Genomic DNA, 102,500 nt, shown 5'->3' on the forward strand with positions numbered 1-102,500 from the left:
ATCAGAAAGTATAAGCTTTTAAAAATAGTTTACTTCCTGATATCTGATGTAGTTTCTACCTTTTCATTGTTTAGTTTGTGGGACTCGCCCTCTGCGAGCATATTTTGATAGTTCCTTGGCGGGTGCAAAACGGGCATACATGCGGAAGACTGTTTTATATCGAAGTGCGATTGCGTAGCGAATATCTTGATCCAATCGAGTATCGCTCATATCAAGCAGCATTTCATCTAGCTCCTTACGAAGAACGTAGTCAAGTTCCTTGCATTCTTTTTCGTTAAACAGCATTCCCAACATATGACCATACTCCCTTATCAGCAGATTATAAAGTACTTATATTTGCTCAACTATTGTTCCAATCTTTACCTGTTTTTAAACTCAACTGCTAAGGTTTCAAACTTACCCCGATTAATCTTTAGCTTCTCTTTAGGCTCTCCCCTTTGTTATGTTCAATTTTCAGGAAATATATAAATAATTGGCCATAATATTTTATTGTGACAATAAACGATAAGTTATGCCACTCTCAATAGCAGCTGCTATAAGCAGTAAGATGACAGACCATAGGGAGATCCTCAACGTTTGTTTCACAAATACATCCCACGATGGGCCAGTTCCTTTGCGCTTTAGCCCTATGCTTGTACCTATAGTAGCCATTATGTTGATTCCAAACTTCAATCCAAAGGCACAGGCGATAATCAAAACAGGCAATTCAATCACACCGTGAGGCAGTAACCCTTTTACAACAACTTCATACATACTTCTTCCTATATCTGTCTGCAAGTGTACTACGAACCCTAATACCATACCGTTCACAATCAAAAATATAAACGGTACGATTCCAAATACAGCCCCCATAAATATAACCAGCACACATTTAATTGCATTATTGAAAAAGATAAATACAAAAAAACTCCATTGTGGATGCTCAGAATTCTGCAAGCGCTGCGCTACTTCTCCCAGCCCCTCCATTTGTTGCGCCAGTATGGATTGAATAGTGCCTGAACTTAACCATCCCACTATAATACTTGCGCAGAAAAGAAGTGCAGAGATTAAAATTAACCGTCTTATCGTGTGTAAATCGTGAAGAAATGCTTTTAGTCCCATTTGATAATTCCTCCTATTAGTCTAATGGAATAATTGACAACCCCTGGCATAGCTTTAAGTAAACAAGCACTTCTAGGATGAAAGGAGCGTTATTAACCATGAATTCTTTTTTCTATGTATTAAACGGTAAAAAAATCAAACGATTCTTAATCGTAATGGCTGCAGCGGTCTTTACCGTTGGAGTCATTTATGTAGAAACCGATAATGTTACGGTTTTTTCCGAGGAAGCACCAACCGCTATTTATAGTGTACCCACGGACAAAAAGTTGATCGCTCTCACCTTTGATATTAGTTGGGGGGATAAGCGTACTGCCCCCATCTTAAAAGTCCTTGAGGATAAAAAAGTGACCAAGTCCACCTTTTTCCTTTCTGCCCCTTGGAGTAAAACACATCCAGAGCTTGTGAATCAGATTAAAGAAAGTGGATTTGAAATCGGCAGTCATGGCCATAAACATGAAAATTACAGTAGCTTAAGCGATGAAGATATTCGTAAGCAGATTTCAATTGCTCATACCACATTAACCGAACTGACGGGACAGTCCCCGAAGTTGATCCGTATGCCTAATGGCGACTTTGATAAAAGGGTCCTTCAGGTTGCCGGCACTTTAGGCTACAAAACCATTCAGTGGGATACAGATTCCCTGGATTGGAAAAACCCTGGTACTCAGGTCATAATCGACCGTGTTGTAAATAAAGCGCATCCTGGCGATATCGTCCTTCTGCATGCCAGTGATTCCTGTAAACAAACGCATGAAGCCTTGCCCGTCATTATCGACAAGTTGCGTGCACAGGGCTATGAATTCGTGACTGTATCTGAACTGCTTCAACAGGGTACAGTAAAAGGCAAAGAGGTACGCGATCAGGCACTGGGTCTTTAAGGAGTTATTTTACATCGTTCTCAGCTAAAAACCAAAAGCAAATCGACATATTTCTCCCCATTCATCCGCATACTATCCACATTCATGATGAAGGAGGAATACGGCCATGAATTGGACTCGTTTGCGATTTGTTAGCACGGTATGCGTACTGGGCGTTGCACTGAGTGGATGCGGCTCGGATCAGGGTTCTGCGCCCCCCCAGAACAGTTATAAAGAGATGAAAACGATGGTTGTCGATATCCTGAAAAGTGATGACGGAAAAAAAGCGGTAGAGGAAGCTTTAACTGGGGAAAACAGTTCATCCAAAGAAGGACAATCCGGTCAAAGCAGTGAAGAGGGTGGATCTGGTGGTGGGGCTGGTGGCAGCATGGGAATGAAGATGCTTATGCCCATGCAATCGGCTGAGCAGATGAAGATCGCAGTCAAAGATACTTTGATATCACCTGAATATAAAAAAGAAATCGAAAAGATTATGACTGATCCGCGTTTTGCCGGAGAATTTGCCAAAGCCATCAACAGCCAAAGCAAACAGCTTCATATGCAACTTATAAAAGACCCTTCTTATCAAAAATCAATTGAAGCAATGCTCAAGTCGCCAGAATTAACCAAAATGTATATGGACTTAACTAAAACCCCTGAATATCGCAAACAATCTATGACAGTCATGCATGATGCCATGCAAAATCCGATTTTCCGACTTGAGGTTATGAATTTACTCAAAACCGTCGTACAAGAGGAGCTTCAACCCAAGGTTGAGAAAAAAAGTGGTGAGCAAGGCGGTGCAGGCGGCGATAAGCAAGGTGGTGGCGGCGGCGAAGGTGGGGGCGAAGGAGAACAAGGAGGAAGCCAATAATAAAAAGGCTGGTTTAAAAACCAGCCTTCAGGCTGTCGAGAAAGTCTCGACAGCCTATTTTATGTTAATTTTGTTTAAGACGACACCGCGTTAATGTTGTATAATATAGGTAACTATTGTAGAACGGATGGTGTTGATATGCTACGCTCCAACCGCGAAAAACAACAATCCTACGAATTTGTTTCCATCGAAGATCTGGTTCCTCAAGATCACTTGCTCCGCAAAGTAGATAAGTATATCGATTTTTCGTTTATCGATGATAAAGTTCGACCACTGTATTGTGCAGACAACGGGCGTCCTGCCATTGATCCTACCGTATTGTTTAAAATGATCTTTCTCGGTTATTTCTATGGCATTCGCTCAGAACGGCAACTCGAGCGAGAAATTCAGACGAACCTAGCTTATCGTTGGTTTCTGGGGTTGGGCTTAACGGATAAAGTTCCGGACCATACGACGATTAGCTGGAATCGTCGCACTCGCTTTAAAGACACCACGATCTTTCAAGATATCTTCGATGAAATTGTGCTGCAGGCGATCTCTCACCGAATGGTGGGTGGGCGTGTTCTCGTCACCGATTCCACACACGTCAAAGCCAATGCTAACAGGCACCAGTACACCAAAGAACAAGTGTTGCAGAATACTAAAGACTATATGGACGAGCTGAACGAAGCGGTGAAGGATGACCGGAGAAACCACGGAAAAAAGCCTTAAAATCCCGAGAGGAAGTGAACGAAGAAAAAGAAATTAAAGTGAGCAAAACAGACCCGGACAGCGGCTATATGATCCGTGATGGCAAGCCCGAAGGCTTCTTCTATCTGGACCACCGCACGGTGGATATGAAGTACAATCTGATTACGGACGTGCATGTGACACCAGGGAATGTACATGATTCTGTCCCCTATTTGTCCCGTTTGGATCGCCAAAGAGAACGTTTTGGTTTTCAAGTAGAAGCTGTTGCACTAGATTCAGGTTATTTAACAACGCCGATTTGCCGAGGTTTGCAGAACCGAAAGATTTTTGCCGTGATTGCTCACCGAAGATTCCATCCCAGACAAGGACTGTTTCCGAAATGGAAGTTTGAATACGATGCCAAACGCAATGCGTATAGATGCCCAGCCCAACAGGAACTGCCCTACCGAACGACGGACCGTAAGGGATACCGGCAGTATGCCTCTGACCCAGCTCAGTGCCAGCATTGCCCACTGCTAAGTCAGTGTACCCAGTCTCGAAACCACCGCAAAGTGGTGACTCGGCATGTCTGGGAAGACAGCAAAGAGTGGGTACGGAGCAACCGGCTGAGCCCATCTGGTAAAAAGCTGTACCGCAAACGAAAAGAGACGATTGAGCGAAGCTTCGCGGATGCCAAAGAGCTCCATGGGTTTCGCTATTGCCGTTTGCGCGGTCTTCCAAACGTCAGGGAACAAGCCCTTATGACGGCAGCCGTGCAGAACATGAAGAAGATGGCGATCCACCTAGATCGCCTGGAGAAACAGGGGTAACCCCCCCTGCTTCTCCAGAGACCAGAGCATTATGATGTGAAAAAGAAACCCACGTCTCAAAATGACGGGGTTTCTCGACAATCTGAAGGCTGGTTTAAAAACCAGCCTTTTTTCTTTATTTAGATTTCGTGTGCAAGATCATAATTTGAGCAGCAATATCATTGTAAATGGCTCCTGTCGCCGACTCGGATTTATATACTGATGGAGAAAAGTCGGCTTCTGACGGATGATTATCTGGAATACCCAGCGGAATTTGAGCAAGAAGTTTTGTATGAAGAGTGTCTGCCAGCATAGCCCCTCCTCCTCGCCCAAAAACATAGTCCTTTTCTCCAGTGGAGGACACATAATAAGACATGTTCTCCACAACACCGATGACCTTATGATCCGTTTGAAGCGCCATTGCGCCTGCACGTGCAGCTACAAAAGCCGCCGTTGCATGTGGAGTAGTGACAATGATTTCTTCACTCTGCGGAATCATTTGATGTACGTCAAGCGCTACATCGCCAGTGCCTGGTGGTAAATCGAGAATCATATAGTCCAGTTTTCCCCATTCGACATCACTAAAAAACTGTCTGAGCATTCTCCCCAGCATGGGACCTCTCCAGATCACCGGGTTGTTCTCTCTGACAAAGAAGCCCATAGACATGATTTTGATACCAAATCGCTCCACTGGCTGAATGATACCCTCTTCGACAGAAGGCACATCCTCTACTCCAATCATATCCGGCACACTGAATCCATAGATATCCGCATCAATTAAACCCACACGCTTCCCATGTCTAGCTAAAGCAGCAGCCAAATTTACAGCTACTGTCGATTTTCCGACACCACCTTTTCCGCTTGCAATAGCAATAAACCGGACGCCAGATGCTGGGTTAAGCAGCTCATGTTCTTCCATACCGACAGCATGTCCTTTGGTCAAAACCGGGTCAGCGGCGTCCTCGGTATTCTCCCCAGCTTGAATTGCGGACTTTTCATGCTCAGATGCCTCACGAATACGAATATGGACGTGACTTAATCCCGCCTCTTCTAAAGTCTGCCGGATTTCCCGCTCCAGTTCTGCAAGCGTCTCTTCCTGGTTATTCAGACTAATAGCGGTCAAGGATACACGATCCTCTTTAACAACCACATCCCGAATAAAATGGAGATCGACTAGACGGCGTCCTGTATAAGGCTCCCGTACTTGTTGAAGTAACTCTATAACTTGCTCTCTTGATTGCATGATTTATCAGCACCTCTGCTTTGATGAATTTACGGAGTGGTAAACACTTACAGTATACCACTATCTGGCCTCAGGTGCTGGTGAGATCCCCTTTTCCCCGGCACAGTAACGCAAAATCCCCTTATATATGGACGCCGCCACCTGTCTTTGATAGTTCACGTCACTTAGTCGTCTGGCCTCCTCTGGATGGGACAAAAATCCGACTTCAACAAGGGCTGATGGCATTTTGAGAGCTTTCAATAAATAAACTGTGTTCACGGTCTTAGCCACTCTGTCCGTATTTTCCAAGTTACGTTTGATCTCTTCCTGAATTAAAGACGCCAAATTCTCGTTATCTGCATGGTTAGGTACGTAAAAGGTCTGGGCTCCACTCCAACGGCTCGACGGGATACTGTTCATATGAATACTTAGAAAGAGGTCTGCTTTCTGCTCCTCAATTATACGCACACGCTGCTTCAAATCCTCCGTTTTTCTTTTGGAATAACCTTTCGTTTCTTGCTGCGCCAGGTCACGGTCATCCTCACGTGTCATGACAACAACAGCACCTGCTTGCTGTAAATAATCCCGCAAATAAAAAGCGATTGCCAGATTAATATCCTTTTCAATAATCCCTTCTTTGCTAACCGCCCCTCCATCAGGCCCTCCGTGTCCAGCATCTATGGCAATTACTTTACCTGTAAGGGGTAAACTCCAATGGGTCCAAGCTCTCGAAGCAGGTATCTCATACAATGCCAGCGTAATAAATAGAACGGCGAGACAACAGCCCAACAGCATTTTTTGCAACGTCCGATAGCGAATCCACAGTGTAACCTCGTTTTTACGATTATTTTTTTGCATAACAAAACGCCTCCGTCCTATACAGATACTAATAATCTATATGGGACGAGGCGTGTAGATAGTACAACTCAGGCATGAACAAATTCCTTCATACCTTCAATCAGCACTTGAGCAACTTCCGGTCGTGTAAATTCAGGTGGCGGGCAAACCCCAGAGCGCAACAATTCCCGTACCTTGGTGCCCGAGAGCGTTAAATGTTGCTCCTTGGGATGTGGGCATGTTTTACTTGAAGCCATGTTTCCACATCGGGTGCAATAAAAGCTGTGTTCAAAGAACAATGGAGTAATCCCCAGCTCTTCAGGTGTAAAGTGCCTGAAAATTTCCTGTGCCTCGTAGGTACCATAATAGTCTCCTACACCAGCATGATCCCTTCCAACAATAAAATGGGTGCAGCCATAGTTCTTTCGCACAATAGCATGAAAAATGGCCTCTCTAGGGCCCGCGTATCGCATGGCAGCAGGAAATACCCCCAGAAAAGTCCGATCAGCCGGATAATAATTGTCCAGCAGCACCAGATAGCTCTTCATACGCACATCTGCCGGAACGTCATCTGACTTGGTTTCACCAACGAGTGGGTTTAGAAACAATGCATCCACAATCTCCATCGCGCTTTTTTGGATGTACTCATGTGCTCGGTGTACCGGATTTCGTGTTTGAAAACCGACCACTGTTTTCCAGCCTTTTTCTGCAAAATAGTCGCGTGTCTGTGATGGTGTATAGTAAAACTCACTAAATTGTGTGGCCTCCGGCCGATTCAGCACTTGCACAGATCCACCAACATACGTAGCAGGTCGATCTAACAGTTTGTTTACGCCAGGGTGAGCCGGGTCATCCGTCTTGAATACTCTTCTGGCTTCCTCAGCCTGATCTACCTGATAAATACTTTCAATATTAAGTACAGCATAAATGGTACCGTCTGTTTCCCCCACTAAAGCCACCTGCTGACCTAATTTCAATTCACTGGCTATACTTTCTGCAACTGCAAGAGTAATGGGAATACTCCAGACTGTACCATCGGCAAGACGCATATCTGTTACCACTGACCTATAGTCAGATTCATTCATAAACCCCGTCAAAGGAGAGAAAGCCCCCACTCCAATCAAATCCAGATCAGAAATGGTCCATGAGTTTACACGGATAGGAAACAATTCCTCTGCGGCCTGCAAAAGTGCTTTTTGCTTCGGTCCTGTAATGATTTTATCAACAAGTGTTCCGCCATGCGGAAGAATTGCAGTCATAATGCACTTCCCTTCTTCTTCATAAATATGACTCATAGCTACCTGAATATCATTTTATTGATGGAGCCCGCACTCCGTTTTCTCATTGCCAGACCAGCGACCTGCACGAGGATCTTCACCTGGTAGGACCTCACGGGTACATTGCTCACAACCGATACTTGGATAATTGCGGTCATGCAATGGATTATACAGCACTTCATGAGTGCGGATATAGTTCCATACATCCTCGGATGTCCAGCTTGCCAAGGGGTTAAATTTAACGAGTCCAAACTTTTCATCATACTCTATCTTTTTTGAATTCGCGCGAGTAGGGGCCTGATCGCGGCGAATACCGGTAATCCATGCATCGTATTGCGACAAAATGCGTGTCAGCGGCTCAACTTTGCGTATACCACAACATGTGTTAGGATCTGTTTTCCACAGTTCCTCTCCATGTTTAGCCGCTTGCTCTTCGGGAGTAATTAAGGGAGAGACTCTAACAAAATCCAAGTTGTACCTGGCCTTCATCTGATCTCGCGTATCGTAAGTTTCTTGAAAATGAAAGTCGGTGTCCAAGTAAAAAATGTCGGTGGAAGGGCTAATTTTTTGAAGCATGTCTACTAGTACTACATCTTCTGCTCCGAAGCTACAAGCAAAGGTAAGATTGGGAAATGTAAGAACAGCATACTGGATAATTTCCTCTGGCGTAGCATCTTCCAGTTCAATTGCCTTGACTCTAATCAACGCTTCTTTCTCCAATAAATTCATTATCAATGCGCCTCCATATGAAGATTCATAAATAGTGTCACTCCAATACCGACTAAACTAATAAGATTAAATACAGTATAAAACTTTCTTAATCATTGTCAATCCAAGGCAAAATGTCCTGATGCAAGCATTTATCCACCCAAACTTGTAGGAATGTTGTTCTGTCAGCATTCTTTAATGCTTTCTTGCGTATCCAACCAAGTACATTGACTTTATATAAAATATTCTTATACCAAACATTTGAGAATGGTACATAAGCTCTTTGGTTACTAAAGGTAACTATTGTAGCTGAAAGTATGCTTGAATTAGGGATTTTTTCCGTCAAGAAAGATGGCTTGTTCTCCACCCTGTCGAAGACAAAGATGTACTAACAGTACGCTTTTAAAAAAAGGCCTTTCTTATACAACAACATATGGAAGTAGTTTGGTCCTTGAAGGAATATTCCCTATGGTGACTTTGGAAGAGCAAACCGAACGTACGGATAAGCATTTTTTTGACAACCTATCATGCTACGTAAAATCACTTGGTTGAATGATTTGATAGCCAAAATGTTTTTTTGTACTTAACGTCTGCTTGCGGATTTTCTGAGTAAAATGCTTTAGAGTCAACTAGGAGCAGCGTATCCTAATCCTGTGCCCAGTGCGAGGCAGCCATCGGTAATACTGAACAGCTTTGGGTTGCTTGATCATGCAAAACTATCTATAGAAGATAACAAGCATCGTTTCTGAATCTAAGATTATCGAAGGACGCCAACTGAGGGATTTGAAAATACCTTTAGCTTCAGAATTCTTATTCTGCATTCAAAAGATGAAGTCCGTATGTGGATAAGTTCAGAAGAGGGTAAAAGCGAAATAGCATTTACCCGAATTTTTAGCCAGATGAAACCACTATACTATTCAGGAGCTCTGGCGTCAGCGATACCTTCATTGTGGAAATTATAAAAGAAATGACTCCGCGCTGAATTCTTATTATGCCTCTATCCAATCCTATAGCGCTTGTAGAGGCAATTACCGAACAATTGATCCACTGGACACAAACAAGGCTCTTATCGCTCTGGAAGTCTTTTTAAAGCTGTCATCAATGAGGAGCGATTTTATGAGGGTAAACAGTCGGACAATGCATAGTGCTCCTGTTTATAGTTTGTGGCGATTGCTGTGTAGACTATTTCTATTACCAGCAACAAGTACATCGCCGTTGCAATTGCAGCAGCCTAGGCAGCCGACAGTTAGGTTAAGGATCGTCCTTCTGCTCAGTACACACAAATAAAAAGAGGTATTCCTTGCTGTATCCCTGCTGCGCCCAAAACAGCTCTACAAGAGGCATAGACAGTGCTCCCAGAACATATCAACGAGAACTTTACATAAACAGGTGAAAGCAAAGTACCCTCGCGAAACAGCACTTAGCAGAGAATATTAAGACCAGGCTAAACTAAATAGCCGGACAATATATTTAGTCACAGGTTATAAACATTACAGAATAAACTACGTTGAAATAGCAAACTGTATTTGTGTATAACAATATCATCTTCAATTCCTTCGTGGATAACTTCTCGTTTTCCGTGCATTTGCATGCGGTTATTTATGTATTCGCTGAAACATGCCGAAACTCATAGCTTTAAACTAGGTCTACTTATCCACATGTGGGTAATGATTAGGAAATTAAAAAAAGAACCCTTTCCATAAGGAAAAGGTTCTTCTGTATTCGAAATATTAACGTTTCGAGAACTGTGGTGCACGACGAGCGGCTTTGAGACCGTATTTTTTACGTTCGAAAATATAACGTTCGGATGCGTTCAGTTTTCCGCAGTATAATAGGAAGAAAAAAATTTTTATTCCGATATCTTAGGGTCTGTTCTGGTTCAAATATGGTCAAAATATGGTCAAAAAAAACTATGAGTGTTATGCTCCTTCTAAAAGTTCTTTAACCTCTTAGAAGGAGCGCCCATGTCATGAACATCTACCGATTTGAAATCTACGCTAATGGATTCTTGTTAAAAGTTATTCTAAATGACAAAGAGGAAAACGGACTGAGACTTTGTAAAAGGTACATCTCTCAATTTCAACGTCAGGTAGCAAATATCGAAATAAAAATACGAATCAATAAGCGAGAAGATCAAAAGAATAATTGGGAATATCATGGGAAGCCTTATTTGTATGTAAAGACACTAGTTAAAAAACCTAGAAAAACAGAAGCTAAGCCCTCGGAATAATCCGAGGGCTTAATATTGTCTAATACTAAAATATCTTTCTCTTCTGCCAGCTGAAATGATTTTTATCCCTATTCCATCCCTCCAGTATAAACTTCACCTGCATATAAAATCACTGCCTGGACATTACTAAAATGCACCATTAAGTACTACACTACTGAAAGGAATGACAAGAGTGAACAACAACTGGAATTGTGCAAATGACGATGCAGATGGAGTAAGGTTAGAACCCCCAGCCGAATCAAGTCGTGTTTTGGAAGCGGAGAAGTCTTTTGCAGTCGGGAATGCACAAGCAATTCTTGCAACAGGCGGTCCATCAGGTGCATTTCTGTGGGCACATCTGCATGGCATTCACGAAGATCGTCAGGGCGAATCGCACTATGCTGTATGTAATCTTATAAGAGACAATGATGGATTCTATTACATGATATCTCCAGTCCTTAGGACTACTGTGGAAGGCGTATTAGATAAACCTGAACGTCACCGTCATTGTTATCTTCAAAATGTGCTCCCTGATAGTGATGAAGCTAATTGGTTAACAATGGCCATAGATAATGGTGTCGATCTGCAATTAGAAATTGCAGGAGACCGAGATCGAGATGACATTGACTGGTTGACGACAACATTGAAGGATATACTTACTGAAGAACTGCAAAATCTACTTGATGAGTATACTGCTGGTGCAGTAGGTGTCTTAGAGGTGCTTCGGAAGATTAACGAAGGAAGAACGCCCCCTTTCTTGCGCGAGAAATCCAAAGCACATGTCAAATAAAGAGTTAAACTCCAGACTGAGGTTTTTTAAAAATTCTAATAACTATAAACCCGACAGCTCATTATTAGTCGGGTTTATAGTCCCTCCTAAAACTGATGAATTTTAATAAAAAATGTTAGCACCTACAACTACACTAATAGTAGGAATGTTCATATAGTCAGTACTACTTTTTTACTGTAGCCGTGTTAGTCTTACCGTTCCATTCCACTGTAGCACCCCACGCTTCACCTACAGCCCGCAGTGGAACATACGTCGTACCGTTAATCATCTTAACGTCAGCGATAGTCTTACCATTTACGATTACATTTGCCTTTTCCACTGTCTCTTCCTCCTTAGTCTCTGCGACTGGCTTGTTGAACAAAGCCCACTCTGCATTTCTACGGCGTGTCAGACCAGCCAACACCTTGCCGCCAGCCTTATCGTACTTCATGATGTTCTGAGCAATCTGTGCGGCTGTGCGACCTTTACAGAGCGTCTTGAGATTGCTCGCACCACAGTTGTAGCAAAAGCTGACCAAGGCATCAAATTGATTTTGGTTAAGTTCCACTGGGACATACGCCTTATCCTTGACGTATGCCTCGTATTTGACAAGGTCAGCGACCAACATTGCGTCAGCTTGGACCTGTGTTATAGTCTTGCCTGCGTTAACATCCGATCCGTAATGGCCCCAACCTATGGTCCAATACGTTTCAGTTGGCACTGGCTTGTACGCCGTCAAGCGACATCCTTCAAATGATTTAATTAGATCAATTCCTGCTTTTGATACTTTGCGCGTCTGCATTACATATCAGCTCCCTTATCATTATTGCTACCGCCTTTTCCCTTCAACACTTCCACGGCCTGCCGAATAACCGGAGGGATAGGTGCGCCCAGCCTGCCGCCGTTTTCGATGATCGAAAGCAGTTCATTCGCCATATAGAAGTAAGCCACTGTGTCCCTGAACAAATGGCTATCCCCTAAAACACCGTCCACAAGATGCCCAACGGCAACCATAGCGAAAATAAATACCTTACGCGCAATACCGATCAAACCTACTTTGCTTTTCAATCCGACTGTTGCACTAGCCGCCGCACATCCGGTTATATAATCAAAGATTACGAACACTAGTAACACTCCTAGCACACCAGACCAGCCACCAAAAAAATAAGCTGCTGCCGTACTACCTGCAGCAGTAAACCATTTAAAAACCAAATCCACTCTATCCACTTTACTTCCCCCTATTTGGGTCAGGAAAATTATCCTGCCCTTTGTCAAAATCCGTGTAAATTATTCTGTTAAATATTCCAGCACAATAAACCTCCCAATATAACCGGAGGCCGATACAAGCATTTAGTTCATTGGAACCACCTTCTTTAAGTTAATAAAAGGAAATAACTCCTATTCTGTCGAATATCCATGATGCCCAGCCGAAAAAGGAGCATCTCAAATGAGTGAACAAGAAACAGCAACCAATCATGAACATCAAGCAGAGAAAATCGATTATAAAGAAATGGTCATTAGAGCCTATGCTCAAGCTATAGATCTCGCCAAAGATCCAGAAGTGAAAGAAATATCAGTTTCGGAACCAAGCTCCAACTTGATTATTCTTACTAACTTCGGCCTCATTGAATGTGAATTGGACAACAATTCACCAATGCATAAATTACTTCTTGGAGTGGAAATGAACATAGCTGATAGATCTGAATTTGTGAATGAAACATCATTAATCACAATAAAAAATGCACGATTAAAACCTTTTAGTCAGAATGAAATTACAGACTTACCAATATTCTCGTTATTTTCTGATCAAATAGTGGGAGTCTCTGCGGGAAGCATCAATAATTTGAGATGATATATCTTTGCAGATTTGATCTAAATCAGCACCATCTTTAATAATAAAAAGCGGCTGGGCATTAATAATTTGTCCTTTATCCTTATCACTTTCAATTGTAGTTTTCATTTGAAGTACCCCCTTGGAATACAAAAATTTTAGCCTGAAATACCGTAATAAATGGTATAATCTATGAAAAAAGGAGCTGTACCCCTTGAAAAAAATGATAATTGGTTTAGTAGCTGGTATGTTGATCGGATCGGCAACGGCGGCTGTAGCTGCTACCTCCCCAACTGTCCAAGCTGTAGTAAGTAAATATGCAATTTCTGTAGATGGTCAGCAGCAGACACTTAAATCAGATCCACTCGTATATAAAGGCACTACATATTTACCAGTCAGAGAGGTTGCCGGGTTGACCGGATATGATTTGCAATTTGATGCAAAGAGCAAAAAGATTGATTTGCAATCCAAAGCGGAAGGAGCTGAAAAACCAGTGAGCGTAGAAACAAAAACTCAGTCACCACAGTGGGTTTCTCTCAGCAAATTATCCAATTACGGTATTACCGCGACTGGGAATCTGACAAGTGAAATCACTTTAAAATCAGGTGAACAGACAGTTACCGTTGCACTCCCCAATGAAAAGAAGGGTATTGTAAATGCAAATAGTCCTTCTGGAACTGTAGGCATAAACTTTAGTGAAGACGGAACCATGCTGAACCTAACTGACCTTAAAAATATTGGCTTAACTCAATAGTTACCACCACCACGACTCTGTACAAATAATTGAGTAACTACGTTTGCAACCACGCGCCCTAAGCTATTGGGCGCTATTTGTATTTCATGCCAGTTCCCGCGTGAAACCCGTCCATCCCCATCTTTGGACAGGTACGGAATAATATTTATGTCATTTCCGCTAGTCTCATTAACAGGAACTGCGTTCCCATCCACTTTGATGGAAACATTATTCGGCTGCGGTCCTTCGTAAATTCCGTATTCAATTTCATGCGTGTGGTCAGGTAAATTAATATCGTGAGTGTGAGCCTCAATGTCATGTGTATGATCCATTTCATGAGTATGAGCAGGGATTTGGTGTGTATGGTCCATGCTGTGTACATGGTCAGGAATATCAAACGTATGATAATGGCTGACTAACCCGTGCGCATGGTCACCTTTTTGAACAAAGGTTACAGTACCGCCTCCTTCTGTAAGTAACACCGTTCCATCTTTAATTCCGTGATTATGTCCTCCTGTTCTGCTTGACACCTCTGGAAGGCCATAATTTCCGTTCAATTCCCAATGCTGTTCACCGACATTTGTGTTCAATTGTCTTCCTCCAGAAGCTGTTGTTGTTCTGCTACTAGGGCCTGACGTAGAAACAGGATTGGATGCAGTGGTATTCCTTGTACTTGGTCCGGATGTGGTTTGTCCACCCGCAGCCGTTGTTGTACTGACACCTCCACCACCCTCAATAGCTTTGCTGTATGCCCGAAAAGCCTCCGTTTGGAAAGACAGCATCACTTTATTAATTCGGACGGTATCATCAGGCACATAGAATTTCAGTATGGCTGGATGGTCTGGATCGCAATTATCGGCAAAGTCCCGTGTATCCAAATTGGTAGCCCCTTGTGCATAAACTTCGCTTATGTGCATCCGGTTACGTAAATCGGCTATACTGCTGGCGATATCCTGAGTTTTGTTGGCAATCTCTAGCTTCACTTCCCCTGGTCTGCCGAACAGATCGCCTTTGCTTACCTTGAGCACCCGCGCAACGATATCGACACCCATTTCCGCATCTTGCACCCGAACCATAGCCCCCACTTTAAAGCGGTCAATAGGGTCCTTTGTCAGCGCGTAAATTTCAGCAGCATCAACCGTATATTGCACGCTTGGAACTTTCAACTCGTTGAGCATGGCCCGGCATCGCGCAAGTAATGTGTCAGCAAATTCAAATCGTTTATCGGCAAAGATGGTTTGTACAAGACCAAAGCGCTGAATGTATTCCGGTTCTGCGTCAATATATGGCTTACCGCCATTAATATCAGCAAACGTGAGTTGGTTAACCCCTTCACCGTAACCCAAGCCATAAATACGTGTAGTAACCTGAGACGGGTCTACCTTTCGTTCTATGCCCTGCAAATTCACTCCGTATCGAATGTACGCTTCCTCTCGTGCGGAGGGCTGTACAAGGTTCAGAGTCCACGGGTAGGACGTAGTATCAAACGTCCACATGTATTCATCCGTGAATGGCTGCGGAACGGAAAATAGAGCACCTAGAAGGTTCTCATTTTCCCAATTATATTCATACTGGTGTGAGAACTGAATGTCACCCAGCCGCCAACGCTGTGTAGTCTGCCTATCTAGAATGTATTTAAGCACTTGCGGTGTGTAATAACCCAAATTACCAACCGTGTGATATTGAAACAGCACATCATCCAAAAGAGTAGCTAAAACGTGTTCGCACTGATATGTGATTGTTTCCCCGCCGCTGCCTCGTTTTGCCGCACTGGATAGGATGCGAAACAGCTCAAGCCGAACGTCACCGTCAAAGATTTCAACAAAGTACAACGGCTGGCACTCAGCGTTCTTTTCATCCCCCGCAGGCAAAGAAAATTGAGCTGTCCAAAGTGCGTTCATTGATGCGTCATACCCAATGTCGAATGCATTTTCCAGAAATGCTACTCGGCGCATTTGTAAATCATAAACTGTCACATGTTTTATCATGTTTCCTCCTTATACAAACCGATCCCGGTAGGTGATGCGGAATAAAATGTCTCGTCCGGTTTCCGGGTCCGTCCATGTCAGGACGTTATTTCCCAAGTTTAGGTCAAAAAAATTACCCTGCATCTCATGCAGAGCATTCTGGCCATTCTTTGTAATTTTGAGGTTCTTTGAATCAATTATGACTTTATCCCCTGGAGCGAATAAGCCTATAAGCTCAATATAGTCCGTATGGAATCTGCTAGCATCCGCTGTTATGCGACCTTCACCGTGCATAGGTACGGCCTGCGCCAAGATTTCTCTAATGTATACAGCATCCGTTATACGTCCCTCGCCCGACATCGGTACAGCTTCCAAGGCATATTCACGGACAAAATCGGCCTGCGCCTGACCTTCACCGGATAGATTAGCCGCTGCTGTCATGTCCAAAACAAACTCCAAAATGTATTCCGTTATTGTACCGGGTTCATCCACATTAAAAGCCATAAGATTGAACGCATTATCGCTTTCGGTTCCATCCGTCTCCACCTTCCGTGAGTACATTTGCCCGGAACCAGAAAGAGATGCAGAAAGGTCAATAATGTTCCCTTCTACATCTCCTGTATTAAAACCAAGGCTATTAAATCCACCATTAAACATAGCGTCCTCCTATCAGGCAAGGAAAATTTTCCTTACTGGAAGTCCACGCCTGTTATGGTCTTGTATTCTTCCGGTGTTATTTCCCCGAAACGGTTTGTCTCCGTGATTACTGCGCCCTTCAATTTCTCTGCCGTTACCCAGTTCCACTTAAAAGCAAGAGTCCAAAATGTCATGATTGATTAGCCCCTTTCAGATTAATTAGTTCCAATTTTGTAGCCGCCAGTTCAGCGCCCATGCTCGCTAAAAGTTGGGTTTGCTGCATGGCCTGAATTTTTAACTCCGTAAGCTGCTGCCCAAGAAGTTCATCACCAGTCGGTTGTACTGAACCCTTTATAACCAGTCCGCCATCCGGTGCAACTTCAATTTCCCGTTCTTCGATAGTTGCCCCTTCAGGTAACGGGTTCGTGGTCTGTTCTTCGTACACAGCTTCTTTCGTGACTTTTCCCTCATCGTCATACTCTGCTGGTGACAACAGCACTTGCTGCCGATTATAATCCCAAGGTCCGATGTTGATTACTTCGTCATTTAATACTACACATTCTTTTATCATTTCGCTGCCCACCCCGTATTCCCGCTACCTGATTGTTTAACGTAAAGCGTGGTATTTGCTCCGCCATCCCACCTGCGGTATAGAGAGCCGACAGGCGCACTCACAACCCCTTCGGGGCTTCCATTTCCTGAGTACAGGTTAATGGATGCAGACTTTAAAGTGTTCAGGTCCCCACCTTGCCAAAACATGTTACCATCTGTGCCAATCCATACAAGACTACTTTCTGCTGCACCTGTATTGATGTTTGCCTTCTGGAAATAAAGTGAACCATCCGTTGCAACTTGAAGCCTCATAGCTTTTGAACCAGACGATTGTTTCATAACCAACGCTTTTTCAACCCCGGCTATAGTTACATCTCTAGGTATAACCCCATCCGTTACAGTGAACACCTCTGTCCACTCTCTCCAATCAAGACCAGCAAAAGCAATTCGTGTATAGACACGACCAGGATTATCATGTGAAAAGTACATTTGAACAATAGCACCGCTGTCGTAATTCACCACAAGTTTGCCGTAGGTATAGGCTCCGGGTGGAAAGTTCGAAAAACCTGTCCATGCGGAAAGAGCCACATTGTAACTACCCGATAGGGTGGCATCATTCCAGTTTGTTGGTGCATTGCCTCGATTGCGATATGCGCTATTTGCTAGGCCATACGCAGAACTTACCGCACTCTCTGTAGCCGCTATATCATCCCGTGTACCGTTAACGGCCTTGGAGAGTTGGGTAACGCCCTTTTTAGTTAAAGATGCGTTTTGTGTCTTCTCGGCTACCGTAGCGGACAACTCTGTTACCTTTTCGTCCATCTCAGTAACATTGCCCTGTACTGCCCGGAAGTCCGCTGCCGTGAAATTGCGTGCAATCCGTGTACCGACAGGCCAAGCACGGGCAACACCCTCATAGCCACGTACACAGCCTTTCAGGATGTTTTCCTCTACGCTTGTATACGTAATGGTTTCCGCTACATCCCCATTGCCTAAAACAGCAATACCCTCGCCCTGTAAAAGCACAGCGGCGTTGGCGACTGTAATTTCGGTTTGCGTGTCTGTGATCAATTCGGTAAGTTCCGTTTTTGGAGAATTTACAACTGGAGGATACATTTTTTCCATACTTCACGCCTACCCTTCATCTACTTTAATTTGACCTGCCAAGAAGCGCAGCGTGTCATTCGTCTGGACAGTTCTTGGCGTTTTGACTGCACCGTGATATACAAGATTGCCCCCGGTTGCTGCTGTGCGAATGCCGATATGAGTGACCAAGCCCCAATCTGTTCCAGCGATAGGGAAAGAGACATCACCCACGCTGGAAGTGACGGCTCTACGATCCGCTATAACTGGTTCTGAGAACGTCACAGCACGGCGCGTATAGCCTCCACCGCTTACCTCCTGCCCTGTGTCCGCATCAGTTGGACTACTGGTGTATAGGGCAATGTAAAGCGTTTGAGGGGAAGCAAAGTTAACTCCACGCAAAGCCGCATTAATACAGGCTGTTTTCCACCAGTTCGACTTACTTAGTAATATGTCTGCCAATATAAAGACCTCCTATTCTACTTGATATTCATTAGCAATTCTGAAGCTGCGCAAAGTGGTGGTGCCAATGTTGGTAAGTACGATATATGGATAAGCACGGATATTACCGCCCGAGTATATCTGTACATTCTCAGGTGATTTTGTGATTATGGTTTCATAGATACGCTCCTGCCCAGAGGCAAAAGGATCAAAGGCAATCAAAGGCAAGGAAAATTTTCCTACGCCCATAATTCGTTCTACGTCAAAACTACCTGCGTATTGAACCACAAACGCCTGTCCCGGACGCTCCCGCTGCTTTAGCTCTAACTCTCTCGGCTTGCCGTAGCTGTCCACCAAATGTGCAGCCAAGGTCATGACACGCTGTTGCAGCTCCATATAATCTTTTGTGATAAAAGCACACTCATAAGTGAAATTTCTTGCCTCATGATCGGCTCCATAATTCCACAGCCCGTTACGCCCCGGAATAGATAACGTCCGGTCTACCGTGTTTGGTAACCCCGGACGTTTGGACGTACCCAGCACAAAAAAGCCCAATTCAGCATTGGACTTCCCACCAAGCCATATCATTTCATCAATCAACGTGTTCCACCTGCCCCGCGTGCGGCTCCCTGAGTAAGCGCAAATAATTCATACGCCATCTCTTTAGCCAGCGATTTAATGTCTTCGTCCTGTCTGACGTTGAACACTGCTCCAGCAAATAAGCCTTCCATATTGATATTGGTTACCCCGTTCGCTCCGGTGTCACCTGCTGCTGGTGATACGGAAGGCTGAACAGCGACAGCCATTTCATGCGCCTGCTGCCTAACACTGGACATCATACCCGCCATACCTTGTACAAGCCCTTGACCAGCCATTTCACCGATCCACGCCATTTCACGGGAAGGAGAATGAATGTCTAACGCTTTTTGCATGGTAGTACGAACGGAATTGGCAATCTCTCGCGCTTTAGCTGTTACAGCCCCTTGCATAGAAGATAAACCATTCAACAACCCTTGCATGGCCTGTTTGCCGATGGTTGGCAGATCGGCTTTCATGGCATTAAATTGACCAACGGTACCGGACCGGATGGCTTTTACCTTTGCTTCAAAGTCCTTTTTCAGTCCGTCCATTTCGGTGTTGGCCTTGGCGCGAAGCTGCTGAATCTGTAGGTCAGTGTCTTGCCGAATCCCCTGTAACTCTTGCACCGCAATAGCCCGTGATTCTGCGGACTTGGTACGCCAAAGCTCCGAATACTCCGCAAGTTGCGAATCAGTCAATTGATTCAGCGCTGCCAGCTCAGGCGCAGCCTTAGGCCCCATCTGCCGTAGTTCCTCCAGCAAACCTTTATCAATGCCCCGTGCCGCTAGCGTTTCAATGCTTGAAGCCCAGGTAGCAAGATAATCCACCTGACCGCGCAAATTATCCAAGAGCTGCTGTCCGGTTGTCTCTGACTTCATGACGACAGCATCAAATAAGCCAGCAAAATCATTAATAGATTTCGCTCGCTGCTCTACCGCCTGCTCATATACCTGATTAAGCCTTAATTCTTCAGCCGCTACATTTTCATTGATGGCCTTAGTCTTGGCTAAAAAGTCATCGCCAGCTTGGTTCAACTGGTTATAGATCTCCAGTCTCACCTTTCCCGCTGCTTCCTCTGCTGCTTTCCGCTGCTCTGATCCAGCTTTATACCGGGCCTGTACCTTTTCCCAGGCTACAAGCTGCTGAGTCAACGAAAGCTGATTCGCTTGAGTCTGCTTATCTATCCACGCTTTAGAGTTGTCAAAAGACTGTTTTAGCGCCTGTTCCTGTTCCTTGGTTAAAGTCTTGTTTACCTTGGATATTTCTTCTGTTACTTTGCGGTATTGCGCTGAGGTTTTAGCATATTGCCCTTGCACACCTTGCAGAGCAGCGATGTACTGTGACGTGTCCAGCGTACCGACTTTGTATTTATGCTGTGCGCTGGCAAACGACTCTTTAAAAGCGTCATTCACCTTTTTCGCTGTATTTTTGGCGGATTTTTCAGCCGCCTTAGATTTATTATCAATCCCGTTCGCTAAACCCTGCGAGATGTATTCACCGTATTCTGTAGTTAATCGGGATGGTGAATGAATACCGAAAAATCTTTTTATTTGCTCAGCCATGCCCTCAGATATTTCCTTGGTCTTCTTCATAACAGCATCTTTCATATTTGCAATACCGTTGATTAAACCCTGGATAATATCCTTACCTATTTTAACCATCGTCTGGAATGCATTTTTGAACAAAGCTTTGATGCCGTTCCAGATTGTCGTAACAACTGACTTTGCATTTTCCCATGCCCCGGCCCAGTCACCTTTAAAAACAGCCAGCCACGTTTTGATAATGCCTGAGATAACCCCTATTACGGTTTCCACCACAATTTTGATGGTATTCCATGCACCTTGAAAAACCGTCTTGACCACATCAAACACGGTTTTGAACAATGTGGTAATGGTAGCGCCCCACGTATCCCAAAAAGCTTTAATTTGCGTAAAGACGGTTTTTATCACTATAAAAATAGCCGTAAAGGTTGCACCAAAGATGGTATTCAGGATCGTGAAAATTCCTTTAAAGGCTTCAACGATGGTGCTGCCCCATTTATCCCAAAAGGCTTTAATCTCATTGAATATAAATTTAATGGCTTCAAAGATCGCTGAAAAAATAGTGCCGTAGAGAATCTTTAAGCCTTCCAGATACGCTTTGAAGAACGTGGTAATATCTTTGCCCCACTTATCCCAAAAAGCTTTTATACTGTCAAAAACGGACTTGACCACATCGGCAATCGCGTTAATAACGGTGTCAAATACAGACTTGACCAGATCCCACATTCCTTGAAACAGTTCAGTGATTTGCCCGCCCCATTGGTCCCAAAAGTCTTTAATCGCTCCAAAGATAGCCATAGCCGCCGCCTTGATAGCCTCCCAAGCGGCATTAAGACCATTACGCACTGTTTCATTGTTATTGTATAGATAGGTCAGGCCAGCCACTAAAGCGGTTATGGCTGCTATTGCAATGCCTATCGGTCCGGTCAATGCGGCGACAACCGGACCAAAAGCGGCAAAGGCTCCAGATACCGCGCTAAAGGCTGTGATGATCGTACCTATAGAAGATATAATGGTGCCGAAGATTACAACCAGCGGGCCAATGGCTGCTAAAATACCCGCTATAGCAAGCACAACCATTTGCATAGATGGAGACATAGACGAAAACGCAGTCGCAAGGGTATCCACGGCCTGTGTGATCGGCGGCAGAGCTTTTTCGGCTAGGCTTACCAGTGTTTCGCCCAGTGGGGCCAGACTACTTTGTAAGTTACGGATTAAGATATTGAAGCGGTCACCTAAGTTATCTTTAAGTGCAGCTCCTGCTTTATCCGTTGATCCCTTAAAATTCCCTAGGTCAGTATTAACCGTAGCGAAAAAATCACGGAACTGTGGCCCCAAGTCCTCCAACGGTGTACCCATGAGGGCTACCGCTGTTTGTGCTTGTTTGGCTGGGTCCTTCACGCCCGCAATGGCTGTGACAACCGCACCAAAAGCCCTCTGCGCACCTTGCCCACCAGCGTTTATGTCATTCTCTACCTTCTTAAAATCCAGTCCTAAAGAGGTTAGGGCATTACGTGAGCTTTTACTTCCGTCTCCTACTCTCAGGAACGCTTCTTTAGCGCTGTCCCCAATTTTGTCCAGATTAAACGCGCCTTTTTCAGCGCCTGCAATCAGGATAGCGGTGAACTGTTCGGCACTGTAGCCTAAGCCTTTGAACTGTGGCGAATATTCCCGTAAGGTATCCAGCAATTCATCTGAGAAGTTACCCCCGCGCTGAAAACCTACGGTGATAAGGTCCATAGCATCCGATCCAGAAATTTTGAAGTTCTTCATCAGCACGGAAGCGGTACGGGTTGTTTCATTTACTTCCGCATCAAATGTTTCTTTCAAAATCATTGCTTTTTGGGTTAAGTCGGTCAGTGTTGAATCGTCCAAACCTCGGATATTTGTTTTAGTGGTAATAAGAGCTTGATTAACTTCACCAAGGCTTTCCCCGAATCCGTTCTTCCAGATACCCTGAGCTGCGACAGCCAGCTTTTCCGCTTCCTCTGCCGTGATCCCCAGGGAAGCTTCCATTTTCCCTGCTGCTGCGTCCAGATCCATCGCCGTTTTCCCAGCTACCGCACCGATAGCCACAAGCGGCGCAGTAACACCCGCCGTAAGTCCTACGCCGACACCTTTAATTTTATCGCCTGCCGCCTTGAACTTTTCCCCGACTTCCCCTATCTTGTTTCCTGCATCGCCTGCTTCATCGCTTAAATCGTCCAGTTCACCACGGGCTTCACGTAAGCCGTTTTCAAAACGTTGTAGTTCCTGTTCTGTACGGACCAGCTCACGTTGAAAAGCTCGATACTGTTCTTCCGATATATCCCCACGCTGAAACTGCTCTGTGACCTGCTGTTGAGCGCTGCGAAGCGTGTTCAGCTTATCGGATGTATTGGAAATGGCATCGGATAGAAGCTTTTGTTTTTGGGCTAAAAGTTCGGTGTTCCCAGGATCAAATTTCAAAAGCTGGTCCACTTGCCGCAGTTCTGTTTGTAGCTCTTTACTACGCTTGTTAACACCGTCCAATGATGCGTATAAATCCTTGGTGTCTCCATTAATGACAACGTTAATTGTCGGCACGTTCAAACTGTTCAGGCTGTTTTGCAGCCTTTTCAATTCCTGTTCAGTCTGGACAAGCTCTCTTTGAAAAGCACGGTACTGACCTTCTGTGATATCGCCACGCGCGAATTGGTCAGCTACTTGCTGCTGCGCTGCTTTTAGGGTTTGAAGCTTGTCTGAAGTATTGGAAATGGCATCTGTCAAAATCTTCTGCTTTTGAGCAAGCAATTCCGTGTTACCTGGGTCAAATTTAAGCAGCTTATCAATCTGTTTTAACTCACCTTGTAAATCCTTGCTTCGTTTATTCACATCTGATAAAGCAGCCGATAGCCCTTTTGTCTCTGCTCCGATAACGACATTAATACCCTTGATCGTTTCAGCCAAAATCTACACCTCCCCTCTTATCTGCCGTAGAACGCGTCTATATCATCCTGTGTCGCCTCTTTGGATTCCTCTTTGTTGTCGCTCCCCGTGAAGCTACGGGCTAAATCTATAAGTTCCTGACATCTCAGGTCATTAATCTCTGCAAAGCTCAGGCCGATCCGTTTACCAATAGCTAACAGGTCCATTTCAAGATGTGTGTTATTGGTTGGCTGGGACGCCGCCTTTGATCCCGCTGGACTTGGACTGCTGACGAAAAAAGCCTTCCGTGGCTTCCTCCAATGCCCCGACAAAGAATGTAGTATCCGAAAAATCCAGATCATCATCTAAAGCAGCAAGCCATGTCGAAAACCCGTCATATGGTTTTGGGTATTCGGCTGATTTAGCCATAGCCCAGACCATTTGCAAGTTGGCAAGAAAATCAATAGAGCTTGGATCAATTTCAACGTTTGGTCCTCCCCCCACATTACCGCCCACCATTTTCAACATATCGCCCAGCAAATCCGACTTAAATTCCTGCTTATAAAATAAAAGAGCCAAGGCACCCGCCTTGACTCGAATTTGTTGACTACCAATGGTTAAATCTCTCATGCTTCTGCTCCCCCTGTAGTTACATTTGTGAATTTAGGCGTATACACAGAATCAAAAAACGCGCTATAAGCAGCAGCATTTGTTTCATTTAGCTCCAGGTCACCTTTAACAACTGTGCGCCCACCAAGCTCAATCGGGGAAACTGTCAGGTTCAATACATCGGTTGCAACTTCGACGGATTCACCTTTCGTTTGGCGTTCCTTAGCCGGTCGGTCAGCTTGGCAATCGTAATAAACAAAGCGGCGGTTCTTCTGATCGCCCTGTACCTGTCCAAGCAGCGCAAACTTTTTAGGCGTTGCATCCGACACTTCCACCAACATTCCGTTTTCGTCAATGATCCACCCAAGCATTCTGGCCAGAATATCATCGGGAACCAGTGCTAATTCCAATTCACCTGTATAGCCATTGTTCGAAGTCGCTACGTAATACTTAGTATTATCGGCGTAAAACTCCGACTGTTCCCCCTGCGCCTCCGGTGTCCAGCGTACCGCACCTGGAATAGGGATAGGTGTACCCCAAGCGGGTTGCGTTGTACTGTCCTCATCGTAAAACGCGATATGCACCTTATTTAAACCAAATGTAACTTTGTTTTTATCCATTTCGTCACGCTCCTATAAGTTGAATTTCATATAAAATCTGATACAGTTTTTCATCATCCAGCCAGCTTTCTACCTTGCTATAGGGCAAGTTCAATTCCTTTAACTTGTCTTGGACTTTCTTTTCGGCTGCCAGATCCTTCTTAGCAGTGTACAACTCCACCTGATAGTTCCCAATATCTACATAATTTTGATTATCTGCTATCATGTCAGAATTGTACGCAAACTGATACGTTATGAACGGTGGAGGCGGGGCTGGTTTTTGCGCTGTCCCTGTGAAATGACTATAAGCAACTGGCATACCCAATGACTTAAGTTCAACAACCAAATCCGATTGTTCCATTACCTACCTCCGTTACGAATGATGCGCTTGATATCATCCGCAAGATGTGCCGCGTGGTGTTCATAAGCAGGCCGTAAGTGAGGATAAGCCCTTACCCGCCCACCTCCGCGCTTGGCATGTCCAAACTCCAGCAAATGCACACGGCGGGAATGCTTTTTGTTCCAGACCACCAGCCGTTTTAGTGTCCCTTTGCTTTGGTCCGATACTTTGAAGCCCTTGGCGTACTTCCCGGTATGCTTAGGTGCGCTTGTCTCTGCTTCCTGTCGTACCTTTTCGGCTACTTCATCCAAATGCTGGTCAATTCCCTTTTCCACATCATCGGTGTATTCCTGCACGGCGCGGGTAAGTTCTGAAACAAGCTGATCAATTCGTATGTCACTAGCCATCTGCCGCCACCCTCTCACACGTCAGTTCCAGTTCTTCAAAGCCAGTTGCATAGGTGCGAATAACCCTGTACAGCACGCCATCAAAACGGACAGACTGTTCATAGTTGTACTCATAGCCATGAATAACAAACACCATTTCAGGCCTTAGCCCTGCAACCGCTGCATTGTAAAACTCAGTACGTCCCACAGATTGGAGTTTACACAATACGACCGTCTCTACTGGATCACCGGAAATCTGATTTCCTATATCGTCCTGTATAATTTCACCGGGCATGATTAGCGTAAGTTCATGATCCCAACTCATGGTAACCTCCGGTTATGAAGAATTAGATTGTGTAATCTGAATTGGAGATGACGCGGCATAGCCCCGGATTCATCCCGGGACTGATACCGCCATGTAGCATAGTCAGCACAAAAAAGAAGATGATTGAAGTTCTCCGCATCAAGCGTAAGCCCTTTTTCATCTTCCAGTTCGGTAATGACTGATTTTACAATAGACTCCAGATAACTGTCACGCACAGTTGTACGAATGCCCAGCCGTTCTTTTACAAGGTTAACAATTGTGGAGGCATCCATAATCAACCCTTGGCTTCTAAAGCCGTTACGCGGGCCGCTAGAGCGTCATACTGGGCCTTTGTGACCTCGCCCGGATCTCCTTTATCTCCCTTGTCGCCCTTGTCACCTTTTGCCCCGGCTGCGCCCGTTGCCCCAGTATCGCCTTTATCACCTTTTGGTCCTGCTGGCCCGGTTGGTCCCGCTGGGCCTGTTGCTCCTTTGTCGCCTTTTGGTCCTGGTTGTCCTGCCCCGCCTCCGGTAGTAGAGCGAATCACGGAAGCCAACTCACCAGCCTTTACCTCTTTGGCTACATACCCGAATCCCGTTTCTGACGCTACAACCACACCGCCAGCGCCTGCCGCCACTGTTGCCCCGGCCGCGATGTCCTCACCAGCTTCCACTAACCAAGTGGGGCTATTGTTAATGATTACGGTGATAACATCACCCTTTTTCAACTTACCCGTGGATCGAAAGTCAGGGCTGCCGCCTGCTGTCGTTGCTGCTAGTGTGATACCTTCAGCTCCTACCGTTTTAGATAGGAGTCTGTTTGCTGCCACATCCTCAGTCACTACCGCTGTAAACTTGCTCATCCCTGAGCACCCCCCGCCGTAATTGTGAGCACTGCAAAGTATTCTTTATAAACTGGTTTGCCGTCATATCGTCCAGTACCCTTGAATACCGTTTGGTCCTGAATAAAGCGCACTTCTTTAGAGCTTTCAATTTTTACCCCTGCACGTTCAGCCAACAAATATTTCTTGAAGTCACCCAAGACGATTGTTTCAGCCGGGGCATACTGCGAAAATACAATACGGGTACCGTCTGGCAGGAGTGGATTAGTTGCATTTTGTACAACCACTCTACCATCTGCTGTTTTAACAAGCGTTTGCGGTACAATGTGCTTGTAATAAGTGGATCGACGCATAACAGCAATGACTTCTTCAATTGGCGCTCCGTCTTCTCCATCATCAATCAGTGCCAACTGGGTGACAATACTTTCGATAGATTTATCCACGGTAACATTGCGGCTTGTATCATCTTTCAATGCCGTTACCACCCCAAGCGGCTGTTTTGCTGTCGGGCCTGTACCAATCAAAATAGCCTTGTCCAAAGCCTTACCGATTGCCATTGCCAAACGACGTTCGACAAAATTCGCCAAATCAATCATGCTATCCTCTAAAATGGCGTTGCACAGAGGAATAAAGCCGCCCACTTTAAAGCCATCCAGTTCGGTTTGTGTGAAGGCATCTGCCAGCTCTTGAACCGGATCACACATTTCAACCCAAATCGCTTCAGGAATTGCACCGTCCAAAATAACACGTGCATCACCATTCAGCGGAACAACCTCAACTTCTTTGTAAAGGCGGCTAAAATCACCAATTCTTGTGCGGATCATGTCAATAACAACGGTTGGAATCGTTGCATCTGCTCCTGTGAGTGCACGATTTTCTTTCACAGCCGTAGCCAGTGCGGAATAAAAATCACGTACCTCCGGTTGGTTCAATCTTTCAAGGGTTTGCGCCCGTGTTTCGTATTTGTTGCCTCTCATTCTTGTTTCGCCTCCTGTTTGTGTATGGTTTCTTTCGGATGGTGCTGCAGCTGGTGCAGGGTTCGGGGTATTATCAGGCGCTTGGCTGTTGAGTTGTTCCAGCTCTCCTTCAAGTGCTGCAATCTCACCTTCCAATACGCCTTTCTGCTCAGTAATCCCCGTCTTCTCCTGCTCCAGCTCCGTAACGCTTTCTTCTACAGCTGCAATTTCTTCGTCGGTGGCGGCTTCCTCAATTGCGGATTCCAACTCATCGGATCTCGTTTGCAAGCTGCGTTCTTGCCCCAACAGTTCTTCAAGTGCAGCCTTACGCTGCTGAATCTTCTTCGCAAGCATAATTTGTCTAAGTGCCATTATTTTTTCAGCCTCTCTTTCAATTGGTGTTTTCGTTGCAACAACTGCCGCGAACGGTGCTGCTCAACCTCAGATTTTCGCGCTTGAACGCCCGTATCTGCATAAGCGGGAAAGGTGCAAACGGAAACTTCGTGAAGGTCAACCTCCCTGATTGTCCATTTAACAGTTCCGTCCTCTCGCCAATCCGTGTCTTCTTTCAAAATATTGAATCCAAAGGAACACTGATCCACGTCCCCGCGTTTGACGCGCTCGTACATGTTCACTGCGTCACTATCGTTCGGATTCACCTTCACACGCCCCCACAAGCCGTGAGAATCGGCTTTAAGCTCCAGCGTGCCAGATTTATTCCTACCAAGTACCAGCGTTGTGTCATGGTTAATGAGCGCCCGTACATCGTTCCCCAGCGTGGTATTAAAAGCTTCAGGGGCCAACTCTTCAAATGCTCCGGTCCACAACTCCGTTTGACGATTGAACACAGCAAAATAGCCTTCAATGAACATGTCCTGTCCATCCTGTTCAGATCGGGTTTTTAACTCCGTGTGCAGGCTGCGCACAACCTTCTGACTCCTATCCATCATCCTCACCTCCCCCCTGGTTTAATTTTTTCTGATCGCCAATCATGCCAGCAGGGATATAATTTTCTAAGATGATGCGTTCGTTCAATCCTTCAAGCGGCGATAAACCGATCCAGTCCCGTACCTCGTTCCCCAGCATGAGGCTGCGAACAAAAAGATTGCTTCCGACATCTGCCAGCTCTTTGAGGTCATAAGCGTAAAGGCTACGGGGATTAAACTTGAAATATAAATCCGGGCTGTAAAGCAGCTTGCGGGTCAATTCTTGGACAAGTCCGGTAGCCATCGGCAGAATCGTCGTATTGATGAAGCTGTTATATTCATCTTTTTTGAAGTCACCAACCCCAACAAAAAAAGCCGGCACTCCGAAGAGGCCCGCCACTGTCCGTTTATCCAGTTGTACCGAATCGTTTATTGCCAAATCGTTCAGGCTCAGGGGTTTGACCTGCTCCACATCAATCATTTCCGCTGGAATGATCCACGGCTGTCCTGCCTCAGACCGTTTCAAGTACATATCAAATACTTTTTCTCGCCCTTCCTCGCTGCTCAGTTCCGCCGTATTCGCGTCAACCTTAATAATGAGTGAGGGCATATACTTACCAGACATAAACCCCTTCTTGGTCGCCGTAGCCTGCTTGAGATTATGAATAATATCCTTGAGTACAGCCCGGTACCCCTGCCCTTTCCACGGCCGTTCAGGATCGGGGTTTATGATAAAGTGAAGTACCTCATCATGCTTATAGGTATTTCCTTTATACAAAATTTGATATGCGTCCAATGTCTCCATAAAGCTGACGCTGGACGGCTTGAGTGGGATTAAATCGGCTATCAAACCATTTGATATTTTGGGATATACCACACTATTCCCCTCGCCCGAAAGCAGTAGGTTTTGAACGATGTTGTATATCCATGCTTTACGCGTCATGAGGCTGTAAGGATTAACGTCCAGCTTGCGAGAAAGCTCATTCTTAACGCGAATATCCCCATCACTCGTGTTCTGCATCAGGTGAATTGTCATGCTGCTGATCAAGTCAGCAATCTTATGAACAGCCATCTTCACTTCAGGATTATCGGAAAGCCTTGTATAACCAGGTACACAAAGCGTGTCATATGCATCCTGTGTCAGGAAATAACCAATACTACTTTCCGGTGCAGCCCGTGTGTCACGTTTCTTGCGCATCCAGTCTCTTAGCCCCAAATCACCCACCTCCATTAAGCCACTTTGAAGCACTCGTGGACTTTTCCATATTTTCAAGCTTTCTTACACATGCAAAAACAGACGCATCGAATATATCTATGCGCTGCTGAGGGTTCACCTTTTCGTATTGAATCATGTCATCCGTCTTCTCTATGGCACTAACGTTCTGCACACAATATTCATATGCCTGCGAATGAAGGTAATAAAATTTTCCTTCCTTCGTTTTTTGTTCAATACGTCTAAACCCTTGAGATTTACGCCAGAAATATTGAGGCTCGTCAATCATGGAAAAACCAGACCGCTTCATGTTCAAATAAAACTCTCGACTGAATTTCCGGTCAAAACCTACCTGTTTGATCTTGAAGCCCATCCTCTTCATTTTGACAAACCAGTTCACAATATCTGCGTAATTGACTACAGGACTATTGCACATATCCAGCCAGCCATCTTCCTTCCAGCCAAATAGCGGAATGTTGTCTTCCTCCGCTTTCTTGGCTGCGGCTACCACTGGGAACCAAGCATGTGAGACCACAATATCTATTTCCCCATAGCTACCATACAGTGCCGATGCTGTCAGGTCATGCAGCTTAGACAAATCAGCCCCGCCATACCAGTCAATAGGAAGCTTCGCCAATTCCTCAAGTGTCCATTTATATTTACGGTCAGACGCTTTAAATTCATCCAAATTGAAGTAAGCCCGCATTGCGGCGGTGTACACGTTCAATGACTTGGAAAAGAAGTCTTTACGTTGCTGTGGATCATTTTGGGCTTGCAGAGCATCATTAAAGATGTCATCTGGACGAATGGTTATGCCATAATTCGGATTCGCTTTTTCATGTTGCACCGGGTCAGTGTAATCAACTTCACCTGTATCCGGGTCCTCGTCCGCCTTAGCAATAAATACAAAGTAAGTTTCATCCTGTACCGTTTGATCCAGTATTTTTTTGCAAAGCTGCAACCGCTGATAACAGAAGGTTGTCATGTTATCGCCCGCAGTAGTAATACCAATCATTAACTTGTTGGAATACGGCTTCATGGCTTCTTTGATGATGTTATATTGCTTCGGCTTGGTGTAAGCGTGTAGCTCGTCAGCAATGGCGATATTACAGATTAAAGAATCCTGCTTATCCGGGTTAGCGGCTAATGCCTTAATGTACAGAGTACCATCGCCTAAATCGCCGCTTATGCTATGCTCTTGGTTATTGTCCAGAACGCGGAAATTTTCTTTTTCGCCCATTTTGTCTAGGTTGTAATTGATAAAATTGAAACTTTGTAACGACTGCTCAAGCGCAGCGCCGACAATGTAAATCTTTGAACCGGAACGTCGATTCAGTAATGCCAGTGCCCAAGACAATGCAGCCACAAACCGCGTCTTTCCGTTTTTACGAGGAATGAAAATAAAGGCTTCTTTGTACCTTCGCAGGATGCTGCCCCTATGATAGAACCCCAGCAGATTGTAAATGATAAACTTTTGCCACGGTTCCAATAAAAAAGGCTCCCCACTTAATGGAGTGCCGTCTAATCGTTCCCCCACATCATGAACGAACGTTTTTTCTATGATCCCAATGACAAATTCAGCGTCTTTAGGGTCAAATGTGTATTCCGGGTTTTCCAGATCGCGCATGAATCGTTCACAGCCCTGGACAATCTCTTTCCCCGCAATCTTTCTACCCTCAATGATACTGTTGGCATACTCCATAACCAAATCATAATTCTTAAATTTGTTCATGAAAGCTCACTTAATGCAGCCGCAAGAGCGGATTTCCCTTTCGTTTCAACCGTCACAGTCTCAAGGGACTTCGGATTCAGACAGAGGCGGTCGGAGTATGCCAAAATGTCCTTACGCAACGTTTCAAGAGATGCAAGAATTGGGCTTTTTTTTGCGCCTCCCTGATCGGTACTTACCTCATATTGGTAACCACCTTCCTCAAACTCTTTGGTCAGCGTGTTGTACTGAAAAACCAGTTCCGCGTATATGTCAATTATCCTATTGTACTGCGGTTTATGAATACCAAGTGCTTTCATATCCGCAACAGTTGCCCGCTTGATCGTCTCCTTTGTTGGTGACTTCGCCACATGCCTTCACCTCCCATTTACTGTATATTTTTAGGCCAAAAAAAGTTTTTGGGACCCCGCTCTATTGGAAAAGGCTCCCCTGCCCGGTCCCCAGATAAATTTTTTTAAAAAAATAAAAAGGGGGGGCTTTCTAAAAAAATATTTTTCAAAAAAATAATTTTAAATTTATTTGCTCAGTCCGCTTAGAGAAAATGAATTACCTTGCTCTCTTTCGAAATGTTCCCTTACCCTTGCCTGCCATGCTTTGCCAAGCTCTGTAAGTTCATGTGATTGTCTATCATGCATTGCATTGTGTTGCTTGTCCGATAGTGATACTAAGTTCCAATCCTTTAGCGCAAGTTCTGGGTAATGCTCCAGCGGATAGATGTGATGTACCGTGACAGCCGATTCAGATTTTCCAAACCTTTTGCTTTCTTGGCACATGTATTTATCACGCCGCATGATAGCAGCACGCTTTCGCTTCCACCGTTTTGATTTATAGAATGGGTTGGTCATGCTTCTATCTCCTTCAAATTAATACGCATAATAATGCGCATAATGTATTGACGCGCATGATAACACGTGTTATAATAAGAGTATAGAAAGGAGGTAAGCGATGCCGAAACAAATAACAGTAAGAGAGTTAGTCAAACGGTTGAGAAGAGAAGGGTTTAGGCCTTCACCTTCACACACTGGCGGCGGTAGTCATAAGCGGTGGAAACATAAAGATGATCCAACACGATATGCGGATATCAGTTTCCACAATGAAGGAGCCACCATACCGATTGGTACACTCAAAAGCATCGAGAAGACAACAGGGGTTATCTTTTAACCCCTGCGCTTCTCCCTAAACGCTTACCTCCAGTAAGGCTCATAAGCAGGTGAATTCTATACACCAATTCTTGAAGCATATGCTTCAAAAAAATTTAGTTCTATAATTGAGACATATGTCTCAAAAACAAAAGGAGTGAGATAAATTGAAAAACACCTATGTTTATCCTGCTGTCATTGAAAAAGCAGATGATGGTATAGGACTGTACTTCCCGGATATTCCCGGAACGGCCGTTCTTGCCCCTGATATTCCAACGGCTGTTGTTGATGCTAAAAACATGTTAGTTGATCGTATACTGGAACTTGAAGATAATAATATGGCAATTCCGTCTCCGTCTGATCCGGCCAGCATTGAGTTAAACGATGCCAGTGACCGGATTGTATACGTTGAGGTTTTCTTGCCTCCTTACCGGGATGCAGCAATGAATAAATCTGTGACCATCAATTGCACTGCGCCTCAGTGGCTTCGTGATGCCGGGAAGGATGCTGGTTTGAATTTCTCCCAGCTGCTTCAAAGCTCCGTAAAAGATGCTTTGGGCATTAAGCAAAAGTAACTAAAGAGTGAAATAAAATGAATTAAGGCGTCCATTGCGGGCGCCTTTTTCTGCATCCCACCCTGGGAAGTTATTACAATAGCTCTGCTGCAAGCTGCTTGAGCACTGGTGGTGTGGCAATGAGTTTACCGTCCGACTTGTTGCCGTTAATGTAGGCTTTATCTTCTTGGGCATAATAGACAACACCCTGACCTTCTACGATCGGAAAGCCGCTTTCATCGTCAGTCAGCGAAGTTTGTACATGCTTGCCGTGCTGTGCTGCGTGTTCTTCATCATGTAGATGCAAAATACCGTCAGAGCTGAGAAATGCGAAACGTGGTTTTACAGACATAATGTTTTCCTCCTTGTTATGGCAGCATAGCAAAAAGGAGAACGAATTTTCGTACCCCTTATGCTTACTTATGGATTGGTGAAGCTAAGGAAAAGTTTCCTGATCACCAAATCTTTGATGATACAAATATAACACGACAAAAGTCCAAGGATCGGCCATAGAGCGGACATAAAGCGGACATAGAGCGGACTTGTATCAATTAGAGGAATAAAATTAATTAAAGATAACAAAAATAAGAAAATAAATTTGAGGAGGTTTTTTATGCCAGAGAATATTGAATGGAGTTCTGTTGTTCAAAAAGGGATAGAAGCAGCATCAGTGGCATTTGGAGAAGCTTTTGGAGGACCTATAGGGGCTGTCCTCGGGCAACAAATAGCTTCAACATTGTTCGATACAGGAAGTGAAGATAAATTTGCAAATGCATTAAAGGAGTTACAAGAAAACATACACCAGATGATTGACAAAGCTTTTTTAGATAAAGAAATTGGTAACTTAATTGGCCTAGGCATGAATCTAAAAACCTATTTCAACACTAGAGATACAAATATACTTGCACCATTACAAAATGATATTACCCAAGTTATTGGTAATCTTATTAGTAAAGATTCATTCGAAGCTTTAACTGCTTTAGTCTACGCCGTAAATATATATATGTTTACCCTTAGAGCTCAAGCTGAATACACTTCTAGCTACTACCAAGAGATTAAGAGAAATTTAGTCCTTTTCGCAAATGAAGTTGAGGGAAAATCTAATTATTTTCGTGATTATATTAGGACTACCATACTTCCACCAGAAACAGATCCATTAGGATGGTCTGTAGAGGATGAAAAAGCTGATTCAATTACAGTAATAGTAAACCACCAACAAAGATCTGTTTTTGGATTCAGTTATAAAATCAAAACTGCTTTTTACGATAAAACAATTCCATATTTTTATAATTATGAAGAAAAAGGATTTAAGGCCTTTCCTTTTCGAGAAATTTCTGATCCCGATGATGTTACCTTCAATACATCTAGAGTATTTAAATATGAAGATGTCAAAGACAGCAAAGCGCTTATTGATTGCGAAAGGGACAGACAAACAGCAATCAAACAACGAAAAGAAGCTCTTAACAAGCTATTAACCCCTACAGATAGTGCAGTGCAGAAGTGGCGCGAGATATCTAATGTTATACCTGAAGCGATACCTTCTATTTAAAAAAGAGCAGGAGGAAGTGTCCTCCTGCTCTTTTTACTCATCTTTCAAAATGACCAGTCCAAGGATGCCAGCAAGCCGATAAATAGCCAGTGACTTGATTCGACGGTAATGTCGATCGCTGTATCCCAGCTCTAGGGCTGCGTCCGTATCCAGTACGTAATCATCCTCCATATAGCGGAAGCGAATTAACTTTTGATGCTTGGAACCTAACCGACTAATCGCCCGTTCCGCACGTTCTACGTGCCTCCTACGGCGTTCTGGCTCGTCCACATTCCTAACAGCAAGGTTTGCTGTCTGATCCGTGGTTACACCTGTGTAGCTTCGTGGCATGTCGCTATATGAAGCCGTTACCGTCGCCTCTTCTGGAATATATTCCGTTACCATATATTCACGGGCTTGGAGCAAGTATTTTTCTACAGCGTCTTTTGTAGCCTCTTCGTCCACCCGATGAATTGATGTTGTTGCCATTTCTCTCATCCCCCGTGATATAATGAGTATGAGAGTTTTGTTAAACATGCCCCCGTGCTCCCTGCCAAGGTTACGGGGGCTTTGTTGTGTTCATCCTTCATGTTTCTTTAGCAGCTCCATGTATTTATCATGCCACATACGTGCTGTCTGCTTATGATCCTCTATAAGTTCATCTGACAGTCTGACTGTTTCTGTACATGCGGCGGTAGACTCCTGCATAATAATTTTCATTCGGTCTATTTCATCAAGTAACATACCAGCCGCACTCTTCCAGTATGAAAACTTTCCACCTTCAAATTCCCTCCGAATTTGCTCAATGTCTACCTTCGGAGGGCCGGGCATTTTAACAGGCTGTTTGAATTTAGGCAATATTATCCCTCCCTCGGTTTTAAATATCCTGAATCTACAGCTAGTTGCCGGATCGCCTGCATGTCCTCTTCTGAATAGCCCCAATGAGGGCAATATAAGCCGCCATACCCGTTGTTATGGTTTGCATCGTCGTCACCATTGATATAATCCCTAAAGTCACACATAAGGCCCCACAGCGTTCCACCGTGCGAGAAATGATAGTGTTCGTCCAGTTTGGAATCGTCCATCAGCAAAGGCACACGTGTATAATCATCTGTCAGCCACAGCCTACCACCTGCCCAGTGGAATGAAGCGTATCGGTCATGCTTGCTAGAATAAAGGAATTTCCGTCCTCTGCTGCCGATCTCTTTAATTAGAGTATTAATGACATCAATTCTATGTTGAGCATGAAACGGTTCTTCTCTCTTGGACGGTGCTGATTGACCAACCTTGTGAATTTTAACGATTTTCAAATAATCAAAAAATGTCATGTCTGGATCGCTATCGCTGAAACTCAAGTATGCGTCATACTTGGCAGCTCCGGCCGACTTCGCTTTTTTGAGAACTGAATAGTCTGGATAGTCATCCAAGTATCCTGGGTACGATATTTCATAAAGATTTAGCACCTCGCTCATACGGTATATCTCTCCTTTATAGGTAGTAGGGGGCTATGCTACTCTATCCAGCGGTCCCTTTTCGTTCGCTCCATCCAATCCTTTTTTAAAACCTCCACATTGAATACGTGGTGTCGTCTTCCCAGCACATAAGATACAAAATCTCCAGTGCTGCGTTCGTAATAACAGCCATTAAGAAATTGTCCGTCATGCCCTTTGCGTAAATCCGGTGTCTCAGGCACAACGTCCGTTTGGTAAAAGTTAAATTCCAACTGCGTCATACCGTTTCCCCGCCGTTCAACTGCTCTTTAGTACGGAAGTAGAAAGGGGCATATCTGTATTCGGATCGGTACTTTGGATTGTACATGTATGCTACAGGCGTTTCGTTTTCCGCTACTGGGCAATTCATGGTTACGCAGCTCGTCCGGGTAAGCAATATCCCTCCAGCTGGAGGCAACCCATTGTGCCATTTACCCCGCTGTGCGTCCTTGTCTGGTACCAGCACAGGCAAGCTTATTTGTTTGACTTCATCTCGGCTTAACCAGCCGTTTGCATTCGGCATATATCTCACTCCTTTGATGGAGGGACAGCCGTAGCTGCCCCAAGGATCTATTAAGCTATAATGGTTACAAAACCAGATTTAATCTCGTCCTCCAGCTCGGCATAGAGATGCTCCTTGATGCTTGCCATAGCTTGCAACTTCCACGCGCCTCCATCTGCTTCAAATAGGGCTGCGCGGGGTCCAGACTGCAAACGGAACACAAAGCTGCATTCTGGCTGATGAATATCAATAAACGTTCTGTACGGTTTCAGTTTAACGGGATTAGGAACCGTTACCTTTTCAAGACTGGCGACCCCGCTTTTGGCTGTTACCTGTTGCGATATCCCATCGTCTGCGTAGGTATTTCCAGACTCTTCTTTAACGTTTCCTACTAACTTCAATACAGCAGCCCGATCAAGGTTTTCCACAAAGCAGGCTTGTAATTGGACATTAAAGCTCTCTACATCCATGTACCTTTCAAAATTAATATCTGGCAAAACCGCAGATGCTTGAAGCATCACATTACGCCGCTTATCCCGGTTAAAAGCACTCAGCACCCGTACGTCAGTCTCATTGACCACATGAACCAATACAGGCTCCAATTTGTCGTAGTTGTCCATCAGGTATGTTACCAAGGCTGACAGCGTGTTTACCTTGAGTGTGCTTGTTACTGGCTCCTGTACCAATTCCAACGAACCCGTAGCGTAAATCTGACCGCCTACCTCTCTGACCTCTTTATTTGCCAGAGCTGCGATGTACTGCATTGCTTCCTTAATCATTTATAATTCCTCCCAATTTTTAGTTGTTAGTTATCTGAAATTGACTACATTACCATCCCCGGACTTGATTTCCCCGGTATCCTGGTCAACGGGTTCCCCAGTTCCAGTACGAACAGTGCCTTCGTTGTCAAAAAACGTCTGGTCCTCGTCACCGAACATCAATTCCTTCGAGACTACATTTCCAGCGCTGTCAGCGCCCATAACAAATGTGGTATCCAATGGGTTATCTGGCGCGATGGTCGATTTAGTAGCAATTGTAGAATTAATGGTCTTCCGCTTTTTATCCGGTTTGAGCGTTATCGTAATTGTGATGCTACGCGCTGCCGTTGCAGACGTATTAGGATCGTCAATATTCCTAATGACACGATCCCACTCTTTGTTGAATTGCTCTTGCACGCCACCCTGTACCAACCCGCTCAATTCCACATGATTATCCATTACATAAACCTCCAAATAATTAATTTATAAGTACATCCGTTTGGTTTAACGGCTGTGGAGGGCTGCGGCCTCTGTCCATAACAGAGTCCTATTCCACGATCAAAACGTCATGGCGTATTTTGATGTATCCCCACCGCATTTGATCCATTGCGATTAAAATTACTTCCTGCCAGCTCTCCCGATCAAAGTAACTGCGGATCTCTTCCACGCTGTACCCCTGCCTCCACATGTCGCGAAACTCTGCAAGATCGTCAGAAGACCAAAAGAAATTCATTTCTTCACAGGCGATGTGTATGTTCCGGGTCATTTTCCCCAGCTTGTCCAACCGCTTGTCCCAATCTTCTGGCGTGTATATCCTTTTTCCCAAGCCCGGCACCTCCGATCCGCCTTAATAGTTCAGCTTCAGCCCACACGCGGATGTCATAATCCAACCGTTCGTCATGAAGCATTTCACGCAACCGGGTAACAGACTGCTTTGACATATATGCTGTTGGTGTCACCGCTGCTCCCCCTTGCCTGATTGCATACGTTCAGCTAGCCGTATCAATTCCTCGTATTCTTCTTGCGAAACCTCCGGGGCGGGCTCTTGATCTTTAACAATATCAATAGACTGCTTATCGCTCCTACCAGCAGGCCGGGACTGACGGTCTGGTTTACGCATAGCTAGAACCAGCTTTCCAAACTGCTTGCGGAAGCTCTCTGCACTTAACACATTCCTGCACCAAAAATTGTCCTTGACCACCCAATCCATTACGTCCTGTATAAGTCGGGTATCAGACTGCTTGTCCAGCTCCACAAGCTTGCGAAAATCATCTGCCCAAGTCTGCATATTGCTACGGGCTGTTAGATGCTCAATACCTTCGCCCTTTGCCATTACGTCCACCTTGCCCTTGAAGTACACAGCCATTTTGTAATACGTGTTGTCTGGACCGTATTTATCAGGCTTCTTTCCCTTTCCTTTTTCCGAAGAAGACTGCTCGTCCTGACCAGCCGGAGGCGGTTCGGGACAAGAAGTATTTTCTTCTTTATGGTTTAGGTTAGGGTTAGGGTTAGGGTTAAGGTCACGTATGGACTCCGCACGCTGTCCCTCTCCTGTCCGCTGGACGTCCGGTGGACTTCCGATGGACGGAGGTGGAACAGACTTCTTTCCGCTACGTGAATTCCGTTTGCGTTCAGCGTCTGCTGCGCGCCTCTCAATCAGCCTTCCAGCGTAAGCGTACCAGTCGTGTATTTCACGCCCTGCCTCGGTTTCGTCAATGAAACCTGCCTCGACCAAAGCGGTGTAAAGTTGCACTGAATCACCATCCCACTCTATTGCATCCGCAATATCATCGGGACCATATCTGCTTATGTCACCATCCTGGGCAAAGTCCATTGCCCACCACCAAAACATGTGCAAGTGTCCGACCGCTGCCGGGGTTGAGATTCCCAGCTTACGGCACAATTTGCGGGTTTTGGGGTGTCTGTCTGTGCCCTGATGGCTCTCTATCCATGCCAATTTTGGCGACCTCCCTCCCGACAGCGCGGTTATTTATTGGACGTCCGCAGGATATCCGGTGGACGTCTTCCAGACGTCTTTACCATATCCACGGAAATAATACTCAATTAGCTCGCCCCTCTTTTGAAGCTTCCATTCCCGGCCTGCCGCTGTATCGTCTGACCACTGGTGACAGGTTCCTGTCTCAGAACGGGGGCCGCACAGGTTAGCAATGTTCCAAGGCTCCGACCCGCTACCGTACTGGCTGGCATTCACCAAATGTGCTTTCTCAAACCACAACGCAGGCCGGGAAACGCCGCAGCGCTCACACACCACATACCCGGTATGCTCCGATGCCCGTCGATCCACTTCCTCACGAACAGCGGAAGTTATAGCCGTGTGGTTCCCCCGCTTCTTCTTGACCCGTTTACTGCTGGTCTGCTGCTTTTTGCTGTACGGATTAAATGATGTAATCATCCGTCACCATCCCCTATATGCATGTCTACGCGCAGCCGTAACCGCAATTCATGGATATGCTCTTTTAATGATTCAAACTCATTGCGCCATAGATGCATTCTCTCGTATGCTTTGGCCTCAGCTTCCCGAAGTGGTATAATAGCCAACTCCGCTGCAGAAACCTTGTCCCCTTTTGGGGCATTGGCCTTCACAAGAGTAAATGTGTTCTTCCGCTTGGCTTCAGCTCGCTTATACTCACCATTTAGCCAAGCAGACACCCTGCCGATTAATGTTAATGCCTTGGTCAACAAAGTGACCTTTTGCAACAGCGACCCAGCAGAATCATCACTTAATGCCTCTGCGGTATCCCGGTATTTCTGAATATCACGAACATACTGCTTGAACTCTCTTGTATTCACGGCAGCACCTATTTCCATAAATTTAAAATTGTGTTATAATGCCGTTAATTGATTTGTAAAGCAATCGTGTTGGTAGCACGATTATGGGTCTGTCCATTATGGACAGGCTTTTTTTATTTCCCTCTCAAGCCGAAACAACCGAAAACTTAGTTCGTTTTGTTCATTCAAAAACTTACGAGGGCTGCGATTGTTCGCAAGAGCGTCAATTTTCTTGCAGCTTACTTCATGTAACTGTTCTCGAATTAGTTTGCATTCGTTTTGTTTATGCAGTACGTCAAACTCCTGTTCAGTTAAATCAAGCAAATCCATGTCTAATGTAACTGCCCCACTAAGCAGACCGTTTACGTTGTATGCAGCCTCGAAATATGTGCTTCCCGGTACTTCCAGATAGCTTCTCAAGCCGGAAGCGTCCAAAACTGGTATTAAGCGTGTTTCCAATGTGTACACCCTCTCTCAGACGATACCTAGCACGGCGCGTAAGTCTAAAATCTCTTTAAGCATCCATCCAAAAGATGCTTGCGATACTTCGGGATGCACCCAACTCGGATTATTTGCCAATGTATCGTACATACCTTCAAGTTCGTCAAGTCGTTGTTTTGCGCATTTAATAAACACTTACACTCCCTTCAGGCTAGTGTCCCAATGGACAATTCCTTAATAATTGTGGTGTAAATCTCTTTTAATTTCGGGTCGGCCTCTATTACGTCCATTCGGTTTGTCTCTGCTATCTTGGTTTTGGTGGCTCCTGTCTCTTGAAGCCTATCCCTCAGATTACGCAAACGGCGGTTAAGGTCGCATTTAGCCCGACTTTCCAACATCTCATAACTCCGACTTCGTAAATCTCGGAACAATCCACCTGATCGACTAGCAGCTCCATTGAGCATCCCATTTAGCTTGTCCCTCCAATCGTCGTCACGCTGCAAAATTGTTTCCTGAATTACAGAAACACGTTTGTCTGTCGCATCCTGACGCTCAATGATTGCCTGTTGCTGTTGCTCCTGTTGAATTAATAGCTGGAGAATAGGACTTAGTTGGGATGTGTCTACGGCTGCTGCCTGTAGCTGCTGTCGCATACGCTTAAACTCTGTCAGAAACTTAACTTTCATCTTCATGGCTTCTGGAGTCGTATATGACATTGCCACAATAGCAAAAGCATCTTCTGTCATATCGAATTTCGGGTACCATTGTCTGTTTTGATGATGTTGATACTGGGTTTCCCCAAAGTTGGAGACACCCCATCCAGCTTCCCCAGCCTCTTGAAGCTTGTTAAGCTGCTGGCGAATATCTCTCATTACATGGTCATGGTCTTTACCGAACACCTTAGCAACGGTCAAACTATCTGTTACGGCTTGTCCTTCGTGTATAAATACCAACTGAGTCATGCTATTCCCCCTTTATTGTTGACACCTCTATGAGAGGGACAATTCAAATAATGAAAGTTCTTATCTAAGAAAGCACTCATTTCTGGCCCTCGAATCATCCAACGTCCACCATCACAGCTATTGGTGATAACTGACATTTCATTTTTATAATTAGGATTAAGTAAGATGTTTTCCAACAGCCAGTCACGTTTGCGACAGGTTTCTAATTCTAATCGCTTCATATCCCACCAAGATCCATTTCCAAACCCCTCAAGCGATTTTTTTATCTCTTTTTCTGCTAGATCCCGAATAAACTCAGGATCAATGACTATTTTGAAATTTGGGGATACCATTCTACCTCCTCCTTTACTACTTTAGATTTGAAATCAATTTCTGTTGAAAACAGATATTCAATTTCGCATTCTGGGAAAAACTTATTTTTAATCATTTGAGCCTCATCATAGTAAAATCTGAATCTGCCATGTACTTTATCGCTCACTGTTCCTCGTCTCATTTTTAGATCGCGAGAGATATCTGAAATTGTTACTCCTTTTTTTTTCATTTCTGAGCGAAGATTTCTGTACAGCATCGCCTGCCCCCCTTCCTCATGAACGATATTTCGTTCGTCTTGTTTTGAACTATAAACGATATTTCGTTCATGGTCAAGTAGTCAAAATGAATTTCATACTAAATTTCGTACAAAATTCATTTACAACATTATTGTCTTAATGTAATATATAGTCATGTACGAAATATCGTACAATAAAGAAACGTGGGGGTTAGGGTTAACGTGGAAAGAGCCAAAGTGATATCACGATTGATCGAAGAAAAAGGATACAGTAGACGAGCTTTCGCAGAGTCAGTAGGGATTCCATCAACCACGCTTCAGTCAATGTTAACTCGTGGTGTAGGTGGAGCTGCAATTGATAATGTTTTAAAGGTTACGAAGGGACTCGGAATTACAATAGATGAACTTGAGAGACTTGCGTCAGGTAAGGAAGAAATTTCGGCCTTGGAAGCAGCTGAAATAGCTGAATTTGAGGCATTTATTAAGAATCCTGAACACGGGATATTTTTCAAGGATTATTTAGAAGCGCCAGAGGAACGAAAACGGGAGTTAATGCAATTTTGGAAATTCATTCAGGAAACAGAAAAAAACCGTAAACCCAAAGATCGCCAAGGAGAATAATTAATTCATACCATTAATCGCGGTTTCAGCCAGCGGGCTGTCTCCTCCTACCCATACATACGAACATATATTCTTGTTTACAGGAGAATTGCCATGATATCTCATTATGAAGCTACATACTTGGAACACTCTATAGAAAATATGTATTTAAAGAATGATATTACTGAACCTCAACATATAACTATCGAAAAAATTACTGCTGCTTTGAATATATGGATTTATCCATCTTCACAAAAAAGCAAGGCGTATGAATCAGCAGCGGGATTACGCAGCGTACTTTTGGATAATCGCTTGCCCTTGAAGGAACAACGTATTGAGTTTCTTCACGAAGTCAGCCATTTGCTTAGGCACTCAGGCAATCAAATGATTATGCCTAAAGCATTTATAGAACTCCAAGAAGCCGATGCCGATCAATTCGTCCTTTATGCTTCAATGCCTTTTTTTATGCTGTCTAGACTCAAGCTCCCGGCCTTATACAACGATGCCCTTTTATATCTATCTGATATATTCGAGGTCCCTATTTATCTGGCTAGAAAAAGATTGAATCAAATCATGCGAAGGAATTATGAAGGGCAAATACGGACAAGCATTGAACAGCAGACCAATACTGCGAAAGGGGTGATGTCTAAAAAAATACCACAGATTTGTGAACCAACAATTTATGCCTATTACGATCCATCTTTTACTTATGAGGGTCCGTCCCAATTGGTATTCCATCTAGATGAAATTACGTTAACTCAAAAAAGAGAACTTCCAATACCTTTGGATGGTCCTTTTAAGCAGATCGAAATTGATGAATTATTGCACTTTGAAGGGGTGAAAATTCTTCAGCATGACATTGTTTATTTCGAACCTGGAAATATAAAACTCATGCTAGGCCGAATAGTCCGCAGATACGGCATAGGCTCCAAAACTTTACTATTGCAAATGAAGGACCTAGAAGAAGTTATAAATCGGGGCAGAATTTATTGAATCATGGAGGGAAAGTGTTATGGCTAGTTTTCAGAAGTACACAACAAAGAAAGACGGCAACATGTGGCTGTATAAGTATTATACTGGTGAAATCGACCCAGTAACAGGGAAGAAAAAATCATCTACCAAACGTGGTTTCAAAACTAAAGCAGAAGCAAAATTAGACGCAGCCCAAACTGAAAAAGAAGTAAAAGACGGTAAATTCATCATACAAGATAAGTCAATTACTTTTGAAGAGGTTTATGAGAAGTGGTATGAAACCAATTATAAAAGATTTAAGCTTCCAACCAGAAAAACAGTTCGCTCATGTTTCAAAAGTCAAATCCTTCCGCACTTCGGTAATATAAAAATAAAAGATATAACCCGTTCATATTGCCAAGATGTGATTAACAAAATTGCAGAAGATATTAAATCAGTGGAAAACATGAAGATGTATGCCAATCAAGTTTTCGAGTTTGCAGTCCTGATGGAAATAATCAAGAGCAATCCAATGGATGTAGGCATCATCATACCAAAAAAAGAAAGTGATCAATTAGCGGGGGAACAAAAAATGAGAAATTATTGGGAAAAACACGAAATCAAAAAATTCCTTGGATTAGCCAAGCAAGCGTATAGCTATCGTGATCAATTGATGTTTCACCTATTAATTTATACTGGCGCGAGAAAAGGGGAAGTTCTGGCCTTACGTTGGAACGATATAGATTTTAGAGAAAAAACAATTAATCTTGATAAGACATTGTTTTTTGATAAAAAAACTTTCACGCCTTTGACCTCCAAAACGCCTGCTTCCAGACGTGTTCTTAGTTTAGACGATACAACCCTTGCCTTAATAAAAAAACACCGTACAGAGCAAAGCAGAGGCATTGTGCAGCCAATAGGTTCTAACGATGACAGAATGGTTTTTACACGTGAGGATGGAACACCAATTCGCTTGGCCTATCCAAACGACAAACTGAATGAAATCATTCGTTCTAACAAATTACACAAAATAACCGTACATGGCTTAAGACATACCCATGCATCCCTTTTATTTGAAGCTGGGGCCAGCATTAAAGAAGTTCAGGAACGCCTTGGACATTCAGATATTAAAATGACTATGAACATTTACACGCATGTAACAAAAGCAGTAAAAGAAAAAACTGCTGATCGGTTTGAAAAATTCATGGAGTTTGAACCTCCAATCGCTGGTTCAGACGTGGTCACGAATGATCAAGAATAATAAAAATGGTCAAAATATGGTCACGGCACTTTCTAACTCAAAATTAAAGCCCCTGACCAGTGAAGGCCAAGGGCTGAAATTCCTTGATACACAAGGGATATTAACGTTTCGAGAACTGTGGTGCACGACGAGCGGCTTTGAGGCCGTATTTTTTACGTTCTTTCATACGTGGGTCACGAGTCAAGAAGCCTGCTTTTTTCAAAGCTGGACGGAATTCCGGATCTGCTTTCAACAAAGCACGGGAAATACCGTGGCGAATTGCGCCGGCTTGACCAGAGATACCACCACCATGAGCGATAACGAGTACGTCATAGCTACCAACTGTTTCTGTCAGGTTCAGTGGTTGTTTTACGATCAGTTTGAGAGTTTCCAAACCGAAATATTCATTAATATCACGCTTATTGATGACAATGCGTCCTTCACCCGGTACGAGACGAACACGAGCTACCGAATGTTTACGACGACCTGTCCCATAGTATTGTACTTGTGCCATGAAACTGTCCTCCCTTTTAATTATCCGCGAAGTTCGTAAACTTCAGGTTTTTGTGCTGCATGTGGATGCTCAGTGCCTCTGTAAGCTTTAAGTCTCAGCTTCATTTTCTCGCCTTGACGAGTTTTAGGAAGCATACCGTGAACAGCCAATTCCAACATGCGCTCAGGCTTGTTCTTAACCATTTCTTGTGCAACCGTTACTTTCAGACCACCCGGATGCAGGGAGTGACGGTAGTATTTCTTGTTCTCCATTTTTTTACCGGTCAATACGATTTTTTCCGCATTGATTACAACAACAAAATCACCTGTGTCCACATGTGGTGTAAACTGTGGCTTGTGTTTGCCGCGAATCAACGCAGCCGCTTCGCTTGCCAGACGACCGAGCGTTTTGCCTTCGGCATCAATGATGTGCCAGTTGCGCTCAACTTCATTTGGCTTCGCCATATACGTAGTACGCATGAAAAGTATCCTCCTTAAGTTCGTTAACAGAAATCATCATTTATCTTCGTTCGTTAAGTTGCTGCATTATTGATGGATTAGATGTTACTTTAAAGTGATTATCTTAATTGGGGCTGTGGGAAAGCCATTAAGAAAACACAACTTTTATATTACAGGATAACCATCAATTCCGCAAGAGTAAAATCAATGTTTTTTGATGTTTTCGTCGTACTCTACATTCCAGAGAGTTAAAGCGTGTCCGACGGCCGTAGGTCCAGCCTTTGAACGATTTTTCGCCTCCAAAATGGAAGGAATATCATCCGACGATTTTTTGCCTTCTCCCACTTCCAGCAAAGTCCCCATAATAATCCGAACCATGTGCTGCAAAAATCCGCTACCTGTAATATAAGTATGAATAATTCCCTGATCATCCGAGCCCGGACGTGAAAAGGAATGGTCTACTGTCATATAGGCTTCGTAAATAGTGCGAACATGATTCGTCTTTTGGGAACGTCGAGATGCGAACGAAGTATAATCAAAGGTGCCAACTAAATGAGCCAACCCTTCCTCCATCGCTCTTACATCCAGACTCGTTGGATGATGGGCCTGTGTACGACGGTGAAAGATGTCCGGAAACCGGTTCGCATTAATACTGTACCGATATGTCTTCCGCTTCGCCATGCGGCGTGCATGAAAGGACATTGGCACCTCTCTCGCATCCGTAACGATGATATCACGAGGCAACCAGGCATTAAGTGCCAGACACCAGCGCTGTATTGGAATCGGCGATTCAGTGTGAAAATTGAATACCTGCCCGTATGCATGTACACCTGCATCTGTACGGCCTGAGCCTGTAATTTTAAGACGCTCGCCCGTCAATGAGTAGATAGCATGTTCAAGGCAGTCCTGAATAGTGTTACCGTTAGGCTGCGTCTGAAAGCCATCATAGTGGGTTCCGTCATAGTTCACCTTCATGCACAAGTTCCGCATGCTTCTCACACCTTTATAGGGGTATTCTCTGGCCTTACAAGGAATAACCGAACATAACAAAGGAGAAGTCCCTCAAGGACTCCTCCAAGAGAAAAAAAGGGTTGTTCAGAATCAAGCCGATTCTGTCCACCCTTCCCTCATCTTCGCCTGTTTACGCGCGGTCAACCAATTCCAGATATACCATTGGAGCGGCGTCGCCACGACGAGGTCCCAATTTCAAGATACGAGTGTATCCACCTGGACGCTCAGTGTAACGTGTAGCCAATTCGCTAAACAGCTTTTGGATTGCATCCTGCTCACCATCCAAAGTTTCACGGCGAACGAACGCAGCCACTTGACGACGTGCGTGCAGATCTCCTTTTTTCGCTTTGGTGATCAGTTTTTCAGCAATAGAACGAACTTCTTTTGCTTTAGCCTCAGTAGTTTGGATACGCTCATACAAGAACAGATCGGTTACCAAATCACGAAACAAAGCTTTACGGGCACTGGAGTTACGGCCCAATTTTTGGTATGCCATGTAATTTCCCCTCCTTCACAAAAACGTTGCTGTACTATTCTTCCGTACGAAGTCCTAAACCAAGTTCCTCGAGCTTCTCTTGTACTTCTTCCAAAGATTTGCGACCCAAGTTACGGACCTTCATCATATCTTCTTCAGATTTAGTCGTGAGTTCTTGTACCGTATTGATACCAGCGCGCTTAAGGCAGTTATAGGAACGGACGGAGAGATCCAGCTCTTCGATCGTCATTTCAAGAACTTTTTCTTTCTTGTCTTCTTCTTTTTCAACCATAATTTCAGCATCTTTAGCCTCGTCCGTGAGACCCACGAACAACATCACATGCTCGGTCAAAATTTTGGCTCCAAGGCTCACTGCTTCCTCGGGACGAATACTTCCGTCAGTCCAAACCTCAAGTGTCAGCTTGTCATAATTCGTAACCTGGCCGACACGCGTATTTTCTACGCCGTAGTTCACGCGTGCAATCGGAGTGTAGATGGAGTCGACGGGAATGACGCCGATCGGCTGGTCATCACGTTTGTTCCGATCCTGCTTAACGTAACCGCGACCGCGATTGGCAAAAATACGCATGTGAAGTCTCGAACCCGGTCCGAGCGTAGCAATGTGAAGATCCGGATTAAGAATTTCCACATCACTATCCGCACGGATATCTCCTGCCGTTACAACTCCTTCGCCTTCCGCATCGATTTCGAGTACTTTCTCTTCATCCGAGTGGATTTTAAGCGATAAAGCTTTCAAGTTCAGAATGATCTCCGTTACGTCTTCCTTCACACCGGGAACCGTTGCAAACTCGTGCAGAACCCCATCGATTTGAACCGATGTGACTGCTGCCCCCGGTAACGAGGATAACAGAATACGGCGAAGCGAGTTTCCAAGCGTCGTACCGTATCCGCGTTCCAGCGGTTCTACTACGAATTTTCCATAGGTGCCATCATCATTGACGTCAACCGTCTCAATTTTCGGCTTTTCGATTTCTATCACTGCAATATCCCTCCTTCAAAACGTCGCTCCTATATGAAACATTCACCTTATCCATAGTCTATCATGCAGTATACCTAAACATCCATTCTTGGCAGTTTGTGCCGGATCTATACTACACGCAGAGGAGAAATCTCATTAGACGCGACGACGTTTTGGAGGACGGCATCCGTTATGAGGTACCGGAGTTACGTCTTTGATCAGGTTAACTTCCAAACCAGCAGCTTGCAAAGAGCGGATTGCTGCTTCGCGACCTGCACCAGGTCCTTTAACCATGACTTCGACAGTTTTCATGCCGTGTTCCATAGCAGCTTTAGCAGCAGTTTCTGCGGCCATTTGCGCTGCGAATGGAGTAGATTTACGGGAACCACGGAATCCCATGCCGCCTGAGCTGGCCCAAGAGATTGCGTTACCGTGTGGATCTGTGATCGTAACGATCGTGTTGTTGAACGTGGAACGGATGTGTGCCACGCCAGTCTCGATATTTTTACGGTCACGGCGTTTTGTACGTACAACTTTTTTCGGTTTAGCCATTGAATGTTATCCTCCCTTCTTATTTCTTTTTGTTCGCTACAGTCCGACGAGGACCTTTACGCGTACGAGCATTAGTTTTAGTACGTTGTCCGCGAACAGGCAACCCACGACGGTGACGAACACCACGGTAGCAGCCAATCTCAGTCAGACGTTTAATATTCAAGGAAATTTCACGACGCAGATCGCCTTCTACTTTAACTTCTTTGTCGATCGTTTCACGTAATTTGCTCACTTCATCTTCAGTCAAATCACGAACACGCGTGTTTGCACTGATGCCTGTTTCCTTCAAGATTTTCTGAGAAGTCGTTTTACCGATTCCGAAAATGTAAGTCAAGGCGATCTCAACGCGTTTGTCACGTGGCAAATCCACACCAGCTATACGAGCCATTTTACGCTACACCCCCTTCTATTAACCTTGTTTTTGTTTGTGTTTCGGATTTTCGCAAATAACCATTACATTCCCTTTGCGGCGAATGACTTTGCATTTTTCGCAAATAGGTTTTACAGAAGGTCTTACCTTCATGTTGATTACCTCCTCCAAGCTTTACCCTGGTAAAACTCGCTTCGTGAACATTCACATCGTTTTGCCGAGCAAAACAAGTTTTTTTAAATGATATACGTTTAATAAAAACCTGCATGAATTACTTGCGGTACGTTATACGGCCTTTGGTTAAATCGTAAGGCGATAACTGTACAACCACCTTGTCGCCTGTCAAAATACGGATAAAGTGCATCCGCAGCTTTCCGGAAACATGAGCAAGAATTTGATGACCGTTCTCCAGCTCTACCTTGAACGTAGCGTTCGGCAGTGGCTCGATTACCGTACCTTCAACCTCAATGACATCTTCTTTGGCCAAAGTCAGTCTCCTTTCTCTTCAGCTTGGTATTCGGACGAATCCAGGAAAGTTTTCACTGCATGGCGCAGCTTTCCATTCGTCACCCGACCGCTTTCGTTTAAACTGTTTACAATCTCGCTACTAATCTTTGGCTGAGGCACCAAATGAAGAACATTTTTCTTCTTCGCTTGATCAAACTTTCGTTTATCCCCATCCGCAATATATACAAACCTGCTATCTGCTACTGAAACGACAACCGCAATCTGTCCGGCACCTCTGCCTTTCAGAATCTTCACCAGCTGACCGATTTGCAGGTTTCCTTGCTGAATCATTCCAATCACCTACGCACTCAGTTTCGTGAAAATGTCCATGCCGCCCGTTTCGCACGTCACCGCTTGCTCGTTATGAGCACATGAGGTTACGTTCATCGTAACGACCGTCCAGTTGTCTTCCAGCGTCCCTACATGGTGAGAACCTATTTGAATCATAGATTCAATAGCCAGCACAATGCCGGTTTTCAGCCTCGGCCCCTGCTCAGGAATACCACGGTTTGGATTCTCAATATATTGCCGAATGGCATGCGACATTGTAAACTGGCGAGTTTTCGCGATGATATCGCCTTTGTTTAACTTGCGTTTGCCGGGAAATCCGTGCACCAGTTGTTCGTTGACTGAAGCGCAAATGCTAGCAGGAAAACCGTTATAACCTTTAAAAGACGGCACAGCTCCCTGACTGCGAATATACCGATCAGCTAAATGATCAAGTTCACCGGTCGTAATACCGGGCTCGATGTGTCCTGCCAAGAAATGATCCGTTTCCGTAACTATTCTCTCAGCTTTCCTCATAAAGCTTGATTCCGCCCCCGACTTGCAAATGATCATTACAGCTAACCCCGCAACAAGGACACGATATTTTGGGAAACCACATCAATATCCTGTTCTCCGTCGATATGACGCAGAAGATTCTGGTTCTCATAAAACGTGAGGAGTGGTGCTGTTTTATTACTATATTCGTCAAGTCGTGTTCTTACGCTATCTTCATTATCGTCAGGACGCTGATAGAGTTCCCCACCGTCTTTGTCGCAAATGCCTTCAACCTTAGGAGGATTAAAGACAATATGATAGCTAGTTCCGCAGGTTTTACAAACCCGCCGTCCTGTGATTCGTGCCAACAAGTTGTCACTATCCACTTTCAAGTTAATAACGTCATCTAGCTTCGTATTCAAACGACCCAAAATTTGATCCAAGGCTTCAGCCTGAGCCAAAGTTCTTGGAAAACCGTCCAGCAAGAACCCTTTCTTGCAATCTGGCTGTTGCAGCCGTTCTTCAACGATGCCGATTGTTACGTCATCCGGAACAAGTTCACCCTTGTCGATATATTCTTTAGCTTTAATGCCAATAGGTGTTCCCTGTTTCATCGCTAGGCGAAAAGCATCACCTGTCGAGATATGAGGAATGCCGAATTCCTTCACAATGACATCTGCTTGTGTACCTTTACCAGCCCCCGGAGGGCCCATGATCAAAATATTCACAATCTGTCACTCCTCAAGACGACCCCTACACAAGAAACAGCACAAAAGGTGCCGGTAAGCATGCGAACATCCTAAGCCGGTACCTATTGCCTATTTGTTGATGAAGCCTTTGTAATGGCGTTTGATCAGTTGGCTTTCGATTTGCTTCATTGTATCCAATGCTACACCAATGATGATGAGCAATGAAGTACCGCCAATTTGCACGGAACGAGGCAAGCCCGAAAGCGAACCGAAGAATACCGGCAAAACGGATATGACTGCCAGAAACAAAGCTCCTGTCATTGTCAAACGTGACATTACTCGTGTCAAGTATTTCTCCGTGGCTTTACCCGGACGAATTCCCGGAATATAACCGCCGTTTTTCTTCATATTGTCGGCCATTTGCTGCGGATTCATCTGTACAAAGGTATAGAAGAATGTGAAACCGATAATCATTACGACATACAAAACCATGCCCAGCGGCTTGTCATAATACAAGTAAGTGGTAACCCACTTAGCCCAAACATGATCTGCCCAGAAACTCGCAATAATTGTCGGGAATTGCAGCAATGATACCGCAAAGATTACCGGAATAACGCCTGCCGCATTAATTTTCATCGGAATATGCGTATTCTGGCCACCGTACATTTTGTTGCCAACTACACGTTTCGCGTATTGTACCGGGATTTTCCGAATACCTTGCTGGATGTAGATAACACCAACAATAATCAGAACAATCACCAGAGCAATTATAATTGCCTTCAGAATATTCATAAACAGCTGATCCGCCTGAATAAACTGAGATTCTACAACCGTCCGAATATGTCTTGGAATACCCGCCGCAATCCCTGCGAAGATAACAATAGAGATACCATTGCCGATTCCCTTTTCGGTAATTTGCTCACCGAGCCACATAAGGAACGTAGTTCCTGCTGTAAGCACAATGGCAATGACCAGATAATCTGCAAAAGTGGCTCCTGGAATCATCGCTGCACCGTACAGTCGATTAAAGCCAATCGACGTTCCGAATGCTTGAATCAGGCCAAGTATTACCGTACCATAACGCGTAATTTGAGCCAACTTCTTTTTACCATGCTCTCCTTGTTTAGCCCATTCCGCAAGTTTCGGAATCACGTCCATTGACAGCAACTGTACAATGATGGACGCTGTAATATATGGCATAATCCCGAGGGCGAAGATCGAAAACTGATACAATGCGCCCCCTGAGAAGGTGTTAAGGAGTCCAAACAACTCGCTTCCTGCTTGATCCTGAGAAGTAAAGACTTGCTTGTTCACGCCGGGAACCGGCACGAAGGAGCCAATACGATATACAAAGAGTATAAACAGGGTGAACAGGATTCGGGTTCTAAGATCCTCAACCCGCCATATATTTTTCAGGGTCTTGAACATTAGATCACCTCGGTTTTACCGCCGGCAGCTTCAATTTTCTCTACCGCAGATTGAGAGAACTTGTTCGCTTTAACTGTCAATTTCACAGTGATTTCACCGTTACCCAGAATTTTAATTCCGGATTTGGCGTTTTTCACAATGCCATTGTTCAGCAAAAACTCAGGGCTTACTTCTGTACCCGCTGCAAAACTGTTCAAATCTTCGATATTCAAAACCGCATACTCTTTACGAGTAGGATTTACGAAACCGCGTTTAGGCAAGCGACGATACAGTGGGTTTTGACCACCCTCGAAGCCCGGACGTACACCACCGCCGGAACGAGCGTTTTGACCTTTATGACCACGACCAGAAGTTTTACCCGTACCACTACTAGGACCACGACCCAAACGTTTACGTTCTTTGCGGGAGCCTGGAGCTGGGGAAAGCTCATGTAACTTCATCGTTCGTTGCACCTCCTTGATTATTGTTAAAATACTTTATTTCTTAAGCCTCAATTTCTTTAACAGAAACCAAATGGCTAACTTGATTAATCATCCCGCGAATAGCTGCATTGTCGGGTTGAACTACTTTATGGTTGATTTTACGCAAGCCGAGCGTTTTAACAGTCGTTCTCTGATTACCAGGACGGCCGATCAACGAACGAACGAGGGTAATTTCTAATTTCGCCATGATATTCCCTCCTTAGCCCAGCAGCTCTTCGATGGATTTGCCGCGCAATTTTGCAACTTCTTCAGCGCGTTTCAAACGGGACAAACCTTCCAAAGTCGCATTGACCATATTCATGGAATTCGAAGAACCCAAAGATTTTGTCAAGATATCACCTACACCAGCAAGTTCCAGTACAGCACGAACCGGACCGCCAGCGATAACTCCAGTACCTTCCGATGCCGGTTTCAACAGAACCCGGCCAGCACCGAACTTACCTGTAACAAGGTGAGGAATTGTTGTTCCTACGAGTGGAACGTGAACCAGGTTTTTCTTAGCATCTTCAATACCTTTGCGAATTGCATCAGGTACTTCGCCAGCTTTACCGATTCCAGCGCCTACCCAGCCGTTGCCGTCGCCCACTACTACCAGAGCGCTGAAGCTGAAACGGCGTCCGCCTTTGACAACTTTAGCTACACGATTAATATTTACTACTCTTTCAGTCAGTTCCAAAGTATTCGGATCTACACGCAAGTCGTTAACCTCCTTTTGAGAAATGTCTTAGAATTCAAGGCCTGCTTCGCGAGCTGCATCAGCCAAAGCTTGAATCCGTCCATGATACAAGTATCCACCACGGTCAAATACGATGTTAGCATGACCTTTTTCTTTCGCACGTTTAGCAACGAGTTCGCCAACCTTACGAGCTGCTTCTACACTACCGCCGTTTTTGATTTCACTGCTCAGTTCTTTATCCATAGTGGATGCAGATACCAATGTTACACCAGCTACATCATCAATCAGTTGTGCGTAGATATGCTTGGAAGAGCGGAATACGTTCAAACGAGGACGTACAGCCGTACCTTCGATTTTCTTACGTACACGCAGATGTCTTCTGACACGTGCTTTATTTTTATCTTGTTTTGTAATCATCTCAAGTTTTCACTCCCTTCAGTTTGCCTTTTAAATCTTTATACTAAGACGCACTGGGTAAAAAAGAAGTACGAAGTCTTTCCAGCAGAAAGACCGCACAAAGTCGGTAAGAAACTTATTTCTTCTTACCGGCTTTACCTTCTTTACGGATGATGCGCTCGCCTTCGTATTTAATCCCTTTACCTTTGTACGGTTCAGGTTCACGAACGGAACGAATTTTAGCAGCGTAGGCACCTACACGCTCTTTATCAATTCCGCGAACGATGATTTTAGTGTTCGAAGGAACTTCGAATTCGATGCCCGCTTCCGGTGTGATTTCAACCGGATGAGAATATCCAACGTTCAGAACGATTTTATCTCCGGATTTGCTTGCACGATATCCGACCCCAACCAGCTCCAGAGATTTTGAAAATCCTTCAGTTACACCACTTACCATGTTGCTGACAACGCTGCGGGTTGTTCCATGCAAAGAGCGGTGAAGTTTGTTGTCCGAAGGACGAACTACATTAATTTCATTGTTTTCCACAGTAACGGACATGTCTTTATGAAGCTCACGAGTCAATGTTCCTTTAGGACCTTTAACTGTGATCGCTGTGTTGTTCAAAGTCACGTCAACACCACTTGGTACTGTGATTGGTTTACGACCAATACGGGACATATCTGTTGCACCTCCTATCTTTTAAACGTTATCTTACCAAACGTAGCAAACAACTTCTCCGCCGGCTTTAGACTGACGTGCTTCTTTGTCGGTCATGATACCTTTGGATGTTGAAATGATTGCGATCCCGAGTCCACCCAGTACGCGTGGAATCTCATTGCTCTTCGTGTAAACGCGAAGACCTGGTTTACTGATTCTTTTCAAACCTGTGATAACACGCTCGTTGTTCGCACCGTATTTCAAGAAAATACGGATGATCCCTTGTTTGCTATCTTCAACAAATTCCGCATCACGAATGAATCCTTCACGTTTCAGGATGTCGGCGATTTGTTTTTTCATTGTAGATGCAGGCATTTCTACTGTTTCGTGACGAACTGTGTTCGCGTTACGAATACGAGTAAGCATATCTGCAATTGGATCAGACATAGTCATTGTGTATAAACCTCCTTCCCAAACAGGACTTTTTACCAGCTTGCTTTTTTCACGCCAGGAATCTGGCCTTTATAAGCTAATTCACGGAAGCAAATTCTGCAGATCTTAAACTTTTGCAGTACCGAATGTGGACGACCACAACGCTCGCAACGAGTGTAAGCACGAACTTTAAACTTTGGTGCGCGTTGTTGTTTGACTTTCATCGAAGTTTTTGCCACTTAGCCTGACACCTCCTAAATAGTTTCGGAGAACAGGGTGTCTTTAAAATCAGACGCCCGAAACGTTATGCCAACATTATTTTGCGAAAGGCATGCCCAGCTGAGTCAGAAGCTCACGGGACTCTTCGTCAGTTTTGGCAGTCGTTACGATAACGATGTCCATACCACGAACTTTATCAACTTGATCATACTCGATTTCCGGGAAGATCAACTGTTCTTTCAGACCAAGCGTGTAGTTACCACGTCCGTCGAAAGCTTTTGTTGATACACCATGGAAGTCACGTACGCGAGGAAGAGTAATGTTGAACAATTTGTCCAAGAAATAATACATACGCTCGCCACGAAGTGTTACCTTTACACCGATTGGCATGTTTTCACGCAATTTAAAACCTGCGATAGATTTTTTCGCGCGAGTGATTACTGGCTTTTGACCAGCGATCAGCTGCATGTCGTTGAGAGCTGAATCAAGCACTTTGGAGTTTTGGACTGCGTCGCCAACACCCATGTTGATTACAACTTTCTCGATTTTAGGCACTTGCATCACTGTTGTATAGTTGAACTTCTGCATCAAGGCAGGAGTGATTTCTTTCAAGAAACGTTCTTTCATTCTTGTTGTAGCCATGAATCATATACCTCCTTTCTTTAAAAAATAATTAGTCGATCACTTCGCCAGAACGTTTTGCAATGCGCACTTTTTTTCCGTTGTCCAAAACTTTGTAACCAACACGGGTTACTTTTCCGCTCTTCGGATCAATGTGCATAACGTTGGAAACGTGAATCGGAGCTTCTTTCTCGATGATGCCGCCTTGTGGATTCAGCTGATTAGGCTTTTGGTGTTTTTTAATCATGTTAACACCTTCCACAAGCACACGGTTTTGACGAGGGTAGGCAGCGATAACGCGACCTTTTTTACCTTTATCTTTACCTGTAATCACCAGAACAGTGTCGTCTTTTTTGACGTGCAGCTTGTTGTTATGGGATTCCAGAACTTTTTTCACTTTTGGCATTTCGTACACCTCCTACGGGCACATTTTAAGGTGAGTTTAGATCACTTCCGGAGCCAAGGAAACGATTTTCATGAAGTCCTTGTCACGAAGTTCGCGAGCAACTGGTCCGAAAATACGAGTACCACGTGGGCTCTTGTCTTCTTTAACGACCACTGCTGCGTTCTCGTCAAATCCGATGTAGGAACCGTCTTTACGGCGGATAGAACGTTTAGTACGAACAACAACCGCTCTTACTACATCACCCTTTTTGACAACGCCGCCTGGTGTTGCTTGTTTTACGGAACAAACGATCAGGTCACCAATTTGAGCTGTACGACGTCCCGTACCACCGAGCACACGGATACACATCAGTTCCTTCGCGCCGGAATTGTCAGCTACAGTCAAACGTGTAAATGGTTGAATCATTTATTTATCCTCCTTTCGGAAAAACTACACTACATTAGATTATAACAGCTTTTTCAACGATTTCGACCAGTCTCCAGTTTTTGTCTTTGGACAAAGGGCGAGTTTCCATGATTTTAACAGTATCACCGATTTGTGCAGTGTTGTTTTCATCATGAGCTTTGAATTTCTTAGTTACTTTAATGCGTTTATGGTAGAGATCATGTTTTTTGTAAGTTTCTACAGCAATCACAATCGTTTTATCCATTTTGTCGCTGACTACTTTACCGACTAATACTTTACGGGCATTACGTTCGCTCATTGTTGGCCTCCTTCCTAATTACAGGCGGATTTTCCACCCGGTCTGATATCTTAGCTAATCCCAAGTTCTCTTTCACGGATCACAGTTTTAGCACGAGCAATTTCCTTACGCACAGCGCCGATCCGAGTCGGGTTATCAAGCTGACCGGTAGCGAGTTGAAAACGAAGGTTAAAAAGTTCTTCTTTAAAACCGGAGATCTTTTGTTCGATTTCAGCAGTGGTTAGGTTGCGGAATTCACTAGCCTTCATTTGCTTCACCACCCAATTCTTCACGTTTCACAAACTTAGTTTTGATTGGCAGTTTGTGAGCGGCAAGACGCATTGCTTCACGAGCAATCTCTTCCGGAACACCAGCAAGTTCAAACATAATCTTGCCTGGTTTCACTACTGCAACCCATTTTTCTACGTTACCTTTACCACTACCCATACGAACCTCAAGAGGCTTCTGAGTAATTGGTTTATCAGGGAAAATTTTAATCCAAACCTTACCACCACGTTTGATGTAACGAGTCATCGCAATACGAGCAGCTTCGATTTGACGGTTAGTAATCCATGCAGGTTCAGTAGCTTGCAAACCGTACTCACCAAAGTTCAGTGTAGTACCGCCTTTTGCACGACCCTTCATATGACCACGTTGTTGTTTACGATGTTTTACGCGTTTTGGTACCAACATGATTAGTTGCCTCCTTCCTGAGGAGCTTGTTTCTTAGCTGGAGGAAGAACCTCTCCACGATAGATCCATACTTTTACGCCAAGACGGCCGTAAGTAGTATGAGCTTCCGCTGTACCATAGTCAATGTCGGCACGAAGCGTATGCAGTGGAACAGTTCCTTCGCTGTACCCTTCGGAACGAGCGATTTCGGCACCGCCAAGACGTCCGCCTACTTGAGTTTTAATTCCTTTTGCTCCGGAACGCATAGTTCTTTGAATCGCTTGTTTCAAAGCACGACGGAAAGAAACACGACGTTCCAATTGTTGTGCAATGCTTTCAGCAACCAAGATTGCGTCCAGTTCAGGATTTTTAATTTCAGAAATATTGATGTGCACCTTTTTACCGCCTGCGATTTTAGTAATTTCATTACGCAGATTTTCAACTTCGGAACCACCCTTACCGATAACCATACCTGGTTTCGCAGTGTGAATCGTTACATTGACACGGTTAGCTGCTCTCTCGATTTCAACACGGGATACAGCGGAGTCTTTCAATCTTTTTTTCAGATGTTCACGAATTCTAACGTCTTCCAGCAAAAGATCACCGAAATCTTTGCCTGCATACCATTTGGATTCCCAATCACGGATAATACCGATTCGGAGTCCGACGGGATTTACCTTTTGGCCCACACGTTTTCCCTCCTTATTTTTCAGATACCACCAGAGTAATATGACTGGTGCGTTTGTTAATACGGCTTGCACGACCCATTGCACGCGGGCGGAATCGTTTCATTGTAGGACCTTGGTTTACAAAAACCTGAGATACTACCAATTTATTTACGTCCAAAGAGTAGTTGTGATCTGCATTTGCAATCGCAGAATTCAACAATTTCTCAACGACTGGAGAAGCGGACTTTGGAGTGTGACGAAGAATTGCAATCGCCTCACCAACCTGCTTACCGCGAATCAAATCGATAACAAGTTTCACTTTGCGAGCAGAAATCCGTACGGATTTAGCATGTGCTTTTGCTTCCATTGAGTTTACCTCCTCTCAAACACTACGCTGTGTTGATTATCTTCTTGTTTTCTTATCGTCATCCGTATGGCCTTTGTACGTACGTGTTGGAGCAAATTCGCCCAATTTGTGTCCGACCATATCTTCCGTTACGTATACTGGCACGTGTTTACGGCCATCGTATACACCAAACGTATGTCCGATAAATTGCGGGAAAATCGTAGAGCGACGGGACCAAGTTTTGATTACCACTTTTTTCTCCGACTCGTTCAAAACCTCTACTTTTTTCAACAGGTAACCATCAATGAATGGTCCTTTTTTGAGACTGCGACCCATTTATGAATCCTCCCTTCGTTAAAACGTAGTCGTTCCTTAATATGTTAACGTGCGACTTAAGCGCACGTTTTATTACTTAGTACGACGACGAACGATGTACTTATCAGATGCTTTACCTTTTTTACGTGTCTTGTAACCAAGGGTTGGTTTACCCCATGGAGACATTGGAGATTTACGTCCGATTGGAGCGCGACCTTCACCACCACCGTGTGGGTGATCGTTAGGGTTCATTACAACACCGCGAACTTCAGGACGTTGTCCCAACCAGCGACTACGACCAGCTTTACCGATTTTCACCAGTTCATGGTCTTCGTTACCTACAGAACCGATTGTCGCGCGGCAAACTTTCAGAATGCGGCGAACTTCACCAGAAGTCAAACGAATTGTAACATACTTTTCTTCTTTACCAAGAAGTTGGGCTTCCGTACCAGCGGCACGAACGAGTTGGCCACCTTTACCCGGTTTCAATTCGATGTTGTGGATAACCGTACCTACTGGAATGTTTTCCAATGGCAAAGAGTTACCGATTTTAATATCGGAACCTGCACCGGATACCACTTCGTCTCCTACTTTCAGACCTTTAGGAGCGATGATGTAACGTTTTTCACCATCCACATAGTGGATAAGTGCGATGTTGGACGTACGGTTTGGATCATATTCGATCGTAGCAACGCGGCCCGGTATTCCATCTTTGTTACGTTTGAAGTCAATAATACGGTACTTACGTTTGTGTCCGCCGCCATGATGACGAACCGTAATTTTACCTTGGTTATTGCGTCCAGCTTGCTTGCTCAGAGGTGCCAGCAACGATTTCTCGGGCTGATTAGTTGTAATCTCCTCGAAAGTAGATACAGACATAGCACGTCTGGCCGGGGACGTTGGTTTATACTTTTTAATTGGCACTGAGTTTCCCTCCTTACTTTACAGTTTCAATTATACCGTTTCAAAAAACTCAAGCGGCTTACTGTCTTTGCTCAGCGTTACGAACGCTTTCTTCCACTCGCTCGTATAGCCGGAATGACGTCCGTAGCGTTTTGGTTTTGCAGGAACACGAAGCGTATTTACGTTACTTACTTTCACGTTAAAAATGGCTTCGATTGCTTTTTTAACTTCGACTTTGTTAGAACGAATGTCAACCTCGAAAACGTATTTCAAGTCATTCATCATACCAGCCGTACGTTCGGTGATAACCGGACGTTTGATAATATCACGAGGATCCTTCATTACGCGAGCACCTCCTCTACCTTCTGAACTGCTTCCTTCGTAATGATCAGTTTGTCGTGTCCGAGCACATCAAGAACATTAATGCCATCTGCGGCTACAAACTTCACACCAGGAATATTACGAGCGGACAGTGCTACATTATCATCATAGCTAGGAGCTACGATCAATGCTTTACGATCAGCTTTAAGGTTATTCAAAATGGCTGCGAATTCTTTCGTTTTAGGTCCGTTCAGTGTAAGAGCGTCCAATACGATAATTTCATTCTCAATCACTTTGGATGACAACGCCGATTTGATCGCCAGACGACGAACTTTCTTAGGCAATTTGTATGCATAGCTGCGTGGAGTCGGACCAAATACAGTACCGCCACCAACCCATTGCGGTGCACGGATCGAACCTTGACGAGCGCGGCCAGTACCTTTTTGTTTCCAAGGTTTACGTCCGCCACCACGTACTTCAGAACGTCCTTTTACTTTGTGAGTACCTTGACGCAGGGAAGCCAATTGCATAACAACAGCGTCATGAAGAACGTGCTTATTCGGCTCGATACCGAACACTGCGTCGTTCAATTCAATTTCACCAACTTGGCTGCCGCTAATATTAAATAGTGCTACTTTTGGCATTTCGTGTTCCTCCTTTCTTCAGTTGTTTATTTTTTCACCGTTTCTAATACTTTAACGAAGCTATTTTTAGGTCCTGGAATGGAACCTTTCACGAGCAACACATTACGTTCTGTATCGATCTTAACAACTTCAAGACGTTGGATAGTTACCGTTTCATGCCCCATGTGTCCTGGCAGGTGTTTACCTTTAGGAACGCGGTTAGCTTGAATGGAACCCATAGAACCTGGACCTCTGTGGTAACGCGAGCCGTGTGCCATTGGTCCGCGGCTTTGTCCCCAACGTTTGATAACGCCGGCAAAACCTTTACCTTTAGAAATACCTGTTACGTCAACGAACTCGCCTTCTGTGAAGACATCAGCCTTCAGTTCTTGGCCAACCTCGTACGCAGCAAGGTCGATGCCACGAAGTTCACGAACGTAGCGCTTAGGTGCAGTATTTGCTTTTTTCGCATGTCCTGCTTCAGGTTTGTTGGATCTTTTTTCTTTTTTATCAGAGAAACCGAGTTGGATAGCTTCGTATCCATCGTTTTCCAGATCTTTCTTTTGCAGAACAACACAAGGACCTGCTTCGATAACCGTAACAGCAAGTACGTTACCTTCAGGGGTAAACACTTGAGTCATTCCGAGTTTTTTTCCTAAGATACCTTTCATGTTGACACCTCATTTCTTTTCCTAATTACATATTACAATTTAATTTCGATATCTACACCGGACGGCAGGTCCAAGCGCATCAAGGCATCCACAGTTTGTGGAGTCGGGTTAACAATGTCGATCAAACGCTTGTGTGTGCGCATTTCGAACTGCTCCCGGGAATCCTTGTACTTGTGTACCGCACGGAGAATAGTAATGATTTGTTTTTCAGTTGGCAGCGGAATTGGCCCGGATACACCTGCGCCCGAACGTTTTGCTGTTTCAACAATTTTCTCAGCGGATTGATCAAGAATTCTATGATCGTAAGCTTTCAAACGGATACGAATTTTTTGCTTTGCCATTTTAGTCCCTCCTTCTATCGCCCAATTTGGTATCGGACATACTCCGTGAAAATTTTCCGACAGCCCTCCCATGGCAAAGGGGCCGGGTGTGTCAGTAACCTCTCACATCATCGCACAGTCACAAACAACATTAGTTATTATATCGAATAGTTCTGCCTATTGCAAGCAAAAACGAAAAAACAATGCATCTTATTTTCAAAAGATACAATTGTGCTCGCAGCTCGCGATTTTTTCAAGAGAAAAGCCCCCGCACCAGGGCAGGGGCTCGTTAAGCTTCGTTCCAATACAACGTTACTCGTTCCAGTACACTGTTGCTCTATTTAAAGGCAAAAGCCTTCTTATTTGGAGATTGTTGCTACGGCACCAGCGCCAACTGTACGTCCGCCTTCACGAATAGAGAACTTAGTTCCTTCTTCGATAGCGATCGGGTTGATCAGTTGAACAGTAACCGTGATGTTATCACCAGGCATTACCATTTCGGAACCTTCTGGCAAAGTAATGATTCCAGTTACGTCAGTTGTACGGAAGTAGAACTGTGGACGGTAACCAGTGAAGAAAGGTTTGTGACGTCCGCCTTCTTCTTTAGTCAAAACGTAGATTTGAGCAGAAAATTCTGTATGTGGGTTAACAGAACCTGGTTTAGCCAATACTTGGCCGCGCTCGATTTGTGCACGATCTACACCACGAAGCAGTGCGCCGATGTTGTCACCAGCTTGAGCGGAATCAAGCAATTTACGGAACATTTCTACGCCTGTTACTACGGATTTACGGGATTCTTCTTGAATACCGATGATTTCGATTTCGTCGCCCACTTTAACTGTACCACGCTCTACACGGCCTGTAGCAACTGTACCACGACCAGTGATGGAGAATACGTCCTCGACAGGCATAAGGAAAGGCTTGTCAGTGTCGCGTTCTGGAGTTGGGATGTAAGTGTCGATTGTTTCGAACATTTCAACGATTTTCTTAGCCCAGTCGCCATCTGGGTTTTGCAGTGCTTCACGAGCGGAACCACGAGTGATTGGAGTGTCGTCGCCTGGGAAGTCATACTCGCTCAGCAAGTCGCGAACTTCCATTTCAACCAATTCCAGCAACTCTTCGTCTTCAACCATGTCGCATTTGTTCAAGAATACAACGATATAAGGAACACCAACTTGGCGGGACAACAGGATGTGCTCGCGAGTTTGCGGCATTGGGCCGTCAGCTGCGGATACAACCAGAATCGCTCCGTCCATTTGTGCAGCGCCAGTGATCATGTTTTTAACATAGTCGGCGTGACCTGGGCAGTCAACGTGTGCATAGTGACGGTTAGGTGTTTCATACTCCACGTGTGCAGTGGAGATTGTGATACCGCGTTCGCGCTCTTCTGGAGCTTTATCGATTTGATCGAATGCTACAGCAGCACCACCGTAAGTTTTGGACAATACAGTTGTGATTGCAGCAGTCAAAGTAGTTTTACCATGATCGACGTGACCAATAGTACCGATATTAACGTGCGGTTTGTTACGCTCAAACTTAGCCTTTGCCATTTGAACAATTCCTCCTCAATAACTTGTATTATTTTAGGCTGCCGGATGCCCTTTTGGTAAAACCCAGAGCATACCGGTCAGCTGATACATTGTATTACTCGCCGCCTTTGGTTTTGGCAACGATCTCTTCAGCAATGCTCTTCGGAACTTCTTCATAATGAGAAAGTTCCATGGAGAACACACCGCGTCCTTGTGTACCGGAGCGAAGTGTAGTCGAGTATCCGAACATTTCGGACAAAGGCACCTTCGCACGAATGATTTGAGCTCCACTGCGGGAATCCATACCTTCAATCCGACCACGACGGGAGTTCAACATACCCATTACGTCACCCATATATTCCTCAGGAACCGTTACTTCAACTTTCATAATCGGCTCGAGCAATACTGGTTTACATTTGTCTTTCGCTGCTTTCAGCGCCATTGATCCGGCAATTTTAAATGCCATTTCATTGGAATCGACATCATGGTATGATCCATCCACGATTGTAGCTTTAACGTCCACAAGCGGGAAGCCTGCGATAACGCCGTTTTTCATTTGTTCCTCAATACCAGCAAGAGCAGGAGCGATGTACTCTCTAGGAACAGAGCCGCCGACTACCTTACTTTCGAATTGACTACCAGTACCTGGCTCAAGCGGTTCGAACTCAACCCATACGTGACCATATTGACCACGACCACCGGACTGACGAACGAATTTACCTTCGACACGTGCTGGAGCACGGAACGTTTCACGGTAAGCAACCTGTGGTTTACCCACATTTGTTTCTACCTTGAACTCACGACGCATACGGTCAATGATGATGTCCAAGTGAAGCTCACCCATACCCGCCAAGATGGTTTGACCTGTTTCTTCGTTAGTATGAGCGCGAAGAGTCGGATCCTCTTCAGTCAACTTACCGAGAGCTACAGACATTTTATCTTGGTCAGCTTTGGTTTTAGGCTCAACCGCGATTTCGATAACCGGATCAGGGAAGTTCATGGACTCGAGAATAACAGGACTCTTCTCATCACACAGTGTATCACCTGTACCTGTATCTTTCAAACCTACGGCAGCCGCAATATCACCAGAGTAAACTACAGTGATTTCTTGACGACTGTTCGCATGCATTTGAAGAATACGTCCGATACGTTCGCGTTTACCTTTTGTTGCATTCAATACGTAAGAACCGGATTGAAGAACACCGGAGTATACGCGGAAGAATGTCAACTTACCAACGTAAGGATCCGTCATGATTTTGAATGCCAATGCGGAGAATGGCTCTTCATCGGAAGAGTGACGTTCAACTTCCGTACCGTCTTCCAAATGCCCTTGAATACTTGGCACATCAATAGGAGCCGGCAAATAGTCGAGAACAGCATCCAACATCAGCTGAACACCTTTATTGCGGTAAGAAGATCCACAGATAACTGGGAAGATTTTAACTTCTACAACACCTTTACGGAGAGCGGCTTTAATTTCGGCAACCGAAATTTCTTCGCCTTCCAGGTATTTCATTGTCAATTCTTCGTCCAGTTCAGCAACCTTCTCGATCAATTCATTACGAAGTTCTTCAACTTGATCTTTGAATTCCGCAGGAACTTCTACTTCTTCGATATCTTGACCAAGATCATCTTTGTACATATGAGCTTTTTGTTCAACGATATCGATAATACCAGTAAAATCATTTTCTGCGCCGATTGGCAATTGAATCGCAACTGCGTTCGCTTGAAGGCGATCACGCATGTCAGAGACAACATTCAGGAAGTCGGCACCAATGATATCCATTTTGTTTACATATGCGATCCGTGGAACGCCGTAGCGATCAGCCTGTCTCCATACGGTTTCGGACTGAGGCTCAACGCCTTCTTTCGCACTGAAAACACCAACTGCTCCGTCCAATACACGAAGGGAACGTTCAACTTCAACAGTGAAGTCAACGTGCCCCGGGGTGTCGATGATATTGACGCGATGACCTTTCCAGGCAGCGGTCGTCGCAGCGGAAGTAATCGTGATTCCGCGCTCTTGTTCTTGTTCCATCCAGTCCATTGTCGCAGCGCCTTCGTGAACTTCACCGATTTTGTGCGTACGGCCTGTGTAGAACAAGATCCGCTCTGTTGTTGTGGTTTTACCCGCGTCAATATGAGCCATGATCCCGATATTACGTGTATTTTTCAAGGAGAACTCTCTTGCCATGAAATGGGTCTCCCTTCAAAATTGAAGTTATTTTTTCGAGCTGAATCCTACCAACGATAGTGAGCAAACGCTTTGTTCGCTTCAGCCATTTTGTGCGTGTCTTCACGTTTTTTCACGGAAGCGCCTGTGTTGTTGGAAGCATCGATAATTTCAGCCGCCAAACGCTCTTCCATGGTTTTCTCACCGCGGTTGCGGGAGTAGTTTACGAGCCAACGTAATCCCAGGGACGTACGTCTTTCTGGTTTTACCTCGATTGGTACTTGGTAGTTGGCACCGCCGACACGGCGTGCTTTAACTTCCAGGACTGGCATGATATTCTTGATAGCTGCTTCAAAAACTTCCATCGGGTCATTCCCCGTACGTTCTTGGATAAGCTTGAACGCATTGTACAGAATGCTTTGAGCAACGCCTCGTTTTCCGTCGAGCATGATGCGATTGATCAAGCGGGTAACCAACTTGCTGTTGTATACCGGATCTGGCAACACGTCTCTTTTGGTAACTGGACCTTTGCGTGGCATGGATATCCCCCTTTCTTACATGTTAAACCGACATACGCGGTTTATATTCATTAGGATTTTTTAGCTTTAGGGCGTTTTGCGCCGTATTTGGAACGAGCTTGCATGCGGTTGTTTACGCCTGCAGTATCCAAAGCACCGCGAACGATATGGTAACGCACACCCGGAAGGTCTTTTACACGACCGCCGCGAATCAGCACTACGCTGTGTTCTTGAAGGTTATGTCCAATACCTGGAATGTAAGCAGTCACCTCTACACGGTTCGTCAAGCGAACACGAGCATATTTACGAAGTGCGGAGTTTGGTTTTTTCGGAGTCATAGTACCTACACGAGTGCACACTCCGCGTTTTTGCGGGGCACTGATGTCGGTAGCTTCACGTTTCAAGGCATTAAAACCTTTTTGCAAAGCCGGTGATTTCGATTTCTCGATTTTGGCTTGACGTCCTTTACGAACCAGTTGGTTAATAGTTGGCATGTTGGTTGCCACCCCCTTCCTCAATTTTTGCTGTTACTTTACAAACCTTATCTAAGCCCACAGACCCAGGCGGTTCATAAAAGAACAAATGAAAAGTCTTTGCCGCCAAGAATAACGATTCCTTAGACAAAAACGTTCCTTACCCTATTGTTTTACGATAGCAGCCATTGCGGCTCCCACTTCAATCCCACATGCAGCTCCGAGATTTTTCATTGTGTCTACGAGAGTCACTTTGACTCCTTGCTTGTTGCACAAAGCAATGATGTTGGAAGTGAGACGCTGATCTGCGTCTTCTGCCACATATACTTCTGAGGCAAAGCCCAATTCTACCATACGAATGGTTTGTTTGGTACCGATTTTGACATGAGCATCTTGCAGTCCCTGTTCTTTAGACATATCTCATTCCTCCGAAAAGACCCAATAGCATATAGGCTGCTCACGCACCTTTGCTATATTAGCATTGACTATAAGTAATGTCAAGACAAATATAAACCATAATTCATTTAAACAGAATAACACGATTCATTTTTGAAAAAAGCACCGGAGCACCGTCTACTGCAGCTTTTATGCAAAGCTTATGTCAGCGGTGTTCCGGTAATCATACTATTTTTGTATTACTCTGCCGAAATTGGTTCGAGCTCCTCAGATGGAGACTGCCCCTCTTCCGGCTGGGCAAATTTCACGCTACGGTAACGGTTCATGCCTGTTCCCGCAGGAATCAATTTACCAATAATTACGTTCTCTTTCAGTCCAAGCAGCTGATCAACCTTGCCTTTAATAGCTGCATCAGTCAGGACACGAGTAGTTTCCTGGAAGGATGCTGCTGACAAGAAGGAGTCAGTTTCCAGAGATGCCTTGGTAATACCGAGCAGTACTGGCTTAGCTACCGCTGGTTCTTGGCCGCTGAGAATCGCTATCTTGTTCGCATTTTCATACTCATGGACATCAACAAAGGAGCCTGGAAGTAAGATTGTGTCGCCCGCATCAATGATACGGATTTTACGCAACATTTGACGAATCATAACTTCTACGTGCTTGTCGTTGATTTCTACGCCCTGGTTCCGGTATACGCGTTGAACTTCCTGAAGGATATAGTTCTGTACCCCGCGAATACCTTTAATACGCAGCATTTCTTTAGGATCAATTGAACCATCCGTCAGTTCGTCCCCAGCTTCAACAGTCATACCTTCGCTTACGCGCAGGCGGGAACCATACGTTACTGAGTATGTTTTCGTTTCAGCTTCACCCTGAATGTCGATCTCACGGCGGTCTTTACCTTCACGAACTTCTTTAACTGTACCGTCAATTTCACTAATCGTTGCCTGACCTTTAGGATTACGCGCTTCAAAAAGCTCCTGGATACGAGGCAAACCTTGTGTAATATCGTCACCCGCTACGCCGCCTGTGTGGAACGTACGCATAGTAAGCTGTGTTCCCGGCTCACCGATGGATTGTGCAGCGATGATACCAACTGCTTCACCAATCTCAACGTGTTTACCAGTCGCCAGATTGCGACCGTAACATTTCTTGCAGACGCCATGTTTAGCACGGCAACTTAATACAGAACGTATTTGAACTTTGTGTACGCCAGCTTTAACAATCGCTTCAGCTTTGTCGGAGTCAATCAATTCGTTACGTCTAGCCAAAATCTCGCCAGTCTCAGGATGACGTACCGTTTCAAAGCAATAGCGACCTTCCAGACGGTCATAGAGATCTTCAATTACTTCTTTACCATCCTGGATACGACTTACTGTGAAGCCTTTATCCGTTCCGCAGTCTTCTTCACGCACGATAACATCCTGTGCGACATCTACGAGACGACGAGTCAGGTAACCCGAGTCAGCCGTACGAAGGGCAGTATCCGCCAAACCTTTACGCGCTCCGTGAGTGGAGATGAAGTACTCGAGTACTGTCAGACCTTCACGGAAGTTTGATTTGATTGGGAGTTCGATAATACGTCCGGATGGATTCGCCATCAGACCACGCATACCGCCGAGCTGAGTAATCTGTGATTTGTTACCCCGCGCTTTGGAGTCCACCATCATCATGATGGAGTTGTAGCGATCCATGGACTTCATCAATACTTCAGTAATATCATCTTTCGCTTTAGACCAAATATCGATAATCCGGTCATAGCGTTCTTCATTCGTAATCAGACCACGACGGTACTGATTCGTTACAACTTGCGCTTTGTCTTCGGATCCCTTAAGAATCTCTTGTTTTTCCACCGGCACGATTACGTCCGATACAGCAACCGTTACCCCTGCACGAGTGGAATACGTAAAGCCAAGCTGCTTGATTTTATCCAGAATTACAGCTGTTTCTGTTGTATGGTAAGTCTCAAAACAACGGGCAATGATATTACCAAGGTAATCCTTGCCTACCCCGCTAGCTTGCGGAGCGTTTTGAATGGCTTCTGTAAGATTTACACCCTTCTCGTAAACAAAGAACTCCTCCGCAGTACCATAAAGCAGGTTCGCACGGGTAGCATCATTGATGTACGGGAAGCTTGCCGGGAAAATTTCATTAAAGATAATTTTACCAACCGTTGTGATCAACATCGCTTCCTGTTGTTTTTCCGTAAAGCTCGTTTTATTCAAAGCTTTAACCGGAATAGCTACACGAGCATGAAGTCCAGCTGTACCACGTTGGTAAGCCGATATAGCTTCATTCATGTTGCGAAGGATCATATTACTTCCTTCTTCTTCTTTGTTATCCATAGTCAGATAGAAAGAACCAAGAACCATATCCTGGGAAGGTGTAACAACTGGCTTGCCGTCTTTCGGATTCAAAATGTTGCCGGATGCCAGCATAAGCAAACGAGCTTCAGCTTGGGCTTCCGCAGACAACGGAACGTGAACAGCCATTTGGTCACCGTCAAAGTCGGCATTATATGCAGTACATACGAGCGGATGCAGACGAATCGCACGACCTTCAACCAAAATCGGTTCGAACGCCTGGATACCGAGTCTATGCAACGTAGGGGCACGGTTCAGAAGAACCGGATGCTCCTTGATTACTTCTTCCAGCACATCCCATACTTCTGCACTCACACGCTCTACTTTACGTTTCGCGCTCTTGATATTGTGCGCCAAACCTTTGTTCACCAGTTCTTTCATAACAAAAGGTTTGAACAGTTCCAACGCCATTTCTTTTGGCAAACCGCATTGATACATTTTCAAGTACGGACCTACAACGATAACGGAACGACCAGAGTAGTCAACACGTTTTCCGAGCAAGTTTTGACGGAAACGTCCTTGTTTACCTTTCAGCATGTGGCTGAGGGATTTCAAAGGACGGTTACCTGGACCTGTAACAGGACGACCACGACGACCATTATCAATCAAAGCGTCAACAGCTTCCTGCAACATCCGTTTTTCATTTTGTACGATAATATCTGGCGCACCTAGATCTAACAGACGTTTCAGACGGTTATTACGGTTAATAACACGACGATACAAGTCGTTAAGGTCAGAGGTAGCGAAACGACCACCATCCAACTGTACCATTGGACGAAGCTCAGGAGGAATAACAGGAAGTACGTCCATGATCATCCAATCCGGTTGGTTGCCTGAGTTACGGAAGGCCTCAATAACTTCAAGGCGTTTGATCGCACGGTTACGACGTTGTCCTTGAGCTGTACGCAGCTCTTCTTTCAAAAATTCTAACTCTTTGTCTATATCCAAATCTTGAAGAAGCTTTTTAACCGCTTCAGCACCCATACCTGCCTGGAAGCCATAGCCGTATTTCTCACGGTAGCTACGGTATTCTTTTTCGGACAGGAGTTGTTTTTTCTCCAAAGGCGTATCTCCTGGATCGGTTACAACATAAGATGCGAAGTAAATGATCTCTTCCAGAGATCTTGGAGACATATCAAGAGCAAGACCCATACGACTTGGAATGCCTTTGAAGTACCAAATGTGCGATACAGGAGCAGCCAACTCAATATGGCCCATACGCTCACGGCGAACCTTAGCGCGAGTAACTTCTACTCCACAACGGTCACAGACAACACCTTTATAGCGTACACGTTTGTACTTACCGCAATGACATTCCCAGTCTTTCGTAGGTCCGAAAATTTTCTCGCAAAATAGTCCTTCTTTTTCCGGTTTAAGCGTACGATAGTTAATCGTCTCCGGTTTTTTGACTTCTCCGCGGGACCAAGAACGAATCTTTTCGGGGGAAGCAAGCCCGATTTTCATATATTCGAAATTGTTAACGTCCAACAAGGAGCAACCCTCCTTAACCAAATCCTGAGTTTTTAGGTTTGATACCGCCCAGCAGCACCGGGCGGTATCAAGAAACCTGATCCATCCTAGAATGGATCAAGGTATATAACAAAGCTGATATGAGTCAGTTAGCAGTCAAACTACTCTACGCCAACCTCAGAGCCTTCCAGATTCAAACTCAGCTTATCGCCGCTTGTGTCATCCTCATCATCAAGCTCTCTCATTTCGATCTCTTGTTCGTCTTCAGACAGAATCTTCACGTCCATACCCAAGCTTTGCAGCTCTTTGATCAAGACCTTAAATGATTCTGGAACACCCGGTTCAGGTACATTTTCACCTTTGACAATGGATTCGTAAGTTTTAACACGTCCAACCACATCATCGGATTTCACAGTCAAAATTTCCTGAAGCGTGTACGCCGCGCCGTAGGCTTCCAATGCCCATACTTCCATCTCCCCGAAGCGCTGTCCACCGAATTGAGCTTTACCACCCAATGGTTGCTGCGTAACGAGAGAGTAAGGACCTGTAGAACGAGCATGGATTTTATCATCGACCATGTGCGCCAGTTTGATCATGTGCATGACACCGACAGTAACTTCACGTTCAAAACGATCACCCGTACGTCCGTCATACAACACAGTCTTACCATTACGCTGCATGCCTGCCTCTTCCATTGTATCGAACACGTCATACTCCTTGGCACCATCGAATACTGGAGTTGCCACATGAATACCAAGACGCATTGCAGCCATACCCAGATGGACTTCAAGCACCTGTCCGATGTTCATCCGTGAAGGTACCCCCAGCGGGTTCAGAACGACCTGTACTGGTGTGCCATCCGGCAGGAACGGCATATCTTCTTCAGGCAAAATACGGGCAACAACACCCTTGTTACCGTGACGTCCAGCCATTTTATCGCCTTCGGAGATTTTACGTTTTTGAGCAATATATACACGAACCAACTGATTTACACCTGGTGGCAGTTCATCGCCATTTTCACGTGTAAACACCTTTACATCTACAACAATCCCATCTGTTCCGTGAGGAACTCTCAAAGAAGTATCGCGAACCTCGCGTGCCTTCTCACCAAAGATTGCGTGTAAGAGACGTTCTTCAGCTGTCAATTCAGTCACACCTTTAGGTGTAACTTTACCAACAAGAATGTCACCTGCACCGATTTCGGCACCAATACGAATGATTCCACGCTCATCCAAGTTGCGAAGCGCCTCTTCACCGACATTTGGAATGTCACGAGTGATTTCTTCAGGTCCAAGTTTCGTGTCACGAGCCTCGGATTCGTATTCCTCAATATGGATCGAGGTGTATACATCCTCCTTGACCAGTTTCTCACTCAGCAGGATCGCATCCTCGTAGTTGTAACCTTCCCAAGTCATGAAGGCAACGACAACGTTACGTCCCAACGCCAACTCACCCATCTCTGTAGATGGACCATCCGCAAGAATATCGCCAACTTTGACAATATCTCCTCTGTTCACAATCGGACGTTGGTTAATGCAAGTTCCTTGGTTAGATCGCATGAATTTGTGTAATTTATACTTAACAATGTCGCCCTTCACTTCAGCACCATCTACAGTTTCGATACGACGCAACCAAATTTCGTTAGCCGAAGAGCGTTCGATAACTCCGTTGTATTTGGATACAATGCAAACACCAGAATCTTTTGCAGACTTGTGCTCCATTCCTGTTCCGACCAATGGAGACTTTGGAATCAAAAGTGGGACAGCCTGACGTTGCATGTTGGAACCCATCAATGCGCGGTTAGAGTCATCATTCTCCAGAAACGGAATCAGTGCTGTCGCAACTGATACGACCTGTTTAGGTGATACGTCCATGTAATCGACACGGCTACTAGCCATTGGAATAATGTTATCAGACTGTTTGTTATAACGGACAATGACGACCTCATCCTTAAAGGTGTTTTCCTCCGTCAATTCCGCGTTCGCCTGAGCTACGATGTAGTTATCTTCTTCATCAGCAGTCAGGTAATCAATCTGGTCTGTAACTTTTCCGGTTTTCGGATCTACCCAACGATAAGGAGCTTCGATAAATCCGTACTCGTTGATACGTGCAAATGTGGACAAAGAGTTGATCAAACCAATGTTTGGTCCCTCTGGTGTCTCGATAGGACACATACGGCCGTAGTGACTTGGATGGACGTCACGCACTTCCATGCCTGCGCGTTCACGCGTCAAACCGCCGGGTCCGAGTGCGGACAGACGACGTTTGTGCGTTAATTCAGCAAGCGGGTTTGTCTGATCCATAAACTGTGACAGCTGCGAGCTACCAAAAAACTCTTTAATCGAAGCAATTACTGGACGTATGTTAATCAACGCTTGTGGCGTAATTACATTAGCATCCTGAATCGACATTCTTTCACGCACCACGCGTTCCATACGGGATAAACCGATACGGAACTGGTTTTGGAGCAACTCACCTACAGAACGTAAACGACGGTTACCCAAATGGTCAATATCGTCCGTACTTCCGATACCGTGAAGCAAGTTAATAAAATAACTGATGGAGGAAATAATATCGGCAGGCGTAATATTCTTAACCGATTTATCAATATTTCCGTTAGCAATCAGTTTTACTACTTTACCGTCCTCAATTGGCGAGAATACATCAATCGTTTGAAGTGGAATATCATTGCTTTCCAGCACGCCGCTAGCAACATGATACGTGCGGTGTCCTACTGATTCCTCCAGTTGGGCCAAAATCTCGTCCAACAGGCGACGATCCACCATTTGTCCTGCTTCAGCGATAATTTCACCAGTTGTTGTATCAATCAATGTCTCAGCAAGACGTTGATTGAACAGACGGTTTTTGATGTGAAGCTTTTTATTGATTTTGTAACGGCCTACGTTGGCCAGATCATAACGTTTTGGATCAAAGAAGCGTGCAACAAGCAAGCTCTTTGCGTTATCCAGTGTAGGTGGCTCACCCGGGCGAAGACGCTCATAAATTTCAATCAGCGCTTTCTCCGTGGAATCCGTATTGTCTTTATCAAGTGTGTTGCGGATATATTCGTCATTGCCGAGCAAATCCAGAATCTCAGCATCAGTGCCAAAGCCAAGTGCACGCAGCAACACCGTAACCGGAATTTTACGGGTACGGTCAATCCGGACATAGATAATATCCTTCGCATCCATCTCCAGTTCGAGCCAAGCCCCCCGGTTAGGAATTACCGTTGCGGTGTATGTTGTTTTCGCATTCTTGTCGACTTTTGTGCTGAAATAGACGCTGGGAGAGCGAACCAACTGGCTGACAATAACCCGTTCCGCACCGTTAATAATAAACGTACCCGTTTCAGTCATCAGCGGGAAGTCTCCCATGAATACTTCCTGCTCTTTCACTTCCCCGGTCTCTTTATTAATAAGCCGGACTTTTACCCGAAGCGGTGCTGCATACGTAACGTCGCGTTCCTTTGCGTCGTCAACGGTATATTTGGGTTCTCCGAGAGAATAGTCGATAAACTCCAAAATCAGATTTCCAGTGAAATCTTGAATTGGTGAAATATCCCGAAACATTTCCCGTAATCCTTCCTCCAAAAACCAATCATAGGATTTTTGTTGGATCTCAATCAGGTTCGGAACCTCGAGTACCTCATTAATACGTGCATAACTGCGCCGAGTGCGTCGACCATATTGAACAAGATGTCCTGCCAACTTAAACTCACCCCTCATGTCTACTCACTTTAAAAATACATTGCGAACCTCTGTTTGTGACCTTATAATAAGACACATACAGAAGATTCAATCTTACAAATACAGAAAAGCCCTTACTCGAATGCATTCGAAAAAAGAGCAACGTATCTGCAGAATCCTCTTACCGGAAGATCTTCATCACTTGTAGATTTGCCCAAAATGGTTGTATTATACGTAATAGCGATAAATACTATACCTACTACGCATAAATCTATTGACATTTCAACAAACTAAAGCCATGGAGGGCATCCTAATACTGACATTTTATAATGATATCACAGACCAGGATTCAAGTCAATGGTCCTATTGCATTTTCTTAAAAACTTTTTTTGGCCTTCAAAATTCGATAGCCTTTATCCTTTGTAACTTCCTCCACATGACCGAAAAGACTCTCTATCTTAGCACTCGCCGAAGGGGCCCCCTGCTTTTTCTGAATGACTACCCACAAAGTTCCACCCTCATTTAAATGCTCATAAGCAAGTTCAAAAATGGTATGCACTGTTTCTTTTCCTGCACGTATAGGAGGATTCGTCAAAATTACGTCAAAACGTTCATTCTTCACTTCCGCAAACAAATCGCTTTGCTTAACGGTGACATTCTTAACCCCATTACGTTCCGCATTCTCTATCGCTAGTTGAACGGCTCGCTCATTAATATCAACCATTGTGACGTGTCCTTCTGGGACAAGCGCGGCTGCCGCCAAACCAATCGGCCCGTAACCGCATCCTACATCTAATACCGAGGCTTGTGCAGGAAGCTGCATCGCTTCAATCAGCACGCGACTCCCATAATCAATGCCCTGCTTCGAAAAAACGCCTGAATCGCTGACAAAACGGTATGACCGCCCCCGCAGCACTGTTTCCAGGCTCCGTCTTTCATGCGCCGTCTCTGGCCGCTTGGAGTAGTAATGATCAGCCATTCATGCCCACCTCTTTCGGTTGTACTACCATCATAGCCTTTACAATTACCTTTCAGACATGCTGGCACTACCGTTTTACAGCAACAAACCCCTTGAAGATCACCTCAAGGGGTTTGTTTTAGTTCATTGTCTGCTAGAAAGCAGTCAATTATTTCACTTCTACAGAAGCGCCTGCTTCTTCCAATTTTGCTTTAATGGATTCAGCTTCTTCTTTAGCGATTTTTTCTTTCAGTGGTTTTGGAGCGTTGTCAACCAGTTCTTTTGCTTCTTTCAGGCCAAGACCTGTGATTTCGCGAACTGCTTTGATAACGTTGATTTTGGAACCGCCAGCGCTTGTCAAGATTACGTCGAACTCGGATTGCTCAGCTTCAGCTGCGCCACCTGCTGCGCCACCTGCTACAGCTACTGGAGCTGCTGCAGTTACGCCGAATTCTTCTTCGATTGCTTTCACGAGATCGTTCAGTTCCAATACGGACATACCTTTAATTGCTTCCAAGATTTGCTCTTTACTCATGGTTGAACCTCCATTTAAATTCGTATTTTTTTGTTCTCAACTGCTATACAGCAGGTTTAATCCCTAACTTATGCGCTTTGCTCTTCTTTTTCTGCAACAGCTTTAACTGCAAGCGCGAAGTTGCGCACAGGAGCTTGAAGCACGCTGAGGAGCATGGAAAGGAGACCTTCGCGGGATGGCAGTTCTGCCAGTGCTTTGATTTCCTCAACACCGATAACGCGACCTTCTACAACTGCACCTTTCAGTTCCAGTGCATTGTTCTTCTTAGCGAAATCGTTCAAGATTTTAGCTGCAGACACTGCATCATCTTTGCCGAACGCGATTGCAGTAGGACCTGTCAATACTGCGTCCAGTTCAGTCAATTCTGCTGCCGCAGTTGCACGGCGGAGCAGTGTGTTTTTCAGCACTTGAAATTCGATTCCGGCTTCGCGAAGCTGCTTACGCAGCTCAGTTACTTGGGCAACATTCAGACCGCGATAGTCTGCAACCACAGTCGTTACGCTCTCACGCAATTTCGCAGCTACAACTTCAACAGCTTCTTGTTTTGCTTGAATCACCTTTGCATTTGCCAAACTGTACACCTCCTGATCAATTTATCCGCTTTGTTCGAAGCACCCGATCTGGTGATCTCACAAAGCTTGCTTTCATAAGCATGAAAAAAGCCTCCGTAGAGTACGAAGGCTTGATAAATCTACATGGACGGGACAAGCCCGTCACATGAAACGTTCTATCATAACACCTCGGTAGGAAATTAAGCCCTAAGGCACCTACTGTCTACGGTAAGCATATTCAACTTTAATGGTCAGTCACAAGGACTCACAACTTTTATAGAATAACAATTTTGATTGAACATGTCAATCAAAATATTATCTGTAAACAGATGCGTTCACACGTGCACTTGGTCCCATAGTCGAAGAAATAGCGATGTTTTTCAGGTATACACCTTTAGCAGCCGCTGGCTTCGCACGGTTCAAGGCTTCAACCAAGGCTTTAAGGTTCTCGTTCAGCTGTTCAGCACTGAAGGAAGCTTTGCCGATTGGCGCATGAATTTGACCGGCTTTGTCGAGACGGTATTCGATTTTACCGGCTTTAATTTCTTGAACAGCCTTGGCAACGTCGAAAGTAACTGTGCCTGCTTTAGGGTTAGGCATCAAACCTTTACCACCGAGCAAACGACCCAGTTTACCAACCTCACTCATCATATCAGGTGTCGCAACGCAGACGTCGAATTCAAACCAGCCTTGTTGGATTTTGTTGATCATATCTTGATCGCCAACAAAATCAGCGCCAGCAGCTTCCGCTTCTTTCACTTTGTCACCTTTTGCAAATACCAGAACGCGTTGTGTTTTACCCGTACCATGCGGCAGGACAACAACACCACGAACAGCCTGGTCTTGTTTACGGGAATCTACGCCCAGACGAACTGCAGCTTCAACGGTTTCGTCGAATTTAGCAGTCGCAGCCTTTTTCACCAGTTCAACGGCTTCTAAAGGCTCGTAAGTTGCTTCGCTGTCAATCAGCTTAGCAGCTTCCAGGTACTTCTTACCATGTTTAGCCATAATGTTTTCCTCCTTATGTGGTATTAGCGGATATTCCTCCCACACTTGCCGGACAGTCAAACTGCCGGCACACGTAGATTAATAAAATTAATCTACGATGGTGATACCCATGCTGCGAGCAGTACCTTCAACCATACGCATTGCCGATTCTACGGAAGCTGCGTTAAGGTCAGGCATTTTTTGCTCTGCAATTTGACGAACAGCAGCGCGATTTACAGTTGCAACTTTCGTTTTATTCGGTTCACCGGAACCTTTTTCGATTTTAGCAGCAACTTTCAACAGAACAGCAGCCGGTGGAGTTTTGGTGATGAACGTAAAAGAACGATCCTCAAATACCGAAATTTCAACCGGAATAATCAGGCCTGCTTGATCAGCAGTACGAGCATTGAACTCTTTACAGAATGCCATGATGTTGACACCTGCTTGACCCAAAGCTGGACCTACTGGAGGCGCTGGATTAGCTTTCCCTGCAGGAATCTGCAGTTTTACCATTTTAATTACCTTTTTTGCCATGGATGACACCTCCTTGACTCAATAGTGGTAGACGGACCTATCGATCCTCCCACAAGAAACCTGTAAGAAAAATCTATATTTTCTCCACTTGAGTATAATCCAACTCAAGCGGGGTTTCCCGTCCAAACATATTGACGTGAACTTTAAGCTTACTCTTCTCAACCAAAATTTCTTCCACGGAGCCCACAAAATTCGCAAAAGGACCAACTTTAATTCGCACGGATTCCTTAACATCGAATTCAATCTTCGGTTTCGGCTCTACCATGCCCATATGCTTCAGAATCTGTTCAACTTCTTCTGGAAGCAATGGCGTCGGTTTGGAACCCGAGCCTGTTGACCCTACAAATCCCGTAACACCTGGTGTGTTGCGTACAACATACCAAGAGTCGTCGGTTTGAACCATTTCGACTAAGACATAACCAGGGTAGACTTTACGCATAACGGTTTTTTTCTTACCGTCCTTGGTTACCAGTTCTTCTTCCATAGGAACAAGAACACGGAATATCTTGTCTTCCATGCCCATGGACTCAACGCGTTTTTCCAAATTGGCTTTGACTTTGTTCTCATACCCTGAATAGGTATGAACGACGTACCATCTTTTTTCCATATCAAGCCACCTGGAACCCTTCCTAGATAATCGCTTCGATCACAGCGGAAATGCCGATGTCGAGAACCCAAAAATAAATCGTGACGAACGCAATTGTCCCTATGACAATCAGCGTATAGTTGGTCAGTTCTTTACGATTGGGCCAGCGAACCTTCTTGAGTTCAGCCCAGCTTTCAGAGAAAAAGGAAAACAGAGACTTGAAACTGCGTTTCACGCCGACTACACCTCCAAAAACTATCTGGTTTCCCGATGAGAAGTCTGTTCGTTACAGGACTTACAGAATTTCTTCATCTCCATGCGGTCGGGGTGATTACGCTTGTTTTTCGTCGTTGTGTAATTTCTTTGTTTGCATGTTGTACAAGCCAAAGTAATAATTACCCGCATGATGTGCACCTCCCGAAGACATCCAACACCGGAAGTCTCATAATTGATCCTAAAAAAAACCGCGAATTTAGGCCTACCTAAAACACTTTATCACACGGGGTTTTCCATGTCAACGAATGTTTACATACAATTCGCAGTCCCGACTGTGGTGCATTTTAACATCTGTGCATCCTTTAAAACTATTCTCTGAAAAGCCGCTTCAAAAATCAAGGCGATATCTATTATTCGTCTTTTTTAGTATAAATCATTTGTAACACTTATAAACCTGCATAGCCTACCTATAACGAATAAAAAAAGACTCGGACTCGAGCCTTTTTCCCTGTCAGCCTCTACTTTCAACTATCTCTTACTTCCAGATACTTTTCAAGTTTACGCTTGACCCGTTGCAGCGCGTTATCAATGGATTTCACATGGCGGTCAAGATCCTCTGCAATCTCCTGATACGAACGTCCGTCCAGATACAACATAAGTACCTTGCGTTCCAGTTCGCTCAGAATCTCGGACATCTTGTCCTCAAGGCCCACAAATTCTTCCTGATTGATGATCAGCTCTTCAGGGTCACTTACTTGTGTTCCGCAAATCACATCGAGCAACGTCCGGTCTGACTCTTCATCATAGATGGGCTTGTCCAGAGACACGTAAGAGTTCAGAGGAATGTGCTTTTGTCGTGTAGCCGTCTTAATTGCCGTAATAATCTGTCGTGTAATGCACAACTCGGCGAAAGCCTTGAACGAAGCAAGCTTGTCTCCCTTAAAATCACGAATGGATTTGTAGAGACCAATCATGCCCTCCTGAATAATATCCTCGCGATCAGCACCAATCAGGAAGTAGGATCTGGCCTTGGCCCGCACAAAGTTCCGGTATTTGTTGATCAGAAACTCCAGCGCTTCCCCATCACCTTCATGGACTGCTCCGACAATGTCTTCATCATTTTTGTAATCAAACTTTGACAACATGATATCCTTGAGGTCCACACTCACTAACAATCCCTCCGGCTGCAACGCAAGGTACCCGTTACTCTCTCAAATATACGACAAGTATACGCGATGTAACCTGATACCGTCAACCACAACAACCTAAAAAAGAAGAGCGCTAACAAAATTGTCAATGGTTTCAAAATGGAGTGGCGTCCAATTATTGGTTTATTCTCTTCTCCATCGTTCAAACAACTTTCGAAGCTCCGGGCTCAGTTTGGCATCTAGCGAGTTACGGGACAATTTAGCACTATCCTGCTGGATTCGCTTCTGCACTTCTCTTTCGGATTCCTCAATCTCGATCAGTAATTCTCGCGCCGACACCCTAAGTGCACCTTGCCCAAATGCGACATGTTGCTCTACCTGATCGCTTGTCGCTACGTAAATACTTCTTCTTTTACTGCTCAGCTCCCGAACCAATCGCTCGATGCACTCATCAGCAGTTTCTTTTTCTCTGGTAAAATAAATCTGGACTTTGCTCTGAGCAAAAGTTTTACCTAATCCTGGCACCCTGTAAGCATCAAATACGACGATGACTCTTCTGCCGGAATACGCCTGATGATCCGCCAGTCGTTCAAGAAGTCTGTCCCTCGCTTCCTGCATACCAGATTGTACCAGTGCGGAAAGTTCGGGCCAGGCTCCAATCATGTTGTAACCGTCCACAAGCAGAACATCCCGCGTGTCAGCCATATCGTTAGCCCCGTGCCTGTCGTCCGCGCAATACTTCGTACATGACAACACCTGCAGCTACAGAAGCATTAAGGGAATTAATTTGCCCCGCCATTGGCAGCTTGACGAGTACATCGCATTTCTCACGAATCAAACGGCCCATACCTTTATTTTCGTTACCAATGACAATGGCTACTGGTCCCGTGAATACTCCATTCCCAAAGACAGGGTCTGTCGCTGTAACATCCGTGCCAACTACCCATACACCTTCTTCTTTAAGACGATCAATGGTTTGTCCCAGATTGTTTACACGCGCCACCGGAACGTACTCCACAGCACCTGCCGATGTTTTGGACACCGTTACAGTTACAGCTGCAGAACGCCTTTTCGGCACAATAACACCATGCGCTCCAGTACAGTCCGCTGTACGAAGGATGGAGCCCAAATTATGAGGGTCTTCAATCTCATCCAGCAAAATCAAAAACGGCTCTTCTCCCTTATCACGAGCAGTTGCGAGCAATTCTTCCACTTCAACATAGGCAAAAGGCGCAGCTTGCGCGACCACTCCCTGATGTTGAATGCCCGGAACCATTTGATCCAGCTTACGCTTGTCCACCTGCAAAACAATAATTCCTGCTTTTTTCGCCTCAGCTGTAATCGGCAGTGTCAAATGTTTTTGCGCATTATCCGCAATCCAAATTTTATTTATTGTTCTGCCTGAACGCAATGCCTCCGTTACCGAATGCTTACCGGCAATCCATTCTTCTTCCATCTCTAGCTTCCTCCCGGGAAACGGCTGATACTTGTTCCATCCAGTCCATTCCCATTTATGATTTTCCTGTATTTTCCATTTGTGCAATTCCGTACGTAATCAACTCTCTTAATCTGTCCAAATGTCCATCACAATAAAGAGATCCAATCAACCCCTCCAGTGCAGTGGCGTGCCGATACTCAAGCACATCAGCATTTTTGGGCAAACTTCCTGATTTAGCATTTCTTCCTTGTCGGACAATATCGCGTTCTTCTTCCGTCAGTACATTTTCCAATAGCCCTAACATGCGACTCTGCGCCTTGGCGGAGACTAGCCCTGTGGCTCGCCGATGCAGATGATTTGGACGCAGGTTAGGCTGTGCCAACAAATATTGCCGGACAGCTACCTCGTACACTGCATCACCAATGTAAGCTAGTGCAATGGGAGGCATCAAACGTGCTGGCTTGGACGCAGGGTACGGGAACCAGTTCCCCGTACCTTCCGATGCTCCTGAGTTCAGTGGCTTATCATTCATTTTCGCCGCCACCGCATCCCCTGCGCCGTATCTTCAAGCACAATGCCTTTTGCAGCCAACAGATCGCGAATTTCGTCAGCTCTACCCCAATTTCTGGTCTTACGAGCTTCGACACGTTCTGCAATTAACTGCTCAATTTCGTCATCCAGCAACTCTTCACTCGGCTCCGAATAAATGCGAAGCACGTTATTCATCGAATGAAAGGTATGCAATACAGCTTGTAATTCTGCCTGATGTACGACATCTCGTTGCAACAAATGGTTTGCTTCGCTAACCCAATCGAATACAGCAGTAATCGCATCAGGTGTGTTGAAATCATCATTCATTTTTTCGCCAAACTGCTGCAAAATTCCGTCGAGCTTCGTTTGCAGTTCCGTCGATACTCCCTCATTACCTTTCAGCGCATTAGCTAAACGATGCTTCACATTGGCAACTGCATTGGCGATCCGTTCGACACTGTTCTCCGCCTGACTCATAGTCTCTTGGTTGTAGTTTAACGGATTTCGGTAATGCGTCGACAACATAAAATAACGTATAGCCTCAGGCTTGTGATGAGCGCGCAAATCTTTAACTAAAATACCATTACCGAGTGATTTCGACATTTTTTCATTATCTATGCGAATATATCCGTTATGCATCCAGTAGCGGGATAATGGCTTACCTGTAATCACTTCGGATTGTGCGCATTCACATTCATGATGCGGAAATTGCAGATCCTGTCCGCCCCCATGAATATCCAGTGTATCCCCCAAATAATGGCGAGCCATAGCAGAGCATTCGATATGCCAGCCTGGTCGTCCATTTCCCCAAGGGCTCGACCAATGAATTTCGCCCGGCTTCGCTGCCTTCCAGAGTACAAAGTCCTCGGCATTTTCCTTGCGTTCATCCACATTGATACGAATTCCGAACTGAAGCTCTTCCAGATTTTGACCTGACAGTTGTCCGTAATCTTTGAACTTTTTGGTCCGATAGAACACGTCGCCATCATTCTCATAGGCATAGTCTTTGTCTACCAATTCCTTAATAAAATCAATAATCAGATCCATGCTCTCTGTTACACGAGGGTTCATACTGGCAGCAGGAACATTCAATCCTGTCAGATCCTCATGGTAGGCAGCAATAAATTTCTCAGCAACTGCCGAAACATTCATGTCAAGTTCCCGAGCTTTGCGGATTAGTTTATCATCGACATCCGTAAAATTCACCACATAGTTTACATCATAGCCCAAGTACTCCAGGTAGCTACGCACCACATCAAATACAATTACAGGTCGTGCATTGCCAATATGAATGTAATCATACACGGTAGGACCGCATACATACATTTTAACCTTTCCAGGCTCCAGTGGCACAAAGGGCTCCCGACTCCTCGTCATTGTATTATAAATTTGAAGCGGCATTGTTATGTTCCTCCCTCATGAAAATCATTTTTCTAATGTATTCTCTTGGGCCACCTGATGTTTCTGAGCGGATGCCCCATCCTTCAAATCAGACATTTCTGCACGCAAACGTTCTATTTCCCGTTGAAGCTCTCGCATAGAATCCACAACCGGATCAGGCAACTGATGACTAAGTCGGTCTGGACGCCTACCATCCTGTCTGACAACTCGCCCCGGGATGCCCACCACCGTACTGTTTGGTGGAACTTCTTTGAGCACAACCGAGTTAGAGCCAATGTTGGATTGTGCCCCAATCGTGAAAGAGCCTAATATCTTCGCACCAGAGCCGATAACAACATTATTCCCAATGGTCGGATGGCGCTTCCCTTTCTCTTTCCCAGTCCCGCCGAGTGTGACCCCCTGATACAATACGACATCGTCGCCAATCTCACAGGTTTCCCCGATGACAACTCCCATGCCATGGTCAATGAACAGCCGATCTCCGATACGAGCGCCAGGATGAATTTCAATGCCTGTCATAAACCTTGATACCTGGGATATAACACGGGCTAGAGTACACCAGTTTCGCAAATAAAACCAATGTGCGATTCGGTGTGCCCAAAGGGCATGAACACCGGAATACGTAAAAATGACCTCCAGCTTACTCCGGGCGGCCGGATCATTATCCAAAACAGTCTGAATGTCGGATTTGAAATGTCTGAACATGTCGCCCTCCTATTCCCTTCATATCCTTGCCGCATCATCACAACACTTCACGTTCCGCCAATTTTCGCATCCACCAGCACTCTTCGACATTTTTCTATCTATAACGAGTCTGAGTCTGATAAAAAAGAAAAAGCGCCTCCGCAGCCTAAGCTGCAGAGACGCATGAACGTGGTCCCACTCTGCTTTCGAACATATCTGCTGCATAAAAAGCAGATAATCCGTCTTTGGCGTCCTGTAACGGGAACGAATCGGCACGCCCTTGTCACATCAGCATTTGATGCTAATGAGGGTTCGGGCGCACGGCTCCCAGGCGCATTTCCTCCGCAGGTCAACTGGACGGCTCTCAGCCTGGGGTTCCCCCTCGACCGTCCTCTCTGGCAGATGCCCTTATGCAGTGTACTTCTCCTGTTCGCAGCCTTTACACGTAAATATCAATCCGTATCAATGGAGTCATTATAGCGAAAAGACAACAAATTGACAAGAAATATCAGCCTTTAATTTGTGCCTTGAGACGATCCAGTACCTTGTCACGTCCAAGCAAAAAGATAGTTTCATTCAGATCCCGTCCATGCGTTTGGCCTGTAAGAGCCACACGAATCGGCATGAATAATTGTTTTCCCTTAAAACCGGTTTCCTTTTGAACTTCTTTGATCAGCTTAGCCATTTGTGGAGCTGTAAATTCCTCACTCGTTTCAACTTTACCTGCAAAAGCTCTAAGTACCTCAGGAACCTGCTCTTCGGCCAATATAGTTGCTGCTTCAGCATCCAGTTCCAGATGTGAACGGAAAAACAACTCAGACAACGTTACAATATCGGACGCAGATGTCATCTGTTCCTGGTATAAGCGAACAAGGGCCTTAGCCCAATCCAGTTGTTCCGCAGACAGCTCAGTAGGCAACAGCCCCGCTGTCTGGAGATGTGGAATCGCCATGCTGGCAATTCGCTCAGGATCAGCCTTTTTAATATAGTGATTGTTCAAATAAGCAAGCTTATTTGTATCAAACACAGCTGGACTTTTGGACAAACGATTAGGATCGAAAATCGAAATCAGTTGTTCCCGATCATAGATCTCTTCTTCGCCTTCTGGGGACCAACCCAGCAGTGCGATGAAGTTGAATATAGCTTCTGGCAAATAGCCCAACTTGTCATACTGCTCCATAAACTGAATAATGGATTCGTTACGTTTACTGAGCTTTTTGTGATCCTCACCTACAATCAGCGTCATATGACCGAAGCGTGGCGGTTCCCACCCGAGAGCTTCAAAGATCATCAACTGCCGCGGTGTATTGGAAACATGGTCTTCGCCCCGTAGTACATGCGATATTTTCATCAAATAATCGTCAACTGCTACAGCGAAGTTATATGTCGGAATACCGTCTTTTTTGACGATAACAAAATCGCCGCTTTCCTTGGAATTGAACGTAATTTGTCCTTTAACGATATCGTCAAACGTATATTCACGATCTTCCGGTACACGAAAACGAATACTTGGTACACGGCCCTCTGCTTCAAATGCCTGGCACTGTTCTTCTGTTAGATCACGATGTTTTCCAGAATAGCGCGGTGTCTCCCCACGTGCCGTCTGCTCTTCACGCTCGCGCTCCAGCTCTTCTTCAGTGCAGTAACAGCGGTAAGCCAAACCACGATCCAGCAAATCCTGCCAGTATGTTTTATATATGTCCAAGCGTTCAGTCTGACGATAAGGTCCAAACTCTCCTCCCACGTCTACGCTCTCATCCCAGTCCATACCCAACCATTTCAAATATTTAAGTTGGCTTTCTTCTCCGCCCTCAATATTGCGCTTCACATCTGTGTCTTCGATACGAATAATAAATTTCCCACCTTGATTGCGGGCAAACAAATAATTAAATAATGCCGTTCTGGCATTTCCAATGTGCAGATGCCCTGTAGGGCTTGGTGCATAACGTACACGAACTTCCGTGCTCATATAATCTCCTCCAAATTGAATTACTCAAGATGATAGCATTTACTTGATAAGACAGACAACCGATTGAGCCGCGATTCCTTCACCCCGGCCGGGAAACCCGAGTTGCTCTGTCGTGGTCGCCTTGACGTTCACCTGGGATAGCTCCTCTGCTTCCAGCGCCCGAGCGATGACTTCATTCATCTGCGGAATATACGATGCCATTTTGGGCTTTTGTGCGATAATCGTAGAATCAATATTCCCCAAGCGATATCCTCGCTCTTTAGCTAGCCCCCACACATGCTCCAGTAGCTTAAGACTGTCGGCATCCTTAAATTCTGGGTCATTATCTGGAAAATGCTTCCCGATGTCTCCCAAGCCAAGCGCGCCCAGGATAGCATCGCTAATGGCATGCAGCAGTACGTCTGCATCGGAATGGCCCAATAAACCTTTTTCATACGGAATATTCACACCTCCGATGATGCATGGCCTTCCTTCCACCAGCTGGTGGACGTCAAATCCTTGTCCCACTCTGATCATTTGATATCCTCTCCCTCTGTTTTCACCCATAGCGCCGCCATATCCAAATCCTCCGGTGTAGTAATTTTGATGTTCTTGTAGCTGCCTTGAACGACAGTAACCGGAATGCCTAGCCGCTCTATCAGCATAGAATCATCTGTTCCCAAGAATCTCGACTGCTCCGCTTCCTCATAGGCTCGCAGCAGATCGGAAAGACGAAAAGTCTGTGGCGTTTGAATACTCCACAGACTTCGGCGATCCGGCGTTGCTGTAATGATACCATCCCCGTTCACTTGCTTGACCGTATCCTTTACAGGTACTGCCGCTACAGAAGCACCAGTACGCTGGGCTGCCTCAAGGCATGAACGTACAAGCTCAGGTTGAATGAGTGGACGCACACCATCATGCACCATCACCCAATCCGCTTGTAAGTGGCGCAGACCGCGATAGACCGAATGCTGGCGTTCACTGCCACCAGCTACCACCCGTACATTTTTACCGATTTTGTATTGATGAATCCAATCTCGGCAGCGTTCCACATCTGCTGTCCCAGTCACCATCACCATTTCATCCACTTCGGGCATAGCTGCGAATATTTCAAGTGTATGTATGAAGATGGGCTTGTCCCGCAAAAGCAGAAATTGCTTGCTCTCCTGCGTCCCCATACGGGAGCCGCGCCCTGCTGCCACAATGACAACTCCTACCCGATTGTTCATTCAAATAACTCCTGCCCTGATCGCACTTGGACGATCCGTATGATAACACATCTACTTCATCATACCGCGTTTATTGAGCTTTTTCCAATAATTTCGGTTTGGCAAAGATCATACGTCCGGCCGAGGTCTGAAGTACACTCGTGACCAGCACCTCCATAAGAGAGCCAATATAGTCACGTCCGCCTTCCACAACAATCATCGTACCATCATCCAGATAGGCTACACCCTGCCCATGCTCCTTGCCGTCTTTAATAATCTGCACCATAATTTCCTCACCGGGTAGTACGACAGGCTTCACTGCATTCGCCAAATCGTTAATATTCAGCACTGATACACCTTGCAGTTCGCATACTTTATTCAGGTTAAAATCGTTAGTTACAACTTTACCCTGTAACACCTTTGCCAGCTTGACCAACTTACTGTCAACCTCTGAAATTTCCTCAAAATCACCTTCGTAAATGAGCACATTCACATCCAGCTCTTTTTGGATTTTATTCAAAATATCCAGGCCCCGTCGTCCACGATTACGCTTAAGTAAATCTGATGAATCTGCAATATGCTGAAGCTCCTCTAACACAAATTCAGGAATCACAATCGTTCCTTCAATAAAACCTGTCTTGCAGATATCTGCAATACGCCCATCTATAATGACGCTGGTGTCCAAAATTTTATGTTCCTCCAGCTTGCGTTCTTCTGCACCCGTTCCCCGACCAAAAAAGCCAGAACTCCAAAAGGATGACAGCTCGTCCCGCTTTTCTAGTCCAACCATTAATCCCACATATCCACATATCACGGTAACAGCCGTCTGGATAAGTTGACCCGGGGCCCCCAACCATGAAAAAAGCGGATAGACTGCTAAGGAAAGTATCAATCCCACCGCTAAACCAATCACACCTGCCATCATCTCGTTCATCGGAATTCGTACCAAGCCTTCAATGCCCTGTTGCAACCGGTTCGCCACGGATGCTCCTGCGAATGAGCACCCGGCCATAAATAACACTGCTCCCGCCATCATCCAAACAACCATTCCCGGTAAAGACCCATCACTCAACCATTCTGGCATCCACGATACAATGCCCCCTACCCGCTGGTATAACGTATAGCCAAACCATGCTCCGCACAATCCTGTAAAAGTTAAAATAGCCTTTCTCCACATTGAATCTCTATACCTCCTTTATTTTCTTTTCATTAGTCTGCTATTTATTGGATACATAGCATTTCTCTTACCAGTATGATCCATTTCCCACATAACTAACCCTGTGTTTTCACTTTTTATGCATAAAAAAAGCATTTATCTCCTTGAAATAATTCAAGGAAATAAATGCTTATACTTGCTTGATACTACCGCTGTGAATGACGATATTGATCGTCCTGTTCTTCCTGACTGGAACGATCCCGATCACGCCCACGTCTGCGTGATAGTTTACGAATGTTCAGCTTCATACCATACAATGCATACAGCACCAGTGGCACAAAAATCAGCTTCGACAGCTGGTCAGGGAATTTAACAGCCAACACCACCGCTGCAATTACGACCCATGGAGCCACCCAAATTGCTTTTTTCGGGAGGCCAACCTTTTTAAAATTTGGATATTTCATGGAGCTGACCATCAAATAAGAGACCAGCAACATGGCAATCGACATGTATAACAAAGAAATATCGTTATGGAATAAGGACAAAGTGGCTAATACGCCACCTGCTGCCGGAATTGGTAGACCCGTAAAATAACCTGGTACACCAGGACGTACGTTAAATCGAGCCAAACGCAACGCTCCGCACATCGGGAAAATGGCAGTAACCGTCCAAGCGAGAGCCGAATTCGCATCATGAAAAGCAACCATGTACATAATAACTGCGGGAGCAACACCAAAAGATATCATATCTGATAAGGAGTCCAGTTCTTTACCGAATTCGCTTTGGGCATTCAGGACCCGGGCCATTCTTCCATCCAGTCCGTCCAACAACATGGCGACAATAACCATAATAGCGGCAAGACTGTATTTTCCGTCTACAGCCAATAAAATGGCGATCATTCCGAGAAACAAGTTACCTAAGGTACACAAGTTCGGAATTGATTTGGTAATCATCTCTTCACCTCAATGTATGAATTGTTCCATTATAATCCTTTCACTGTATTACATTTACATTTGCCTGTCAATGAAAACTTGTTCCTGCAAACGTTTAAGACCTTCTTTAATCGTACGCGCACGAACCTCTCCAATACCATCCACTTCATCCAGTTCTTCTATCGTTGCTGTGATGACATGTGGAAAACGTCCAAACCGCTCTACCAGATTATGAATAATCACATTCGGTAAACGCGGTATCTTGTTCAGTACCCGATAGCCGCGTGCAGCAATATACTCCTCTGATGTCGCAGCTGAAGAAGGGTAGCCTAGTAAACGTACAATATGATTCACATCCAACAATTCGTCGTCCGTAGAACGTTTGAGTCCCAATATAATTTCACGAATCTTTTCGTCGCTATCGTCTTTGGCATAATCCTTATACAACAACCATGCTTCTTCCTCAATATTGCTGACAAGCTCTTCCATCTGCATACTAATTAGACGGCCCTCATTTCCGAGCTCGTTAATAAATCGTTTGATCTCCATTTTGATGCGCAGCACCATTTCGATCCGTTGGATGACATTAACGACCTCCGGCATGGTAACCAGCTCTTCAAATTCAGATGCTGTCAAATTCGTAGAGGCTTGCCCCAACACAGATCTATATTTTTCTAACGTCTGAATAGCCTGATTGGCTTTCGTTAAAATAACCCCGATTTCCTTGAGCGCATACCGTAATGTCCCCTGATACAAGGTAATAATATTACGCCGCTGGGAAATAGACACCACTAGTTTACCAGTTTGCTTAGCAACTCGTTCTGCCGTCCGGTGCCGAATTCCTGTTTCAATCGACGAAATCGAGGAGTCAGGAATCAGTTGCGTATTAGCATATAAAATTCGTTTTAAATCCTCGCTTAATATGATTGCGCCGTCCATTTTAGCCAACTCATACAAATAGTTCGGCGAAAAATCACAATTAATGGAGAAACCGCCATCCACGACTTCCATAACTTCTGGGCTATAGCCAACGACCAGAAGAGCACCCGTTTTGGCACGCAAAACGTTTTCTAATCCGTCGCGAAAGGGAGTTCCCGGTGCCACAAGCCGCAGCAAATCGTTCATTTTATCCAGTTGGCTCGCTTCTTTCATTCTCAATGCCCCCTAATCTAATGCGGCTGCCAGTGCATCTGCTACCGTTCCTACTCCTATAATTTGTATCCCTTTCGGATGTGTCCAGCCCTTCAAGCTTTTCTCTGGCATGATCACCCGTTTGAAACCTAGTTTCTCCGCTTCTCGTACTCGCTGTTCTGCTCGGGATACCGCACGCACCTCACCTGTCAGTCCCACCTCGCCAAAAATCACATCGTACGGCTTGGTAGGAGCATCTCTAAAGCTGGAAGCAATACTCACAGCTATAGCCAAATCTACCGCCGGTTCATCCAACTTTACACCTCCGGCTACGTTGAGATAAGCGTCCTGGTTTTGCAAAAACATGCCCATCCGCTTTTCTAGCACGGCTATGATTAATCCCATTCGATGATGATCGACTCCTGTGCCCATCCGGCGTGGAGATGGAAAATGCGTAGCTGCAATCAATGCTTGCAGTTCAACCAATACAGGCCGGGTTCCTTCCATACTGGCTACAACAGTAGAACCCGCCACCCCTAGTGGGCGTTCAGACAGAAACAACTCGGAAGGATTGGATACCTCACGCAAACCGCTTTCAGCCATTTCAAAAATACCAATCTCATTTGTAGAACCAAAACGATTTTTAACTGCACGCAAAAGCCGATACGTATGATGACGCTCTCCTTCAAAATAAAGCACACAATCAACCATATGTTCCAACAAACGCGGACCTGCAATGGCACCTTCCTTGGTCACATGCCCTACCAGTACCGTAGCAATACCTAGCCCCTTGGCAATTCGCATAAAGCGTGAAGTACATTCCCGCACCTGAGCCACACTACCTGGTGCACTCGTCACCTCAGGCAAATATACAGTCTGTATCGAGTCGATGACCAAAAACTCCGGCTTCAAGCTGTCCACCGCTTCTTCAATCGTCTCCAAATTCGTCTCACATAATACGTATAGGCTGGGGGACAAGGCACCGAGTCGATCTGCACGTAGTTTCGTTTGACGGACAGATTCCTCACCAGACACGTACAGCACCTTTAAACCAGTTAAAGCCAGCTCATTAGATGTTTGCAGCATAAGCGTAGATTTACCGATTCCCGGATCACCGCCCACCAAAACGAGTGAACCCGGCACCACACCTCCACCGAGTACTCGATTCAATTCGCCAATTCCCGTCAAAATTCGTGCTTCTTTACCGCTCTCCACCTCTATAATAGGGAGTGGCTTGTCTTTTGTGCTATGAGTAAGAAGGGAAGACCCCATTCCTTGAGTTTTTACAACGCTTTCCGTTTCTTCGACCATGGAATTCCATGCCTGGCATCCAGGACATTTCCCGTACCATTTGGGCGATTCATAACCACATTCCGTACAGGAAAATTTAGTTTTCACTTTAGCCATACTTTGTTCCCTGGCTCCTTATTGACGACGATGATGTCAAATTTATGTTCATACAACCCAGAAAGAGCTGTAACAATAAAAGTTTACCATTGAAGCTTGGCGGACGTAAAGCAATATCACAAACTTTCCCAAAGCATTTACCCAACCTTTTCACCGTGTTTTATACACAAAAAGGGTGCCTTCGCAATAGCTTTCCAGCCTGCGAGACACCCTTTTCTACTGTTTATTTAGTAAACTGCTTTAGGACTTGGCAGATACATTACCCTTTTTGGTTACAGTCAATGTACCGTTCTCCTCATCAATGAAGAGAGAGTCACCTTTAGTAATGTTGCCAGTCAACAATTCCTCGGACAGGCGATCTTCGATATGCTTCTGGATTGCACGACGCAATGGACGCGCACCATACGCTGGATCAAAGCCTTCCTTCGCAAGGAATTTTTTAGCGTTGTCTGTCAACTCGAAGTCAACCTCATACTCATTCAGGCGTTTACGCAGCTCCTCAGACATGAGTGACACAATTTCAGCAATATGTTTTTCTTCGAGAGAATGGAAAACGATAATTTCATCAATCCGGTTCAAGAACTCAGGACGGAAGCTTTTCTTCAATTCATCCATCACTTTGCCCTTCATATTATCATAATCCGCCCCAGCGTCTACTACAGCTGTAAAACCAAGCGTGGAGTTACGTTTAATAGCCTGTGCACCAACATTAGATGTTAGGATGATGAGTGTGTTACGGAAATCGACGACACGACCTTTGGAATCTGTTAGACGACCATCTTCCAGAACTTGCAGAAGAATATTGAATACTTCTGGGTGTGCTTTTTCAATTTCATCCAGCAATACAACAGAGTAAGGCTTACGACGTACCTTCTCGGTCAGTTGACCGCCTTCCTCATATCCAACGTACCCTGGAGGCGCTCCTACCAGACGGGACGTGGAGTGTTTCTCCATATATTCAGACATATCAATACGGATAACCGCATTTTCATCTCCAAACATGGATTCAGCCAAGGCGCGTGCCAACTCTGTTTTACCCACCCCAGTTGGACCGAGGAAAATAAAGGACCCAATTGGACGCTTCGGATCTTTCAGTCCGGCACGTGCCCGGCGAATCGCCCGGCTTACTGCCTTAACTGCTTCGTCCTGTCCGATTACCCGCTCATGCAGCAACTCTTCCATATTCAACAAGCGGTGTGTTTCTTCCTCTTTCAGCTTGCTGACTGGAACACCTGTCCAGATTGCAACGACTTGAGCGATATCCTCTGGTGTAACTTCAGAATCTGTACGACCCTGTTGTTCTTTCCATTGGTTTTTGGTCACGTCTAGCTCTTCACGGATTTTTTGCTCTGTATCACGCAGGGCTGCCGCTTTTTCAAACTCCTGACTTTGTACCGCTGAATCCTTTTCCTTCCGGATATCTTCCAGACGGTTTTCCAGCTGTTTCAGGTTTGGCGGTACAGTGTAAGAATTCAGTCTTACTTTGGAGCCCGCTTCATCAATAAGGTCAATAGCCTTATCTGGCAGGAAGCGATCAGTGATATAACGATCTGACAATTTTACGGCTGCTTCAATAGCCTCATCTGTGATCTTTACACGGTGATGCGCTTCGTAACGGTCACGCAGACCATACAGAATTTGAATCGCCTCTTCTGGAGAAGGTTGATCCACTGTAATGGGTTGAAAGCGACGCTCCAAAGCAGCATCTTTCTCAATATATTTGCGGTATTCATCCAGCGTGGTCGCACCGATGCATTGCAGCTCGCCACGTGCTAGAGCAGGTTTCAGGATGTTGGACGCATCAATTGCGCCTTCCGCTCCACCAGCACCAATCAGCGTATGCAGCTCATCAATGAACAACACGATATTACCCGCTTGACGAATCTCGTCCATAATTTTTTTCAAACGATCCTCGAATTCGCCACGATACTTGGTGCCTGCTACCACAGAGCCCATATCCAGTGTCATTACGCGCTTGTCGCGCAATGTTTCGGGAATCTCATTCGCTATGATTTTTTGAGCCAATCCTTCGGCAATCGCCGTTTTACCTACCCCAGGCTCACCAATCAGAACCGGATTGTTCTTTGTACGGCGGCTGAGCACCTGAATTACGCGTTCAATTTCCTTGCTACGCCCAATAACAGGGTCCAGGTTGTTTTCCTTCGCAGATGCCGTCAGATCGCGTGCCAGACTGTCCAGGGTTGGCGTGCTGACATTAGCTGGAGCACCGTGATGGCTGGAAACAGCCTCGCTGCTGCCGAGCAATTGAAGCACTTGCTGACGCGCTTTGTTCAGACTGATGCCCAGGTTGTTCAGTACGCGTGCTGCTACGCCTTCGCCTTCACGAATAAGACCAAGCAAAATATGTTCTGTACCTACATAGGTATGGCCCAGTTTGCGGGCTTCATCCATAGACAGTTCGATGACTTTTTTGGCACGTGGAGTATAGGCAATGTTCGTCGGTTGCTCTTGACCGCGTCCAATCAACGTTTCCACTTCATCCTGGATTTTTTCCAGTCCCAGGCCCAAACCGATTAAGGCTTTCGCTGCTATTCCTTCACCTTCACGAATGAGGCCTAGCAAAATGTGCTCTGTACCAATGTTGTTGTGTCCCAATCGAACTGCTTCTTCCTGAGCCAAAGCAAGCACTTTCTGTGCACGTTCCGTAAATCTTCCAAACATCATATATCCTGCACCTCCACAGTGTGTATTTCAGATCATTTTATATATTAAAGGGTTGTGCCTAATTTTTGCCGGATCAGCTTCGCCCGGTACATATCGCGCTCTTCGGTATTCATTTTATCCCCAAAGCTTTTTTGCAGGAACCCGGGTTGTGTCATCACATTCAGCTCATTCATCGCTGCGGTGGAAGGACGCTCCAAAATCCCCAAATCTACGCCAAGACGTACATCAGACAGCCGCTGTGCAGCCTCCTTGGAATCCAATACTGCTGCATACGACAAAATACCGAATGAACGCATCACCCGATCTGTAATTCGCAGCATAGATTCATTCATTAGCCTTTCTCTGGCAGAACGCTCGTGCTCAATAATTTGTAGCACCACGCCATGAAGATTCTCAATAATTTCCGCTTCGGTTTGTCCCAGTGTAATCTGATTAGATACCTGAAACAAATTTCCGACCGCTTCGCTGCCTTCACCGTAAATGCCGCGAACTGTAAGACCTACCTGTGAAACAGCAGACAATATACGATTGATTTGATGAGTCATGACTAATGCGGGCAAATGCATCATCACCGAAGCTCTCATACCTGTGCCGACATTCGTCGGACAACTGGTTAGAAAACCTCTCCGATCATCAAATGCATAATCAACATGCGCTTCAAATGCATCATCAATAACCATAGCGCGTTCCCAAGCTTCTCTAACCTGACATCCCGGATATAAGCACTGGATACGCAGATGATCCTCTTCGTTTATCATAACACTAACCGATTCATCATCGCTAATTAAGACAGCACCGTTACGAGATTCGTTCGCCAAATTAGGACTAATCAAATGCTTCTCAACCAGCACCTGCTTGTCGATCTCATCCAACTCGGATATTTTCAACGTATGAAAAGTACCAAAACCGTCTAAATCATCATACTGAAGGATATCCGTCAAGCGCTGAAGTGCTTCTTCCGACTGCTGATTGGTAGCAAGCATGGGAAAAGGCAGATGCTGCAAGTTACGCGCAATTCTTACTCGGCTGCTAATGACAATCTCCGAATCCGCAGCATCACCACGCATCCAGTCACTTAGCGGCTTCTCCGTAAACCGAATATTGGGCATTACGCATCCCTCCTACTCTTCACAAACTTTACTCTTCAGTCATTTCTTTTTCAAGCTCTCTGATTTGATCCCTAAGCTCAGCAGCTGATTCAAACTCTTCCTGTACAATATGCTGTTGCATCTCTTTTTTCAAATCGTCAATTTGCCGTTTAACCTTCAGTCGGCCACCAGTACGAACCGGAACTTTACCAACATGATTCGTACTGCCATGCACACGCTTGAACAGAGGGTCCAGACGATTACCAAAATATTGATAGCACGACGGGCATCCGAAACGTCCCAGCTTACTAAACTGTGCATAGGTCATGCCACAATCCTTGCATTGCAGGTTCTGCGGACCACTGTGGCCTGGTGACTGGCTCTTTGTACTGGAGTCAAAATCCAACATCCCCGACAGCAAGCTATGAATTGAAAAGCCGTTAGGTGTTCCAGGGATCATCTCCCCTTTTTCCTTCGCACACGTCTCACAAATATGAAACTCTGTCTTTTCGCCATTCACAATTTTGGTGAAATGCAAAGTTGCCGGCCGCATATTACATTCTTGGCACAGCATAAAAGCACCTCCTTCAATGTCAGGATTTAATACCCACCCTACATCCAAAAATTAGTCTCTATTCACACATTATTTGGTCGCCAGCAATGAGATCAGCATAGCCTTAAGCAATCTTGCTCGCAGTTGATCACGATAGGGAAGCTTCAGTAATAATGTATCCCTCGATAAAGCAGCCTTCATTAGATTAGCTTCCCTTTTGCTTAAAAAATGGGCTTCCTCTAACTGATAAATCAGTCCTTCTGCTGCTGATTGGCTAATTTCCTCCCCGATGCTCTGATGAAGATGTGTATGGATGGCATGCTGTGCGGGTAGCTGAATTCGCTGAATACGAATGTAGCCTCCACCACCGCGTTTACTTTCCACCACATAGCCTTTTTCCAGCGTAAACCGGGTGCTAATTACATAATTAATTTGCGACGGCACGCAGGAAAAGCGGTCAGCCAGATCATTACGCTGAATCTCCACTAAACCTTGGGGACTTTCCAGCAATATACTCTTCAAATATTGTTCAATAATATCGGAAACATTGCGCATTTCATCATCCTCCACTAACGGAAACGCAAGTATTCAAGTACATTTCACGCTCCACAGAGTCCGCCGTATATTGAACTTAACCAAACGGTAAAGTCACGAATCTAAGCTGTATTTAGGCTATTGCCTGTTCTACATTCATTGAAATGTACCGTTTTGTCTCTAGTGTGGCCTTTATTTGCGATTAATCATACACTTCTCTTATGTTCATAAGAGTCAGCTCCTAACTATACGCAAATCATTTCAATCCTCGTTTGCTTCTTTACTATCGAAATTACTTCATACGGCCAATCCATCAGCATAATACTTTTACAGAATCACACTAGGTTTGATTGACTTTGACTTTCTTTGACTATATTCACATTATAGCACATTATTCATTTTTGCCAAGGGGTCAATACCATTTTTCGCAATCTAATTATGTTTTATACAATACCATAAAAAAACTCTTCCCATTACAGAAAGAGTTTTGAAAATAATGATAACCACACAAGTTATATTCTCTGAAAGATGAGCTTAAAAGATCTAAATAGGCCTTTATCAGAAAAAATCTAATAAAAACGTTTGATTTACTGGTATTACGCGTTTAAGGGCAGACACAGACTCACTACTCCCTTCAATCCGCTCCCACTTATACAGATCATCAGCCTGCTGATAGCCAAGCATCAGAGTCGTCAGTGACTGAATCCCAAGTTTCAAGTCAGCTACTATGGCGTTTTCAGATGAATTGCTTATATCCACTCTCTCCAGATGTCCTTGCCCCTCCGTAGTAATCGTTAATCTCCATAATCCATCATTCCATGGAGCATACCGATCTGTCAGATCTAAGGTTAAACTTGTTTCCTCTTCAAGCTGTTCAAAAGGGTATCTTTCTACAAAAGCAGCTGCATCCACAATACGACCCATAAAATAAGGCACAGTTTCCTGTTGAATTCGTGGATCATCGAGTAAAAATGGTAAATTGTCATCTGCTGGAACGTAAATAAATTTGCCTTGGGTTATCATGGAGTCATGATTTGCAAAATAAGTCCATAAAGCCCGACGAGCCGTCACATTTTCATATACCAACTCATCACAATTCAACTGTTTATCTTCAATTTTGTATAGTGCATATCCCTGAGGATCGCCTGTTGCTGAGTAATATACCACAGTTCGATAGTTCTCATTTAAAATCCGCTCTTGCCACCATTCCTTATCTCGTACCAGCGTGCCATTATAACGAGATGCATACGCTTGATACACTTGGTCCAGTTCTAAAATATTTTTGATATCGCGTTTGACTGTACCCTCTGTTTTAAGTTTTGCGGGGAATTTTTCAATGGGAATGACGTACTTTTTGTATTCAATATACGTTTCCCATCCAAATTTACGATAGAAGGCAAAGGAGAATGGATGCAGAAAAGAAAGGCTTTGTCCCGCAGACTTCATCTCCTCAAGCGCATGCGTCAACAAGCGTGATACCATGCCACCGCGACGCTTCTCTGGCCATGTTGCCACACCAGCAATGCCTCCCATATCAAAAACCTGACCGTTTATGTATACCTGTAGCGGTAACAAAGTCAGTTTAGCATTCAAGTCATGTCCGTCGAATATTCCCCATGTTTGCTCTGGTTTGAACTTCTTCCTGGCTTTCTCCAGATCCTCCAGGGACATTGTAAACTGAAAAGCATATTGAGATAATTCAATAGCCGCTTCAAATTCCTTACGTTGTAATTGTCTGATCTCCATAACTTCGTCACCTCGCTTGTATACTTGGACATCCATAAAAAGATTACACACTTAGAGTGTGGCAAACCCCATTCTCTCTGTCAACCTTAGAAACAGGCGGTCATCCAAAAACACATAAAAAAAGGATGATAATCTCACTGAGATTATCATCCTTTTCACTTTTGCTTGGCGACGTCCTACTCTCCCAGGACCCTGCGGTCCAAGTACCATCGGCGCTGGAGGGCTTAACGGTCGTGTTCGGGATGGGTACGTGTGGAACCCCTCCGCTATCGCCACCAAACATGAATTTACATCGTAAATTCTTTCGTATGATATTCGCTTCATCACTTATCGTGTGAATGAATAGCTATGCGCTTGTTGTATGTATTTCTACATACCTTCAAGGTTACACCTTGAAAACTGGATCCGAAACTCATTTGCGTTTTATTTTTAGGATAAGCCCTCGACCGATTAGTATTGGTCAGCTCCATGCATTGCTGCACTTCCACCCCCAACCTATCTACCTCGTCGTCTTCAAGGGGTCTTACTAATTGGGAAATCTCATCTTGAGGGGGGCTTCACGCTTAGATGCTTTCAGCGCTTATCCCTTCCGTACATAGCTACCCAGCGGTGCTCCTGGCGGAACAACTGGTACACCAGCGGTACGTCCATCCCGGTCCTCTCGTACTAAGGACAGCTCCTCTCAAATTTCCTACGCCCACGACAGATAGGGACCGAACTGTCTCACGACGTTCTGAACCCAGCTCGCGTACCGCTTTAATGGGCGAACAGCCCAACCCTTGGGACCTACTTCAGCCCCAGGATGCGATGAGCCGACATCGAGGTGCCAAACCTCCCCGTCGATGTGGACTCTTGGGGGAGATAAGCCTGTTATCCCCAGGGTAGCTTTTATCCGTTGAGCGATGGCCCTTCCATGCGGTACCACCGGATCACTAAGCCCGACTTTCGTCCCTGCTCGACTTGTAGGTCTCGCAGTCAAGCTCCCTTCTGCCTTTGCACTCTTCGAATGATTTCCAACCATTCTGAGGGAACCTTGGGGCGCCTCCGTTACTCTTTAGGAGGCGACCGCCCCAGTCAAACTGCCCACCTGACACTGTCCTCGCACCGGTTCACGGTACCAAGTTAGAACCTAGATACGATCAGGGTGGTATCCCAAGGATGCCTCCCTTCAAGCTGGCGCTCAAAGTTCGACGGCTCCCACCTATCCTGTACAGATCGTACCCAAATTCAATATCAAGCTGCAGTAAAGCTCCATGGGGTCTTTCCGTCTTGTCGCGGGTAACCTGCATCTTCACAGGTATTAAAATTTCACCGGATCTCTCGTTGAGACAGCGCCCAAGTCGTTACGCCATTCGTGCGGGTCAGAATTTACCTGACAAGGAATTTCGCTACCTTAGGACCGTTATAGTTACGGCCGCCGTTTACTGGGGCTTCGGTTCATAGCTTCGCTCTTGCGAGCTTACCACTCCCCTTAACCTTCCAGCACCGGGCAGGCGTCAGCCCGTATACTTCGCCTTGCGGCTTCGCACAGACCTGTGTTTTTGCTAAACAGTCGCTTGGGCCTTTTCACTGCGGCCCCCTCGGGCTATTCACCCTACCGAGGCACCCCTTCTCCCGAAGTTACGGGGTCATTTTGCCGAGTTCCTTAACGAGAGTTCTTCCGCGCGCCTTAGAATTCTCTTCTCGCCTACCTGTGTCGGTTTGCGGTACGGGCACCTTCTCCTGGCTAGAGGCTTTTCTTGGCAGTCTGAGATCATGACCTTCGCTACTACAATTTTCGCTCCCCATCACAGCCCAGCCTTAACGATGTGCGGATTTGCCTACACATCAGCCTCACTGCTTAGACGGACATCCATCCGTCCGCGTCACTACCCTACTGCGTCACCCCATCGCTCATAACGGATTACGGTGGTACAGGAATTTCGACCTGTTGTCCTTCGACTACGCCTATCGGCCTCGCCTTAGGTCCCGACTTACCCTGAGCGGACGAACCTTCCTCAGGAACCCTTAGGCTTTCGGCGGATCTGATTCTCACAGATCTTTTCGTTACTCATACCGGCATTCTCACTTGAATGCAGTCCAGCGCTCCTTACGGTACACCTTCAACCCGCATTCAACGCTCCCCTACCCCTGATGCAAGCATCAAGCCATAGCTTCGGTGGTGTGTTTAGCCCCGTTACATTTTCGGCGCAGAGTCACTCGACCAGTGAGCTATTACGCACTCTTTCAATGGTGGCTGCTTCTAAGCCAACATCCTGGTTGTCTGTGCAACTCCACATCCTTTCCCACTTAACACACACTTGGGGACCTTAGCTGATGGTCTGGGCTGTTTCCCTTTCGACAATGGATCTTAGCACTCACTGTCTGACTCCCGGAACTAAATCTATGGCATTCGGAGTTTGACTGAGCTTGGTAACCCTTGCGGGCCCCGCACCCAATCAGTGCTCTACCTCCACGATTCTTCTTTCCGAGGCTAGCCCTAAAGCTATTTCGGGGAGAACCAGCTATCTCCGGGTTCGATTGGAATTTCTCCGCTACCCCCACCTCATCCCCGCATTTTTCAACATGCGTGGGTTCGGGCCTCCAGTGCGTGTTACCGCACCTTCACCCTGGACAGGGGTAGATCACCCGGTTTCGGGTCTACGTCCACGTACTCATTCGCCCTATTCAGACTCGCTTTCGCTGCGGCTTCAGCTCTTCACCTTAACCTTGCACGGGAACGTAACTCGCCGGTTCATTCTACAAAAGGCACGCCATCACCCGTGATTTTTCCAAAGGAAAATATCATAGGGCTCTGACTTCTTGTAAGCACACGGTTTCAGGATCTATTTCACTCCCCTTCCGGGGTGCTTTTCACCTTTCCCTCACGGTACTGCTTCACTATCGGTCGCCAGGGAGTATTTAGCCTTGGCAGATGGTCCTGCCGGATTCATACGGGGTTTCACGTGCCCCGCACTACTCGGGATCCGTCTCGGAGAGAACCAGTTTTGAACTACAGGGCTTTTACCTTCTCTGGCGGGCCTTTCCAGACCTCTTCATCTAACCGGTTCCTTTGTAACTCCATGTGAGACGTCCCACAACCCCAAGGAGCAAGCTCCTTGGTTTGGGCTAATCCGCGTTCGCTCGCCGCTACTGACGGAATCACTATTGTTTTCTCTTCCTCAGGGTACTTAGATGTTTCAGTTCCCCTGGTCTGCCTCTATTCTGCCTATGTATTCAGCAGAAAGTGACTGTCGATGAAGACAGCCGGGTTTCCCCATTCGGACATCCCCGGATCAAAGCTTGCTTACAGCTCCCCGAGGCCTTATCGTTGTTCGCCACGTCCTTCGTCGGCTCCTGGCGCCTAGGCATCCTCCGTGTGCTCTTTGTAGCTTAACCTAGACTTTTCTTTCCAAGAAAGAACATGTCGATGTTCGATAAAGAATGATTTTTGCCAGAGGCAAAAGATCTTTCCTTACCTGCTACCTTTATTTCACTTGTTTACACAAGATCAGCTTAAAGGAATATTCTAAAACGCAATTTCGTTTCGGTATCCAGTTTTCAAGGTGCAAGGCTGTTTGATTATCAATCAATCTCCAAGGAGTTAACGATTCTCTTACAGTTTATGATGAAATTGTAATTGGTGGAGCCAAGCGGGATCGAACCGCTGACCTCCTGCGTGCAAGGCAGGCGCTCTCCCAGCTGAGCTATGGCCCCTCACAAGTTCCATCAAAACTGAACAAATGGAATGATGAATTTTGAAGCTTACGCTTCATATTTGAATGTTTCCGTTGCAGGAAACGATTCTCCATAGAAAGGAGGTGATCCAGCC

The 102,500-nt window shown here is 45.2% G+C and carries 126 protein-coding genes, 1 tRNA gene, 3 rRNA genes, 1 pseudogene and 1 other annotated feature (1 of these 132 only partly in view); of the genes and pseudogenes, 13 read left to right on the forward strand and 118 right to left on the reverse strand.

What is annotated here, in order from left to right:
• Positions 1-63: 63 nt before the first annotated feature.
• On the reverse strand, positions 64-294 hold the full coding sequence (locus MKY98_RS22775) for a hypothetical protein (RefSeq protein ID WP_013312131.1): 231 nt from the start codon (positions 292-294) through the stop codon (positions 64-66).
• Positions 295-486: 192 nt separating this feature from the next.
• Positions 487-1,101, reverse strand: coding sequence for a stage II sporulation protein M (locus MKY98_RS22780; protein ID WP_069012757.1), 615 nt, complete (start codon positions 1,099-1,101; stop codon positions 487-489).
• 98 nt (positions 1,102-1,199) lie between these two features.
• Here MKY98_RS22780 and pdaB point away from each other — a divergent pair, with 98 nt between their 5' ends.
• The 3 genes from pdaB (at position 1,200) to MKY98_RS22795 (ending at position 4,331) form a co-directional block, all read left to right on the forward strand.
• The gene (gene pdaB, locus MKY98_RS22785) at positions 1,200-1,979 is read left to right on the forward strand and encodes a polysaccharide deacetylase family sporulation protein PdaB (RefSeq protein ID WP_023990485.1); all 780 of its coding nucleotides are present in this window, start codon (positions 1,200-1,202) and stop codon (positions 1,977-1,979) included.
• A gap of 106 nt (positions 1,980-2,085) precedes the next feature.
• Positions 2,086-2,832, forward strand: a complete 747-nt coding sequence (gerD, locus tag MKY98_RS22790) for a spore germination lipoprotein GerD (protein ID WP_029517534.1) — start codon at positions 2,086-2,088, stop codon at positions 2,830-2,832.
• Positions 2,833-2,970: 138 nt separating this feature from the next.
• Positions 2,971-4,331, forward strand: a protein-coding gene (locus MKY98_RS22795; protein WP_241113430.1) for an IS1182 family transposase whose coding sequence is annotated in 2 segments (ribosomal slippage) — positions 2,971-3,538 and positions 3,538-4,331 — 1,362 coding nt in all. Because the reading frame shifts where the segments join, the coding sequence is not laid out codon by codon here.
• Between the two features lie 115 nt (positions 4,332-4,446).
• Here the strand turns inward: MKY98_RS22795 and MKY98_RS22800 are convergent.
• The 5 genes from MKY98_RS22800 to rpsI (MKY98_RS27110) form a co-directional block, all read right to left on the reverse strand.
• Complete coding sequence (locus MKY98_RS22800; protein ID WP_029514480.1) at positions 4,447-5,553, reverse strand: Mrp/NBP35 family ATP-binding protein; 1,107 nt, start codon at positions 5,551-5,553, stop codon at positions 4,447-4,449.
• 60 nt (positions 5,554-5,613) lie between these two features.
• Positions 5,614-6,390 carry an N-acetylmuramoyl-L-alanine amidase CwlD gene (cwlD, locus tag MKY98_RS22805; protein ID WP_029514481.1) on the reverse strand — a complete coding sequence of 259 codons (777 nt, stop codon included), beginning with the start codon at positions 6,388-6,390 and terminating at the stop codon, positions 5,614-5,616.
• A gap of 68 nt (positions 6,391-6,458) precedes the next feature.
• Positions 6,459-7,628 (reverse strand): sulfate adenylyltransferase, encoded by a 1,170-nt coding sequence (gene sat / locus MKY98_RS22810; RefSeq protein ID WP_029514482.1) that lies wholly within the window; start codon positions 7,626-7,628, stop codon positions 6,459-6,461.
• 54 nt (positions 7,629-7,682) lie between these two features.
• A complete protein-coding gene (locus MKY98_RS22815) occupies positions 7,683-8,375 on the reverse strand; it encodes a phosphoadenylyl-sulfate reductase (protein ID WP_029514483.1) in 693 nt (230 codons plus the stop codon).
• A gap of 1,709 nt (positions 8,376-10,084) precedes the next feature.
• Complete coding sequence (gene rpsI, locus MKY98_RS27110; RefSeq protein ID WP_442952055.1) at positions 10,085-10,213, reverse strand: 30S ribosomal protein S9; 129 nt, start codon at positions 10,211-10,213, stop codon at positions 10,085-10,087.
• A 110-nt stretch (positions 10,214-10,323) separates the two neighbouring features.
• Here rpsI (MKY98_RS27110) and MKY98_RS22825 point away from each other — a divergent pair, with 110 nt between their 5' ends.
• Together MKY98_RS22825 and MKY98_RS22830 are read left to right on the forward strand one after the other, a co-directional pair.
• Positions 10,324-10,584, forward strand: coding sequence for a hypothetical protein (locus MKY98_RS22825; RefSeq protein WP_341011250.1), 261 nt, complete (start codon positions 10,324-10,326; stop codon positions 10,582-10,584).
• 172 nt (positions 10,585-10,756) lie between these two features.
• The gene (locus MKY98_RS22830) at positions 10,757-11,353 is read left to right on the forward strand and encodes a hypothetical protein (protein ID WP_341011251.1); all 597 of its coding nucleotides are present in this window, start codon (positions 10,757-10,759) and stop codon (positions 11,351-11,353) included.
• Positions 11,354-11,516: 163 nt separating this feature from the next.
• On the opposite strand, the gene MKY98_RS22835 is transcribed toward MKY98_RS22830, so the two are convergent.
• Positions 11,517-12,134, reverse strand: a complete 618-nt coding sequence (locus MKY98_RS22835; protein ID WP_341011253.1) for a glycoside hydrolase family protein — start codon at positions 12,132-12,134, stop codon at positions 11,517-11,519.
• Positions 12,134-12,559, reverse strand: a complete 426-nt coding sequence (locus MKY98_RS22840) for a phage holin family protein (RefSeq protein WP_341011254.1) — start codon at positions 12,557-12,559, stop codon at positions 12,134-12,136. The genes MKY98_RS22835 and MKY98_RS22840 overlap by 1 nt, the downstream gene beginning before the upstream one ends.
• Positions 12,560-12,779: 220 nt before the next feature.
• On the opposite strand from MKY98_RS22840, the gene MKY98_RS22845 reads away from it, so the two are divergent.
• Both MKY98_RS22845 and MKY98_RS22850 read left to right on the forward strand, forming a co-directional pair.
• Positions 12,780-13,184 carry a hypothetical protein gene (locus tag MKY98_RS22845; RefSeq protein WP_341011255.1) on the forward strand — a complete coding sequence of 135 codons (405 nt, stop codon included), beginning with the start codon at positions 12,780-12,782 and terminating at the stop codon, positions 13,182-13,184.
• A 202-nt stretch (positions 13,185-13,386) separates the two neighbouring features.
• Positions 13,387-13,917 (forward strand): stalk domain-containing protein, encoded by a 531-nt coding sequence (locus tag MKY98_RS22850; protein ID WP_341011448.1) that lies wholly within the window; start codon positions 13,387-13,389, stop codon positions 13,915-13,917.
• Here MKY98_RS22850 and MKY98_RS22855 read toward each other — a convergent pair.
• From MKY98_RS22855 to MKY98_RS22955, 21 genes are all read right to left on the reverse strand, one after another.
• A complete protein-coding gene (locus tag MKY98_RS22855) occupies positions 13,911-15,884 on the reverse strand; it encodes a phage tail protein (protein ID WP_341011257.1) in 1,974 nt (657 codons plus the stop codon). The two genes, MKY98_RS22850 and MKY98_RS22855, sit on opposite strands and share 7 nt — an antisense overlap.
• 9 nt (positions 15,885-15,893) lie before the next feature.
• A complete protein-coding gene (locus MKY98_RS22860) occupies positions 15,894-16,520 on the reverse strand; it encodes a phage distal tail protein (protein ID WP_341011259.1) in 627 nt (208 codons plus the stop codon).
• Positions 16,521-16,552: 32 nt separating this feature from the next.
• On the reverse strand, positions 16,553-16,693 hold the full coding sequence (locus tag MKY98_RS22865) for an XkdX family protein (protein WP_019686685.1): 141 nt from the start codon (positions 16,691-16,693) through the stop codon (positions 16,553-16,555).
• Positions 16,690-17,070, reverse strand: a complete 381-nt coding sequence (locus MKY98_RS22870) for a hypothetical protein (protein ID WP_341011262.1) — start codon at positions 17,068-17,070, stop codon at positions 16,690-16,692. Before MKY98_RS22870 ends, MKY98_RS22865 begins: the two co-directional genes overlap by 4 nt.
• Complete coding sequence (locus MKY98_RS22875; protein ID WP_341011264.1) at positions 17,067-18,176, reverse strand: pyocin knob domain-containing protein; 1,110 nt, start codon at positions 18,174-18,176, stop codon at positions 17,067-17,069. The genes MKY98_RS22870 and MKY98_RS22875 overlap by 4 nt, the downstream gene beginning before the upstream one ends.
• A gap of 9 nt (positions 18,177-18,185) precedes the next feature.
• A complete protein-coding gene (locus MKY98_RS22880) occupies positions 18,186-18,596 on the reverse strand; it encodes a phage tail fiber protein (RefSeq protein WP_341011266.1) in 411 nt (136 codons plus the stop codon).
• Positions 18,597-18,608: 12 nt separating this feature from the next.
• Positions 18,609-19,175 (reverse strand): phage tail domain-containing protein, encoded by a 567-nt coding sequence (locus MKY98_RS22885; RefSeq protein ID WP_341011268.1) that lies wholly within the window; start codon positions 19,173-19,175, stop codon positions 18,609-18,611.
• Positions 19,172-23,623: a phage tail tape measure protein gene (locus tag MKY98_RS22890; protein WP_341011269.1), complete on the reverse strand. Its 4,452-nt coding sequence runs from the start codon at positions 23,621-23,623 to the stop codon at positions 19,172-19,174. The genes MKY98_RS22885 and MKY98_RS22890 overlap by 4 nt, the downstream gene beginning before the upstream one ends.
• A gap of 198 nt (positions 23,624-23,821) precedes the next feature.
• Positions 23,822-24,211, reverse strand: coding sequence for a hypothetical protein (locus tag MKY98_RS22895; RefSeq protein WP_069291510.1), 390 nt, complete (start codon positions 24,209-24,211; stop codon positions 23,822-23,824).
• Positions 24,208-24,810, reverse strand: coding sequence for a major tail protein (locus MKY98_RS22900; RefSeq protein ID WP_069291509.1), 603 nt, complete (start codon positions 24,808-24,810; stop codon positions 24,208-24,210). The genes MKY98_RS22895 and MKY98_RS22900 overlap by 4 nt, the downstream gene beginning before the upstream one ends.
• Positions 24,811-24,814: 4 nt before the next feature.
• Positions 24,815-25,150 carry a hypothetical protein gene (locus MKY98_RS22905; protein WP_069291508.1) on the reverse strand — a complete coding sequence of 112 codons (336 nt, stop codon included), beginning with the start codon at positions 25,148-25,150 and terminating at the stop codon, positions 24,815-24,817.
• Entirely contained in the window at positions 25,150-25,536 is a 387-nt protein-coding gene (locus MKY98_RS22910) for an HK97 gp10 family phage protein (RefSeq protein ID WP_341011272.1), read from the reverse strand. Before MKY98_RS22910 ends, MKY98_RS22905 begins: the two co-directional genes overlap by 1 nt.
• The gene (locus MKY98_RS22915) at positions 25,529-25,840 is read right to left on the reverse strand and encodes a phage head closure protein (RefSeq protein WP_341011273.1); all 312 of its coding nucleotides are present in this window, start codon (positions 25,838-25,840) and stop codon (positions 25,529-25,531) included. Before MKY98_RS22915 ends, MKY98_RS22910 begins: the two co-directional genes overlap by 8 nt.
• Positions 25,837-26,112, reverse strand: a complete 276-nt coding sequence (locus tag MKY98_RS22920) for a hypothetical protein (RefSeq protein ID WP_341011450.1) — start codon at positions 26,110-26,112, stop codon at positions 25,837-25,839. The genes MKY98_RS22915 and MKY98_RS22920 overlap by 4 nt, the downstream gene beginning before the upstream one ends.
• Positions 26,113-26,114: 2 nt before the next feature.
• Entirely contained in the window at positions 26,115-26,681 is a 567-nt protein-coding gene (locus tag MKY98_RS22925; RefSeq protein WP_341011274.1) for a head fiber protein, read from the reverse strand.
• The gene (locus MKY98_RS22930) at positions 26,678-27,988 is read right to left on the reverse strand and encodes a phage major capsid protein (RefSeq protein ID WP_341011276.1); all 1,311 of its coding nucleotides are present in this window, start codon (positions 27,986-27,988) and stop codon (positions 26,678-26,680) included. The genes MKY98_RS22925 and MKY98_RS22930 overlap by 4 nt, the downstream gene beginning before the upstream one ends.
• Positions 27,988-28,563 (reverse strand): HK97 family phage prohead protease, encoded by a 576-nt coding sequence (locus MKY98_RS22935; protein WP_445671406.1) that lies wholly within the window; start codon positions 28,561-28,563, stop codon positions 27,988-27,990. The genes MKY98_RS22930 and MKY98_RS22935 overlap by 1 nt, the downstream gene beginning before the upstream one ends.
• Entirely contained in the window at positions 28,556-29,758 is a 1,203-nt protein-coding gene (locus MKY98_RS22940) for a phage portal protein (protein ID WP_445671403.1), read from the reverse strand. The genes MKY98_RS22935 and MKY98_RS22940 overlap by 8 nt, the downstream gene beginning before the upstream one ends.
• A gap of 1 nt (position 29,759) precedes the next feature.
• Positions 29,760-31,487: a terminase large subunit gene (locus MKY98_RS22945; protein ID WP_341011278.1), complete on the reverse strand. Its 1,728-nt coding sequence runs from the start codon at positions 31,485-31,487 to the stop codon at positions 29,760-29,762.
• Complete coding sequence (locus MKY98_RS22950) at positions 31,484-31,834, reverse strand: P27 family phage terminase small subunit (RefSeq protein ID WP_069291499.1); 351 nt, start codon at positions 31,832-31,834, stop codon at positions 31,484-31,486. The genes MKY98_RS22945 and MKY98_RS22950 overlap by 4 nt, the downstream gene beginning before the upstream one ends.
• A gap of 165 nt (positions 31,835-31,999) precedes the next feature.
• Positions 32,000-32,329, reverse strand: a complete 330-nt coding sequence (locus MKY98_RS22955) for an HNH endonuclease (RefSeq protein ID WP_341011279.1) — start codon at positions 32,327-32,329, stop codon at positions 32,000-32,002.
• Positions 32,330-32,429: 100 nt separating this feature from the next.
• Here MKY98_RS22955 and MKY98_RS22960 point away from each other — a divergent pair, with 100 nt between their 5' ends.
• Positions 32,430-32,645, forward strand: coding sequence for a type II toxin-antitoxin system HicA family toxin (locus tag MKY98_RS22960; RefSeq protein WP_019686665.1), 216 nt, complete (start codon positions 32,430-32,432; stop codon positions 32,643-32,645).
• A 145-nt stretch (positions 32,646-32,790) separates the two neighbouring features.
• Positions 32,791-33,198, forward strand: coding sequence for a type II toxin-antitoxin system HicB family antitoxin (locus tag MKY98_RS22965; RefSeq protein WP_019686664.1), 408 nt, complete (start codon positions 32,791-32,793; stop codon positions 33,196-33,198).
• Between the two features lie 73 nt (positions 33,199-33,271).
• Here MKY98_RS22965 and MKY98_RS22970 read toward each other — a convergent pair whose 3' ends face one another.
• Positions 33,272-33,529, reverse strand: coding sequence for a hypothetical protein (locus MKY98_RS22970; RefSeq protein ID WP_341011280.1), 258 nt, complete (start codon positions 33,527-33,529; stop codon positions 33,272-33,274).
• A 261-nt stretch (positions 33,530-33,790) separates the two neighbouring features.
• Here MKY98_RS22970 and MKY98_RS22975 point away from each other — a divergent pair, with 261 nt between their 5' ends.
• Complete coding sequence (locus MKY98_RS22975; RefSeq protein WP_341011282.1) at positions 33,791-34,726, forward strand: hypothetical protein; 936 nt, start codon at positions 33,791-33,793, stop codon at positions 34,724-34,726.
• A 33-nt stretch (positions 34,727-34,759) separates the two neighbouring features.
• Here the strand turns inward: MKY98_RS22975 and MKY98_RS22980 are convergent, their stop codons facing one another.
• From MKY98_RS22980 to MKY98_RS23055, 16 genes are all read right to left on the reverse strand, one after another.
• Positions 34,760-35,194 (reverse strand): ArpU family phage packaging/lysis transcriptional regulator, encoded by a 435-nt coding sequence (locus tag MKY98_RS22980; RefSeq protein ID WP_341011283.1) that lies wholly within the window; start codon positions 35,192-35,194, stop codon positions 34,760-34,762.
• A 90-nt stretch (positions 35,195-35,284) separates the two neighbouring features.
• Positions 35,285-35,563 (reverse strand): hypothetical protein, encoded by a 279-nt coding sequence (locus MKY98_RS22985; protein ID WP_341011285.1) that lies wholly within the window; start codon positions 35,561-35,563, stop codon positions 35,285-35,287.
• Between the two features lie 2 nt (positions 35,564-35,565).
• A complete protein-coding gene (locus tag MKY98_RS22990; RefSeq protein WP_341011287.1) occupies positions 35,566-36,177 on the reverse strand; it encodes a hypothetical protein in 612 nt (203 codons plus the stop codon).
• 38 nt (positions 36,178-36,215) lie between these two features.
• The gene (locus MKY98_RS22995) at positions 36,216-36,437 is read right to left on the reverse strand and encodes a hypothetical protein (RefSeq protein ID WP_341011288.1); all 222 of its coding nucleotides are present in this window, start codon (positions 36,435-36,437) and stop codon (positions 36,216-36,218) included.
• Positions 36,434-36,718 (reverse strand): hypothetical protein, encoded by a 285-nt coding sequence (locus MKY98_RS23000; RefSeq protein ID WP_341011289.1) that lies wholly within the window; start codon positions 36,716-36,718, stop codon positions 36,434-36,436. The genes MKY98_RS22995 and MKY98_RS23000 overlap by 4 nt, the downstream gene beginning before the upstream one ends.
• 50 nt (positions 36,719-36,768) lie before the next feature.
• On the reverse strand, positions 36,769-37,476 hold the full coding sequence (locus tag MKY98_RS23005; protein ID WP_341011291.1) for a hypothetical protein: 708 nt from the start codon (positions 37,474-37,476) through the stop codon (positions 36,769-36,771).
• A 30-nt stretch (positions 37,477-37,506) separates the two neighbouring features.
• Positions 37,507-37,914: a replication terminator protein gene (locus MKY98_RS23010; protein WP_341011293.1), complete on the reverse strand. Its 408-nt coding sequence runs from the start codon at positions 37,912-37,914 to the stop codon at positions 37,507-37,509.
• 88 nt (positions 37,915-38,002) lie between these two features.
• Positions 38,003-38,281 carry a hypothetical protein gene (locus MKY98_RS23015; protein ID WP_341011294.1) on the reverse strand — a complete coding sequence of 93 codons (279 nt, stop codon included), beginning with the start codon at positions 38,279-38,281 and terminating at the stop codon, positions 38,003-38,005.
• Positions 38,193-38,414 (reverse strand): hypothetical protein, encoded by a 222-nt coding sequence (locus MKY98_RS23020; RefSeq protein WP_341011295.1) that lies wholly within the window; start codon positions 38,412-38,414, stop codon positions 38,193-38,195. Before MKY98_RS23020 ends, MKY98_RS23015 begins: the two co-directional genes overlap by 89 nt.
• Positions 38,411-39,412, reverse strand: a complete 1,002-nt coding sequence (locus tag MKY98_RS23025; protein WP_341011296.1) for a hypothetical protein — start codon at positions 39,410-39,412, stop codon at positions 38,411-38,413. Before MKY98_RS23025 ends, MKY98_RS23020 begins: the two co-directional genes overlap by 4 nt.
• Positions 39,413-39,445: 33 nt before the next feature.
• On the reverse strand, positions 39,446-39,868 hold the full coding sequence (locus MKY98_RS23030; RefSeq protein ID WP_341011297.1) for a hypothetical protein: 423 nt from the start codon (positions 39,866-39,868) through the stop codon (positions 39,446-39,448).
• Complete coding sequence (locus tag MKY98_RS23035; protein WP_341011299.1) at positions 39,865-40,266, reverse strand: hypothetical protein; 402 nt, start codon at positions 40,264-40,266, stop codon at positions 39,865-39,867. The genes MKY98_RS23030 and MKY98_RS23035 overlap by 4 nt, the downstream gene beginning before the upstream one ends.
• 96 nt (positions 40,267-40,362) lie before the next feature.
• The gene (locus MKY98_RS23040) at positions 40,363-40,704 is read right to left on the reverse strand and encodes a hypothetical protein (RefSeq protein ID WP_341011300.1); all 342 of its coding nucleotides are present in this window, start codon (positions 40,702-40,704) and stop codon (positions 40,363-40,365) included.
• Positions 40,705-40,892: 188 nt separating this feature from the next.
• Entirely contained in the window at positions 40,893-41,648 is a 756-nt protein-coding gene (locus MKY98_RS23045; RefSeq protein WP_341011301.1) for a Rha family transcriptional regulator, read from the reverse strand.
• Positions 41,645-41,980: a DUF771 domain-containing protein gene (locus tag MKY98_RS23050; protein WP_341011302.1), complete on the reverse strand. Its 336-nt coding sequence runs from the start codon at positions 41,978-41,980 to the stop codon at positions 41,645-41,647. Before MKY98_RS23050 ends, MKY98_RS23045 begins: the two co-directional genes overlap by 4 nt.
• Entirely contained in the window at positions 41,956-42,213 is a 258-nt protein-coding gene (locus MKY98_RS23055) for a hypothetical protein (protein WP_023990550.1), read from the reverse strand. Before MKY98_RS23055 ends, MKY98_RS23050 begins: the two co-directional genes overlap by 25 nt.
• Positions 42,214-42,417: 204 nt before the next feature.
• On the opposite strand from MKY98_RS23055, the pseudogene MKY98_RS23060 reads away from it, so the two are divergent.
• From MKY98_RS23060 to MKY98_RS23070, 3 genes and pseudogenes are all read left to right on the forward strand, one after another.
• Positions 42,418-42,654 (forward strand): annotated as a pseudogene (locus MKY98_RS23060) (helix-turn-helix domain-containing protein); the annotation flags it as partial.
• 255 nt (positions 42,655-42,909) lie between these two features.
• On the forward strand, positions 42,910-43,788 hold the full coding sequence (locus MKY98_RS23065; protein ID WP_341011304.1) for an ImmA/IrrE family metallo-endopeptidase: 879 nt from the start codon (positions 42,910-42,912) through the stop codon (positions 43,786-43,788).
• A gap of 19 nt (positions 43,789-43,807) precedes the next feature.
• A complete protein-coding gene (locus MKY98_RS23070; RefSeq protein ID WP_341011305.1) occupies positions 43,808-45,007 on the forward strand; it encodes a site-specific integrase in 1,200 nt (399 codons plus the stop codon).
• Positions 45,008-45,107: 100 nt separating this feature from the next.
• On the opposite strand, the gene rpsI (MKY98_RS23075) is transcribed toward MKY98_RS23070, so the two are convergent.
• From rpsI (MKY98_RS23075) to MKY98_RS23425, 71 genes are all read right to left on the reverse strand, one after another.
• Positions 45,108-45,500, reverse strand: a complete 393-nt coding sequence (rpsI, locus tag MKY98_RS23075) for a 30S ribosomal protein S9 (protein ID WP_013312140.1) — start codon at positions 45,498-45,500, stop codon at positions 45,108-45,110.
• A 20-nt stretch (positions 45,501-45,520) separates the two neighbouring features.
• On the reverse strand, positions 45,521-45,958 hold the full coding sequence (gene rplM / locus MKY98_RS23080; protein WP_013312141.1) for a 50S ribosomal protein L13: 438 nt from the start codon (positions 45,956-45,958) through the stop codon (positions 45,521-45,523).
• A gap of 183 nt (positions 45,959-46,141) precedes the next feature.
• Entirely contained in the window at positions 46,142-46,927 is a 786-nt protein-coding gene (truA, locus tag MKY98_RS23085; protein ID WP_029514484.1) for a tRNA pseudouridine(38-40) synthase TruA, read from the reverse strand.
• Between the two features lie 151 nt (positions 46,928-47,078).
• Complete coding sequence (gene rplQ / locus MKY98_RS23090) at positions 47,079-47,444, reverse strand: 50S ribosomal protein L17 (RefSeq protein ID WP_013312143.1); 366 nt, start codon at positions 47,442-47,444, stop codon at positions 47,079-47,081.
• Between the two features lie 34 nt (positions 47,445-47,478).
• Positions 47,479-48,423 carry a DNA-directed RNA polymerase subunit alpha gene (locus MKY98_RS23095; protein WP_007432558.1) on the reverse strand — a complete coding sequence of 315 codons (945 nt, stop codon included), beginning with the start codon at positions 48,421-48,423 and terminating at the stop codon, positions 47,479-47,481.
• Positions 48,424-48,558: 135 nt separating this feature from the next.
• Positions 48,559-48,954 (reverse strand): 30S ribosomal protein S11, encoded by a 396-nt coding sequence (gene rpsK / locus MKY98_RS23100; RefSeq protein ID WP_013312144.1) that lies wholly within the window; start codon positions 48,952-48,954, stop codon positions 48,559-48,561.
• 19 nt (positions 48,955-48,973) lie between these two features.
• The gene (rpsM, locus tag MKY98_RS23105) at positions 48,974-49,342 is read right to left on the reverse strand and encodes a 30S ribosomal protein S13 (RefSeq protein WP_007432560.1); all 369 of its coding nucleotides are present in this window, start codon (positions 49,340-49,342) and stop codon (positions 48,974-48,976) included.
• A gap of 21 nt (positions 49,343-49,363) precedes the next feature.
• Complete coding sequence (rpmJ, locus tag MKY98_RS23110; protein ID WP_003333770.1) at positions 49,364-49,477, reverse strand: 50S ribosomal protein L36; 114 nt, start codon at positions 49,475-49,477, stop codon at positions 49,364-49,366.
• 118 nt (positions 49,478-49,595) lie between these two features.
• The gene (infA, locus tag MKY98_RS23115; protein ID WP_006212898.1) at positions 49,596-49,811 is read right to left on the reverse strand and encodes a translation initiation factor IF-1; all 216 of its coding nucleotides are present in this window, start codon (positions 49,809-49,811) and stop codon (positions 49,596-49,598) included.
• Positions 49,812-49,813: 2 nt separating this feature from the next.
• Positions 49,814-50,122 (reverse strand): KOW domain-containing RNA-binding protein, encoded by a 309-nt coding sequence (locus tag MKY98_RS23120; protein WP_013312145.1) that lies wholly within the window; start codon positions 50,120-50,122, stop codon positions 49,814-49,816.
• A gap of 9 nt (positions 50,123-50,131) precedes the next feature.
• Positions 50,132-50,671 (reverse strand): M24 family metallopeptidase, encoded by a 540-nt coding sequence (locus MKY98_RS23125; RefSeq protein WP_069011496.1) that lies wholly within the window; start codon positions 50,669-50,671, stop codon positions 50,132-50,134.
• A gap of 5 nt (positions 50,672-50,676) precedes the next feature.
• On the reverse strand, positions 50,677-51,321 hold the full coding sequence (locus MKY98_RS23130) for an adenylate kinase (protein ID WP_029514486.1): 645 nt from the start codon (positions 51,319-51,321) through the stop codon (positions 50,677-50,679).
• A 90-nt stretch (positions 51,322-51,411) separates the two neighbouring features.
• Positions 51,412-52,710, reverse strand: a complete 1,299-nt coding sequence (gene secY, locus MKY98_RS23135; protein ID WP_013312148.1) for a preprotein translocase subunit SecY — start codon at positions 52,708-52,710, stop codon at positions 51,412-51,414.
• Complete coding sequence (gene rplO, locus MKY98_RS23140) at positions 52,710-53,150, reverse strand: 50S ribosomal protein L15 (RefSeq protein ID WP_013312149.1); 441 nt, start codon at positions 53,148-53,150, stop codon at positions 52,710-52,712. The genes secY and rplO overlap by 1 nt, the downstream gene beginning before the upstream one ends.
• 43 nt (positions 53,151-53,193) lie before the next feature.
• Entirely contained in the window at positions 53,194-53,379 is a 186-nt protein-coding gene (rpmD, locus tag MKY98_RS23145; RefSeq protein ID WP_013312150.1) for a 50S ribosomal protein L30, read from the reverse strand.
• Positions 53,380-53,391: 12 nt separating this feature from the next.
• Positions 53,392-53,889, reverse strand: a complete 498-nt coding sequence (rpsE, locus tag MKY98_RS23150) for a 30S ribosomal protein S5 (RefSeq protein ID WP_013312151.1) — start codon at positions 53,887-53,889, stop codon at positions 53,392-53,394.
• A gap of 27 nt (positions 53,890-53,916) precedes the next feature.
• Positions 53,917-54,285 carry a 50S ribosomal protein L18 gene (gene rplR / locus MKY98_RS23155; RefSeq protein ID WP_007432568.1) on the reverse strand — a complete coding sequence of 123 codons (369 nt, stop codon included), beginning with the start codon at positions 54,283-54,285 and terminating at the stop codon, positions 53,917-53,919.
• 115 nt (positions 54,286-54,400) lie between these two features.
• Positions 54,401-54,943 carry a 50S ribosomal protein L6 gene (gene rplF, locus MKY98_RS23160; protein WP_029514488.1) on the reverse strand — a complete coding sequence of 181 codons (543 nt, stop codon included), beginning with the start codon at positions 54,941-54,943 and terminating at the stop codon, positions 54,401-54,403.
• A gap of 33 nt (positions 54,944-54,976) precedes the next feature.
• Positions 54,977-55,375 carry a 30S ribosomal protein S8 gene (gene rpsH / locus MKY98_RS23165; protein ID WP_007432570.1) on the reverse strand — a complete coding sequence of 133 codons (399 nt, stop codon included), beginning with the start codon at positions 55,373-55,375 and terminating at the stop codon, positions 54,977-54,979.
• A 32-nt stretch (positions 55,376-55,407) separates the two neighbouring features.
• Positions 55,408-55,593, reverse strand: coding sequence for a type Z 30S ribosomal protein S14 (locus MKY98_RS23170; RefSeq protein WP_010348808.1), 186 nt, complete (start codon positions 55,591-55,593; stop codon positions 55,408-55,410).
• Between the two features lie 76 nt (positions 55,594-55,669).
• Positions 55,670-56,215 (reverse strand): 50S ribosomal protein L5, encoded by a 546-nt coding sequence (gene rplE, locus MKY98_RS23175; protein ID WP_007432571.1) that lies wholly within the window; start codon positions 56,213-56,215, stop codon positions 55,670-55,672.
• A 31-nt stretch (positions 56,216-56,246) separates the two neighbouring features.
• Positions 56,247-56,600 (reverse strand): 50S ribosomal protein L24, encoded by a 354-nt coding sequence (gene rplX, locus MKY98_RS23180; protein ID WP_013312155.1) that lies wholly within the window; start codon positions 56,598-56,600, stop codon positions 56,247-56,249.
• 36 nt (positions 56,601-56,636) lie between these two features.
• Positions 56,637-57,005 (reverse strand): 50S ribosomal protein L14, encoded by a 369-nt coding sequence (gene rplN, locus MKY98_RS23185; RefSeq protein WP_007432573.1) that lies wholly within the window; start codon positions 57,003-57,005, stop codon positions 56,637-56,639.
• Between the two features lie 34 nt (positions 57,006-57,039).
• On the reverse strand, positions 57,040-57,303 hold the full coding sequence (gene rpsQ, locus MKY98_RS23190; protein WP_007432574.1) for a 30S ribosomal protein S17: 264 nt from the start codon (positions 57,301-57,303) through the stop codon (positions 57,040-57,042).
• Positions 57,304-57,353: 50 nt separating this feature from the next.
• On the reverse strand, positions 57,354-57,551 hold the full coding sequence (rpmC, locus tag MKY98_RS23195) for a 50S ribosomal protein L29 (RefSeq protein ID WP_007432575.1): 198 nt from the start codon (positions 57,549-57,551) through the stop codon (positions 57,354-57,356).
• Positions 57,541-57,975, reverse strand: a complete 435-nt coding sequence (gene rplP, locus MKY98_RS23200) for a 50S ribosomal protein L16 (RefSeq protein WP_007432576.1) — start codon at positions 57,973-57,975, stop codon at positions 57,541-57,543. Before rplP ends, rpmC begins: the two co-directional genes overlap by 11 nt.
• 2 nt (positions 57,976-57,977) lie before the next feature.
• Positions 57,978-58,643, reverse strand: coding sequence for a 30S ribosomal protein S3 (rpsC, locus tag MKY98_RS23205; RefSeq protein WP_013312156.1), 666 nt, complete (start codon positions 58,641-58,643; stop codon positions 57,978-57,980).
• Between the two features lie 13 nt (positions 58,644-58,656).
• On the reverse strand, positions 58,657-58,989 hold the full coding sequence (gene rplV / locus MKY98_RS23210) for a 50S ribosomal protein L22 (protein ID WP_013312157.1): 333 nt from the start codon (positions 58,987-58,989) through the stop codon (positions 58,657-58,659).
• 36 nt (positions 58,990-59,025) lie between these two features.
• Positions 59,026-59,304: a 30S ribosomal protein S19 gene (gene rpsS, locus MKY98_RS23215; protein WP_029514489.1), complete on the reverse strand. Its 279-nt coding sequence runs from the start codon at positions 59,302-59,304 to the stop codon at positions 59,026-59,028.
• A gap of 72 nt (positions 59,305-59,376) precedes the next feature.
• Entirely contained in the window at positions 59,377-60,207 is an 831-nt protein-coding gene (gene rplB / locus MKY98_RS23220; protein ID WP_029514490.1) for a 50S ribosomal protein L2, read from the reverse strand.
• A 30-nt stretch (positions 60,208-60,237) separates the two neighbouring features.
• Complete coding sequence (rplW, locus tag MKY98_RS23225; protein WP_013312159.1) at positions 60,238-60,528, reverse strand: 50S ribosomal protein L23; 291 nt, start codon at positions 60,526-60,528, stop codon at positions 60,238-60,240.
• Complete coding sequence (gene rplD, locus MKY98_RS23230) at positions 60,528-61,151, reverse strand: 50S ribosomal protein L4 (RefSeq protein WP_013312160.1); 624 nt, start codon at positions 61,149-61,151, stop codon at positions 60,528-60,530. The genes rplW and rplD overlap by 1 nt, the downstream gene beginning before the upstream one ends.
• Positions 61,152-61,177: 26 nt before the next feature.
• Positions 61,178-61,801 (reverse strand): 50S ribosomal protein L3, encoded by a 624-nt coding sequence (gene rplC, locus MKY98_RS23235; RefSeq protein WP_013312161.1) that lies wholly within the window; start codon positions 61,799-61,801, stop codon positions 61,178-61,180.
• 32 nt (positions 61,802-61,833) lie between these two features.
• Positions 61,834-62,142, reverse strand: a complete 309-nt coding sequence (rpsJ, locus tag MKY98_RS23240) for a 30S ribosomal protein S10 (protein WP_005544556.1) — start codon at positions 62,140-62,142, stop codon at positions 61,834-61,836.
• A 338-nt stretch (positions 62,143-62,480) separates the two neighbouring features.
• Entirely contained in the window at positions 62,481-63,671 is a 1,191-nt protein-coding gene (gene tuf / locus MKY98_RS23245) for an elongation factor Tu (RefSeq protein WP_023990558.1), read from the reverse strand.
• 94 nt (positions 63,672-63,765) lie between these two features.
• Entirely contained in the window at positions 63,766-65,844 is a 2,079-nt protein-coding gene (gene fusA, locus MKY98_RS23250) for an elongation factor G (RefSeq protein ID WP_029514491.1), read from the reverse strand.
• 47 nt (positions 65,845-65,891) lie between these two features.
• A complete protein-coding gene (gene rpsG, locus MKY98_RS23255) occupies positions 65,892-66,362 on the reverse strand; it encodes a 30S ribosomal protein S7 (RefSeq protein WP_007432586.1) in 471 nt (156 codons plus the stop codon).
• 50 nt (positions 66,363-66,412) lie between these two features.
• Complete coding sequence (rpsL, locus tag MKY98_RS23260; protein WP_007432587.1) at positions 66,413-66,835, reverse strand: 30S ribosomal protein S12; 423 nt, start codon at positions 66,833-66,835, stop codon at positions 66,413-66,415.
• Between the two features lie 144 nt (positions 66,836-66,979).
• Positions 66,980-67,231: a ribosomal L7Ae/L30e/S12e/Gadd45 family protein gene (locus tag MKY98_RS23265; protein ID WP_007432588.1), complete on the reverse strand. Its 252-nt coding sequence runs from the start codon at positions 67,229-67,231 to the stop codon at positions 66,980-66,982.
• A gap of 218 nt (positions 67,232-67,449) precedes the next feature.
• Positions 67,450-71,064, reverse strand: a complete 3,615-nt coding sequence (rpoC, locus tag MKY98_RS23270; protein ID WP_029514492.1) for a DNA-directed RNA polymerase subunit beta' — start codon at positions 71,062-71,064, stop codon at positions 67,450-67,452.
• A gap of 140 nt (positions 71,065-71,204) precedes the next feature.
• A complete protein-coding gene (gene rpoB, locus MKY98_RS23275; protein ID WP_029514493.1) occupies positions 71,205-74,750 on the reverse strand; it encodes a DNA-directed RNA polymerase subunit beta in 3,546 nt (1,181 codons plus the stop codon).
• Between the two features lie 355 nt (positions 74,751-75,105).
• On the reverse strand, positions 75,106-75,708 hold the full coding sequence (locus MKY98_RS23280; protein WP_029514494.1) for a class I SAM-dependent methyltransferase: 603 nt from the start codon (positions 75,706-75,708) through the stop codon (positions 75,106-75,108).
• Between the two features lie 148 nt (positions 75,709-75,856).
• Positions 75,857-76,222 carry a 50S ribosomal protein L7/L12 gene (rplL, locus tag MKY98_RS23285; protein WP_029514495.1) on the reverse strand — a complete coding sequence of 122 codons (366 nt, stop codon included), beginning with the start codon at positions 76,220-76,222 and terminating at the stop codon, positions 75,857-75,859.
• Positions 76,223-76,290: 68 nt separating this feature from the next.
• Positions 76,291-76,794: a 50S ribosomal protein L10 gene (gene rplJ / locus MKY98_RS23290; RefSeq protein WP_013312168.1), complete on the reverse strand. Its 504-nt coding sequence runs from the start codon at positions 76,792-76,794 to the stop codon at positions 76,291-76,293.
• Positions 76,795-76,868: 74 nt separating this feature from the next.
• Positions 76,869-77,020: a sequence feature (ribosomal protein L10 leader region), on the reverse strand.
• A 68-nt stretch (positions 77,021-77,088) separates the two neighbouring features.
• Positions 77,089-77,781 (reverse strand): 50S ribosomal protein L1, encoded by a 693-nt coding sequence (gene rplA, locus MKY98_RS23295; RefSeq protein WP_013312169.1) that lies wholly within the window; start codon positions 77,779-77,781, stop codon positions 77,089-77,091.
• Between the two features lie 87 nt (positions 77,782-77,868).
• Positions 77,869-78,294, reverse strand: coding sequence for a 50S ribosomal protein L11 (gene rplK / locus MKY98_RS23300; protein WP_007432595.1), 426 nt, complete (start codon positions 78,292-78,294; stop codon positions 77,869-77,871).
• Positions 78,295-78,367: 73 nt separating this feature from the next.
• A complete protein-coding gene (nusG, locus tag MKY98_RS23305; protein ID WP_007432596.1) occupies positions 78,368-78,901 on the reverse strand; it encodes a transcription termination/antitermination protein NusG in 534 nt (177 codons plus the stop codon).
• A gap of 22 nt (positions 78,902-78,923) precedes the next feature.
• Complete coding sequence (gene secE / locus MKY98_RS23310; RefSeq protein ID WP_013312170.1) at positions 78,924-79,115, reverse strand: preprotein translocase subunit SecE; 192 nt, start codon at positions 79,113-79,115, stop codon at positions 78,924-78,926.
• A gap of 20 nt (positions 79,116-79,135) precedes the next feature.
• Entirely contained in the window at positions 79,136-79,285 is a 150-nt protein-coding gene (gene rpmG / locus MKY98_RS23315) for a 50S ribosomal protein L33 (protein WP_023990562.1), read from the reverse strand.
• A 335-nt stretch (positions 79,286-79,620) separates the two neighbouring features.
• Positions 79,621-80,265, reverse strand: coding sequence for an RNA polymerase sporulation sigma factor SigH (gene sigH, locus MKY98_RS23320; RefSeq protein WP_016324748.1), 645 nt, complete (start codon positions 80,263-80,265; stop codon positions 79,621-79,623).
• A 162-nt stretch (positions 80,266-80,427) separates the two neighbouring features.
• A complete protein-coding gene (locus MKY98_RS23325; protein ID WP_007432599.1) occupies positions 80,428-80,949 on the reverse strand; it encodes an NYN domain-containing protein in 522 nt (173 codons plus the stop codon).
• 4 nt (positions 80,950-80,953) lie between these two features.
• Entirely contained in the window at positions 80,954-81,700 is a 747-nt protein-coding gene (gene rlmB, locus MKY98_RS23330; protein WP_013312173.1) for a 23S rRNA (guanosine(2251)-2'-O)-methyltransferase RlmB, read from the reverse strand.
• A gap of 55 nt (positions 81,701-81,755) precedes the next feature.
• Positions 81,756-82,214: a Mini-ribonuclease 3 gene (locus MKY98_RS23335; protein WP_029514497.1), complete on the reverse strand. Its 459-nt coding sequence runs from the start codon at positions 82,212-82,214 to the stop codon at positions 81,756-81,758.
• Positions 82,211-83,614 carry a cysteine--tRNA ligase gene (gene cysS / locus MKY98_RS23340; protein ID WP_029514498.1) on the reverse strand — a complete coding sequence of 468 codons (1,404 nt, stop codon included), beginning with the start codon at positions 83,612-83,614 and terminating at the stop codon, positions 82,211-82,213. The genes MKY98_RS23335 and cysS overlap by 4 nt, the downstream gene beginning before the upstream one ends.
• 24 nt (positions 83,615-83,638) lie before the next feature.
• Positions 83,639-84,319, reverse strand: a complete 681-nt coding sequence (gene cysE / locus MKY98_RS23345; RefSeq protein ID WP_029514499.1) for a serine O-acetyltransferase — start codon at positions 84,317-84,319, stop codon at positions 83,639-83,641.
• A 487-nt stretch (positions 84,320-84,806) separates the two neighbouring features.
• Complete coding sequence (gene gltX, locus MKY98_RS23350) at positions 84,807-86,267, reverse strand: glutamate--tRNA ligase (protein ID WP_069011497.1); 1,461 nt, start codon at positions 86,265-86,267, stop codon at positions 84,807-84,809.
• A gap of 39 nt (positions 86,268-86,306) precedes the next feature.
• Positions 86,307-86,783, reverse strand: coding sequence for a 2-C-methyl-D-erythritol 2,4-cyclodiphosphate synthase (gene ispF / locus MKY98_RS23355; protein ID WP_025723806.1), 477 nt, complete (start codon positions 86,781-86,783; stop codon positions 86,307-86,309).
• Positions 86,780-87,478, reverse strand: coding sequence for a 2-C-methyl-D-erythritol 4-phosphate cytidylyltransferase (ispD, locus tag MKY98_RS23360; protein ID WP_029514501.1), 699 nt, complete (start codon positions 87,476-87,478; stop codon positions 86,780-86,782). Before ispD ends, ispF begins: the two co-directional genes overlap by 4 nt.
• A 70-nt stretch (positions 87,479-87,548) precedes the next feature.
• Complete coding sequence (locus MKY98_RS23365) at positions 87,549-88,634, reverse strand: PIN/TRAM domain-containing protein (RefSeq protein ID WP_029514502.1); 1,086 nt, start codon at positions 88,632-88,634, stop codon at positions 87,549-87,551.
• Positions 88,635-88,819: 185 nt separating this feature from the next.
• Positions 88,820-89,566, reverse strand: coding sequence for a CDP-diacylglycerol--serine O-phosphatidyltransferase (pssA, locus tag MKY98_RS23370; protein WP_069011498.1), 747 nt, complete (start codon positions 89,564-89,566; stop codon positions 88,820-88,822).
• 54 nt (positions 89,567-89,620) lie between these two features.
• Positions 89,621-90,697 (reverse strand): DNA integrity scanning diadenylate cyclase DisA, encoded by a 1,077-nt coding sequence (gene disA / locus MKY98_RS23375; RefSeq protein WP_013312183.1) that lies wholly within the window; start codon positions 90,695-90,697, stop codon positions 89,621-89,623.
• A gap of 12 nt (positions 90,698-90,709) precedes the next feature.
• The gene (gene radA, locus MKY98_RS23380; protein WP_029514504.1) at positions 90,710-92,083 is read right to left on the reverse strand and encodes a DNA repair protein RadA; all 1,374 of its coding nucleotides are present in this window, start codon (positions 92,081-92,083) and stop codon (positions 90,710-90,712) included.
• A 240-nt stretch (positions 92,084-92,323) separates the two neighbouring features.
• The gene (gene clpC / locus MKY98_RS23385; RefSeq protein ID WP_069011499.1) at positions 92,324-94,768 is read right to left on the reverse strand and encodes an ATP-dependent protease ATP-binding subunit ClpC; all 2,445 of its coding nucleotides are present in this window, start codon (positions 94,766-94,768) and stop codon (positions 92,324-92,326) included.
• A gap of 44 nt (positions 94,769-94,812) precedes the next feature.
• A complete protein-coding gene (locus tag MKY98_RS23390; protein WP_069011500.1) occupies positions 94,813-95,877 on the reverse strand; it encodes a protein arginine kinase in 1,065 nt (354 codons plus the stop codon).
• A gap of 28 nt (positions 95,878-95,905) precedes the next feature.
• Positions 95,906-96,430, reverse strand: coding sequence for a UvrB/UvrC motif-containing protein (locus MKY98_RS23395; protein ID WP_069011501.1), 525 nt, complete (start codon positions 96,428-96,430; stop codon positions 95,906-95,908).
• A 69-nt stretch (positions 96,431-96,499) separates the two neighbouring features.
• Positions 96,500-96,964: a CtsR family transcriptional regulator gene (locus tag MKY98_RS23400; protein ID WP_013312188.1), complete on the reverse strand. Its 465-nt coding sequence runs from the start codon at positions 96,962-96,964 to the stop codon at positions 96,500-96,502.
• A gap of 537 nt (positions 96,965-97,501) precedes the next feature.
• Positions 97,502-98,689, reverse strand: a complete 1,188-nt coding sequence (locus MKY98_RS23405; protein WP_069011502.1) for a GNAT family N-acetyltransferase — start codon at positions 98,687-98,689, stop codon at positions 97,502-97,504.
• Positions 98,690-98,852: 163 nt separating this feature from the next.
• Positions 98,853-98,969: ribosomal RNA gene (rrf, locus tag MKY98_RS23410) — 5S ribosomal RNA — on the reverse strand.
• Between the two features lie 150 nt (positions 98,970-99,119).
• Positions 99,120-102,067: ribosomal RNA gene (locus MKY98_RS23415) — 23S ribosomal RNA — on the reverse strand.
• A 242-nt stretch (positions 102,068-102,309) separates the two neighbouring features.
• Positions 102,310-102,385 (reverse strand) — tRNA-Ala (locus MKY98_RS23420).
• 97 nt (positions 102,386-102,482) lie between these two features.
• Positions 102,483-102,500, reverse strand: a 16S ribosomal RNA gene (locus MKY98_RS23425) (it continues 1,538 nt past the right edge of the window).
• The 16S, 23S and 5S rRNA genes sit together here with 1 tRNA gene alongside, the layout of an rRNA operon.

The organism is Paenibacillus sp. FSL M8-0228 (assembly GCF_038007385.1).
In the GTDB taxonomy this organism is placed as follows: domain Bacteria; phylum Bacillota; class Bacilli; order Paenibacillales; family Paenibacillaceae; genus Paenibacillus; species Paenibacillus polymyxa_D.

Coding starts and splice junctions, on each gene's coding strand:
- rpmC (WP_007432575.1), bottom strand. CDS start 57,551: ATGAAGGCTAGTGAATTCCGCAACCTAACCACTGCTGAAATCGAACAA.
- rplM (WP_013312141.1), bottom strand. CDS start 45,958: ATGCGTACTACGTATATGGCGAAGCCAAATGAAGTTGAGCGCAACTGG.
- sat (WP_029514482.1), bottom strand. CDS start 7,628: ATGACTGCAATTCTTCCGCATGGCGGAACACTTGTTGATAAAATCATT.
- rplL (WP_029514495.1), bottom strand. CDS start 76,222: ATGAGTAAAGAGCAAATCTTGGAAGCAATTAAAGGTATGTCCGTATTG.
- truA (WP_029514484.1), bottom strand. CDS start 46,927: ATGCGGAACTTGTGCATGAAGGTGAACTATGACGGAACCCACTATGAT.
- MKY98_RS22800 (WP_029514480.1), bottom strand. CDS start 5,553: ATGCAATCAAGAGAGCAAGTTATAGAGTTACTTCAACAAGTACGGGAG.
- MKY98_RS23010 (WP_341011293.1), bottom strand. CDS start 37,914: ATGGATAATCATGTGGAATTGAGCGGGTTGGTACAGGGTGGCGTGCAA.
- rpsQ (WP_007432574.1), bottom strand. CDS start 57,303: ATGAGCGAACGTAATGCCCGTAAAGTATTAGTCGGTAAAGTAGTCAGC.
- rpsJ (WP_005544556.1), bottom strand. CDS start 62,142: ATGGCAAAGCAAAAAATTCGTATCCGTTTGAAAGCTTACGATCATAGA.
- MKY98_RS22825 (WP_341011250.1), top strand. CDS start 10,324: ATGAACATCTACCGATTTGAAATCTACGCTAATGGATTCTTGTTAAAA.
- rpsH (WP_007432570.1), bottom strand. CDS start 55,375: ATGACTATGTCTGATCCAATTGCAGATATGCTTACTCGTATTCGTAAC.
- MKY98_RS22920 (WP_341011450.1), bottom strand. CDS start 26,112: ATGGATGCCTCCACAATTGTTAACCTTGTAAAAGAACGGCTGGGCATT.
- rplE (WP_007432571.1), bottom strand. CDS start 56,215: ATGGCTACAACAAGAATGAAAGAACGTTTCTTGAAAGAAATCACTCCT.
- rplX (WP_013312155.1), bottom strand. CDS start 56,600: ATGCCAAAAGTGAAAAAAGTTCTGGAATCCCATAACAACAAGCTGCAC.
- cwlD (WP_029514481.1), bottom strand. CDS start 6,390: ATGCAAAAAAATAATCGTAAAAACGAGGTTACACTGTGGATTCGCTAT.
- MKY98_RS22945 (WP_341011278.1), bottom strand. CDS start 31,487: ATGAACAAATTTAAGAATTATGATTTGGTTATGGAGTATGCCAACAGT.
- rpsL (WP_007432587.1), bottom strand. CDS start 66,835: ATGCCAACTATTAACCAACTGGTTCGTAAAGGACGTCAAGCCAAAATC.
- MKY98_RS22935 (WP_445671406.1), bottom strand. CDS start 28,563: ATGGATAGGAGTCAGAAGGTTGTGCGCAGCCTGCACACGGAGTTAAAA.
- clpC (WP_069011499.1), bottom strand. CDS start 94,768: ATGATGTTTGGAAGATTTACGGAACGTGCACAGAAAGTGCTTGCTTTG.
- rpsI (WP_013312140.1), bottom strand. CDS start 45,500: ATGGCACAAGTACAATACTATGGGACAGGTCGTCGTAAACATTCGGTA.
- fusA (WP_029514491.1), bottom strand. CDS start 65,844: ATGGCAAGAGAGTTCTCCTTGAAAAATACACGTAATATCGGGATCATG.
- ispF (WP_025723806.1), bottom strand. CDS start 86,783: ATGATCAGAGTGGGACAAGGATTTGACGTCCACCAGCTGGTGGAAGGA.
- MKY98_RS22990 (WP_341011287.1), bottom strand. CDS start 36,177: ATGAGCGAGGTGCTAAATCTTTATGAAATATCGTACCCAGGATACTTG.
- MKY98_RS23365 (WP_029514502.1), bottom strand. CDS start 88,634: ATGTGGAGAAAGGCTATTTTAACTTTTACAGGATTGTGCGGAGCATGG.
- MKY98_RS22995 (WP_341011288.1), bottom strand. CDS start 36,437: ATGACGCAGTTGGAATTTAACTTTTACCAAACGGACGTTGTGCCTGAG.
- MKY98_RS22875 (WP_341011264.1), bottom strand. CDS start 18,176: ATGGAAAAAATGTATCCTCCAGTTGTAAATTCTCCAAAAACGGAACTT.
- rplA (WP_013312169.1), bottom strand. CDS start 77,781: ATGGCTAAACATGGTAAGAAGTACCTGGAAGCTGCTAAGCTGATTGAC.
- rplC (WP_013312161.1), bottom strand. CDS start 61,801: ATGAAAGGTATCTTAGGAAAAAAACTCGGAATGACTCAAGTGTTTACC.
- rplW (WP_013312159.1), bottom strand. CDS start 60,528: ATGAAGGATCCTCGTGATATTATCAAACGTCCGGTTATCACCGAACGT.
- MKY98_RS22870 (WP_341011262.1), bottom strand. CDS start 17,070: ATGATAAAAGAATGTGTAGTATTAAATGACGAAGTAATCAACATCGGA.
- MKY98_RS22960 (WP_019686665.1), top strand. CDS start 32,430: ATGCCGAAACAAATAACAGTAAGAGAGTTAGTCAAACGGTTGAGAAGA.
- cysS (WP_029514498.1), bottom strand. CDS start 83,614: ATGCCGCTTCAAATTTATAATACAATGACGAGGAGTCGGGAGCCCTTT.
- MKY98_RS22955 (WP_341011279.1), bottom strand. CDS start 32,329: ATGACCAACCCATTCTATAAATCAAAACGGTGGAAGCGAAAGCGTGCT.
- MKY98_RS22910 (WP_341011272.1), bottom strand. CDS start 25,536: ATGGCTAGTGACATACGAATTGATCAGCTTGTTTCAGAACTTACCCGC.
- cysE (WP_029514499.1), bottom strand. CDS start 84,319: ATGTTCAGACATTTCAAATCCGACATTCAGACTGTTTTGGATAATGAT.
- pdaB (WP_023990485.1), top strand. CDS start 1,200: ATGAATTCTTTTTTCTATGTATTAAACGGTAAAAAAATCAAACGATTC.
- secY (WP_013312148.1), bottom strand. CDS start 52,710: ATGTTCAAGACCCTGAAAAATATATGGCGGGTTGAGGATCTTAGAACC.
- MKY98_RS23325 (WP_007432599.1), bottom strand. CDS start 80,949: ATGGCTGACACGCGGGATGTTCTGCTTGTGGACGGTTACAACATGATT.
- MKY98_RS23390 (WP_069011500.1), bottom strand. CDS start 95,877: ATGCCCAATATTCGGTTTACGGAGAAGCCGCTAAGTGACTGGATGCGT.
- MKY98_RS23125 (WP_069011496.1), bottom strand. CDS start 50,671: ATGATCATTTGCAAGTCGGGGGCGGAATCAAGCTTTATGAGGAAAGCT.
- MKY98_RS22905 (WP_069291508.1), bottom strand. CDS start 25,150: ATGGAACAATCGGATTTGGTTGTTGAACTTAAGTCATTGGGTATGCCA.
- MKY98_RS23400 (WP_013312188.1), bottom strand. CDS start 96,964: ATGCGCAATGTTTCCGATATTATTGAACAATATTTGAAGAGTATATTG.
- disA (WP_013312183.1), bottom strand. CDS start 90,697: ATGAAAGAAGCGAGCCAACTGGATAAAATGAACGATTTGCTGCGGCTT.
- rplV (WP_013312157.1), bottom strand. CDS start 58,989: ATGGAAGCAAAAGCACATGCTAAATCCGTACGGATTTCTGCTCGCAAA.
- rplO (WP_013312149.1), bottom strand. CDS start 53,150: ATGAAGTTACATGAGCTTTCCCCAGCTCCAGGCTCCCGCAAAGAACGT.
- MKY98_RS22775 (WP_013312131.1), bottom strand. CDS start 294: ATGTTGGGAATGCTGTTTAACGAAAAAGAATGCAAGGAACTTGACTAC.
- MKY98_RS23120 (WP_013312145.1), bottom strand. CDS start 50,122: ATGATTCAGCAAGGAAACCTGCAAATCGGTCAGCTGGTGAAGATTCTG.
- rpsG (WP_007432586.1), bottom strand. CDS start 66,362: ATGCCACGCAAAGGTCCAGTTACCAAAAGAGACGTGTTGCCAGATCCG.
- MKY98_RS22780 (WP_069012757.1), bottom strand. CDS start 1,101: ATGGGACTAAAAGCATTTCTTCACGATTTACACACGATAAGACGGTTA.
- rplD (WP_013312160.1), bottom strand. CDS start 61,151: ATGCCAAAAGTAGCACTATTTAATATTAGCGGCAGCCAAGTTGGTGAA.
- MKY98_RS23280 (WP_029514494.1), bottom strand. CDS start 75,708: ATGGCTGATCATTACTACTCCAAGCGGCCAGAGACGGCGCATGAAAGA.
- rpmJ (WP_003333770.1), bottom strand. CDS start 49,477: ATGAAGGTAAGACCTTCTGTAAAACCTATTTGCGAAAAATGCAAAGTC.
- MKY98_RS22860 (WP_341011259.1), bottom strand. CDS start 16,520: ATGTTTAATGGTGGATTTAATAGCCTTGGTTTTAATACAGGAGATGTA.
- rplF (WP_029514488.1), bottom strand. CDS start 54,943: ATGTCCCGTATTGGTCGTAAACCAATCACAGTACCAAGTGGTGTTGAC.
- gerD (WP_029517534.1), top strand. CDS start 2,086: ATGAATTGGACTCGTTTGCGATTTGTTAGCACGGTATGCGTACTGGGC.
- rpmG (WP_023990562.1), bottom strand. CDS start 79,285: ATGCGGGTAATTATTACTTTGGCTTGTACAACATGCAAACAAAGAAAT.
- MKY98_RS23045 (WP_341011301.1), bottom strand. CDS start 41,648: ATGACTCAGTTGGTATTTATACACGAAGGACAAGCCGTAACAGATAGT.
- rpsK (WP_013312144.1), bottom strand. CDS start 48,954: ATGGCTAAACCGAAAAAAGTTGTACGTACAAAACGCCGTGACCGTAAA.
- MKY98_RS22835 (WP_341011253.1), bottom strand. CDS start 12,134: ATGCAGACGCGCAAAGTATCAAAAGCAGGAATTGATCTAATTAAATCA.
- rplR (WP_007432568.1), bottom strand. CDS start 54,285: ATGATTACAAAACAAGATAAAAATAAAGCACGTGTCAGAAGACATCTG.
- MKY98_RS22980 (WP_341011283.1), bottom strand. CDS start 35,194: ATGGCAACAACATCAATTCATCGGGTGGACGAAGAGGCTACAAAAGAC.
- rpsM (WP_007432560.1), bottom strand. CDS start 49,342: ATGGCTCGTATAGCTGGTGTGGATTTGCCACGTGACAAACGCGTTGAG.
- MKY98_RS22845 (WP_341011255.1), top strand. CDS start 12,780: ATGAGTGAACAAGAAACAGCAACCAATCATGAACATCAAGCAGAGAAA.
- MKY98_RS22930 (WP_341011276.1), bottom strand. CDS start 27,988: ATGGCACTTAGACAAATTATGCTTGCGAAGAAGATTCAGCAGCGTAAG.
- MKY98_RS22970 (WP_341011280.1), bottom strand. CDS start 33,529: ATGTCTGTAAAACCACGTTTCGCATTTCTCAGCTCTGACGGTATTTTG.
- rplQ (WP_013312143.1), bottom strand. CDS start 47,444: ATGGCATACCAAAAATTGGGCCGTAACTCCAGTGCCCGTAAAGCTTTG.
- MKY98_RS22915 (WP_341011273.1), bottom strand. CDS start 25,840: ATGAGTTGGGATCATGAACTTACGCTAATCATGCCCGGTGAAATTATA.
- MKY98_RS23070 (WP_341011305.1), top strand. CDS start 43,808: ATGGCTAGTTTTCAGAAGTACACAACAAAGAAAGACGGCAACATGTGG.
- rplN (WP_007432573.1), bottom strand. CDS start 57,005: ATGATTCAACCATTTACACGTTTGACTGTAGCTGACAATTCCGGCGCG.
- tuf (WP_023990558.1), bottom strand. CDS start 63,671: ATGGCAAAGGCTAAGTTTGAGCGTAACAAACCGCACGTTAATATCGGT.
- MKY98_RS23000 (WP_341011289.1), bottom strand. CDS start 36,718: ATGCCGAATGCAAACGGCTGGTTAAGCCGAGATGAAGTCAAACAAATA.
- MKY98_RS23335 (WP_029514497.1), bottom strand. CDS start 82,214: ATGAATGATAAGCCACTGAACTCAGGAGCATCGGAAGGTACGGGGAAC.
- rlmB (WP_013312173.1), bottom strand. CDS start 81,700: ATGGAAGAAGAATGGATTGCCGGTAAGCATTCGGTAACGGAGGCATTG.
- MKY98_RS22975 (WP_341011282.1), top strand. CDS start 33,791: ATGCCAGAGAATATTGAATGGAGTTCTGTTGTTCAAAAAGGGATAGAA.
- MKY98_RS22865 (WP_019686685.1), bottom strand. CDS start 16,693: ATGACATTTTGGACTCTTGCTTTTAAGTGGAACTGGGTAACGGCAGAG.
- MKY98_RS23395 (WP_069011501.1), bottom strand. CDS start 96,430: ATGCTGTGCCAAGAATGTAATATGCGGCCGGCAACTTTGCATTTCACC.
- gltX (WP_069011497.1), bottom strand. CDS start 86,267: ATGAGCACGGAAGTTCGTGTACGTTATGCACCAAGCCCTACAGGGCAT.
- MKY98_RS22815 (WP_029514483.1), bottom strand. CDS start 8,375: ATGAATTTATTGGAGAAAGAAGCGTTGATTAGAGTCAAGGCAATTGAA.
- MKY98_RS23005 (WP_341011291.1), bottom strand. CDS start 37,476: ATGATTAAGGAAGCAATGCAGTACATCGCAGCTCTGGCAAATAAAGAG.
- radA (WP_029514504.1), bottom strand. CDS start 92,083: ATGGCTAAAGTGAAAACTAAATTTTCCTGTACGGAATGTGGTTATGAA.
- MKY98_RS22855 (WP_341011257.1), bottom strand. CDS start 15,884: ATGATAAAACATGTGACAGTTTATGATTTACAAATGCGCCGAGTAGCA.
- rpmD (WP_013312150.1), bottom strand. CDS start 53,379: ATGGCGAAATTAGAAATTACCCTCGTTCGTTCGTTGATCGGCCGTCCT.
- pssA (WP_069011498.1), bottom strand. CDS start 89,566: ATGATTACCAAATCAATTCCGAACTTGTGTACCTTAGGTAACTTGTTT.
- MKY98_RS22850 (WP_341011448.1), top strand. CDS start 13,387: ATGATAATTGGTTTAGTAGCTGGTATGTTGATCGGATCGGCAACGGCG.
- rplP (WP_007432576.1), bottom strand. CDS start 57,975: ATGTTGGTACCAAAACGCGTAAAACATCGTAAACAACAACGTGGTCAT.
- MKY98_RS23265 (WP_007432588.1), bottom strand. CDS start 67,231: ATGTCTAAAGAACAGGGACTGCAAGATGCTCATGTCAAAATCGGTACC.
- MKY98_RS23030 (WP_341011297.1), bottom strand. CDS start 39,868: ATGATTACATCATTTAATCCGTACAGCAAAAAGCAGCAGACCAGCAGT.
- rpsS (WP_029514489.1), bottom strand. CDS start 59,304: ATGGGTCGCAGTCTCAAAAAAGGACCATTCATTGATGGTTACCTGTTG.
- MKY98_RS23405 (WP_069011502.1), bottom strand. CDS start 98,689: ATGGAGATCAGACAATTACAACGTAAGGAATTTGAAGCGGCTATTGAA.
- ispD (WP_029514501.1), bottom strand. CDS start 87,478: ATGAACAATCGGGTAGGAGTTGTCATTGTGGCAGCAGGGCGCGGCTCC.
- rplK (WP_007432595.1), bottom strand. CDS start 78,294: ATGGCAAAAAAGGTAATTAAAATGGTAAAACTGCAGATTCCTGCAGGG.
- MKY98_RS22925 (WP_341011274.1), bottom strand. CDS start 26,681: ATGAGCAAGTTTACAGCGGTAGTGACTGAGGATGTGGCAGCAAACAGA.
- MKY98_RS22900 (WP_069291509.1), bottom strand. CDS start 24,810: ATGGATAAAAACAAAGTTACATTTGGTTTAAATAAGGTGCATATCGCG.
- nusG (WP_007432596.1), bottom strand. CDS start 78,901: ATGGAAAAAAGATGGTACGTCGTTCATACCTATTCAGGGTATGAGAAC.
- MKY98_RS23050 (WP_341011302.1), bottom strand. CDS start 41,980: ATGGTATCCCCAAATTTCAAAATAGTCATTGATCCTGAGTTTATTCGG.
- MKY98_RS23065 (WP_341011304.1), top strand. CDS start 42,910: ATGATATCTCATTATGAAGCTACATACTTGGAACACTCTATAGAAAAT.
- MKY98_RS22895 (WP_069291510.1), bottom strand. CDS start 24,211: ATGAGAGATTTAACCATTGGTAGTCAACAAATTCGAGTCAAGGCGGGT.